Annotated in this window: 113 protein-coding genes and 1 riboswitch (2 of these 114 running past the window's edge); of the genes, 44 read left to right on the top strand and 69 right to left on the bottom strand. The window is 73.7% G+C overall.

Translation table 11 applies throughout. The annotated features are described in order from the left end of the window. The 24 genes from dnaE to mraZ all read right to left on the bottom strand — a co-directional run. Positions 1-2,681, bottom strand: partial view of a DNA polymerase III subunit alpha gene (gene dnaE, locus OSR43_RS08225; protein WP_302270796.1) — the 5' portion only. Its footprint begins 880 nt before the window's first position; the window shows 2,681 of its 3,561 coding nt (coding positions 1-2,681); its start codon is at positions 2,679-2,681; its stop codon lies beyond the left edge, outside the window. A gap of 161 nt (positions 2,682-2,842) precedes the next feature. Then, positions 2,843-3,565, bottom strand: a complete 723-nt coding sequence (locus OSR43_RS08220) for a GNAT family N-acetyltransferase (protein ID WP_302270793.1) — start codon at positions 3,563-3,565, stop codon at positions 2,843-2,845. Further along, entirely contained in the window at positions 3,552-4,487 is a 936-nt protein-coding gene (locus tag OSR43_RS08215) for an RluA family pseudouridine synthase (RefSeq protein WP_302270792.1), read from the bottom strand. The genes OSR43_RS08220 and OSR43_RS08215 overlap by 14 nt, the downstream gene beginning before the upstream one ends. Next, complete coding sequence (lspA, locus tag OSR43_RS08210) at positions 4,484-5,044, bottom strand: signal peptidase II (RefSeq protein WP_302270790.1); 561 nt, start codon at positions 5,042-5,044, stop codon at positions 4,484-4,486. The genes OSR43_RS08215 and lspA overlap by 4 nt, the downstream gene beginning before the upstream one ends. Further along, positions 5,017-5,496: a TraR/DksA family transcriptional regulator gene (locus tag OSR43_RS08205; protein WP_302270789.1), complete on the bottom strand. Its 480-nt coding sequence runs from the start codon at positions 5,494-5,496 to the stop codon at positions 5,017-5,019. The genes lspA and OSR43_RS08205 overlap by 28 nt, the downstream gene beginning before the upstream one ends. Positions 5,497-5,703: 207 nt before the next feature. Next, a complete protein-coding gene (locus OSR43_RS08200; protein ID WP_302270788.1) occupies positions 5,704-6,459 on the bottom strand; it encodes a DivIVA domain-containing protein in 756 nt (251 codons plus the stop codon). Positions 6,460-6,643: 184 nt separating this feature from the next. Further along, positions 6,644-6,934: a YggT family protein gene (locus tag OSR43_RS08195; protein ID WP_302270787.1), complete on the bottom strand. Its 291-nt coding sequence runs from the start codon at positions 6,932-6,934 to the stop codon at positions 6,644-6,646. A 6-nt stretch (positions 6,935-6,940) separates the two neighbouring features. Next, positions 6,941-7,459, bottom strand: coding sequence for a cell division protein SepF (locus OSR43_RS08190; protein ID WP_302270786.1), 519 nt, complete (start codon positions 7,457-7,459; stop codon positions 6,941-6,943). A 58-nt stretch (positions 7,460-7,517) separates the two neighbouring features. Then, on the bottom strand, positions 7,518-8,216 hold the full coding sequence (locus OSR43_RS08185; RefSeq protein ID WP_302270785.1) for a YggS family pyridoxal phosphate-dependent enzyme: 699 nt from the start codon (positions 8,214-8,216) through the stop codon (positions 7,518-7,520). Continuing rightward, positions 8,213-8,941, bottom strand: a complete 729-nt coding sequence (gene pgeF / locus OSR43_RS08180; protein ID WP_302270784.1) for a peptidoglycan editing factor PgeF — start codon at positions 8,939-8,941, stop codon at positions 8,213-8,215. Before pgeF ends, OSR43_RS08185 begins: the two co-directional genes overlap by 4 nt. Before the next feature lie 6 nt (positions 8,942-8,947). Beyond that, a complete protein-coding gene (gene ftsZ, locus OSR43_RS08175) occupies positions 8,948-10,162 on the bottom strand; it encodes a cell division protein FtsZ (protein ID WP_302270783.1) in 1,215 nt (404 codons plus the stop codon). A gap of 372 nt (positions 10,163-10,534) precedes the next feature. Continuing rightward, entirely contained in the window at positions 10,535-11,302 is a 768-nt protein-coding gene (locus OSR43_RS08170) for a cell division protein FtsQ/DivIB (protein ID WP_302270782.1), read from the bottom strand. After that, entirely contained in the window at positions 11,295-12,662 is a 1,368-nt protein-coding gene (murC, locus tag OSR43_RS08165; RefSeq protein WP_302270780.1) for a UDP-N-acetylmuramate--L-alanine ligase, read from the bottom strand. Before murC ends, OSR43_RS08170 begins: the two co-directional genes overlap by 8 nt. Then, the gene (murG, locus tag OSR43_RS08160; protein ID WP_302270778.1) at positions 12,659-13,735 is read right to left on the bottom strand and encodes an undecaprenyldiphospho-muramoylpentapeptide beta-N-acetylglucosaminyltransferase; all 1,077 of its coding nucleotides are present in this window, start codon (positions 13,733-13,735) and stop codon (positions 12,659-12,661) included. Before murG ends, murC begins: the two co-directional genes overlap by 4 nt. A gap of 6 nt (positions 13,736-13,741) precedes the next feature. Then, entirely contained in the window at positions 13,742-15,004 is a 1,263-nt protein-coding gene (gene ftsW / locus OSR43_RS08155) for a putative lipid II flippase FtsW (protein WP_302270777.1), read from the bottom strand. Between the two features lie 34 nt (positions 15,005-15,038). After that, entirely contained in the window at positions 15,039-16,493 is a 1,455-nt protein-coding gene (gene murD / locus OSR43_RS08150; RefSeq protein ID WP_302270776.1) for a UDP-N-acetylmuramoyl-L-alanine--D-glutamate ligase, read from the bottom strand. Positions 16,494-16,559: 66 nt separating this feature from the next. Beyond that, positions 16,560-17,630 (bottom strand): phospho-N-acetylmuramoyl-pentapeptide-transferase, encoded by a 1,071-nt coding sequence (gene mraY, locus OSR43_RS08145; protein ID WP_302270775.1) that lies wholly within the window; start codon positions 17,628-17,630, stop codon positions 16,560-16,562. Continuing rightward, entirely contained in the window at positions 17,627-18,997 is a 1,371-nt protein-coding gene (gene murF, locus OSR43_RS08140; RefSeq protein WP_302271637.1) for a UDP-N-acetylmuramoyl-tripeptide--D-alanyl-D-alanine ligase, read from the bottom strand. Before murF ends, mraY begins: the two co-directional genes overlap by 4 nt. 5 nt (positions 18,998-19,002) lie before the next feature. Then, positions 19,003-20,520 (bottom strand): UDP-N-acetylmuramoyl-L-alanyl-D-glutamate--2,6-diaminopimelate ligase, encoded by a 1,518-nt coding sequence (locus OSR43_RS08135; protein ID WP_302270774.1) that lies wholly within the window; start codon positions 20,518-20,520, stop codon positions 19,003-19,005. Positions 20,521-20,545: 25 nt separating this feature from the next. Beyond that, positions 20,546-22,321, bottom strand: coding sequence for a penicillin-binding protein 2 (locus OSR43_RS08130; protein WP_302270772.1), 1,776 nt, complete (start codon positions 22,319-22,321; stop codon positions 20,546-20,548). Positions 22,322-22,354: 33 nt separating this feature from the next. Then, positions 22,355-23,032: a hypothetical protein gene (locus OSR43_RS08125; RefSeq protein ID WP_302270771.1), complete on the bottom strand. Its 678-nt coding sequence runs from the start codon at positions 23,030-23,032 to the stop codon at positions 22,355-22,357. Continuing rightward, positions 23,029-23,994 carry a 16S rRNA (cytosine(1402)-N(4))-methyltransferase RsmH gene (gene rsmH, locus OSR43_RS08120; protein ID WP_302270770.1) on the bottom strand — a complete coding sequence of 322 codons (966 nt, stop codon included), beginning with the start codon at positions 23,992-23,994 and terminating at the stop codon, positions 23,029-23,031. Before rsmH ends, OSR43_RS08125 begins: the two co-directional genes overlap by 4 nt. A gap of 7 nt (positions 23,995-24,001) precedes the next feature. Next, positions 24,002-24,160: a hypothetical protein gene (locus tag OSR43_RS08115; protein WP_302270768.1), complete on the bottom strand. Its 159-nt coding sequence runs from the start codon at positions 24,158-24,160 to the stop codon at positions 24,002-24,004. A gap of 234 nt (positions 24,161-24,394) precedes the next feature. Then, on the bottom strand, positions 24,395-24,820 hold the full coding sequence (mraZ, locus tag OSR43_RS08110; protein WP_302270766.1) for a division/cell wall cluster transcriptional repressor MraZ: 426 nt from the start codon (positions 24,818-24,820) through the stop codon (positions 24,395-24,397). Positions 24,821-25,175: 355 nt separating this feature from the next. On the opposite strand from mraZ, the gene OSR43_RS08105 reads away from it, so the two are divergent. From OSR43_RS08105 to OSR43_RS08095, 3 genes are read left to right on the top strand one after another with little or no spacing between them, the layout of a single operon-like run. Further along, positions 25,176-26,153 carry a MoxR family ATPase gene (locus OSR43_RS08105; protein ID WP_302270764.1) on the top strand — a complete coding sequence of 326 codons (978 nt, stop codon included), beginning with the start codon at positions 25,176-25,178 and terminating at the stop codon, positions 26,151-26,153. 48 nt (positions 26,154-26,201) lie between these two features. Next, on the top strand, positions 26,202-27,560 hold the full coding sequence (locus OSR43_RS08100) for a DUF58 domain-containing protein (RefSeq protein ID WP_302270763.1): 1,359 nt from the start codon (positions 26,202-26,204) through the stop codon (positions 27,558-27,560). Then, complete coding sequence (locus OSR43_RS08095) at positions 27,557-29,932, top strand: DUF3488 and transglutaminase-like domain-containing protein (RefSeq protein ID WP_302270762.1); 2,376 nt, start codon at positions 27,557-27,559, stop codon at positions 29,930-29,932. Before OSR43_RS08100 ends, OSR43_RS08095 begins: the two co-directional genes overlap by 4 nt. A 236-nt stretch (positions 29,933-30,168) precedes the next feature. On the opposite strand, the gene OSR43_RS08090 is transcribed toward OSR43_RS08095, so the two are convergent. From OSR43_RS08090 to OSR43_RS08065, 6 genes are all read right to left on the bottom strand, one after another. Further along, entirely contained in the window at positions 30,169-30,627 is a 459-nt protein-coding gene (locus tag OSR43_RS08090) for a DUF3040 domain-containing protein (protein WP_302270761.1), read from the bottom strand. Positions 30,628-30,716: 89 nt separating this feature from the next. After that, entirely contained in the window at positions 30,717-31,991 is a 1,275-nt protein-coding gene (gene dinB / locus OSR43_RS08085; RefSeq protein WP_302270760.1) for a DNA polymerase IV, read from the bottom strand. Positions 31,992-32,027: 36 nt separating this feature from the next. Beyond that, positions 32,028-32,789 (bottom strand): methyltransferase domain-containing protein, encoded by a 762-nt coding sequence (locus tag OSR43_RS08080; protein WP_302270759.1) that lies wholly within the window; start codon positions 32,787-32,789, stop codon positions 32,028-32,030. Positions 32,790-32,816: 27 nt separating this feature from the next. Beyond that, on the bottom strand, positions 32,817-33,266 hold the full coding sequence (locus tag OSR43_RS08075; protein ID WP_302270758.1) for an SAV_6107 family HEPN domain-containing protein: 450 nt from the start codon (positions 33,264-33,266) through the stop codon (positions 32,817-32,819). 7 nt (positions 33,267-33,273) lie between these two features. Beyond that, the gene (locus tag OSR43_RS08070) at positions 33,274-33,591 is read right to left on the bottom strand and encodes a DUF6504 family protein (RefSeq protein WP_302270756.1); all 318 of its coding nucleotides are present in this window, start codon (positions 33,589-33,591) and stop codon (positions 33,274-33,276) included. Positions 33,592-33,874: 283 nt separating this feature from the next. Continuing rightward, positions 33,875-34,324: a hypothetical protein gene (locus tag OSR43_RS08065; RefSeq protein ID WP_302270754.1), complete on the bottom strand. Its 450-nt coding sequence runs from the start codon at positions 34,322-34,324 to the stop codon at positions 33,875-33,877. Positions 34,325-34,412: 88 nt separating this feature from the next. On the opposite strand from OSR43_RS08065, the gene OSR43_RS08060 reads away from it, so the two are divergent. Genes OSR43_RS08060 through OSR43_RS08045 form a run of 4 tightly spaced genes read left to right on the top strand, consistent with a single transcriptional unit; the run spans position 34,413 to position 37,159 of the window. Beyond that, a complete protein-coding gene (locus tag OSR43_RS08060) occupies positions 34,413-34,886 on the top strand; it encodes a YbaK/EbsC family protein (RefSeq protein WP_302270753.1) in 474 nt (157 codons plus the stop codon). A gap of 8 nt (positions 34,887-34,894) precedes the next feature. Beyond that, positions 34,895-35,254, top strand: a complete 360-nt coding sequence (locus tag OSR43_RS08055) for an ArsC/Spx/MgsR family protein (protein ID WP_302270752.1) — start codon at positions 34,895-34,897, stop codon at positions 35,252-35,254. Between the two features lies 1 nt (position 35,255). Then, entirely contained in the window at positions 35,256-35,843 is a 588-nt protein-coding gene (locus OSR43_RS08050) for a DUF4126 domain-containing protein (RefSeq protein ID WP_302270751.1), read from the top strand. Between the two features lie 17 nt (positions 35,844-35,860). Continuing rightward, on the top strand, positions 35,861-37,159 hold the full coding sequence (locus OSR43_RS08045) for an NAD(P)/FAD-dependent oxidoreductase (protein ID WP_302270750.1): 1,299 nt from the start codon (positions 35,861-35,863) through the stop codon (positions 37,157-37,159). Between the two features lie 6 nt (positions 37,160-37,165). Here the strand turns inward: OSR43_RS08045 and metF are convergent, their stop codons facing one another. After that, on the bottom strand, positions 37,166-38,056 hold the full coding sequence (gene metF, locus OSR43_RS08040) for a methylenetetrahydrofolate reductase [NAD(P)H] (protein ID WP_302270749.1): 891 nt from the start codon (positions 38,054-38,056) through the stop codon (positions 37,166-37,168). Positions 38,057-38,120: 64 nt separating this feature from the next. Here metF and OSR43_RS08035 point away from each other — a divergent pair, with 64 nt between their 5' ends. Next, on the top strand, positions 38,121-39,188 hold the full coding sequence (locus tag OSR43_RS08035) for a polyprenyl synthetase family protein (protein ID WP_302270747.1): 1,068 nt from the start codon (positions 38,121-38,123) through the stop codon (positions 39,186-39,188). Between the two features lie 30 nt (positions 39,189-39,218). Here the strand turns inward: OSR43_RS08035 and OSR43_RS08030 are convergent, their stop codons facing one another. The 3 genes from OSR43_RS08030 to OSR43_RS08020 are packed head-to-tail and all read right to left on the bottom strand — an operon-like array spanning position 39,219 to position 40,448. Continuing rightward, entirely contained in the window at positions 39,219-39,620 is a 402-nt protein-coding gene (locus OSR43_RS08030; protein WP_302270745.1) for a barstar family protein, read from the bottom strand. 10 nt (positions 39,621-39,630) lie between these two features. Further along, entirely contained in the window at positions 39,631-40,065 is a 435-nt protein-coding gene (locus OSR43_RS08025; protein ID WP_302270744.1) for a ribonuclease domain-containing protein, read from the bottom strand. An 8-nt stretch (positions 40,066-40,073) separates the two neighbouring features. Beyond that, complete coding sequence (locus tag OSR43_RS08020; protein ID WP_302270743.1) at positions 40,074-40,448, bottom strand: Rv2175c family DNA-binding protein; 375 nt, start codon at positions 40,446-40,448, stop codon at positions 40,074-40,076. A 131-nt stretch (positions 40,449-40,579) separates the two neighbouring features. On the opposite strand from OSR43_RS08020, the gene pknB reads away from it, so the two are divergent. From pknB to OSR43_RS07995, 5 genes are all read left to right on the top strand, one after another. Next, positions 40,580-42,736, top strand: a complete 2,157-nt coding sequence (pknB, locus tag OSR43_RS08015) for a Stk1 family PASTA domain-containing Ser/Thr kinase (protein WP_302270741.1) — start codon at positions 40,580-40,582, stop codon at positions 42,734-42,736. Positions 42,737-42,753: 17 nt separating this feature from the next. Beyond that, a complete protein-coding gene (locus tag OSR43_RS08010) occupies positions 42,754-43,659 on the top strand; it encodes a deoxyribonuclease IV (RefSeq protein ID WP_302270740.1) in 906 nt (301 codons plus the stop codon). After that, complete coding sequence (locus OSR43_RS08005) at positions 43,656-44,546, top strand: DMT family transporter (protein WP_302270739.1); 891 nt, start codon at positions 43,656-43,658, stop codon at positions 44,544-44,546. The genes OSR43_RS08010 and OSR43_RS08005 overlap by 4 nt, the downstream gene beginning before the upstream one ends. A 242-nt stretch (positions 44,547-44,788) precedes the next feature. After that, entirely contained in the window at positions 44,789-45,838 is a 1,050-nt protein-coding gene (gene aroF / locus OSR43_RS08000) for a 3-deoxy-7-phosphoheptulonate synthase (protein WP_302270738.1), read from the top strand. A 120-nt stretch (positions 45,839-45,958) separates the two neighbouring features. Next, positions 45,959-46,846, top strand: a complete 888-nt coding sequence (locus OSR43_RS07995; RefSeq protein WP_302270736.1) for a hypothetical protein — start codon at positions 45,959-45,961, stop codon at positions 46,844-46,846. Positions 46,847-46,893: 47 nt separating this feature from the next. Here OSR43_RS07995 and OSR43_RS07990 read toward each other — a convergent pair whose 3' ends face one another. From OSR43_RS07990 to OSR43_RS07975, 4 genes are all read right to left on the bottom strand, one after another. Then, on the bottom strand, positions 46,894-47,886 hold the full coding sequence (locus OSR43_RS07990; protein WP_302270735.1) for a low specificity L-threonine aldolase: 993 nt from the start codon (positions 47,884-47,886) through the stop codon (positions 46,894-46,896). Then, entirely contained in the window at positions 47,883-49,217 is a 1,335-nt protein-coding gene (locus OSR43_RS07985; protein WP_302270734.1) for a class II 3-deoxy-7-phosphoheptulonate synthase, read from the bottom strand. Before OSR43_RS07985 ends, OSR43_RS07990 begins: the two co-directional genes overlap by 4 nt. A 76-nt stretch (positions 49,218-49,293) precedes the next feature. After that, positions 49,294-50,742 carry an APC family permease gene (locus tag OSR43_RS07980; RefSeq protein ID WP_302270733.1) on the bottom strand — a complete coding sequence of 483 codons (1,449 nt, stop codon included), beginning with the start codon at positions 50,740-50,742 and terminating at the stop codon, positions 49,294-49,296. 106 nt (positions 50,743-50,848) lie between these two features. Next, positions 50,849-51,424, bottom strand: coding sequence for a hypothetical protein (locus OSR43_RS07975; protein ID WP_302270731.1), 576 nt, complete (start codon positions 51,422-51,424; stop codon positions 50,849-50,851). Between the two features lie 45 nt (positions 51,425-51,469). Here OSR43_RS07975 and OSR43_RS07970 point away from each other — a divergent pair, with 45 nt between their 5' ends. Beyond that, positions 51,470-52,243 (top strand): endonuclease/exonuclease/phosphatase family protein, encoded by a 774-nt coding sequence (locus OSR43_RS07970; RefSeq protein ID WP_302270730.1) that lies wholly within the window; start codon positions 51,470-51,472, stop codon positions 52,241-52,243. A 37-nt stretch (positions 52,244-52,280) separates the two neighbouring features. On the opposite strand, the gene OSR43_RS07965 is transcribed toward OSR43_RS07970, so the two are convergent. Next, a complete protein-coding gene (locus tag OSR43_RS07965) occupies positions 52,281-53,309 on the bottom strand; it encodes a 6-phosphofructokinase (RefSeq protein WP_302270729.1) in 1,029 nt (342 codons plus the stop codon). A 180-nt stretch (positions 53,310-53,489) separates the two neighbouring features. Here OSR43_RS07965 and OSR43_RS07960 point away from each other — a divergent pair, with 180 nt between their 5' ends. Together OSR43_RS07960 and OSR43_RS07955 are read left to right on the top strand one after the other, a co-directional pair. Next, positions 53,490-54,308: a DUF1028 domain-containing protein gene (locus tag OSR43_RS07960; RefSeq protein WP_302270728.1), complete on the top strand. Its 819-nt coding sequence runs from the start codon at positions 53,490-53,492 to the stop codon at positions 54,306-54,308. Continuing rightward, a complete protein-coding gene (locus tag OSR43_RS07955; RefSeq protein ID WP_302270727.1) occupies positions 54,305-55,780 on the top strand; it encodes a glycerol kinase GlpK in 1,476 nt (491 codons plus the stop codon). The genes OSR43_RS07960 and OSR43_RS07955 overlap by 4 nt, the downstream gene beginning before the upstream one ends. 21 nt (positions 55,781-55,801) lie before the next feature. Here OSR43_RS07955 and OSR43_RS07950 read toward each other — a convergent pair whose 3' ends face one another. After that, positions 55,802-56,701 (bottom strand): hypothetical protein, encoded by a 900-nt coding sequence (locus tag OSR43_RS07950; protein WP_302270725.1) that lies wholly within the window; start codon positions 56,699-56,701, stop codon positions 55,802-55,804. Positions 56,702-56,743: 42 nt separating this feature from the next. Then, the gene (locus OSR43_RS07945) at positions 56,744-57,349 is read right to left on the bottom strand and encodes a TetR/AcrR family transcriptional regulator (protein WP_302270724.1); all 606 of its coding nucleotides are present in this window, start codon (positions 57,347-57,349) and stop codon (positions 56,744-56,746) included. A gap of 71 nt (positions 57,350-57,420) precedes the next feature. Here OSR43_RS07945 and OSR43_RS07940 point away from each other — a divergent pair, with 71 nt between their 5' ends. Beyond that, positions 57,421-58,650 (top strand): oxygenase MpaB family protein, encoded by a 1,230-nt coding sequence (locus tag OSR43_RS07940; RefSeq protein WP_302270723.1) that lies wholly within the window; start codon positions 57,421-57,423, stop codon positions 58,648-58,650. Between the two features lie 148 nt (positions 58,651-58,798). Here OSR43_RS07940 and OSR43_RS07935 read toward each other — a convergent pair whose 3' ends face one another. Genes OSR43_RS07935 through OSR43_RS07915 form a run of 5 tightly spaced genes read right to left on the bottom strand, consistent with a single transcriptional unit; the run spans position 58,799 to position 62,979 of the window. Continuing rightward, positions 58,799-59,434: a response regulator transcription factor gene (locus OSR43_RS07935; protein ID WP_302271636.1), complete on the bottom strand. Its 636-nt coding sequence runs from the start codon at positions 59,432-59,434 to the stop codon at positions 58,799-58,801. 26 nt (positions 59,435-59,460) lie between these two features. Then, entirely contained in the window at positions 59,461-59,982 is a 522-nt protein-coding gene (locus tag OSR43_RS07930) for a flavin reductase family protein (protein WP_302270722.1), read from the bottom strand. Positions 59,983-60,016: 34 nt separating this feature from the next. Further along, positions 60,017-61,042 (bottom strand): DUF2804 domain-containing protein, encoded by a 1,026-nt coding sequence (locus tag OSR43_RS07925; RefSeq protein WP_302270721.1) that lies wholly within the window; start codon positions 61,040-61,042, stop codon positions 60,017-60,019. 9 nt (positions 61,043-61,051) lie between these two features. Further along, positions 61,052-62,203, bottom strand: a complete 1,152-nt coding sequence (locus OSR43_RS07920; protein ID WP_302271633.1) for a MacS family sensor histidine kinase — start codon at positions 62,201-62,203, stop codon at positions 61,052-61,054. A gap of 29 nt (positions 62,204-62,232) precedes the next feature. Continuing rightward, a complete protein-coding gene (locus tag OSR43_RS07915) occupies positions 62,233-62,979 on the bottom strand; it encodes a 1-acyl-sn-glycerol-3-phosphate acyltransferase (RefSeq protein ID WP_302270720.1) in 747 nt (248 codons plus the stop codon). Between the two features lie 58 nt (positions 62,980-63,037). On the opposite strand from OSR43_RS07915, the gene OSR43_RS07910 reads away from it, so the two are divergent. Then, positions 63,038-63,820 carry a carboxylesterase gene (locus OSR43_RS07910; protein ID WP_302270719.1) on the top strand — a complete coding sequence of 261 codons (783 nt, stop codon included), beginning with the start codon at positions 63,038-63,040 and terminating at the stop codon, positions 63,818-63,820. A gap of 10 nt (positions 63,821-63,830) precedes the next feature. Further along, positions 63,831-64,250, top strand: coding sequence for a hypothetical protein (locus tag OSR43_RS07905; RefSeq protein WP_302270718.1), 420 nt, complete (start codon positions 63,831-63,833; stop codon positions 64,248-64,250). Between the two features lie 48 nt (positions 64,251-64,298). Here OSR43_RS07905 and OSR43_RS07900 read toward each other — a convergent pair whose 3' ends face one another. The 5 genes from OSR43_RS07900 to OSR43_RS07880 are packed head-to-tail and all read right to left on the bottom strand — an operon-like array spanning position 64,299 to position 68,274. Further along, complete coding sequence (locus OSR43_RS07900; protein WP_302270717.1) at positions 64,299-65,243, bottom strand: ROK family protein; 945 nt, start codon at positions 65,241-65,243, stop codon at positions 64,299-64,301. Between the two features lie 10 nt (positions 65,244-65,253). Further along, complete coding sequence (locus OSR43_RS07895) at positions 65,254-66,195, bottom strand: ROK family glucokinase (protein WP_302270715.1); 942 nt, start codon at positions 66,193-66,195, stop codon at positions 65,254-65,256. Beyond that, on the bottom strand, positions 66,192-66,641 hold the full coding sequence (locus OSR43_RS07890) for a hypothetical protein (protein ID WP_302270713.1): 450 nt from the start codon (positions 66,639-66,641) through the stop codon (positions 66,192-66,194). Before OSR43_RS07890 ends, OSR43_RS07895 begins: the two co-directional genes overlap by 4 nt. Continuing rightward, positions 66,638-67,831 (bottom strand): ArsA family ATPase, encoded by a 1,194-nt coding sequence (locus tag OSR43_RS07885; RefSeq protein ID WP_302270711.1) that lies wholly within the window; start codon positions 67,829-67,831, stop codon positions 66,638-66,640. The genes OSR43_RS07890 and OSR43_RS07885 overlap by 4 nt, the downstream gene beginning before the upstream one ends. 8 nt (positions 67,832-67,839) lie before the next feature. Next, entirely contained in the window at positions 67,840-68,274 is a 435-nt protein-coding gene (locus tag OSR43_RS07880; RefSeq protein WP_302270709.1) for an SRPBCC family protein, read from the bottom strand. 152 nt (positions 68,275-68,426) lie between these two features. On the opposite strand from OSR43_RS07880, the gene OSR43_RS07875 reads away from it, so the two are divergent. The 9 genes from OSR43_RS07875 (at position 68,427) to OSR43_RS07835 (ending at position 79,343) form a co-directional block, all read left to right on the top strand. Beyond that, positions 68,427-70,217, top strand: coding sequence for a long-chain fatty acid--CoA ligase (locus OSR43_RS07875; RefSeq protein WP_302270708.1), 1,791 nt, complete (start codon positions 68,427-68,429; stop codon positions 70,215-70,217). Between the two features lie 220 nt (positions 70,218-70,437). Continuing rightward, positions 70,438-71,178 carry a Flp pilus assembly protein CpaB gene (gene cpaB / locus OSR43_RS07870; protein ID WP_302270707.1) on the top strand — a complete coding sequence of 247 codons (741 nt, stop codon included), beginning with the start codon at positions 70,438-70,440 and terminating at the stop codon, positions 71,176-71,178. Between the two features lie 5 nt (positions 71,179-71,183). Beyond that, on the top strand, positions 71,184-72,380 hold the full coding sequence (locus tag OSR43_RS07865) for an AAA family ATPase (protein ID WP_302270706.1): 1,197 nt from the start codon (positions 71,184-71,186) through the stop codon (positions 72,378-72,380). A 5-nt stretch (positions 72,381-72,385) separates the two neighbouring features. Continuing rightward, positions 72,386-73,876 (top strand): CpaF family protein, encoded by a 1,491-nt coding sequence (locus OSR43_RS07860; protein ID WP_302270705.1) that lies wholly within the window; start codon positions 72,386-72,388, stop codon positions 73,874-73,876. Further along, positions 73,876-75,780 carry a type II secretion system F family protein gene (locus OSR43_RS07855; protein WP_302270704.1) on the top strand — a complete coding sequence of 635 codons (1,905 nt, stop codon included), beginning with the start codon at positions 73,876-73,878 and terminating at the stop codon, positions 75,778-75,780. Before OSR43_RS07860 ends, OSR43_RS07855 begins: the two co-directional genes overlap by 1 nt. A gap of 1 nt (position 75,781) precedes the next feature. Next, entirely contained in the window at positions 75,782-76,708 is a 927-nt protein-coding gene (locus OSR43_RS07850; RefSeq protein WP_302270702.1) for a type II secretion system F family protein, read from the top strand. Beyond that, positions 76,705-78,279 carry a sensor histidine kinase gene (locus tag OSR43_RS07845; RefSeq protein WP_302270701.1) on the top strand — a complete coding sequence of 525 codons (1,575 nt, stop codon included), beginning with the start codon at positions 76,705-76,707 and terminating at the stop codon, positions 78,277-78,279. Before OSR43_RS07850 ends, OSR43_RS07845 begins: the two co-directional genes overlap by 4 nt. Next, the gene (locus OSR43_RS07840; protein WP_302270700.1) at positions 78,276-78,929 is read left to right on the top strand and encodes a response regulator transcription factor; all 654 of its coding nucleotides are present in this window, start codon (positions 78,276-78,278) and stop codon (positions 78,927-78,929) included. Before OSR43_RS07845 ends, OSR43_RS07840 begins: the two co-directional genes overlap by 4 nt. Positions 78,930-79,115: 186 nt before the next feature. Next, a complete protein-coding gene (locus OSR43_RS07835) occupies positions 79,116-79,343 on the top strand; it encodes a Flp family type IVb pilin (RefSeq protein ID WP_302270698.1) in 228 nt (75 codons plus the stop codon). 42 nt (positions 79,344-79,385) lie between these two features. Here the strand turns inward: OSR43_RS07835 and OSR43_RS07830 are convergent, their stop codons facing one another. The 4 genes from OSR43_RS07830 to OSR43_RS07815 form a co-directional block, all read right to left on the bottom strand. Further along, positions 79,386-80,618: a M48 family metallopeptidase gene (locus OSR43_RS07830; RefSeq protein ID WP_302270696.1), complete on the bottom strand. Its 1,233-nt coding sequence runs from the start codon at positions 80,616-80,618 to the stop codon at positions 79,386-79,388. A 12-nt stretch (positions 80,619-80,630) separates the two neighbouring features. Continuing rightward, positions 80,631-81,752: a hypothetical protein gene (locus OSR43_RS07825; RefSeq protein WP_302270695.1), complete on the bottom strand. Its 1,122-nt coding sequence runs from the start codon at positions 81,750-81,752 to the stop codon at positions 80,631-80,633. 103 nt (positions 81,753-81,855) lie between these two features. Then, positions 81,856-82,839 (bottom strand): NlpC/P60 family protein, encoded by a 984-nt coding sequence (locus OSR43_RS07820; RefSeq protein ID WP_302270694.1) that lies wholly within the window; start codon positions 82,837-82,839, stop codon positions 81,856-81,858. 12 nt (positions 82,840-82,851) lie between these two features. Beyond that, positions 82,852-83,018: riboswitch (cyclic di-AMP (ydaO/yuaA leader) on the bottom strand. Between the two features lie 199 nt (positions 83,019-83,217). Next, positions 83,218-83,424 (bottom strand): hypothetical protein, encoded by a 207-nt coding sequence (locus OSR43_RS07815; RefSeq protein WP_302270693.1) that lies wholly within the window; start codon positions 83,422-83,424, stop codon positions 83,218-83,220. Positions 83,425-83,533: 109 nt separating this feature from the next. On the opposite strand from OSR43_RS07815, the gene OSR43_RS07810 reads away from it, so the two are divergent. After that, positions 83,534-84,946 (top strand): hypothetical protein, encoded by a 1,413-nt coding sequence (locus OSR43_RS07810; RefSeq protein WP_302270691.1) that lies wholly within the window; start codon positions 83,534-83,536, stop codon positions 84,944-84,946. Here OSR43_RS07810 and OSR43_RS07805 read toward each other — a convergent pair. Next, positions 84,939-86,195 carry an NYN domain-containing protein gene (locus tag OSR43_RS07805; RefSeq protein WP_302270689.1) on the bottom strand — a complete coding sequence of 419 codons (1,257 nt, stop codon included), beginning with the start codon at positions 86,193-86,195 and terminating at the stop codon, positions 84,939-84,941. The two genes, OSR43_RS07810 and OSR43_RS07805, sit on opposite strands and share 8 nt — an antisense overlap. A 91-nt stretch (positions 86,196-86,286) precedes the next feature. Between OSR43_RS07805 and OSR43_RS07800 the strand changes: the two genes are divergently transcribed. From OSR43_RS07800 to OSR43_RS07790, 3 genes are read left to right on the top strand one after another with little or no spacing between them, the layout of a single operon-like run. Further along, entirely contained in the window at positions 86,287-88,068 is a 1,782-nt protein-coding gene (locus OSR43_RS07800) for a DEDD exonuclease domain-containing protein (protein ID WP_302270687.1), read from the top strand. 32 nt (positions 88,069-88,100) lie between these two features. Further along, on the top strand, positions 88,101-88,379 hold the full coding sequence (locus OSR43_RS07795; RefSeq protein WP_302270685.1) for an Lrp/AsnC family transcriptional regulator: 279 nt from the start codon (positions 88,101-88,103) through the stop codon (positions 88,377-88,379). A 14-nt stretch (positions 88,380-88,393) separates the two neighbouring features. Next, positions 88,394-89,020, top strand: coding sequence for a GNAT family N-acetyltransferase (locus tag OSR43_RS07790; RefSeq protein ID WP_302270684.1), 627 nt, complete (start codon positions 88,394-88,396; stop codon positions 89,018-89,020). Here the strand turns inward: OSR43_RS07790 and trpD are convergent. Together trpD and OSR43_RS07780 are read right to left on the bottom strand one after the other, a co-directional pair. Further along, the gene (trpD, locus tag OSR43_RS07785; protein ID WP_302270683.1) at positions 89,017-90,042 is read right to left on the bottom strand and encodes an anthranilate phosphoribosyltransferase; all 1,026 of its coding nucleotides are present in this window, start codon (positions 90,040-90,042) and stop codon (positions 89,017-89,019) included. The genes OSR43_RS07790 and trpD overlap by 4 nt on opposite strands. 1 nt (position 90,043) lies before the next feature. Further along, positions 90,044-90,466: a hypothetical protein gene (locus OSR43_RS07780; RefSeq protein ID WP_302270682.1), complete on the bottom strand. Its 423-nt coding sequence runs from the start codon at positions 90,464-90,466 to the stop codon at positions 90,044-90,046. 59 nt (positions 90,467-90,525) lie between these two features. Between OSR43_RS07780 and OSR43_RS07775 the strand changes: the two genes are divergently transcribed. Together OSR43_RS07775 and OSR43_RS07770 are read left to right on the top strand one after the other, a co-directional pair. Beyond that, complete coding sequence (locus tag OSR43_RS07775) at positions 90,526-90,999, top strand: hypothetical protein (RefSeq protein ID WP_302270680.1); 474 nt, start codon at positions 90,526-90,528, stop codon at positions 90,997-90,999. A gap of 9 nt (positions 91,000-91,008) precedes the next feature. After that, positions 91,009-92,325: a hemolysin family protein gene (locus tag OSR43_RS07770; RefSeq protein ID WP_302270679.1), complete on the top strand. Its 1,317-nt coding sequence runs from the start codon at positions 91,009-91,011 to the stop codon at positions 92,323-92,325. On the opposite strand, the gene OSR43_RS07765 is transcribed toward OSR43_RS07770, so the two are convergent. Next, positions 92,309-93,250 (bottom strand): cytochrome c oxidase assembly protein, encoded by a 942-nt coding sequence (locus OSR43_RS07765; protein WP_302270678.1) that lies wholly within the window; start codon positions 93,248-93,250, stop codon positions 92,309-92,311. The two genes, OSR43_RS07770 and OSR43_RS07765, sit on opposite strands and share 17 nt — an antisense overlap. 92 nt (positions 93,251-93,342) lie before the next feature. On the opposite strand from OSR43_RS07765, the gene OSR43_RS07760 reads away from it, so the two are divergent. The 5 genes from OSR43_RS07760 to OSR43_RS07740 all read left to right on the top strand — a co-directional run bounded on the left by OSR43_RS07760 (position 93,343) and on the right by OSR43_RS07740 (position 98,969). Beyond that, the gene (locus tag OSR43_RS07760) at positions 93,343-93,963 is read left to right on the top strand and encodes a heme-copper oxidase subunit III (protein ID WP_302271631.1); all 621 of its coding nucleotides are present in this window, start codon (positions 93,343-93,345) and stop codon (positions 93,961-93,963) included. A 69-nt stretch (positions 93,964-94,032) separates the two neighbouring features. Next, positions 94,033-94,908, top strand: a complete 876-nt coding sequence (locus tag OSR43_RS07755; RefSeq protein ID WP_302270676.1) for a c-type cytochrome — start codon at positions 94,033-94,035, stop codon at positions 94,906-94,908. Further along, complete coding sequence (locus OSR43_RS07750) at positions 94,905-96,047, top strand: Rieske 2Fe-2S domain-containing protein (RefSeq protein WP_367891519.1); 1,143 nt, start codon at positions 94,905-94,907, stop codon at positions 96,045-96,047. Before OSR43_RS07755 ends, OSR43_RS07750 begins: the two co-directional genes overlap by 4 nt. A gap of 2 nt (positions 96,048-96,049) precedes the next feature. After that, entirely contained in the window at positions 96,050-97,804 is a 1,755-nt protein-coding gene (locus tag OSR43_RS07745; RefSeq protein WP_302270674.1) for a ubiquinol-cytochrome c reductase cytochrome b subunit, read from the top strand. A 124-nt stretch (positions 97,805-97,928) separates the two neighbouring features. Further along, positions 97,929-98,969 (top strand): LLM class flavin-dependent oxidoreductase, encoded by a 1,041-nt coding sequence (locus OSR43_RS07740; protein WP_302270673.1) that lies wholly within the window; start codon positions 97,929-97,931, stop codon positions 98,967-98,969. Between the two features lie 19 nt (positions 98,970-98,988). On the opposite strand, the gene OSR43_RS07735 is transcribed toward OSR43_RS07740, so the two are convergent. The 4 genes from OSR43_RS07735 to coxB form a co-directional block, all read right to left on the bottom strand. Next, on the bottom strand, positions 98,989-100,239 hold the full coding sequence (locus OSR43_RS07735; protein WP_302270672.1) for an Ig-like domain-containing protein: 1,251 nt from the start codon (positions 100,237-100,239) through the stop codon (positions 98,989-98,991). A gap of 149 nt (positions 100,240-100,388) precedes the next feature. Next, positions 100,389-100,805 (bottom strand): cytochrome c oxidase subunit 4, encoded by a 417-nt coding sequence (locus tag OSR43_RS07730; RefSeq protein WP_302270671.1) that lies wholly within the window; start codon positions 100,803-100,805, stop codon positions 100,389-100,391. Continuing rightward, positions 100,802-102,556, bottom strand: coding sequence for a cytochrome c oxidase subunit I (gene ctaD / locus OSR43_RS07725; protein ID WP_302270670.1), 1,755 nt, complete (start codon positions 102,554-102,556; stop codon positions 100,802-100,804). The genes OSR43_RS07730 and ctaD overlap by 4 nt, the downstream gene beginning before the upstream one ends. Continuing rightward, positions 102,553-103,491: a cytochrome c oxidase subunit II gene (coxB, locus tag OSR43_RS07720; RefSeq protein WP_302270669.1), complete on the bottom strand. Its 939-nt coding sequence runs from the start codon at positions 103,489-103,491 to the stop codon at positions 102,553-102,555. The genes ctaD and coxB overlap by 4 nt, the downstream gene beginning before the upstream one ends. Positions 103,492-103,583: 92 nt before the next feature. On the opposite strand from coxB, the gene OSR43_RS07715 reads away from it, so the two are divergent. Continuing rightward, positions 103,584-104,747: a cysteine desulfurase family protein gene (locus OSR43_RS07715; protein ID WP_302270668.1), complete on the top strand. Its 1,164-nt coding sequence runs from the start codon at positions 103,584-103,586 to the stop codon at positions 104,745-104,747. Beyond that, complete coding sequence (locus tag OSR43_RS07710; protein WP_302270667.1) at positions 104,744-104,998, top strand: sulfurtransferase TusA family protein; 255 nt, start codon at positions 104,744-104,746, stop codon at positions 104,996-104,998. The genes OSR43_RS07715 and OSR43_RS07710 overlap by 4 nt, the downstream gene beginning before the upstream one ends. A 24-nt stretch (positions 104,999-105,022) precedes the next feature. Here the strand turns inward: OSR43_RS07710 and OSR43_RS07705 are convergent, their stop codons facing one another. Continuing rightward, positions 105,023-106,009 carry a carbohydrate kinase family protein gene (locus OSR43_RS07705; protein ID WP_302270666.1) on the bottom strand — a complete coding sequence of 329 codons (987 nt, stop codon included), beginning with the start codon at positions 106,007-106,009 and terminating at the stop codon, positions 105,023-105,025. A 64-nt stretch (positions 106,010-106,073) separates the two neighbouring features. Here OSR43_RS07705 and OSR43_RS07700 point away from each other — a divergent pair, with 64 nt between their 5' ends. Beyond that, positions 106,074-106,316 (top strand): hypothetical protein, encoded by a 243-nt coding sequence (locus OSR43_RS07700; RefSeq protein WP_302270665.1) that lies wholly within the window; start codon positions 106,074-106,076, stop codon positions 106,314-106,316. A 197-nt stretch (positions 106,317-106,513) separates the two neighbouring features. On the opposite strand, the gene erpA is transcribed toward OSR43_RS07700, so the two are convergent. Together erpA and OSR43_RS07690 are read right to left on the bottom strand one after the other, a co-directional pair. Then, on the bottom strand, positions 106,514-106,876 hold the full coding sequence (gene erpA / locus OSR43_RS07695) for an iron-sulfur cluster insertion protein ErpA (protein WP_302270664.1): 363 nt from the start codon (positions 106,874-106,876) through the stop codon (positions 106,514-106,516). 69 nt (positions 106,877-106,945) lie between these two features. Next, on the bottom strand, positions 106,946-108,019 hold the full coding sequence (locus OSR43_RS07690; RefSeq protein WP_302270663.1) for a glycerate kinase: 1,074 nt from the start codon (positions 108,017-108,019) through the stop codon (positions 106,946-106,948). A 63-nt stretch (positions 108,020-108,082) separates the two neighbouring features. Here OSR43_RS07690 and OSR43_RS07685 point away from each other — a divergent pair, with 63 nt between their 5' ends. Together OSR43_RS07685 and nadA are read left to right on the top strand one after the other, a co-directional pair. Further along, positions 108,083-108,961: a GNAT family N-acetyltransferase gene (locus tag OSR43_RS07685; protein ID WP_302270662.1), complete on the top strand. Its 879-nt coding sequence runs from the start codon at positions 108,083-108,085 to the stop codon at positions 108,959-108,961. Positions 108,962-108,995: 34 nt separating this feature from the next. Then, the gene (gene nadA / locus OSR43_RS07680; protein WP_302270661.1) at positions 108,996-110,168 is read left to right on the top strand and encodes a quinolinate synthase NadA; all 1,173 of its coding nucleotides are present in this window, start codon (positions 108,996-108,998) and stop codon (positions 110,166-110,168) included. Here nadA and OSR43_RS07675 read toward each other — a convergent pair whose 3' ends face one another. The 3 genes from OSR43_RS07675 to htpX all read right to left on the bottom strand — a co-directional run. Next, on the bottom strand, positions 110,169-111,380 hold the full coding sequence (locus tag OSR43_RS07675; RefSeq protein WP_302270660.1) for a GAF domain-containing sensor histidine kinase: 1,212 nt from the start codon (positions 111,378-111,380) through the stop codon (positions 110,169-110,171). A gap of 128 nt (positions 111,381-111,508) precedes the next feature. Further along, positions 111,509-112,087: a hypothetical protein gene (locus OSR43_RS07670; protein WP_302270659.1), complete on the bottom strand. Its 579-nt coding sequence runs from the start codon at positions 112,085-112,087 to the stop codon at positions 111,509-111,511. Next, positions 112,087-112,707, bottom strand: the 3' portion of a protein-coding gene (htpX, locus tag OSR43_RS07665) for a zinc metalloprotease HtpX (RefSeq protein ID WP_302270658.1). Its footprint extends 300 nt past the window's final position; 621 of the gene's 921 nt are visible here — the last part of the coding sequence; its start codon lies beyond the right edge, outside the window; the stop codon is at positions 112,087-112,089. Before htpX ends, OSR43_RS07670 begins: the two co-directional genes overlap by 1 nt.

The following is a 112,707-nucleotide window of genomic DNA, read 5'->3' as shown; positions in this document are numbered from 1 at the left end:
ATGAAGTCGTTGAAGTCGGTGTAGCGGCCCTTCTCCTCGCGCCCGGCGACGATGCCGTCGACGACGTTCGCGCCGACGTTGCGGACCGCGGTGAGGCCGAAGCGGATGTCGGTGCCGACCGGGGTGAAGTTCGACGCCGACTCGTTGACGTCCGGCGGAAGCACCTGGATCTTCATCCGGCGGCACTCGTTGAGGTAGATCGCGGACTTGTCCTTGTCGTCCTTGACCGAGGTCAGCAGCGCCGCCATGTACTCGGCCGGGTAGTTGGCCTTGAGGTAGGCGGTCCAGTACGACACCAGGCCGTACGCCGCGGAGTGGGCCTTGTTGAAGGCGTAGTCGGAGAACGGCAGGAGGATGTCCCAGAGCGTCTTGACCGCCGCCATGGAGTAGCCGCGCTCCTGCATGCCCGCCGAGAAGCCAGCGAACTGCTTGTCCAGCTCCTCCTTCTTCTTCTTGCCCATCGCGCGCCGCAGGATGTCGGCCTGTCCCAGGCTGTAGCCCGCCAGCTTCTGGGCGATGGCCATGACCTGCTCCTGGTACACGATCAGGCCGTAGGTCTCGCCCAGGATGTCCTCGAGCGGCTCGGCCAGCTCGGGGTGGATCGCCTCGACCGGCTCCCGGCCGGTCTTGCGGCGGGCGTACTTGTTGTGGGAGTCCGCACCCATCGGACCGGGCCGGTAGAGCGCGCCGACCGCGGAGATGTCCTCGAAGGTGTCGGGACGCATCGAGCGCAGCAGGGCGCGCATCGGCCCGCCGTCGAGCTGGAAGACGCCCAGGGTGTCGCCGCGCTGGAGGAGGCGGTACGTCGCCTCGTCGGTGAGCGGGAGCTCCTCGAGCACGACGGTCTCGCCGCGGTTGGCGGCGATGTTCTTGACCGCGTCGTCGAGCACCGTGAGGTTGCGCAGCCCGAGGAAGTCCATCTTGATCAGGCCGAGGCCCTCACAGGTGGGGTAGTCGAACTGGGTGATCATCGCGCCGTCGGCGGGGCGCTTGAGCATCGGGATGATGTCGATCAGCGGCTCGCTGGACATGATCACGCCGGCGGCGTGGACGCCCCACTGGCGCTTGAGGCCCTCGATGCCGATGGCGGTGTCGACGACGCGCTTGACGTCGCCGTCGGCCTCGTAGAGCGACCGGAACTCCCCGCCCTCGCCGAACCGCTTGTGCTCGGGGTTGAAGATCTCCTGGAGCGGGACGTCCTTGCCCATCACCGCGGCCGGCATCGCCTTGGTGATCCGGTCGCCCATGGCGAAGGGGTAGCCGAGGATCCGGCTGGAGTCCTTGACGGCCTGCTTCGCCTTGATCGTGCCGTAGGTGATGATCATCGAGACCCGGTCGTCGCCGTACTTCTCGGTGACGTACCTGATGACCTCGCCGCGCCGGCGCTCGTCGAAGTCGATGTCGAAGTCGGGCATCGAGACGCGGTCGGGGTTGAGGAAGCGCTCGAAGATCAGGCCGTGCTCGAGCGGGTCGAGGTCGGTGATCCGCATCGCGTAGGCGACCATCGAGCCCGCACCGGAGCCACGACCCGGGCCGACGCGGATGCCGTTGTCCTTGGCCCAGCCGATGAAGTCGGCGACAACCAGGAAGTAGCCGGGGAAGCCCATCTGGGTGATGACGCCGACCTCGAAGTCGGCCTGCTTGCGCACGGCCTCCGGGATGCCGTCCGGGTAGCGGAACCGCAGGCCCTTCTCGACCTCCTTGACCAGCCAGGAGTCCTCGTTCTCCCCCGGCGGGCAGGGGAACTTCGGCATGAACGTGCCGTTGCCCTCGGTGAACTGGACGTCGCACCGCTCGGCGATGAGCAGCGTGTTGTCGCACGCCTCGCGCAGCTGATACTTGTCGACCCACAGCGCCCGCATCTCCTCGGCGGACTTCAGGTAGTAGCCGTCGCCGGAGAACGCGAAGCGCTGGCCGGGGCCGTCACCGGCGGGGATGTCCATCGTGGAGCCGGAGTTGATGCAGAGCAGATGCTCCTGGGACTTCGCGTCCTCCCGCATGACGTAGTGGGAGTCGTTCGTCGCCAGCAGCGGGATCTGCAGGTCCTTGGCCAGCCGGAGCAGGCCGTCGCGGACGCGGTTCTCGATGTCGAGCCCGTGGTCCATCAGCTCGAGGAAGTAGTTCTCCCGACCCAGGATGTCCTGGAACTCACCGGCGACCTTGCGCGCCGCGTCGTACTGCCCGTAGCGCAGGTGGACCTGGACCTCGCCCGAGGGGCAGCCGGTCGTGCCGATGATCCCCTTGCTGTGCTGGGCCAGCAGCTCGCGGTCCATGCGCGGCTGCTTGAAGAACCCGTCGCGCCAGGAGCCCGTGGAGAGCCGGAACAGGTTGTGCATGCCCTCGGTCGACTCCGAGAGCAGCGTCATGTGCGTGTAGGCACCACGCGCCGAGACGTCGTCGGGGCCGCCGTCGTAGAAGTTGACGCCCTTGCGCTCGTAGCGGGAGATGTTGGGCGTGAAGTAGGCCTCGATGCCGATGATCGGCTTGACGCCGGCGGACTTGGCCTTGCGGTAGAACTCGTAGGCGCCGAACACGTTGCCGTGGTCGGTCATGGCCACCGCGGGCATGCCCAGCTCGGCCGCGCGTCCGGTCAGGGCGCCCAGACGGGCCGCGCCGTCGAGCATGGAGTACTCGGTGTGGACGTGCAGGTGGACGAACGAGTCCTGGGAGCCGGTCGACATCGGCGGTGCGCATCTCCTCGGGGTCGAAGCGGCGGGTGGGCAGCATCAGCCACCGGGTGGACGGCCCGGCGTCGATCCTGGGGAAGGACGTCAGGTTACTCGACGGCCGGGACCGATGTTGGCACTCGCCGCCGACAGTCGCGCGGACCGTGACGCACGCGTCAGCGGGCGGCGTCGAGGGAGGCGGTGATGATCGCGTCGACCACCGGGACGAGCCGCTCGGTGCCCAGCTCCGGTGCCCGGCGGGCGACCCGCTCGGCGACCTGCCGCTCCCGCGCGGGGTCGCGTGCGGCGTCGGGCTTGAGCGGCTGGATGGCCCGCGTCAGCGCGGCCCGGCGGGCCAGCAGGTCGCCGAGCTCGACGTCGACCTCGTCGACGAGGCTGCGGAGGAACGCCACGGGGTCGCGGCCCGGCCAGGCCATCCGCACGTCCGGGCTCCGCTCCTCGTTGGCCGATCCGTCGGTCCGCTCCAGCGCGACCAGGCCGTGCCGGGCGTAGAACGCGCGGGCGGGGGCGTTGGACTCGAAGACCCACAGGCAGAACCCGTCGGGCAGCCGTTCCTTGACCACCTCGAGGAGCACCGAGCCCACGCCCCGCCGGGCGGCGGTGGGCTCGACGTAGAGGTCGTCGAGCCAGGTGCCGGTGTGCCGGGCGTAGCCCACGACCCGCTCCCCCGCCTCGGCCACCCAGACCTCGTCCGCGCCGATCCGGGTCGCCAGGAACGGCGCGAGGGTGGCGTCGGGGTGGGGCGAGTCCGGCATCGGCGCCGCGCGCCGCGCGCGGAGGTGGACCGCCGCCAGCGCGGTGGCGTCGGCCGGCTCCGCCGGGCGGACGGTCAGCTCCAGCGGGTCGCCGCTGGCCGCGGGACGGTCAGGAGGCGTCACGGATGACCTCGAGCGCGTCCGCCAGGTCCTGGGGGTACGTCGACTCGTAGCTCACCTGCTCGCCGGTCTCCGGGTGCTCGAAGCCGAGCCGCACGGCGTGCAGCCACTGCCGCTCCAGGCCCACCCGTCGGGCCAGCGTCGGGTCGGCGCCGTACGTCAGGTCGCCCACGCAGGGGTGCTTGAGCGCGGCCATGTGCACGCGGATCTGGTGGGTGCGGCCGGTCTCGAGGTGCACCTCGAGCAGGCTGGCGAAGCGGTGCGCCTCGAGGGTGTTGTAGTGGGTGACGCTGGCCCGGCCGTCGGCCATCACGGCGAACTTGTAGTCGGCCTTCGGGTGCCGGCCGATGGGGGCGTCGATCGTCCCCTCCAGCGGGTCGGGGTGCCCCTGCACGAGCGCGTGGTAGGTCTTGTCGACCGTGCGCTCGCGGAAGGCGTTCTTGAGCACCGAGTAGGCGTGCTCGGACTTGGCGATCACCATCACGCCCGAGGTGCCGACGTCGAGGCGCTGCACGATGCCCTGCCGCTCCGACGCGCCGCTGGTCGCGATCCGGAAGCCCGCGCCCGCGAGGTGGCCGACGACCGTCGGACCGTTCCAGCCCGGCGAGGGGTGGACCGCGACGCCGACCGGCTTGTCGATCACCACGATGGAGTCGTCGTCGTGGATGATCCCGATGCCCTCGACGATCTCGGGGACCACCTCGAGCGGGTCGACCATGCTCGGGAGGCTCACGTCGAGCACCGAGCCGGGCAGGACCCGGTCGCTCTTGCCGGGCGCCACGCCGTCCAGCTGCACGTGCCCGGCGGAGATCAGCTCGGCCGCCCGGGTCCGGGAGACGCCGAACAGGCGCGCCATGGCGGCGTCCACGCGCTCGCCGGCGAGCCCGTCGGGGACGGTCAGGCTGCGCTGGTCGATCTGGGTCACTTCTCCCCCTCGTCGCGCGTGCCGTCGATCCGCACGCCCCGGAAGGCCTGCAGCAGGATGAGCCCGGCCGCCACGTTGATGCACATGTCGGCGACGTTGAAGACCGGCCAGCTGGGCAGCATGAACATGTCGATCACGTGACCGCGCAGCGGACCGGGCGAGCGCAGCAGCCGGTCGGTGAGGTTGCCGGCGACGCCCGCGAGCAGCAGGCCCAGGGCGATCGCCCACACGACGTTCCCGACCCGTCGGGCGAGCCACAGGACGACGCACAGCGCCACGATCGCGATGCAGGAGAGCACCACGGTGTACTCCGTGCCGGTGCTGAACGCCGCGCCCGGGTTGCGCACCAGGTGCAGCACCAGCAGGTCGCCGACGACCTCGACGTCGGGCCGCCCGGTGAGGTGCTCGACCGCCAGCACCTTGGAGACCACGTCGACGGCGTACAGCACCGCGAAGACGGCCGCCAGGACCAGGCGCAACCGGCCCGTGCGCGGGTGCGAGGGTACGGCGGGACGGTCGGTGTCGTCGCTCAGCGACGTTCCTCGCGCTGCTTGCATGTCATGCAGAGTGTCGCACGGGGGAAAGCCATCAACCGCATCTTGCCGATCGGCTCCCCGCACGACTCGCACACACCGTACGTCCCGTCGTCGATGCGCGCGAGGGCCCGGTCGATCTGGGCGAGCTTGTCGCGCTCGTTGGCCAGGACCGTGAGCTCGTGGTCGCGCTCGAAGGTGGTCGAGCCGATGTCGGCCTGGTCCTGCCCCGCCCCGTCGCCGGAGTCGCGCATCAGGCCGCTGATCTCGCTGTCGAGGCCCTCGATGATCGTCGCGCTGTGCTCGCGGGCCTCGTGCAGGTCGTCGAGGACCTCGGTCAGCTCCGCGCTGGTCCAGGCCTCCTCGCCCTCCTTGACCACCAGGGTCGAGAGGTCGACCTTCTGCGCCGCGTCCTTGGTGCTCGCGGCACCCTTGCCCGCTGCCTTCGCGGTCGGCTTCGTCGTGCTCCGCGCCATCGGTCCTCCTGGGCCGGTCACGTCGGTGACGGGAAGCCACCGTGTGGCGGGAGGGTAGCCGAGCCCGGCGACGAGACCAACCGGGCACCCCGCGGCGCGACCTGCCGGCCGCGCCGATGCCCCTGCGCACGACGGACGGCCGGCCCCGTGCGGGGGCCGGCCGTCCGGTGGTCGTGCTGCCGCGGGGCGGCTACCTGCGGGGCAGGCTCAGCTCTCGTCCTCGCCCAGGATCGAGCGCAGGCGCTTGGGCGCCGGCTGCTCGTCGGTGGGCGCGGCGCTCTCGGCGGAGCCGAGGGCCTCGAGCTGCTGGGTGAAGTAGGTCTTCAGGCGGGAGCGGTACTCGCGCTCGAACGAGCGGAGGGTCTCCACCTCGCTGCTGAGGCGGTCCCGCTCGCGCTCGAGCTCGCCGAACATCTGCTGGCGGCGCTCGGCGGTCTCGGAGTCCAGCATCTGCGCGCGGGTGCGGGCGTCGGACTCGAGGCGGTCGGCCTTGGACTTCGACTCCGACTCGAGGCGCTCGGCCTTGGTGCGGGCCTCGCCGACGATCTTGTCGGCGTCGTTCTTGGCCTCCTCGACGAGCTCGTCGGCGTTGCGCGTGGCGATCTCGAGGAGGCGGGCCGCGGCGTTGGACGCCTGCGGGACGGTCTCGACGCGGATCGTCTCGACGGAGCCACCGACACTGGCCGCGACGGGCTGCGCCACCGGGGCGGGCTCGGGAGCCTTCTCGGCGACCGGCTCGGGGGCGGGCTCGGCCGGCGGGGCCGGCTGGGCGACCGGCACCGGCTGGGTGCCCGACTGCACGGAGGACAGCCGGGCCCGGAGGTCGTCGTTCTCCTTCGTGAGCCGCGCGAGCTCGGCCTCCACCTCGTCGAGGAACTGGTCGACCTCACCCATGTCGTAGCCCTCGCGGAGCCGGACAGGAGTAAAGCGCTTGTTGCTCACGTCCTCAGGCGTCAGCGGCATGACCTCACCCATTCAATGTCGTGTCGGTAGTGGCAAGTGCGTGTGGCAGACGCTGTGGCTGCTGCCTCCGTCGAACAATAGCGCCTGCCCTGGGACTGGTGTGACTCGGCAGAGTCGCTGGTCAGCGGCCCGGAACAGACCCGCTGGGCGGACCCGCCGGGGCGGCTCCCACCTGCGGGCGCCCTCAGAGGAAGACGGCGCGGTTGACCTGGAGCAGCACGTAGGCCGAGATCATCACCAGGATGAAGCTGAGGTCCAGGGCGACGGCGCCCAGCCGCAGCGGCGGGATGACGCGCCGCAGCGCCTTGATCGGCGGGTCGGTGGCGGAGTAGACGAGCTCGAGCGCCACGAGGAGCGGACCGGTCGGCGACCAGGAGCGGGCGAAGACCTGCACCCAGTCGACGATGAACCGCACCCACAGCAGCGCGATGAAAACCCAGAGGACGATCTCGATGATCGACCCGATGACCTGCACCTGACCTCAGCTCTGGTTGAAGAAGCCGCCCTCGGCGATCCGCTGCTTGTCCTCCGCGGCCACCGAGACGTTGGGCGGGGACAGCAGGAACACCTTGTTCGTGACGCGCTCGATGGTGCCACGGGTGGCGAAGACGAGGCCCGCTGCGAAGTCGACGAGCCGCTTGGCGTCGGCGTCGTCCATCTCGGAGAGGTTCATGATGACCGGGACGCCCTCGCGGAAGTTCTCACCCACGGTGCGCGCCTCGTTGTAGGTGCTCGGGTGCAGCGTGGTGATCCGGCTCAGCTCGGCGACCACGCCGGGCGCGGGGGCCGGCGCCGGGGCCGCGGCCACGGGACGGCGCCGCTCGGCGAGGTCGGCGACGGGGGCCGGCGCGGCGGCACGCGGGCGCTGGGCACGCGCGGCCGCGGCCACGGGCGTCGTCTCCTGCGTGTGGTAGTCGTCGCCGTCGTACTCGTCGTCGTACCGGCCGGTGTCCTCGAGCAGGCCGAGGTACTCGCCGATCCTGCGCATCGCGCCGCTCATGGGTGTGACCTTTCGGAACTCAGCGCCCGCGAGGGGCACTCCTTGGATGATCTGGACACTACTTCCCCGCAGGCCTCGAACCGAGGACCGCGGAGCCAATCCGCACGTGTGTCGCACCGATGCGCACCGCGTGCTCGAGGTCGCCGGACATGCCGGCGGACAGCCAGGTCGCCGAGGGGTGCTCGGCGACGTGCGCCGCGCGCACCTCTGCCAGCCGGGCGAACGCCGCGGCCGGGTCCTCCCCCAGCGGCGCGACGGCCATCAGGCCGCGCAGCCGCAGGTCCTGCTCCTGCTTCACCCGCGCGGCGAGCGCCGGCAGGTCGTCGGGGTCGACGCCGGCACGGCCCTCGCGGCCCGGCGGGTCGAGGCTGACCTGCAGCAGCACGTCGAGCGGCTGCTCCCGGCCGCCGGCACCGCGGGCGAGCGGGCCGACCAGCTTGGCGCGGTCGACGGACTCCACGACCGCGGAGTACGCCGCCACCGCGGCCGCCTTGTTCGACTGCAGGCCGCCGATGAAGTGCCAGCGCAGGCCGAGGTCGGCGCACTCGGCGGCCTTGGCCTCGGCCTCCTGGTGGCGGTTCTCGCCGACGTCGGTGACACCGAGGTCGGCGAGCAGCCGGACGTCGGAGGCGGGGAAGAACTTGGTGACGACCACCAGGGTGACCTCGTCGACGTCGCGGCCGGCGTCGGCGCACGCGCCGGCGATCCGCTCCCGGACCGCGGCCAGGCCGGCGGCCAGCTCCGCGCGGCGGCTCACCGCAGGATCCTGACCAGGCCGGCGTGCCGACCGGCGTCCCGGCCGTCGCGGCGGTGGGAGTACAGGTCGGGCGACTCGCGGGTGCACCGGGTCGCCCCGGCGGCCTCCGCGACCTCGACGCCGAGCCGCTCGAGCTGGGCGCGGACGCCGGCACCGAGGTCGAGGGAGGGCGTGCCCCAGGTCGTCGTCGAGACCGTCCTCGGCTCCACCCGACCCACCTCCTCCTGCATCCGTCCCGGCACCTCGTAGCAGCTCCCGCACACGTGCGGGCCGATCCACGCGACCACGTCGCTCGCACCCAGCTCCCGCATGCGCTCCACCGTGGCCGGGACGACGCCCGTGAGCACCCCGGCCCGCCCGGCGTGGGCCGCCCCGACGACCGTGCCGCCCGAGAGCAGCACCGGGACGCAGTCGGCGGCGCGGACCATCAGCACCACGTCGTCCCGGGTGGTCACCAGGCCGTCGGCGGTGGCCCGCTCGACCGGCCCCTCGGCCGTCACGACGTCGCAGCCGTGCACCTGCCGCAGGTCGGCCAGGGCCGCGTCGGGGGCGAAGTCGGCCAGCACCCGGCGGAGGTTCTCCGCGCGGGACCCCGGGTCGTCGTCACCCTCGATCGCGAGGTTCAGCTCGTCGTACGGCGCGGCGCTGACCCCGCCGTACCGGTCGGTGAAGGCGAGCTCCACCGAGCGGCCGACGGGGCCGTGCGTCGCACGGAAGGCGAACACCGCGGACTACTTCAGGAAGTCCGGGACGTCGAGCTCGTCGTCGTCGAACTGCACCTGCCGGGGGGCGGGACGGGCCGCGGGCTGCGCGGGCGCCGCCTGCTGGACCGGCGCGGCCTGCTGCGGGCGGGCAGCCACCGGCTGGCGCTCCTCGGCGCGGGGCGCGTCGTCGCGGCGGGTGCTGGCGAGCGCCTGCGCGGCGTTGCGGGTCTCCTCCTGCGACTGCTGCGGGCGCGGCTCGCGGCGCAGCACCGTGCCCTCGTCGCGGCGCTTGGGCGTGCCACCGTCGAAGCCCGCGGCGATCACCGTCACCCGGACCTCGTCGCCGAGCGCGTCGTCGATGGTGGCGCCGAAGATGATGTTGGCCTCGGGGTGCACCGCCTGCGCGACGAGCGCCGCGGCCTCGTTGATCTCGAACAGGCCGAGGTCGGAGCCGCCGGCGATCGAGAGCAGGACGCCGTGGGCGCCGTCGATCGAGGCCTCGAGCAGCGGGCTGGAGACCGCCATCTCCGCGGCCGCCACCGAACGGTCCTCGCCGCGCGCCGAGCCGATGCCCATCAGGGCGGAGCCGGCGTTGGCCATGACCGACTTGACGTCGGCGAAGTCGAGGTTGATCAGGCCCGGCGTCGTGATCAGGTCGGTGATGCCGGAGACGCCCTGGAGCAGCACCTGGTCGGCCTGCTTGAAGGCGTCGAGCACCGAGACGTTGCGGTCGCTGATCGAGAGCAGCCGGTCGTTCGGGATGACGATGAGGGTGTCGACCTCCTCGCGCAGCGCGGCGATGCCCTCCTCGGCGGAGTTGGCGCGACGCCGGCCCTCGAAGGCGAACGGGCGGGTGACGACGCCGATGGTCAGCGCGCCGAGCGAGCGGGCGATGCGCGCCACGACCGGCGCGCCGCCGGTGCCCGTGCCACCGCCCTCGCCCGCGGTCACGAAGACCATGTCGGCGCCCTTGATGACCTCTTCGATCTCGTCGGCGTGGTCCTCGGCGGCCCGGCCACCCACGTCGGGGTTGGCGCCCGCGCCGAGGCCGCGGGTGAGCTCGCGACCGATGTCGAGCTTGACGTCAGCGTCGCTCATGAGGAGGGCCTGGGCGTCGGTGTTGATCGCGATGAACTCGACACCCTTGAGCCCCACCTCGATCATCCGGTTGACGGCGTTGACGCCGCCACCGCCGATGCCCACGACCTTGATGATGGCCAGGTAGTTCTGTGCAGCTGCCACGGCGGCTTCGCCTTTCGGTGGTGGTCGGTCCGGTGCGGTGCGGGGCTGGCCCGCTGGAGAAGTTCGTCCGACGTGGTGTCCCAACTCTGACCCTCAGGTGGAGGGTTATAGTTATGTCAACCTCGTCGTGGCGACGACACTAGGCAACCGACCGACCTGCATCCGGGAGGACACGCCGCGTGTCGTGGCGCGTGTCGTGGCGGGTGTCGTGGCGGTGTCGTGGCGGGGGGCGTCGTGGCGGGGGTGCCGTGCAGGGGTCCCCGGTGGACCGGGAACTCTCACGCTTACCAGGGCAGATCTACCCCGGTGAGCGAGGGACTGCCCCGGGAAGGTGCGCCGCGGCCGCCTCAGGAGGCCCGACGCCCCGAGATGTCAGGAGTCGCCGCAGACCCGGGGCTGGGTGCAGACGGTGGGCTGCCCAGGGACGGAGACGTCGTACACCGGCGCCTCCTGGGCGGCGAGGAGGCCGGCGAGGACCTCGGCCTTCTGCTCGGAGTCGTCCGCGCTCCCCCACCGGACCGTGCGCCCGTCGCGCAGCTCGAGGGAGACCTGGTCGACCGTGCGCACCTCGACGTGGTCGACGGTGGTGGCGAGGTCCGCGGGGAGGGCGGCGACCACGGCGGCCGCCTCGACCAGCGCGTCGTCGGCGACGTCGGCGTCGACCTCCACCCGCGGCAGGCCGGCCGGTGCGCGGCGGTAGCGGTTGAAGACGACGCCCTCGGCGTCGAGGCCGCGGAACACGCCGCCGATCGAGACCACGGCCACCGGCGTGCGCTCGGTGACCTCGATGAGCACCGAGTCCGGCCACTTGCGCGACACGTCGACGCTGCGCACCGGGGCCAGCGTGGAGACCCGCGCCTCGACGGCACCGAGGTCGAGGGTCGCGAGCGGCTCGCCCTCCGGGACGTCCGCGGCCGCGCGGACCTCGCCGACGCTGAGCGAGTCGGTCCCGCGGACCTCCACCCCGGAGACCGCCAGCCGGTCGGAGAAGAACGTGAGCCACACGCCGCCGGCGACCAGGGCCAGCGCCAGGACGGCGGCCAGCACGAGGCGCCAGCGCCGTCGGCGACCCGCCCGCCGGCGACGGACGAACCGCCGGCGGGTGCGCTCGAAGGTGTCGGTGCTCGACCGGTCAGCCATGGTCGGGCAGCAGCTCCAGCACGCGCGGGCCGACGGAGGTGATCGTGCCGGCGCCGAGGGTCAGCACGAGGTCGCCGGGGCGGGCCCGACGGGCCAGCTCGGCGGGGACGTCGTCGAGGTCGGGGACGTAGGCCACCCGGTCGGTCGGCAGCGGCACGGCGCGGGCGACGTACCCGCCGGTGATCTCGGGGTCGGGCTCCTCCCGCGCGAGGTAGACGTCGGTCACGACCACCTCGTCGGCCGCACCGAGCGCCTCGCCCATCGCCTCGCCGAAGATCCGGGTGCGGGAGACCAGGTGCGGCTGGAAGGCGACGACGAGCCGCCCCTCCCCCGCCAGCGCCCGGCCGGACTGCAGGTCCCCGACGATCTCGGCCGGGTGGTGGGCATAGCTGTCGTAGACGCGCACCCCGCCGACCTCGCCCTTGCGCTCCATGCGCCGCTTCGTCCCGGTGTACGACGCCAGGCCGCGCGCCAGCGCGTCGCGGTCGTGCCCGAGGGCCAGCCCGGTCGCCAGCGCGGCGAGCGCGTCGGCGAGGTAGTGGTCGCCGGGCGACCACAGGGTCACCCCGGCGAGCGCGTCCGGGCCGACGTCCGCACCCGCGTCGGGGCGGGTGGAGACCGTGACCACCCGGCGCCCCGCGGCGCGCTGCCGCTCGGCCAGCGCGGCGGCGCCGGGGTCGTCGACCACGCAGACCAGGAACCCCTCGGGGGAGACCGTGTCGGCGAACCGGTCGAACGCCTCGGCGTAGGCCTCCGGCGTCCCCCACTGGTCGAGGTGGTCGGCGTCGACGTTGGTCACGATCGCTGCGTACGGGCTGTAGTGCAGGAACGCCCCGTCGCTCTCGTCCGCCTCGGCGACGAAGAGGTCGCTCGTGCCCTCGGCGGCGTTGGTCCCGGTCGCGGCGAGCTCCCCGCCCACGGCGTAGGTCGGGTCCGCGCCGGCGACCTGGAGGGCGACGGTGAGCAGCGAGGTGGTGGTGGTCTTGCCGTGGGTCCCGGCGACCGCGACGACGCGGCGGCCGGCCATGACCGAGGCCAATGCGGTCGAGCGCGGCAGGACGCGCAGGCCGCGGCGGACCGCCTCGAGGTACTCGGGGTTGTCCTCGCGCACGGCCGTGGAGACCACGAGCGTGTCGGCGTCGCCCACCTGCGTCGCCGCGTGGCCGACGTGCACGGTCGCACCGGCGGCACGCAGCGAGTCGAGCGTCGGCGAGTCGACGCCGTCGCTGCCGCTGACCGCGATCCCGCGGGCCAGCATGATCCGGGCGATGGCCGAGAGGCCGGCACCGCCGATGCCGACGAAGTGGACGCCGCCGAGCTCCTCGGCCGGCACCACGACGTCCGGGACGGGCACCCTCACGCGGCGCCCCCGACCTCGAGGACGATGCGGGCGAGCTTCTCGTCGGCGTCGCGCGGGACGAGCCCGCTGGCCGCGGCACCCATGGCGGCGAGCCGCTCGGGGTCGGTGGCCAGGCCGGGCACGGTGGCGGCGACCCACTCGGTGGTGAACGCGGCGTCGGAGACCAGCAGCGCTCCCCCGGCGTCGACGACCGGCCGGGCGTTGTGCTCCTGCTCGCCGTTGCCGATCGGCAACGGCACGAACACGGTCGGCACCCCGGAGGCGGCGGCCTCGGTGACGCTGTTGGCGCCCGCGCGGCAGACCATCAGGTCGGCCGCGGCCAGGGCGAGGTCCATCCGGTCGACGAAGTCCACCACGACGTACGGCGTGCCGGTCGCGACCGGGGCGGCCTCGCCCTTCGGACCGACGACGTGCAGCACCTGGACGCCGGCCGCGCCGAGCGCGGCCGCCGCACCGGAGACCGACTGGTTGAGCCGGCGGGCGCCCTGGGAGCCGCCCGTGACGACGAGGGTCGGGCGGTCCGGGTCGAGCCCGAAGAACGCGCGCGCCTCGGCCCGCAGGGCGGGCCGGTCGAGCATGGAGATCATCCGACGGATCGGCAGGCCGACGTACTCCGCCCTCGGCAGCGGGGTGTCCGGGAAGGACACCGCGACCCGCCGGGCCACCCGGGCGCCGACCTTGTTGCCGAGGCCGGGCAGGGCGTTCTGCTCGTGGACGACGACCGGCAGGCCGCGGCGGCGGGCGGCGAGGTACGCCGGCACCGACACGTACCCGCCGTACCCGACGACCACGTCGGGCCGGACCCGGTCGAGCACGTCGTTGGTCGCTCGCACGGCGTCGCGCAGGCGGACCGGCACCTTGAGCAGGTCGGCGCCGGGCTTGCGCGGCAGCGGGACCGGCGGGACGAGCTCGAGGGGGTAGCCCGCCTCCGGCACGACCCGGTTCTCCAGGCCGCGGGGCGTGCCGAGGCAGGTGATCTCGATGTCGGGCCGCAGCCGCTTCAGGGCGTCGGCGGTGGCGAGCAGGGGCGAGGTGTGGCCGGCGGTTCCACCGCCGGCGAGCAGGACGCGCATCGCGGGTCAGCCTACGAGCGAGCGGCCGCGGTCGCGCTTGCGGTGGGCCAGTGCGCGCGCCGCCTCCGGCTCGCGCCGGGCGAAGCCGATGAGCAGGCCGAGCGCGACCAGGGACGGGAGCAGGGCCGAGCCGCCGTAGGAGACCAGCGGGAGCGGGATGCCGATGACGGGGAGCAGGGCCAGCACCATGCCGACGTTGATGATCATCTGGCCCATCAGCCACACCACGATGCCGAAGGTGCAGTAGCGCACGAACGGGTCGGCGGTGTCGCGGGCGACGCGCACCGCGGCGTAGGCGATGGTGAGGAACAACCCGATCACCAGGAGCGTGCCGACCAGGCCGAGCTCCTCACCGAGCACGGCGAAGATGAAGTCGGTGTGGGCCTCGGGCAGGTCGCCCCACTTCTGCTGGCTCGCGCCGATGCCCTGCCCGAAGAACCCGCCGGTGGAGAGGGCGTAGAGGCCGTGGGCCGGCTGCCAACCCTTGTCGTGGTAGTCCTGGAAGGGGTCGACGAAGTTCGTGATCCGACCCAGCCGCTCGGAGCTGGTCGAGGCGACGAAGATCGCCACCACGCTGAGGATCGACAGGCTGAAGGCGAAGAACCGGGCCGGTGCGCCGACGACCCACAGCAGGCCGAGCAGGATCGCCATGAAGACCAGCGCGGTGCCGAGGTCGTGGCCGACGACGACGAGCAGGGTCGCGAGGAGCAGGCCGGGGACGACCGGCACCATCACCTGGTGCAGGTTGTCGAGCCGGCGCTCCTTGTTGGCGTAGGTGCTCGCCGCCCACAGGACCAGGGCGAGCTTGGCGATCTCCGAGGGCTGGATCTGCACCGGGCCCAGGGCGAGCCAGTTCTGGTTGCCGTTGACGGTCACACCGAGGAAGGCGGTCATCAGCAGGAGCACGAGCGCGACGAGGTACGCCGGGAACGCCAGCCGCTTGAGCCACCGCGTGCTGAGCCGGCTCGCCACCCACGCGGCCGGCAGGCCCAGCGCCACCCAGATCAGCTGACGGGTGACGATCGCGTAGGAGTTGTCGAAGACCCGGAAGGAGTACACGCTCGAGGCGCTGAGCACCATGATCAGGCCGATGGTCAGCAGCAGCCCCGAGGCGCCGAGCAGCAGGTAGTAGGCCGTCAGCGGGCGGTCCATCGCGTCGCGGGCCGCCGCGAACCAGGCGAACCTCGACGACGGCCCGACGTCGTTCTCCTCGGTGCTGCCGGGGGCCGGGGCCCGGGTCGTGCCCGGCGGGTTCGCGGTGGTCGTCACGCGTCCCCCTCCCGTGAGGTGCTCGGTGGTCCGGTCAGCTCGTCCTGGCGCGTACGGCGGCCGCGAACTGCTCCCCGCGGTCGGCGTAGCTGGCGAACAGGTCCATGGAGGCGCATCCCGGAGCCAGGAGGACCGTGTCGCCGGGTCGGGCCAACACGGCCGCCGCCTCCACGACGCGCTCCATGGGTGCCTGTTCGGGACCAGTCTCACCGGCACCGACGTCGATCACGGGCACATCCGGCGCGTGTCGCGCGAGCGCCTCGGCGATGACCGCGCGGTCCCGCCCGAGCAGCACCACGCCGCGCAGGCGGTCACGCACGGCGCGGACCAGGTCGTCGAAGCGGGCCCCCTTGGCCAGTCCCCCCGCGACCCACACCACGGGGTCGTAGGCCTGCAGGGAGGACTGCGCCGCGTGCGGGTTCGTGGCCTTGGAGTCGTCGACCCAGGCGATGCCGTCGTGCTCGGCGACCAGGGCGATCCGGTGGCCGTCGGGCCGGAAGGCCCGCAGCCCGTCGCGGACGGCCTGCTGGGAGACGCCGTGCGCGCGGGCCAGCGCGGCGGCGGCGAGCGCGTTGGCCACGACGTGCGGCGCGGGGCTGGCCAGGTCGGCGACCGTGCAGAGCTCGGCGGCGCTGGTGCCCCGCTCCTCGATGAACGCTCGGTCGACGAGGATGTCCTCGACCACCCCGAGCATCCCGACGCCGGGCATGCCCAGGGTGAACCCGATCGCGCGGGCGCCCTCCTGCACGTCGGCCTCGCGGACCAGCCGCTCGGTCTCGGGGTCGGCGACGTTGTAGACGCAGGCGCGCTCGACGCCATCGTAGATCCGGCCCTTGTCGGCGGCGTAGGCCCGCATCGGGTCCGGGCCGTCGTACCAGTCGAGGTGGTCCTCGGCGAGGTTCAGCACGGCGGCGGACTCCGCGGCCATCGACCGGGTGTAGTGCAGCTGGAAGCTGGAGAGCTCCACGGCCATCACGTCGTACGGCGTGGGGTCCATGACCGCCTCGACGAGGGGCAGTCCGACGTTGCCGGCCGCGACGCTGCGCAGCCCGGCGGCGCGCAGGATCGAGTCGAGCATCTGCACGGTCGTGGTCTTGCCGTTGGTGCCGGTCACCGCGAGCCAGGGCACGGGCCGCTCGGGGTCGCGCAGGCGCCAGGCCAGCTCCACCTCGCCCCAGACCGGTACGCCGCGGTCCCGGGCCTGGGCGAGCAGCGGTGCGTCGGGGCGCCAGCCGGGGCTGGTGACGAGCACGTCGACGTCGTCGGGCAGCACGGCCGTGGCGCCCTGCTCCAGCCGGATCGAGGCGCCGAGCACCTCGAGCAGCTCGGCCTTCTCCTCCTTGCCGGCCGCGGACTCGTCGAGGGCGGTGACCGAGGCACCGAGGTGGAGCAGGTTGTCGGCGGCCGCGAAGCCGGAGACGCCGAAGCCGGCGACGACGGTACGGACCCCCTGCCAGGAGTCGCGCTGTCCTAACGAGTCGAGATTCACCACAGACCTCCGGGGCGCCCCCGCGGGACCGGGGCGAAGCGAGCGATTGGGGGGGCGGGGCGGGACCTAGATCCCGGCCACCCACTCGGCGTAGAAGATGCCCAGGCCGGCGGCGACGCAGAGACCGGTGACGATCCAGAACCGGATCACCACCGTGACCTGCTCCCAGCCGAGCATCTCGAAGTGGTGGTGGATGGGCGCCATCCGGAAGATCCGCTTGCCGCCGCTGATCCGGAACCAGCCGACCTGCAGCATCACCGAGAGGGTCTCCACGACGAAGACGCCGCCGAGGATGATCAGGAGCAGCTCGGTCCGGGTGAGGATCGCGAACCCGGCGAGCGCGCTGCCCAGCGCCAGCGAGCCGGTGTCACCCATGAAGATCTGCGCGGGCGAGGCGTTCCACCACAGGAAGCCGAAGCAGGCACCGGTGATCGCCGCGGCGATGACGGCGAGGTCGAGCGGGTCGCGCACCTCGTAGCAGGTGGCGCCCGGCGAGATCTCGCAGGACTGGTTGTTCTGCCAGATGTTCACCAGCGTGTAGGCGCCGAAGACCATCACGCTGGCCCCGGTGGCGAGGCCGTCGAGCCCGTCGGTGAGGTTCACGGCGTTCGAGGTGGCGGTGACGATCAGCCAGATCAGCGCGAGCACGACGACCGTCGGGAGCGCGAAGGAGGCGAAGTCACGGATGAAGGAGATGCTGTGCGAGGCGGGCGTCCGTCCGCGGTCGTCCTCCAACCACGGCGAGAGCGCCAGGAAGCCGAAGACGAGGGCGATGACGGTCTGGCCGACCATCTTCGCCTTGCTGCGCAGGCCGAGGCTGCGTTGCTTGGAGATCTTGATGAAGTCGTCGAGGAAGCCCACGAGGCCCATGCCGACGAAGAGGAAGAGCAGCAGCAGCGCGGACGCGGACGGCTGGCTCGTCGTGATCAACTTCGCGGCGAAGTAGCCCAGCACGGTCGCGGCGATGATCACGACGCCGCCCATGGTCGGCGTCCCGCGCTTGGTGTGGTGGCTGGTCGGCCCGTCGTCGCGGATCTCCTGGCCGTAGCCCATCCGCGTGAACTGGGTGATCGCGACCCGGGTGCCGAGCAGGGAGATGAGCAGGGCGAGCCCACCCCCGAGCAGTACGGCTCTCACGTCGCTTCCTCCAGAAGTCCCTCCGCGACGACCTCGAGCGCGGCTCCGCGCGAGGCCTTGACGAGGACGGCGTCCCCGGCCGAAGCATTCTCCCGCACCCAGGTCAGTGCTTCGTCCCGCCCCGCCGTGAGCATCGCCTCACCGGTCCACCCGGCCACCTGGCGCGCGCCCTCCGCGATGCCCGCGGCGGGCTCGCCGACGGCGACGACGACGTCCACCCCGGCCTCGGCGGCGGCCCGGCCGACGGCGACGTGGTCCTCGTGGCTGGTCGGCCCGAGCTCGCGCATCTCCCCCAGCACCGCGACGGTACGACGCGTGCTGCGCCGGCCGATGGCGGCGAGGGCGTCGATCGCGGCGACGGTCGAGGCGGGGTTGGCGTTGTAGGCGTCGTTGAGCACCACGAGCCCGTCCGCGCGCTCGCGCAGCTCCATCCGCCAGCGCGACGCGCTCTCCGCGGTGCCGAGCGCGGCCGCGACGTCGGCGAGGTCGAGGCCGAGGGCCAGCGCCATCGCCGCGGCCGCGGCGGCGTTGGCCACCTGGTGGGCACCGACCTGGCGCAGTGCGACCGGGTGCCAGGTGCCCCGGTGGCCGAGCTCGAAGGTCGGCCGGCCGAGCTCGTCGAGCTCCAGCCCCCGCCAGCTGACGTCGCCGGCCTCGCCGAAGGTCAGCACCCGGGCGGCCGTGCGGGGCGCCATCGCGGCGACCAGCGGGTCGTCGGCGTTGAGGACGGCGGTGCCGGCGCCCGGGAGGGCCTCGACGATCTCGCCCTTGGCCTGCGCGATCGCCTCGCGGCTGCCGAACTCGCCGATGTGCGCGGTGCCGACGTTGAGGACCGCGGCGACGACCGGGGGCGCGACCCGGCAGAGGTACTCGACGTGCCCGACGCCGCGAGCGCCCATCTCGACGACGAGGTGGGTGGTGTCGGCGGTCGCGCGCAGGACGGTCAGCGGCACGCCCAGCTCGTTGTTGTGGTTCCCGCGCGTGGCGACGGTGCTCCCGGGCACGCCGCTGCCGGCCGCGGTGGCCAGCACGTGGGCGAGGTAGTCCTTGGTGCCGGTCTTGCCCTGGGAGCCGGTCAGGGCGACGACGGTCGCGCCCGTGCGGTCCACGACGTGGCGCGCCAGCAGCCCGAGCGCCGCGACCGGGTCGTCGACGAGCACGCCGGGGCGCCCCGTGGGCCTGCTGCCGAGCACGGCGTGGGCGTCGGCGGCGTACGCGTGCCCGTCGACCCGCTCCCCCGCGATCGCGACGAAGAGCCCGCCGACGACCGGCTCCCTGCTGTCGAGGTACGCCGGGCCGGTCACCTGGGTGGTGCCGTCGCCGTCGACGGTCCCGCCGACCACCTCGGCCACCTCGTCGAGCGTCATGGGGATCACGACCGCACCGCCTCCAGCTCCTCGCGGACGACCTCGCGGTCGTCGAACGGGTGGACCACGCCGGCCACCTCCTGACCCGTCTCGTGCCCCTTCCCGGCCACCAGCACCACGTCGCCGGCGCGTGCCCGGGCGAGCGCCTCGCGGATCGCGGCCCTCCGGTCACCGACCTCGAGCACCTCCGCACCGCCGGTCGCGCCGGCCAGCACGGCCGCACGGACGGCGGCGGGGTCCTCGGTGCGGGGGTTGTCGTCGGTCACGACCAGCACGTCGGCGAGCCGGGAGGCGATCTCCCCCATGATCGGCCGCTTGCCGGGGTCGCGGTCGCCGCCGGCGCCGAGCACGACGAGCAGCCTCCCCTCGGTGACCGGTCGCAGCGCGGCGACGGCCGCCTCGACGGCGTCGGGCTTGTGGGCGTAGTCGACGACCACGACGAAGTCCTGGCCGGCCTCGACCCGCTCGAGCCGGCCCGGCACGCCCGCGCCGGACGCGATGCCGTCCGCGACCCGCGCCGCGCCCAGCCCGGCCTCGGCGCAGGCCGCGACCGCGGCGAGCGTGTTGGCGACGTTGAAGCCGCCCGGGATCGGGCAGGCGGCCGCGACCTCGAGGCCGTCGGGACCCAGCACGCGGAACCGCGAGCCGTGCGGGTGCAGCTCGACGTCCACGGCGCGCCAGTCCGCCTCGGCGCCGGTGGCCGAGAACGTCCGCACCGGCACGGTGGCCTCCCGCACCAGCCGGCGGCCGTGCTCGTCGTCGACGTTGAGCAGTGCCAGCCGGGCACGCTCGGGGGTGAACAGCGCAGCCTTGGCGCGGAAGTAGTCCTCGACGTCGGCGTGGAAGTCGAGGTGGTCGCGGCCGAGGTTCAAGAACACCGCGACGTCGAAGACGATGCCGTCCACGCGGCCCATGACCAGGGCGTGGCTCGAGACCTCCATCGCGCAGGCCTCGACGTCCTGCTCGACCATCGCGGCGAAGAGGCCGTGCAGGTCGGGGGCCTCGGGGGTCGTCAGCGTCGTCCGCACGTCGACGCCCTTGACCCGCGTGCCGACGGTGCCGATGACGGCGGCGGCCACCCCGGCCGCGTGCAGACCTGTCTCGGCCAGGCGGGTGGTCGTGGTCTTGCCCTGGGTGCCGGTCACGCCGACCATGCGCATCCGGGTGGCCGGGTCGCCGTACACGTGGGCGGCGAGCCGGCCCAGCAGGGCGCGCGGGTCCTCGGCGACCAGCACCGGCACGCCGAGCCCCGCCGCGCGGGAGGCGCCAGCGGCGTCGCTGAGGACGGCGACCGCGCCCGCCTCGACCGCCGGGCCGGCGTAGTCGACGCCGTGGGCCCGAGCGCCCGGCAGCGCGGCGTACAGGTCGCCCGGCACGACGCGTTGGGAGCTCAGCGACACACCGGTGACGGTGGTCGCCGCGCCCTCCTCGGAGGGGTCGGCGAGGTGGAGGCCGCCGACCTCGGCGACGAGGTCGGACAGGGACGTGCGCCGCGGGTGCCGCGGCCGGAGGGGGCTCGTCATGACGCGGCGAGGGTATCGCCGCGGCTCACCACTCGACCGGCAGGCGCGACGGCTCGGTGCCCGTGGGCGGGACGCCGTACCGGCGCAGCGCGTAGCTCATCAGCTTGGCGAAGGCGGGGCCCGCGACCGAGCCGCCGCCGCCCGCGTCGGGCTCCTGCACGACGACGTACACGGTGAACCGCGGCTCGTCCGCCGGGGCGAAGCCGGCGAAGGACACCGTGGTGCCCTCGTAGCCGCCGTCGACCGCACGCTGGGCCGTGCCGGTCTTGCCGGCGACCCGGTAGCCGGGCACCGCCGCGGCGGGGGCGACTCCGACGTCGGGGTCGACGACCAGCTCCATCATCCGCGCCGTCTGGCGGGCGGCCTGCTCGCTGACCACGCGCCGGCGGGTCGCGGTGCCGGTGCCGACCTCGGTGCCGTCGGTGAGCGTGGCGGTCCCCCGGATGATGCTGGGGTCGACCCGCACGCCGCCGTTGGCGATGGTGTTGACCGCGGCGGCCATCTGCATCGCGTTGACCGAGAGCGCCTGGCCGAACGCGATGCGGTCCTCGGTCTGGCTGGTCCACGCGCTGCCGTCGGGCAGGATGCCGGCCGACTCGCCGGGCACGCCGAGACCGGTGCGGGACCCGAGCCCGAAGTCGACGAGGTAGTCGCGCATCTGCCCCTCGTCGAAGTTGTCGGCCGCGAGCACCGTGCCGATGTTGGAGGACTTGGCCAGCACCCCGGCCAGGGTCAGCTTGATCTCCTCGTGGTCCCACCAGTCGCCGATCGGGCGGTCCTGGCGGTGCAGCAGCGGGGGCACCGTGATCTTGGTCCGGGGCGTGACCTTGCCGGCGTCGAGGAGGCCTGCGACGGTCAGCACCTTCTCCACCGACCCGGGCTCGTAGACGTCGCCGAGGGCGCGGGAGACCAGGTCGGGCTTGTCGGCGAGCTCCGGCGCGTTCGCGTCGAACGTCGGGGTGTCGGCCAGCGCGAGCACGTCGCCGGTGCGGGTGTCCAGGACCACCGCGTAGCCCGACGTGCCGCCGGCGTCCTCCACGGTCTGGCGCAGCACGCGCTGGGCGTACCACTGCATCTCGCGGTCCAGCGTCGTCTCGACGTCCTTGCCGTCGACCGGCGGCACCTCGACGTTCTCGCCGAGCGGGAGCTTGTTGCCGCCGCCCACTGCGTAGCGGGCCGAGCCGTCGGTGCCGGCGAGCCAGGAGTTGAGGGCGAGCTCGAGACCGACGAGCGGCTGGTCGCCCTTCTCCGGGTCGGGGGTGCCGAGGGCGCCGACGATGTTCGCGGCCACGTCGCCGGCGGGGTACTCCCGCACCGGGTCGCGCTGCGTGATGAGGCCGTCGTACCCGAGCTCACGTGCCTCGCTGAGCACGTCCGTGGCGAGGGTGGAGGGGACCTGCCGGGCGATGTACTCGTACCGGCTGTCCTCCTCGCGGAGCCGCTCGAGCGTCTGCACGTAGTCGACGTCGAGCCGACGGGCGAGGAACGTCGCCATCTCCTGGGCCTTGTCAGCGGTCAGGAAGGGGTCGGCGACGACCATCAGCCCGTCGACGGAGTCCGCGAGCGGCTTGCCGTTGCGGTCGACGATGTCGCCGCGGACCGCGGGGAGGACGACCTTCTCGGTGCCCTCGGCGGCCGCCATCGCGGCGTACGACCGCGGGTCCAGGCCCTGCAGCTGCACCAGCCGGCCACCGAAGACCGACAGCACGATCGCGATCAGGATGAACCCCACGCGCAGCCGGAGCTGCGGGGACCCGCGCAGGGCGCCGCGCCGTCCGCTGGTCGGGCGGGTACGTCGCACGGGGTCTCCCTGGGTCCTGATCGAGGTGAGTGGTCAGCGGCGGTTCTGCTGGCGGTCCTGCTGGCGGTCCTGCTGGTCCGGCTGGCCCTGGGAGCCCTGGGACTGCTGTGACTCCTGTGAAGTTCTACCCCCGTCACCGCGTCCCTGGCCGTCACCGCGGCCCGTGTCGCCGGAGTTTCGGTCCTCGGGCAGCACGCCCTCGGGCGGCACGGCTCCGGGCCGGAGGTCGGTCACCACGGTGGGCGTCGGGTCGAGGGAGGGCGGGAGCACCGGGGGGCGCGGTCGGATCCGCAGCGAGGTGCCGTCGCCGGCCGGCGCGGGCGTGCCCTCGACCGCGCCCGTGTCGAGGTCGAGGAACGCGGGCGCCGGGGCGACGACCATCCCGAGCTTGGTGGCGCGCGCCGCGATGGTCTGCGGGTCGCGCAGGCGCTCGATCTCCATCGTCAGGGTCTGCTCGCGGGCGGCGAGGTTGCCCGCCTGCTGCTCGAGGGCCGTGGCGGCGAAGGACGCCTGCTGCATCTGGGTGTTGAACAGCAGCAGCCCGACGACGCCGCCGAGCAGCACCAGGCTCACCAGGGTCACGAAGGGGACCCGTGCGGCACGGACGCGACGGCGCGGGACGACGGTCAGGCGGGCCCGCTCGACGGCCGCCTCGGCCAGGCGCGGGACGCGGTGCCGGATCTGCGACGCGGCGCTGGACGTGGTGCTCATGAGGCTGCTCCCTGGGATGCGCGAAGCCGTTCGATGGCACGCAGGCGGACGGAGGCCGCTCGCGGGTTCTGGGCGATCTCGTCCTCGTCGGCCTGCTCGGCACCGCGGGTGACCAGGCGCAGGGCCGGCTCGCTCCCCTCGGGCACGAACGGCAGGTCGATCGGGACGGTGGACCGGGTCGCGGCGGTGAACGCCTGCTTGACCAGCCGGTCCTCGAGGGAGTGGTAGGACTCGACCACCACGCGGCCGCCGACCCCGATGGCGTCGATCGCCGCGGGGATCGCTCGACGGAGCACGGCCAGCTCGTCGTTGACCTCCATGCGCAGGGCCTGGAAGGTCCGCTTGGCCGGGTGCCCGCCGGTACGGCGCGCCGGCGCCGGGATCTCGGCGTACAGCAGCTCGACCAGCGGGCCGGAGGTGGTGAACGGCTCGGTCTCGCGGCGCCTCACGATCGCGTGGGCGATCTTCTTGGCGAACCGCTCCTCGCCGTAGTCGCGGAGCACGCGGGTCAGCTCTCCGGCGGAGTAGGTGTTGAGCACGTCGGCCGCCGTGGGGCCGGTGGTGCCGTCCATCCGCATGTCGAGCGGGGCGTCCTCGGCGTAGGCGAAGCCCCGCTCGCGCACGTCGAGCTGCATGGAGGACACGCCGAGGTCGAACAGGACGGCGTCGACGCTGGCGAGCCCGAGGTCGTCGAGCACGTCGGGCAGCTCGTCGTACACGGCGTGGACGCCGGTGAAGCGGTCGCCGTGCGGCGCGAGCCGCTCGCCGGCCCGGCGCAGCGCCTCGGGGTCGCGGTCGACACCGATGACCCGGGCGCCGGTGCAGCGCTCCAGGACCGCCTCGGTGTGGCCGCCGAGACCGAGGGTGCAGTCGACGAGGACGGCGCCGTCGTGGTCGAGGGCGGGCTGCAGGAGGGCGACGACCCGGTCGAGCAGCACCGGGACGTGGCGGGGCGCGCTCATCGCGGGCTCAGCTCCCGAGCCGGGCGAGCAGGAGGAGCGTGACGGCCAGCGAGATCGAGGTGGCCGCGGAGAACACCATGAGCACGGCCGCGTCGCGGGCCTGGTGCCGTACCCGCGGGACGGCACCGTCGCTCGTCCTGGCGGACGTCACGTGCGTGGTGCTCATCGGATTCGACCCCTGCTGAGTTCGGTGGTGCGCGGTGGTGGTGCGTGGTGGTGCGTGGTGCTGCGGTGCCGCAGGGCCAGGTCTCCTGCCCGCTCCCCCGGTGGGGAAGTGCCGCCACCTGGCACCGGGGAAGGTGCGCCAGCTGGCGGGGAGAGCGGGCCAGAGACCTGGCCCTGCGGATCCGTTCTTCGGTTCGGGTGCTGCGGGTGGTGCCGGGTGGGGCGGTGGGGCCGGTCAGTCGTCCCCGGCCTCGTCGAGCTCGGCGAACTTGCGCTGGGCCTCGGCGGAGAAGTCCTGCCACCGGGCCGGGTCCCAGATCTCGATCCGGTCCATGACGCCGATGACGACCACGTCCTTCTCGAGCGATGCGTAGTCGCGCAGGGTCGCGGGGATCGAGATGCGCCCCTGCTTGTCGAGCTGTCCCTCGTCCGCGCCGGCGAAGAGCACGCGGGCGTACTCACGTGCCGAGCGGTTGGTCATCGGCGTCGCCCGGGCGCGCTGCGCCTCCTGCATGAAGACGTCGGTCGGCCACACGACCAGGCAGTTCTCCTGACCCTGCGTCACCACGAGCCCCTCCGACAGTCGCTCCCTGAACTTCGCCGGGAGGAAGAGCCGCCCCTTCTCGTCGAGCCGGGGGGTGTAGGTGCCCATGAAGAACATCGGGCACCTCCGTCACGGCCACTTCCTCCACTTCGCACCACTTTAACCCACTTCTCCCCACCGTCAACCACATCGAGCGTGTCCACGCCCCTTTTTCCGGCGTACGACGCCGCTCCCCTCCCCCGCGGTGGCGTACGCGAGCGCCACCGACACCCGGGCCGTCGGCGCAGGTCAGCGGCGGTTTCCGACCGCTACCGGCCCATCCGCGGCGGTGCGGTGGGGCGCCGGTGGGGAGGAGGGGTGGGGCGTGGTGGGGCGGACCCGTCGAGGACGTCGCCGGAGCTAGTGGAGCGGCGTAGGTTGCCGCCACCGAATACGGTGGTGCGCAGGGCTGGACGGGACGGGAAGGGTCGACGTGGGTACTCCGACGGCGGGAGGCGCGGACCTCGAGACGCTCGCGCACGTGGTCACGCGCATCCGCTCCAACATCGAGCGGGTGATCGAGGGCAAGCCCGACGTGGTGTCGTCCTCGCTGGTCGTGCTGCTCGCGGAGGGGCACCTGCTCATCGAGGACGTCCCGGGCGTCGGCAAGACCATGCTCAGCAAGGCGCTCGCCCGGAGCATCGACTCCACCGTGCGGCGCATCCAGTTCACGCCGGACCTGCTGCCCTCCGACGTCACCGGTGTCTCGGTCTTCAACCAGGACACCCGGGAGTTCGAGTTCCGGCCCGGCGGCATCTTCGCCAACATCGTGGTCGGCGACGAGATCAACCGCGCCTCCCCCAAGACCCAGTCGGCACTGCTGGAGTGCATGGAGGAGCGCCAGGTCACCGTCGACGGCACCACCTACCAGCTCGACACGCCCTTCATGGTCATCGCGACGCAGAACCCCATCGAGATGGAGGGCACCTACGCCCTGCCGGAGGCGCAGCGGGACCGGTTCATGGCGCGGGTGTCGGTCGGCTACCCGGTCGAGGCCGCGGAGATCGCGATGATCGCCTCGCACACCGGCGCCAGCCCCCTCGAGGACCTCGAGCCGGTGACCGACGCCGCAGAGATCCGCAAGCTCACCGCGATCGTCGGCCAGGTGCACGTCTCGGACGCCGTGCAGCGCTACGTCGTCGCGCTCACCGGCGCCACGCGTCGTACCAGCGACCTCACGCTGGGCGCGTCGCCGCGCGCGACGCTCCACCTGGTCCGCGCGGCCAAGGCGTACGCCGCCATGCACGGCCGCGACTACGTCCTGCCCGACGACGTCGTCGCCCTCGCCCGACCGGTCCTGGCGCACCGGCTGCTGCCGAGCGTCGAGGCGGCGATGAGCGGGCGCTCCACCAGCACCGTGCTGGAGGGCGTGCTCGCCTCCGTCCCGGTGCCCGACGGGCACCGGACATGACGCGGCACGGCTCCGGCCGGTCCGCCGCAGGCCTCCACGGGAAGCACCGTGCGTGAGGCGCTCGCCGGCCTGACCGTCCGCGGCCGGGCCTTCGTGGCCGCCGGGGTGACCGCCATCGTGTGCGCCGTCGTGCTGGGGCAGCCGGCCCTGAACCGGGTGGGCGTGCTCGTGCTGGCCCTGCCCCTGCTGACCGCCGCCGTGCTGTCCCGCAGCCGCTACAAGCTGGCACTGGTGCGCACCGTCGCCCCCCAGGTGGTCGGCGCCGGCCAGCCGGCCCGGGTCAGCCTGACGCTGACCAACGAGGGCCGCGCCCCCAGCGGTCTGCTGCTCCTCGAGGACCAGGTCCCCTACGTGCTGGGCTCCCGCCCCCGCTTCGTGCTCGAGGGCATCTCCCACGGGTGGAAGCGGCAGGTCGCCTACCAGGTGCGCTCGGACGTGCGCGGTCGCTTCGAGCTGGGGCCGATGTCGGTCCGGGTGGCCGACCCGTTCGGCCTCGTCGAGCTCGGCCGGGCGTTCCAGACCACCGCGGCGCTCACGGTCACCCCCCGCACCGTCGTGCTGCCCTCGATCCCGCTGGGGGGCGGCTGGACCGGCGCCGGCGACAACCGCCCCCGCGCGTTCGCGACCGGCTCCGCCGAGGACGTCACGGTCCGCGAGTACCGCCGGGGCGACGACCTGCGCCGGGTGCACTGGCGCAGCTCGGCCCGTACCGGGGAGCTGATGGTGCGCCGCGAGGAGCAGCCCTGGCAGTCCCGGGCGACCCTGTTCATCGACAACCGCGCCGGCGTGCACCGCGGCCAGGGCGTCGCCTCCTCCATCGAGGCGGCCGTCTCGGCCGCGGCGTCGATCGCGGTCCACCTGTGCCGGCGCGGCTTCGCCGTCCGCCTCGTCACGGCGGCCGGTGAGGACCACGGCAGCGCGTGGCACCAGCGCGACGCCGACGTCGGCGAGGGCCCGCTGCTCGAGGCGCTCGCCGTGCTGCGGCCGATCGCGACGCCCCGCCTCGACGGGTCCTGGCTCGGCGAGCAGGGTCACGGCGGGCTGACCGTCGCCGTGCTCGGCGCGGTGGGGGCGGTGGACGTGCCCGTGCTGCGCAGGATGCGCAACCACGCCGGGGCCGGGCTCGCGGTGGCCGTCGACGTGGACGCCTGGGCCGCCGCCGGTGGTCGGGCGACCGCCGGTCCCGGGGACCGGTCCAGTGCTCCCGGGGCGTCGGTCCCCGTGCTGGTGCAGCAGGGCTGGCGCGCGACCGCGCTCGGCCCGCGGGACCGGCTCGAGTCGGTCTGGCAGGAGCTGGGCTCGGCCGCCGGCCAGGGCTCGGCCGTCCGGGGACCCGACACCGTCCCCCACGTCGCGGCCCACGAGGCCACGGCGTCGCAGGCAGCCGCCCAGGAGGTCGTCGGATGAGCACCCGTCGCGCGAACCTGCGCACCACGCTGGCGATCTCGCTGGCCGCTGCGGCGACCACGTGGGTCGCGACGATGTCGTGGCGTCCCTTCACCGAGGTCCCGGGCCGCTACCTCGGCCCGCTCGCCGTCATCGGCCTCGTCGTCGCGGCCACCGGCGCCCTGGCCCGCTGGGCCCGCGTGCCGCGCCCGTTGGTCGTCCTGCTCCAGGTGCTCACCGGCGGTGTCGTCACCAGCCTGTCGATCACCGGCTACCCCGTGCCGCTCGGTCCCGGGTGGGTCGAGCTCGACGCGGCTCTCCGCGGCGCCGTCGACAGCGCGAACCAGTACGCGCCTCCGGTGCCGGGCGACGTGCCGCCCGTCGATCCCCTGCTCCTCGCCGGCGGCCTCGGCTGCTTCCTGCTGGTCGACGTGCTGGTGTCCACGCTGCGCCGCGTCTCGCTGGCCGGCCTGCCGCTGCTCACGATCTACAGCGTCCCGGTCAGCGTCATCGGCGGCGAGCTCTCCGGATGGGTGTTCGTGCTGACCGCCGCCGGCTTCCTGCTCGTGCTCTACCTGCACGAGAGCGAGCGGGTCACGCGCTGGGGTCGTGCCCTGGGCGACCAGCACCCGCTGGGCTTCGACGTCCGCACCGGCCGGGCCCGCAGGACGGCCGGGGCCATCGGCGGGGTCGCGACCGCGCTCGCCGTCGCGGTGCCGCTCGCGGTCCCCACCCTCGACCTGCGGCTGGTCGACTTCGGCGCGGGCCCCGGGGGCGACGACGACATCACGCTGACCAACCCGCTCGCCGACCTCAAGCAGGACCTGGTCCTGGGCCCCGACGAGCCGCTGCTGCGACTGACCACCGACGACCCCGACCCGTCGTACCTGCGGACCACCGCGCTCACCTCCTTCAACGGCGAGACCTGGAGCGCCGGCAACCGCAAGGTCCCGGAGGGGAACGCCGCCGACGGCGCGCTGCCGCCGCTGCAGGGCGTCGACCCCGCGCTCGGGCGCCGCGCCTACGACTACGACGTCGACGTCTACGAGACCTTCAAGTCCGATTGGCTCCCGACGTGGACGACGAGCAGCCGGGTCCAGGCGGTCGGCGACTGGCGCTACGACACCGAGACCCGCGACTTCATCGCGGCCGACGACGACCTGGACTCCGCGGGCCTCAGCTACCAGATGACGGGCCTCGAGCTCTCCTACGACGCCACCGACATGGCCCGCGCGCCGGCCGCCGGCGTCTCGGTGCCGAGCACCTACACCGACGTCCCGGCCGACCTCCCGACGGAGGTCCGCGACCTGGCGGTGCAGGTCACCCGCGAGGCCAGCACTCGCTACGAGAAGGCGGTGGCCCTGCAGCGCTGGTTCCGCGAGACCGGTGGCTTCGTGTACGACACGAGCGCGGACGCGGGCACGAGCAGCGGCGACCTCGCCTCCTTCCTGAGCCCGGAGGGTCGCCGGGGCTACTGCGAGCAGTACGCCGCCTCCATGGCGGTCCTGGCCCGGCTGGTGGGCATCCCCGCCCGCGTCGCAGTGGGCTTCCTGGGTCCCAAGAGCGTCGGGCGGGACACCTGGGAGTTCAGCGCGCACGACCTCCACGCCTGGCCGGAGCTGTTCTTCGCCGGCAGCGGCTGGGTCCGCTTCGAGCCCACGCCGGCCGCCCGGACCCAGGGCGCGCCGACGTGGACCCGCCAGGACGTCCAGGCGCCGGACCCCCAGGTCCCCGACTCGAGCATCGGCCCGGCCCCCCGCCAGGCCGACCGCGCCCAGGAGCAGCGCGCGGACGCCACCGAGGAGGACCAGGTCGACGACGCCGCCGCGGACCAGGACGACCGGGCCTGGCTGCTGCCGGTCCTCGGCGGCGGCGTCGGCGGAGGCCTCCTTCTCGCACTGGCGCTCGTGCCGCGTGCCGTCCGGACCCGGCGCAGGGACCGTCGCCTGTCGGCCGGCCCCGAACCGGCGTGGGACGAGGTGCGCGACACCGCCCTGGACCTCGGGCTCGCGTGGCCGTACTCCCGGACCCCTCGGCAGACCGGCGACTGGGTGGCCCAGCACCTCGGTGCCCCGGCCGGTGAGCACACCGCGGAGCCCCCGCCCCGAGGACCCTCTCTCGCCCCGGACGCCGTCCGTGCCCTCGACCGGATGGTGGCTGCGCTGGAGGTGCTGCGCTACTCCCCGCGCGGCGCGGACGCGACCGGTGCGCTCCGCGCCGAGGTCGAGACCGTGACCGAGGCGCTGCGCGACGGGGCACCGCGACGGGCGCGTCGCCTCGCCACCTGGTTCCCCCGGTCGGTGCTCGTGCGGAGCACCCCGGCGACCGGCTCCCCCGGCGCCGGTGCGGGCGGCGCGCGGTACGGCGCCGTGGTCGACCACGTCACCAGCTGAGCGGCGCTCGGGCGACGGCCCGGGACCCGGTGCGGGCGACCGGGACGGGCGACCGGGACGGGGGCGGGGGCCCGACGTCGCTCCCGCCGACGCGACGTGGGCGGCGCACGGGTCGCGCGGAAGGCAGCCGCTGCAGCCGCGGCACCGGACGCGGGCGCCGGGGACGCACAGGGTCCGGCCCACCCGGTCGCCCGGAGGTCCTGCTCACCGGGTCAATGACCCGGGGAGCGTGCGGCTCAGAAGCCGCCGTTCTGCTCCCGACGGTGGCGCCACCGCTGCTCCATGCGCTCCATGAAGGAGCCGGACGTGCGGCGCGAGCGGCGGGTGCGACCGGAGCGTCCCTTGCGGCCGCCGTCGATGACGGTGAAGCCGCGCGAGGGGTGGGCCGCCTGCCGCGGGTCCGTGGGGGCGGCGGCCGCTGCTGCGGCCTGTCCGCGCATCGCGGTGAGGGCGACGGTCGCGGAGCCGAGCATGATGACGAACCCGACGACCCCGACGAGCGCGACCTGGCTGACCGCACCGGTCATCAGGACGGCGACCCCGACCACGAAGCCGGCCCCGGCGAGGATCGCGCGACGTCGCGCCGAGCGTCGCAGCGACGTCCCGCGCAGTGTGGAGGCGAACTTCGGATCCTCCTCCGAGAGTGCGCGCTCCATCTGCTCGAGCAGTCGCAGCTCCTCTTCCGAGAGTGGCACCGGTCCTCCACTGGTCTCACGAGCCGAATACGTCCCTGCGTGGGCCGTGGAGCAAGTCTAGGCAGGCCGTCCGCAACACGGTAGGCGCCTCAGGATTTTGCTCGCCTCGCCCGGTCCGCGCCCGGCAGCAGGGTGGCCGGGCGCACCGCTCCGCTGCCGAACCGGGCGCCCGCCCGGTCGGCCGCCCGGTCGACGTCGGACCACCCGTGCTCGCGCTCCCCGAGCACGCGCTGGCGCTGGACCCGCGTGCTCGGCACGAGACCCTCGACCCGCACCCCGACCAGGCGCAGCGCCGCTCCGGCCCGGCCACCGGAGCGACCCTGGCGCAGCGCGTCGTGCAGCGCGACGGCCGCGACGTACACCTCCTGGGTGACGTCGGTCGGCTCCGGCAGCGCCTTGGACCGGGTGAGGGTGGTGAAGTCGGTGTAGCGGACGGTGAGCACCACCGTGCGTCCGGCCACCCCGCCGGCGCGCAGCCGCCGCGTGACCCTCTCCGCCAGGGCGAGCACCTCGCGCAGGACGTCCGCACGGGCGGTCAGGTCCCGGGCGAACGTCCGCTGGGCGCCCATCGAGCGGTCCGGCTCCTGGGGGCCGCGCCGCTCGTGGAGCTGCGAGCGGTCGCGACCCCAAGCGAGCACCTGCAGCTGGCGAGCGGCCGCCGTCCCGACGGCGCCACGTACCTCCTCGAAGGGTGCGTGGGCGAGCTGGCGGACCGTGGTGAGGCCGATCCGCCGGAGCTTGCGGGCGGTGCTGTCGCCCACGCCGTAGAGCTCACCGACGTCGAGGCCGTGCAGGAAGTCGACGACCTCCTCCGGCGGCACCACGACCACACCGTCGGGCTTGGCCCGGCGGCTGGCCAGCTTGGCCACCGAGACCGTCGGGGCGACGCCGGCGGAGCAGGTGATGCGCTGCTCCTCCTGCACCGTCGCCCGGACCAGCTCCGCGATCGTCCGCGGCGAGCCGAGCAGCCGCGTCGACCCGCGCACGTCGAGGAACGCCTCGTCGAGCGAGGCCATCTCCACCAGCGGCGTGACCCGCCGGAAGATCTCGCGCAGTGCCGTGGAGACCGACGAGAACGCCGCGTGGTCGCCGGGCACCGACACCAGTTGCGGGCAGAGGCGCCGTGCACGCACCCCCGGCATCCCGCCGCGCACGCCGTAGGCGCGGGCGGCGTAGTTGGCCGAGAGGACCACGCCGCGGTGGCCGCCACCGACCGCGGCCGGGACGTCCTGGAGGTCGGGCCGGTCCCGGAGCGCCACCGAGGCGAAGAACGCGTCCATGTCGACGTGGAGGATCGGGCAGTCCCACGACCGGTCGTCCCCGGCGGCGCCGCCGCCGGCGGGTCCGCCCACCGTCCCGCTCACCGCGCTCCGGCCCGCGCGGGAGCCGGCCGGCGGCCGTCAGCGAGCGAGCAGGTGCAGCTGTGTGGCGAGCGGGAGGTACTCCGGGCGGGCCGCGACGGCCTGCTCGAGGTCGACGAGCGCGCCCGCGGCGCCGGGCTCGAGGTCCAGCAACGAGCCGGGCACGAGGTCGGCGAAGACGCGGACGCCGTGGACCGAGGCCACCTCGAAGCCGGCGTCCTCGAGCAGGGCACCGACCTCGTCGCGGGTGAACCGGCTCCCGGACCGGCTGGCCGGGGCGCCGGTCGTCGCGCCCTCGTCGAGCATGGCCAGGGCCTGCTGGAAGTGGCCGGCCATCGCCCGCGCCACGACCGCGGCGTGCCGCTGGGCGACGAGCAGGCTGAGCGTGCCCCCGCGCCGCAGCACGGCACGCAGGCTCCGCAGCGCGGCCGCGGGGTCCTCGACGACCTCGAGGACACCGTGGCAGAGCACGACGTCGGCGGCGTCGGCGCCGGTGACGTCGACCAGGGTCGAGAGGTCGCCCTGCTGGGCCGCCACCTCCACCCCGAGCTCGCGGGCACGTCGGCCGAGCGAGGCCAGGGCGTCGGGACTGGGGTCGACCACCGTGACCCGGTGGCCCTGCTCGGCGACGCGGACGGCGAAGCCGCCGGTGCCGCCGCCGATGTCCAGCACGTCGAGCGGGCCGCTGCCGAGCACCGGGCGCAACGCCGACCAGACGACCGCCGTGCGCGCGGCTCCGCGCCGCTCGCTGGGGCGGTCCCGCTCGCTGGGTCGGTCGCCGGGACGCTCGGTGACGGGCATGGCGCCCAGCCTAGGGCCACCGGGTGCTCACCCCACCCGGCGCACGACGTGCACCTGGACCGGCGCGTGCGGCACCAGCCCGAGCGCCTGCTCGACCACGGCGAGGAACCGGTCGGAGTCGCGCACGAGGTCGTCGGCCTCCCGCTCGGTCACGGCGCGGCGCGAGCCGGCCTCGGCCGCCGCCCGCTTCGCGGCACCGGCCGCGAAGAACCGCGCCCACTCTTCCAGCTCGGGAGCGACCTCGGTCAGCAGCACCCAGGCGTTCTTCTGGGGGCGCCGCCGGGCCGGCGCCGGCCGGGCGCGGGCCGCCAGCAGGGCGGCGGCTGCGCGGAGCGCGGCGACGTGGGCGTGGGCGTAGCGCTCGGTGACCTCGGTCGCGGCGATCGCCTCGCTCAGCGACTCCGCGGACCGGGCCAGGTAGGCGTGGGTGGTCGCCGGCAGGGCGTAGGGGTTGGGCTGCTCCAGGGGGGACGGCACGACAGCCTCACTCCCCCGCACGGGCGCCGGCGGCGACGAGCTGCCACCGGCCCGCTCGCAGGTCGTGGGCCAGCTCGAAGACCCCGCCGCCGGCGAGGTCGTCCGCCCCGGCCGCCTGGTCGAGCCGTCCGCGGCCGGCGGCGACCCGCCACAGCTCGCGGCGCGGGAGCTCCTGGCTCCGCCGCTCCAGCACCTCGCGCACCTTCCACAGCCGGCCGCGCCAGAGGAACTGCGCGGGACCGCCCCGCGCCGCCTGCGCCTCCCCCGGCGGGCCGTCGAGCCCGCCCTCCCCGGTCCGCACCTCGACGGGGTCGTCGTACCGCACCACTCTCGCCTCGCTCCTCGGGCTCGCGCCCGGCTCCGTCGACCCCACGACCCCGGACATCGCGACCCGGCGGGGACGGGGGTCGAGGTCGCCCCCGCCGGTCGTTCGAACAGATGTTCGAACACGACGAAGGTACACCTCACCACCGACAGGTCGTCAAGACCCGCCGGTGGGGCCGGGGCCGTGCCGGCTCCGGCCGGGCTCCGGCCGGGCTGCGGCCGGGCTGCGGCCGGGCTGCGGCCGGGCTCGAGCGAGCTGCCGGGAGGGCTTCCCGCGCGGCGGGTCAGACGTGCGTGTCGGCGGGCGCGCGGCTCCCGCGCACGAAGCGCGAGGTCTCGGGGCTCCAGAGGAGGTACAGCAGTGCCGCGTCGACCACGAGGGAGACCACCGCGGCGAGCACGAAGGGCAGCGGCGGCTCGGTGCGCAGCCCGGCCAGGGTCGCGATCGCGGCCATCAGCACGACCAGCGCGAGGGAGTGGCGGGCCCAGTTGGCGCCGCCGCGCAGGAACGGCACCAGGGTGGCGACCAGACCCACGAACACGATGAGGAGCACCACCGCGACCGGGACGAAGGCGGGCTGCTCGATGTCGGCGTCGACCGGGTGGCCCGCGGACCAGGAGTCGAGGAGGTCGTCGCGCAGCACGACGGTGAGCACCGCCACCAGGACGGCCAGGCCGAGCAGCACGAGGAGCAGCTGCACCGCGCGACGGACCGACGTGGGCTGGGCTGTCATGCGGGCTCCTCGGGCGGGACGGGCGCGTGCGGACGGGCTGGCCGTGCGGGCCGGGCGCGGACCGGTGCTGGTGCCCTAGGGTCGCGCCATGACGACCGAGCACCCCTCGATCACACGCTTCCGCGAGGAGCACGCACGCCGCGGGGGCACGGGCGACGTCGTCATTCTGCCCGACTCCGTCCACACCGCGGCACTGGCCGCCGAGGCGCTCGGCTGCGAGGTCGGTGCCATCGCCAACAGCCTGGTGTTCGAGGCCGAGGGCGAGCCCGTGCTCGTGCTGACCTCGGGGGCGCACCGGGTCGACACCGCCAAGGTGGCCGCGACCGTCGGCGTGCCGCGTCTGCGGCGCGCGAGCGCGGAGCTGGTCCGCGCCGCCACCGGCCAGGTGATCGGTGGTGTCTCCCCCATCGGCCACCCCGCGCCGGTGCCGACCTACCAGGACCGCTGGCTGCGCCGGCACCCCGTGGTCTGGGCGGCGGCGGGCCACCCCGCCGCGGTGTTCTCGACGACGTACGACGAGCTGCAGGCGCTGACCGGCGCGACCGAGATCGACGTGGAGTGAGGAGCGCGATGGGCATCGAGATCTGGCTGAACCCCGCGTGCACGAAGTGCCGCACCGCCGTCGCCGAGCTGGACGCGGCCGGCGTCGACTACACCGTGCGCCGCTACCTCGACGACCCGCCGACGCCCGAGGAGCTGCGTGCGGTGGTGGACCGGCTGGGGCTGGAGCCGTGGGACGTCGCCCGGCCGAAGGAGACCCGGGAGGCCGGGATCGACCTGCCGCGCGAGCCCGCGAGCCGTGACGCCTGGCTCCGGGCGCTCGCCGCCCACCCGCGCGCGATCCAGCGGCCGATCCTCACCGCCTCGGACGGCACCACCGTCGTGGGCCGCGACCCCGGGTCGCTGGGCCGTGTGATCGAGCGGGGCTGAGGTGGAGTCGCTGGCGCTCGCGTTCTCCAGCGGGTGGGCGAGCGGCGTCAACGCCTACCTCGTCGTCCTGGTCCTCGGCGTCGCGGACCGCGTCGGCGGGCTGGAGCAGGTCCCCGACGCGCTCGGCCGCTGGGACGTGCTGGTGGTCGCGGCGTTCCTCTACGCGATGGAGTTCGTCGCCGACAAGATCCCCTACGTCGACTCCACCTGGGACGCGGTCTCGACGGCGATCCGCCCGACGGTCGGCGCCGTCGTCGGCGTGCTCCTCGCGGGCGACGCGCGCACGCTGGACCAGGCGGTGCTGGGCACCGTCGGCGGCGGCACGGCCCTGCTCTCCCACCTGGCCAAGGCCGGTGGCCGGCTGGCGATCAACACCTCGCCCGAGCCGGTCAGCAACGTCCTCGCGAGCATCACCGAGGACGTCGCCGTGCTGGGGGTCGTCTGGTTCGCGATCGAGCACCCGCGCGCGGCCGCCGGTGTCGCCGCGGTGCTGCTGGCCGGCGGCCTGGTCGCGCTCTACCTGTTGGCGCGGCTGGTCCGGCGCGGCTGGCGCCGCTGGCGGGGCCGGCCCGCCGGGGTGTCGGCGTAGCGCCCTAGGGTCGACCCGTGGCACGCGTGGTGGTCGTGGGAGGCGGGTACGCCGGTCTGGCGTCCTCCGTGCGTCTCGCCAAGCTCGGTCACGACGTGACGCTGCTCGAGCGCTCCCCCACGCTGGGCGGCGCGCTCGGCCGGGTGGAGGCCGACGGGTTCGCGTGGGACGCCGGGCCGACCTGGACCACGCTGCCCGCGGTGGTGCGCGACCTGTTCCGCAAGAGCGGGCGGCCGGTCGAGCGGGAGCTGGACCTGGTGCCGCTCGACGTGGTCCGTGAGCACCGGTTCGCCGACGGCACCCGCGTGACGGTCCCGGCCACCCGTGCGGCGCAGGTCGCCGCCTTCGACGAGCTCGGCCCCGGGCTGGGCCGGCGCTGGGTGGACCACGTCGCGTCGTACACCGACACGTGGGAGACGCTCCGCCGCGAGTACCTCGAGGTCCCGTGGGAGGCGGCCGCCCCCTCCCGCCCGCTCGCCGCCCTGCTGGGCAGCCGGGAGACCCTGCACCGCCGGCTCCGCAAGGTCTTCCGCGACGAGCGGCTCGCCCTGGTCGCCGGGCACCCGGCCGTCGCCGAGGGCCACGACCTGCGCAACGTCCCGGCCTGGGCCGGCGTGACGGCGTACGTCGAGCAGCGCTTCGGCGCGTGGACGGTCGAGGGCGGCATGGCCCGGCTGGCCGACGCGCTCGCGGACCGCCTCGGCACCCGCGGCGTCACCGTGCGGACCGGGACCACCGCCCGTGACCTCGTCGTGCGCGAGGGCCGGGTCGTGGCCGTCGACCTGGGCGGCGACCAGGTCGACGCCGACGTCGTGGTGGTGGCGGTCGACCCCCGCCTGCTGCCGACCCTCGCCCGGCACGTCGAGCGCACCATGCCGGCCATCCCCCCGGTGGTCGCCCACCTCGGGCTGGAGGGCGAGGTGCCCCACCTGCCGCACGAGGTCGTGCTCCACGGCGACCCGCTGCTGGTCGTGCGCACCGGCGGCCGGGCCCCGGACGGCGCCTCGGCCTGGACGGTGCACGGGCGCGGCCGGCTCGCCGAGGACATGCTGCGCGCGCTCGCCCGGCAGGGCCTCGACGTCCGCGCCGGGATGGTCACCCGGGTCGACCGCAGCCCGCGGGACCTGGTCGACGCCTGGAACGGCTCGCCCCTGGGCGTGCTGTGGCAGGGGCGAGCGACGGTGCGGCAGCGGCTCGGTCCCACGACGCCCGTCGCGGGGGTCTTCGCCGCCGGTGCGCACGCGACGCCGGGCGCCGGGCTGCCGTACGTCGGCCTCTCGGCCGCCCTGGTCGCGCAGGCGGTCGGGCCGGCCTGACCCGGGTCAGGCCGAGACGTTGAGCCGGTCGAAGATCTCCAGCGTCGCCCGGGAGCGGTTGAGCGTGTAGAAGTGCAGCCCCGGCGCGCCGCCGGCGAGCAGCTCCTCGCAGAGCTCGGCGGCCACGGTGATGCCCTCGGCGCGCACCGCGGCGGCGTCTCCGTCGTGGGCCGAGATCCGCGCGACGACCTCCGCCGGCACGTCGGCGCCGATCAGCTCGCCCTGCCGGCGGATCGCGGCGAGGTTCAGGATCGGCATGATGCCCGGGAGGATCGGCATGTCGACGCCCCGGTCGCGGACGCGCTCGACGAGGCCGAAGTAGTCGCGGGCCCGGAAGAACATCTGCGTGACCGCGAACTCCGCGCCCGCCCGCGCCTTCGCGACCAGCACGTCGGCGTCGTGGTCCAGCGACTCGGCGGTGGGGTGGCCCTCCGGGAACGCCGCCACGCCCACCCGGAAGTCGCCCCGGGACCGGGCGAGCTCGACCAGCTCGGTGGCGTAGGTCAGACCGCCGTCGGTGGGGGTCCAGGGCGATCGCGGCCCGTCCGAGGGGTCGCCGCGCAGTGCCATGACGTGCTGCACGCCCGCCTCGTGGTAGGCGTCGAGGATCGCCTCGAGCTCACCGCGCGTGTGGCCGACGCAGGTCAGGTGCGCCATCGGGATCATCGAGGTCTCCCGGGCGATCCGTCCGGTCACCCGCACGGTGGAGTCCCGCGTCGAGCCGCCCGCGCCGTAAGTCACCGACACGAAGGTCGGCCGGTAGGGCTCGAGGGCGCGGATCGCGTCCCAGAGCTGCTGCTCGCCGGCCTCGTCCTTGGGCGGGAAGAACTCGAACGAGAACGACTTGCCGCCCTCGCGGATCATCTCCGCGAGGGAACGCCCAGGTCCGGTCACCATGGCCCGAAGCGTACGGTCGGCGCCGCCCCCGGTCAGCATCCGTCCACCCTCTAGTCTCATCGGCGTGACGGCCACCGGTGGGGACCCCAGCACCTTCGGCGACCGGGTGCAGCAGGCGCTCGACTCCTTCCTGGACCAGCAGGCGGCCCGGCTGGCGCCGCTGGGTCCCGACGCCGAGCGGCTGATCACCGAGGCGCGCACCACGGTCCGCGGCGGCAAGCGGTTCCGCGCGTCGTTCTGCTGGTGGGGCCACCTCGCGATCGCCCCCGCGGCCGACGAGGACGCCCTGGTCCGCGCCTGCGCCGCCCTGGAGCTGCTGCACGCCAGCGCGCTGGTCCACGACGACCTGATGGACGCCTCCGACACCCGCCGCGGCCGGCCCGCGACCCACCGGCAGCTGGAGGCCGAGCACCGGGCGGCCGGCTGGACCGGTGACCCCGAGCAGTACGGCGCGGCCGCCGCGATCCTGCTCGGCGACATGCTGCTGAGCTGGGCCGACGAGCTGCTGCGCCGCTGCGGGCTGCCGCTCGCGCAGGTCGCCCCGGCGCTGGAGGTCTTCGACCTGTGCCGCTCGGAGGTGGTGGCCGGCCAGTTCCTCGACGTCTCCGTCCAGGCGCGCGGCCGCGCGGACGTCGGCACCGCGATGACCGTGCTGCGCTACAAGTCCGCGAAGTACTCCATCGAGCGCCCGCTCCACATCGGCGCCGCGCTCGCCGGCGCCGACGCGGCCGCGCTGGACGCGCTCTCGGCGTTCGGCCTGCCCCTCGGCGAGGCCTTCCAGCTGCGCGACGACCTGCTCGGCGTCTTCGGCGACCCGGCGACCACCGGCAAGCCGGCCGGCGACGACCTCGTCGAGGGCAAGCGGACGGTGCTGGTCGCGCTCGCCCTGGACGCCGCGCCGCCCGCGGACGCAGCGCTGCTCGACCGCTCGCTCGGCACGGCGCTGTCCGAGGCCGACGTGGACCGCCTGCGGGGGATCATCGACGCCTCGGGCGCCCGCGCCCAGGTCGAGGCGGTCATCGAGCAGCTCTCCGACCTCGCGGTCGCCGCCCTGGACCGGGCCACGGCCGACCCCGCGGCCCGCGAGGCCCTCCGGGCCCTGGCCGCCGCCGCGACCCAGCGCACCGTCTGACTCCTCCGGGGTGCCGTCGCCGCTCGGCGCTCAGTCGAGCAGCGGCACGTCGACGTCGGGACCCTCGCCGCGCAGCAGGACCGCGAGGCCGGAGCCGCCGAGCAGCCGGCGCACGACCGCGAAGCTCCGCGGGTCCTCGCGGGCCAGCGGGCCCCAGCCGTCCCAGAGCAGCACGGTCCGGTCGGTGTCGAGGTCACGCAGGCAGTCGGCGAGTGCGTCGAGGTTGCGGCCCCACCAGTCCGGCAGCGCCAGTGCCTCGCCGAGCGCCTCGAGCGTCTCCGCGCGGGTCGGGTGGACCCAGCCGTCGAGGTGGGCGAACCGCCAACCGGCGTGCTCGACCGTGTGCCGCACGTCGGGCACGTCGGAGGCCGCCTCCCACCGGTGCACGCCCGGCCGGACCCGCCCGGCCAGCAGCGCCGCGAGGCCGCTCACGTGCCCTCGCTCACGGCAGGACCTCGGCGAAGGTCGCGTAGTGGTCCTCGGTCCAGTAGTACTCCCGCGGCTCCCCCGCCACGATCCGCCGCGGCCCGCGGTGCCCGAGGCCGGGGGTGGGGACGGTGTACTCCCGGTAGTAGCCGTCCCGGCGCTCCGGGAGCAGCCCCTCGTAGTTGTGGAAGACCGTGCCGTCGTGCGCGGGCTCGGGGAACGGACCGCCGTCCTCGATCAGCTCGACGGTCTCCTGCGCCTCGACGGGGAGGTCGGCGAGCCCGACCGTGGGCAGCCCCGAGGACCCGGTGCGGGTCGTCCCCGTGCCCGCGTCGGTGGCGCGGTCCGGCGCGGCCGGGTCGCCGCCGGTGACGAGCGCGCCGAGGACGACGAGCAGGACGACGACGACCAGTGACGCGACGGCTCGCGTGCGGGCGCTGGTGCGGGGCACGCGCAGGCTCAGAAGGCCATCGCCTGGGCGCGGCGCTTGACCTCCGAGCCGCGGTTCTCGCGCAGCGCGTCGATGGGCCGGCCCGGCAGCGCCTGGTCGAGGAAGAGCCAGGCGATGCACTCGCGATCGTCGTACCCGCCGTCGTGCAGCACGGTCAGCAGCCCGGGCAGCCCCTTGACCGGGAAGCCGTCCTGGATGAAGTCGGCCGGGACCTGCTGGCCGGCGCCCGGAGCGGGCACGGCGGCGGCGAGCTCGTGGTCGCGGATCATCGTGCGGACCTTGCCGACGGTGACGCCGAGCCGGCGGGCGGCCTCGGCCCAGTCGATCCACTCGGGCACGAGGGCGGCGAGGTCGTGGTCGGCGAGCGGGATGTCCTCGGTCATGGGGCACATCCTCCCATCCGGGCGCCGTGCTCCGCGCCACGCCGGGGGCCCGGCTCAACCCGCCGGAGGCGCCGCCCTCCGTACGATGTCCCCGTCGAGGACTTCCCCCCTCGGCACGCAGGAGGGTCGCCGTGACGCCACACCGTCATGCCCGGTCGGGCTCGGACGCGCCTTCGGCCGACCCCACGGGACGCCCGCCGGCGGGGCAGCGGCTGGACGGCCGCCTGCTCGACGGGCGCTACCGGATCGGCCCGCGCATCGCCCGCGGCGGCATGGCCAGCGTCCACGAGGCCACCGACCTCCGCCTGGACCGCACCGTGGCGGTCAAGGTGATGCACCCGGGCCTCGGCGACGACGAGGAGTTCGCCGCCCGCTTCGTGCGGGAGGCCCGCGCCGCCGCGCGGCTCTCGCACCCGAACGTCGTGGGCGTCCACGACCAGGGCGACGACGACGGCGTGGTGTTCCTCGTCATGGAGCTCGTGGCCGGGCACACCCTGCGCGACGTCATCGCCAAGGAGAGCCCGATGCCCCCGGCGCGGGCGCTGGCGCTGCTCGAGCCGGTGCTCTCCGCGCTGGCCGCCGCGCACCGGGCCGGCCTGGTCCACCGCGACGTGAAGCCCGAGAACGTCCTCATCGCCACCGACGCCGACACCGGCGCGACCGTCGTGAAGGTCGCCGACTTCGGGCTGGCCAAGGCCGTCAGCGCCGACACCCAGCACACCGCGACCGGTGGCGTGCTCATCGGCACCGTCTCCTACCTGGCCCCCGAGCTGGTCGTCGACGGCCGTGCGGACGCCCGCGCGGACGTGTACGCCGCCGGCGTCCTGCTCTTCGAGCTCCTCACCGGCCGCAAGCCGCACGAGGGCGAGTCGCCGATCCAGGTCGCCTACAAGCACGTCCACGAGGACGTCCCGCTCCCCTCGACCCTGGTCCGCGGCCTGCCGGCGTACGTCGACGCGCTGGTGGCCCGCGCGACCGCCCGCGACCGCGGGCAGCGGCCCGCCGACGCCGGCGTGCTGCTGCACCAGCTGCGCCGGGTGGCCACCGCCGTGGCGACCGGGGTCGACGACGACCCCGACCTGGTGGCCGACCTGATGCCGCGGCCCCCGGTGGCCGGCGACACCGCCGAGCACACCCAGCTGCTGATGCGCCCGACCGAGGTGCCGCCCGCCGTCGAGCGGGCCGAGGCGGCCGGGACCGGCGGCGTCGGCGCGGTCTCGCGCACCGCCGACACGGCGGCCGACCCGCTCGAGGGCGCCCGTCCCGACGGCACCTGGGACGACGAGGAGATGGCGGCGCTGCTCGCGCCCGGCCCGGTCACCTCGCCGACCGCGCCGCCGCCGACCGAGCGGACCACGACCGTCCGGGTGCCCGTCGAGCCCGCCCCGCGGCGTACCCGCCGGTCCCGGAGGGGCCTGCTCGCGCTCGTCCTCGCCGTGCTCCTCGCGGCCGGGGTGGGCACGGGTGCCTGGTGGTTCGGGTTCGCGCGCTGGACGACCACGCCGGGCGTGATCGGGCTGGACCGGACCGCCGCGGTCGAGCGCCTCGAGGCCGCCGGTCTGGAGGCCGAGGTCGGCCCGCGGGCGTTCTCGCGCACGGTGCCCGCCGGCGAGGTGGTGTCCACCGACCCCGCGGCCGGCGACCGGGTGCTCGACGGCGGCACGGTGACCGTGACGATCAGCAAGGGCGAGGAGTTCTACGACGTCCCGAAGCTGCGAGGCCTGACCGAGGACGAGGCGCAGGACGTGCTCGCCGAGCTCAAGCTGGAGTTCGGCGGGTCGCGGCTGAAGTGGTCCGAGGACGTCGACGAGGGCGTCGTGATGGCGAGCGACCCCGAGCCCGGGACGACGCTGCGTCCGGGGTCCGTCGTGGACCTCGTGGTCTCCAAGGGCCGCAAGCCGATCACCGTCAAGGACTGGACCGGCAAGGACGCCGGCACCGCCCGCGAGCGGATGGAGAAGCAGGGGCTGGTCGTCGAGGTCGTCGAGGAGGAGCACTCCGACACCGTCGCCGAGGGCGACGTCATCAGCCAGGACCCGGTCGGGACGACCCTCTACCGCGGCGACACGGTGGCCCTGGTGGTCTCCCTCGGCCCGGAGCTCGTCACCGTCCCGAACGTCAAGGCGTCCGGCGTCGACGCGGCCACCACGGAGCTCGAGGCCCTCGGCTTCCGGGTCGAGACCCGCAAGGCCTTCGGCTACCTCGGCCTGGGCTACGTCTTCTCCACCGACCCCGGCGCCGGTGCCGAGGTGCCGAAGGGCTCGACGATCACGCTCACGCTCATCTGAGCGGGTAATCTCCGCGGGTGCTCGACCCGGACCAGCTCGTCTCGAGGAACCCCGTCGGCACCCACGTCGTCGTCGGCAGGGGCCTGGTCGCAGGCGCCCTGGCCTCGGCCGACGAGCTCGGGTGCGAGACCTTCCAGGTCTTCTGCGGCAACCCCCGCGGTTGGGCGCTGAGCGCCGGCCGGCCCGCGGAGGACGCGGCGTTCCGGGCGGAGGTCGAGCGGCGCGGCACGCGGGTGTTCGTGCACGCGCCGTACCTCGTCAACCTCGGCTCCCCCACCGCGCTCACCTACGAGCGCTCGGTCGCGAGCGTCGCGCACAACCTGCGGCGCGCGGCCGAGATCGGAGCCGAGGGCGTGGTCGTGCACACCGGGTCCTACGTCGCGCCCGACGACACCAGCGAGCGGTACGACGCCGCCCTGCGCCAGGTCCGCGAGGGCCTGCTGCCGCTCCTGGACACCCTGGAGGACGACCCCGCCGGCGACGCGCCCTGGCTGCTGCTCGAGCCCACGGCCGGGCAGGGGCGCTCGCTCTGCGCAGGGGTGGACGACCTCGCGCCGTACCTCGCGGCGCTCGAGCACCACCCGAAGGTCGGCATCTGCCTCGACACCTGCCACGTCTTCGCCGCGGGCGCGCCGCTGGACGAGCCGGGCGGCGCCGCGGCCACCCTCGACCGGCTCGTCGAGGTCGCCGGGCCCGGCCGCCTGCGGCTGGTCCACGCCAACGACTCGATGGACGTCCGCGGGGCGTTCAAGGACCGGCACCAGAGCATCGGCGCCGGCCACATCGGCGTCGAGCCGTTCCTCGAGCTCTTCGCCCACCCCGCGACCGAGGGCGTGCCGTTCGTGGCCGAGACACCCGGGTCGCGGGAGGTCGGCGGCGACGTGCAGGTGCTGCAGGAGCTGCGCGCCAAGGCGCTGGGGTGACCGAGCGGCGCACCACCCTGCTCGCGACGGTCGCGCTCCTGGCGATGACCGCCTGCTGGGGGTCGACGTTCTTCCTGATCAAGGACCTCCTCGACCGGGTGCCGACGCTGGACTTCCTGGCGGTCCGGTTCGCGATCGCCGGCGTCGTGATGGTGCTCGTCGCGCCCCGCGCCGTGCTGCGGCTCTCCCCCGCCTCCCGGCGCAACGCGCTCGTGCTCGGCGGCGTGTACGGCGTCGCGCAGATCCTGCAGACCGCCGGCCTCGCGCACACCGCGGCGTCGGTCTCGGGCTTCATCACCGGCATGTACGTCGTGCTCACCCCGCTCCTAGCGGCGCTGCTGCTCCGCTCGCGGATCTCGGGGGCCACCTGGGCCGCCGTCGCGCTGGCCACCGCCGGGCTCGGCGTGCTCACCCTCGACGGCCTCTCGCTGGGGTACGGCGAGGCGATCACGCTGGTCAGCGCCGTGCTCTACGCGCTGCACATCGTGGGGCTGGGCGCCTGGTCGAACGCCCGGGAGGCGCTCGGCATGTCGATCGTGCAGCTGCTGGTGATCGCCGTCGTCTGCCTTGTCGCCACCGCACCGGACGGGATCGTGCTGCCGCCGACGCCGGCCGACTGGCTCTCGGTCGTCTACATGGCGCTCTTCGCCGGCGCGCTCGCCCTCATCGGCCAGACCTGGGCGCAGGCCCACCTCGCACCGACCCGCACCGCGATCATCATGAGCATCGAGCCGGTCTTCGCGGCCTTCTTCGCCGTCCTCCTCGGCGGTGAGTCGGTCACCGGCCGGATGGTCGCCGGCGGCCTGATGGTGCTCGCCGCGATGCTGGTGGTCGAGGCGCTCCCCCGGCGCAAGGTCGAGGGCGAGGTCCAGCACCTGGTCGTCTGAGCCCCGGTTTCTGACCCACCGGTCCCACATGGTGGAAAAGCCCGCGGGCCGCGCCGGGCCGGGCGGCTAGGTTCCTGCTCGTGACGCGCACCTATTTCTTTGGACGCCAGCCGGGAGCACCCGTGCCGGCCGTCCTGTCCTAGGTACGCCGCACTCCATCCAACGCCCCCGGCTCCGGCCAGCGGGGCGTTGCGCGTCTCGGGGGCCGGAGCCGTCCGGGCCGCTCGAGAAAGAGGAACACCATGGTCGTCGTCATGTCCCCGGACGCCACCGACTCCGACGTCGCGAACGTCGTCGCCCGCGTCGAGGGCGTCGGCGGTGAGGCCTTCGTCAGCAAGGGCGTCGTCCGGACCATCATCGGTCTGGTCGGCGACATCGAGTCCTTCCACCACCTCAACCTGCGCACCCTCCCCGGGGTCGCCGACGTCCACCGCATCTCCGACCCCTACAAGCTGGTCAGCCGCCAGCACCACCCCGAGCGCAGCACCGTCTGGGTGGGCCCGGCCGGCCGCCAGGTGCCGATCGGCCCGGACACCTTCACCTTCATGGCCGGTCCGTGCGCGGTGGAGACCCCGGAGCAGACGCTCGCCGCGGCGCAGATGGCCAAGGGCGCCGGCGCCACGATCCTGCGGGGCGGGGCCTACAAGCCGCGCACCTCGCCGTACGCCTTCCAGGGCCTGGGGGTCCGGGGCCTGGAGATCCTCGCCGAGGTCGGGCAGGCGACCGGCCTCCCCGTGGTGACCGAGGTGGTCGACGCCCGCGACGTCGGCGTCGTGGCCGAGCACGCCGACATGCTGCAGATCGGCACCCGGAACATGGCCAACTTCGGGCTGCTCCAGGCCGTGGGCCGGGCCGGCAAGCCGGTGCTGCTCAAGCGCGGCATGACCGCGACCATCGAGGAGTGGCTGATGGCGGCGGAGTACATCGCCCAGCGCGGCAACCTCGACGTCGTCCTCTGCGAGCGCGGCATCCGCACCTTCGAGCCGGCCACCCGCAACACCCTCGACATCTCCGCGGTGCCGGTCGTGCAGGCCACCAGCCACCTGCCCGTCATCGTGGACCCCAGTCACGCGGCGGGCCGCAAGGACCTGGTCGTGCCGCTGTCGCGGGCAGCGGTGGCCGTGGGCGCCGACGGCATCATCGTCGACGTGCACCCCGAGCCGGAGACCGCGCTGTGCGACGGCCCGCAGGCGCTGCTCGGCAACGAGCTGCGCGAGCTGGCCCAGGCCGTGCGCCGGCTCCCGCCGATGGTCGGCCGGGTCGACTCCGCCGAGCTGAGCCGGACGGCCTGACCGGTCCGCGGGGGCCGCTCGCTACGCTCGACCCCCGTGGAGTACTGCACGGCCTGCGGCACGCGGCTCGGACCGGGTCGCGCCTGTCCCGGCTGCGGCCGGCCAGTCGAGGGCCCGGACATGTCCGACTGGCGCACCGACACCGCGGAGCGACCGGCGGTCAAGGACGTCCCGCCCGCGCCGCGCTATCCCCTGTACGCCGACGAGGCCGCGCCGGTCACCGACCCCGGTGAGCGGCGCGGCGCCCGTGCGGCCGGAGCCGCCGGCGGCACGCGGGGCGCCCGGGGCACGTGGCTGCCGTGGGCGGCCGGAGTCGCGACGCTCGCGCTCCTCGGCGGCATCGGGACCGCGCTCGTCCTCGGTGGCGACGAGCCGGCGGACGAGGCCACCTCCTCCACGGCGGACGACGCGGCCTCCTCCGCCCCGGCCGTCCCGAGCACCTCGTCCTCGCCGACGGCACCCGACCCCCAGCCCCGGCGCCCGGCGGGCGAGCTGAGCCGGAAGCCCAAGCCCCGCGACCCCGAGGACGTCACGGCCGAGGCCCGGGTGGCGGTCCCGGCCACCGCGCCGGTCAGCCAGGGGCTCGACGGCACCCGCACGGCGTACGACGCCGGGAACCTGCTCGACGGCGACCGCACCACCGCGTGGCGGATGCGCGGCGACGGCACCGGCTCCGAGCTGGTCATCCGCCTGGACCGGCCCACGACCGTGACCCGGGTGGGCCTCGTCAACGGCTACGCCAAGCGCGCCCGCGGCGGCCGCGGCGGCGTGCTCGACTGGTACACCGGCAACCGGCGGGTCCTCGCCGTCGAGTGGGTGCTCGACGACGGGACCGTCGTCCCCCAGCGCCTCATCGAGTCGCGCTCGGTGCAGACCACCGAGGTCGGCGCCATCACGACCGAGCGGCTGCGGCTGCGCCTGGTCGAGGTCAGCTCCCCCGGCTCCGGCCGGGCCGGGCGCGACTACACCGCGATCAGCGAGCTGTCGGTCGTCGGCCTGCCCGGCTGACAGGCCGCCGCTGCCGGCGACCGGCCGGCGGCCGCGGAGGCGCAGGGTCAGAGGGCCCCGAGGGTGACGGCGGCCTTCTCGGCGTCCGCACGGGTGACGTCGAGGTGGGTGACCAGCCGGACCGTGGCCGGGCCGACCATGGAGACGCGGACGCCCGCCTCGGCGGCGCGGGCGACGAACTCGGGCGCGTCGGGGCGCGGCACGACCACGATGTTGGTGTCCACGGTCGCGGGGTCGACGCCGCAGGCCTCCGCCAGCAGCCGCGCGTGCGCGTGGTCGTCGGCCAGCCGCTCGACGTGGTGGTCCAGGGCGTGCAGCCCGGCGGCCGCGAGGACCCCGACCTGGCGCATCCCGCCACCCATCCGCTTGCGCCACACGCGGGTCTCGGCGATCACGTCGGCCGACCCGATCGTCAGCGAGCCGACCGGGGCGCCGAGCCCCTTGGACAGGCAGACGGCCATGACGTCGGCGACGGCGCCGTACTCCGCGAACGGCGTGCCGGTCGCGACGTGGGCGTTCCAGATCCGCGCGCCGTCGACGTGGACGGTCGACCCGGCCGCGGTGGCGAGCTCGCGGAGGTCCTGCAGGTCCTCGATCGGCAGCACCGCGCCGCCGGCGAAGTTGTGCGTGCACTCCACCGAGATCGCCGCGGTCCGCACGAAGAACGGGCCGAGGTCCGGCGCGTGCATCTGCCGCACCATCGCCAGGTCGACCTGGCCGCGCGGGTGGAACCAGGTGCGCATCGTGATCCCGCTGTACGCCGCGTGGGCGCCGAGCTCGGCGCGCGCGATGTGCGCGGAGGCCTCGCAGAGCACCTCCTGCCCCGGCTGCACGAGCGCCCGGACGGCCAGCACGTTGGCCATCGAGCCGGTCGGCATGAACAGCGCGGCCTCGTGGCCGAACATCTCGGCCACCCGCTCCTCGAGCGCCAGGACGGTCGGGTCCTCGCCGTACACGTCGTCGCCCACCTCGGCGCGCGCCATCGCCTGGCGCATCGCCTCGGTCGGACGGGTCAGGGTGTCCGAGCGGAGGTCGATCATGCCTTGCGGAGCATCTCTGCGACGAGGAAGGCGAGCTCGAGGGACTGCACACGGTTGAGGCGCGGGTCGCACACCGACTCGTAGCGCACGCCGAGGCCGTCCTCGAGCAGCTCCTCGCCGCCGCCGACGCACTCGGTGACGTCGTCACCGGTGAGCTCGACGTGGAGGCCGCCGGGCCAGGTGCCCAGCGAGCGGTGGACGTCGAAGAAGCCCTGGACCTCGTCGATCACGTCGTCGAAGCGGCGGGTCTTGTAGCCCGAGCTGGCCTCGAAGGTGTTGCCGTGCATCGGGTCGCACACCCACGCGACCTCGACGCCCTCGGCGGCGACCTTCTCCACCAGGTGCGGCAGGCCGTCGCGGATCCGACCGGCCCCGAAGCGGGTGATGAACGTCAGCCGGCCCGGCTCGTTGAGCGGGTTGAGCCGCGCGGCCAGCGCGAGCGCGTCGTCCGGGGTGGTGGACGGGCCGAGCTTGACGCCGATCGGGTTGCGGATGTGGCTGAGCAGCTCGACGTGGGCGTTGTCTAGCTGGCGGGTGCGCTCGCCGATCCAGACCATGTGGCCGGAGACGTCGTAGGGCATCTGGGTGCGCGAGTCGATGCGCGTCAGGGCGTGCTCGTACTCCAGCACCAGCGCCTCGTGGCTGGAGTGGAAGTCGACCCGGTGGAACTCGTCGGGGTCGGCGCCGATCGCGGACATGAACGTCAGGGCGCGCTCGATCTCGTTGGCGACCGCCTCGTAGCGCTGGCCGACCGGCGACTCCTTGACGAAGTCGGTGTTCCAGGTGTGGACCTGGCGCAGGTCGGCGTAGCCGCCGGTGGTGAACGCGCGCACCAGGTTCAGGGTGGCCGCGGAGCTGTTGTAGACGTCGACGAGGCGCTGCGGGTCCGGCACGCGCGACTCGGGGGTGAAGTCGAAGCCGTTGACCGCGTCCCCTCGGTAGGCGGGGAGCGTCACGCCGTCGCGGGTCTCGAAGTCCGAGGAGCGCGGCTTGGCATACTGCCCCGCGATCCGGCCGACCTTGACCACCGGCACCGACGCGGCGTACGTCAGCACGACGGCCATCTGCAGCAGCACGCGCAGCTTGTTGCGCACGTTGTCGGCGGTGACGCCGGCGAAGGTCTCGGCGCAGTCGCCGCCCTGGAGGAGGAACGCCTCGCCGCGCGTGACGGCGGCGATCTTCTCCTTGAGGTCGTCGCACTCGCCGGCGAAGACGAGGGGCGGGGCGGTGCGCAGCGTGGCGACCGCGGCGTCGACGGCGCCCGAGTCGGGGTACGTCGGCTGCTGGGCGGGGCCCAGCGCGTGCAGGGTCGCGAGGTCGGGGATGCTCACCGGTCCAGGGTACGTCCGGGCCGGGGCGCCCCCCGCATCAGCGGACCGGCCCGAGACGGGGCCCCGGGCCCCCGGCTCAGTCCTCCATGTGCTCGATGTCGCGGAAGCCGGTCTTCTTCGCGCGCACGCCGCGGTTGGTCAGCCACGTCAGCGCCCACAGCACGATGCCGATGACCAGCAGCCCGAGGGCGATCTCGTAGACGATCGGCTCCCGGTCCACCCAGGGACCGAGGAGGAACGCAGTAGCCAGGGCGGCGATCGCCGGGGTGATCCCCGGGGACCGGAAGCCGCCGCGCTGGCCGTCGCGGCGCAGCACCAGGCAGGCGACGTTGACGATCGTGAAGACGCCGAGGAGCAGCAGCGAGGTGACGCTGGCGAGGTTGACGACCACCTCGTCCTCGGCGCGGTTGGCGACGTACACGATGAGGGCGAGGGCCAGGACCGTGGAGAAGGCGATGCCGACGTACGGCGAGCGGCGCTTGTGCGAGACCTTGCCCAGCGTCCGCGGGAGGACGTCCTGGCGGGCCAGGCCGTAGAGCAGGCGGCTGGCCATCAGCATGTTGATCAGCGAGGTGTTGGCGACGGCGAAGACCGCGAGGAACGGGAAGATCCGGTCGATCGGGAAGTCGGGGGCGCCGACCCGGACCACCTCGAGCAGGGCCCGGCCGTCGGGAGCGTTGGCGATCTGGTCGGAGGTCAGCACCGCCACGGTCGAGACGGCGACGAGCATGTAGATGATCACCGCGATGCCGAGGCCGGTGATCATCGTGCGCGGGAAGATCCGCTCGGGGTCCTTGGTCTCCTCGACCATGTTGACCGAGTCCTCGAAGCCGACCATGGCGAAGAACGCGATCGACGTGGCGGCGGTGACGGCGAGGAACAGCCCCTTGTCGCCGGAGTCCTCGAAGGTGACGATCCGGTCGTAGTCGGCCTTGCCCTGCGTCATCGCGTAGACGCCGACGCCGATCACGATGGCGAGCGCGGTGATCTCGATCAGGGTGAGCACGACGTTGAACTTCACCGACTCCCCGACGCCACGCAGGTTGATCAGCGCGAGCAGCAGCATGAAGCCGAGCGCGATCGCGGTGATGACGCCGGTGCTCGGCTCGGAGTCCAGCCACTCGTTGGCGACCAGGCCGCCGGTGAGGTTCTGCGCCAGCACGTTCGCCGAGGTCGAGGCGCTGGTGATGCCCGAGCAGATGACGGCGAACGCGACCAGGAACGTCACGAAGTGGATGCCGAAGGCCTTGTGGGAGTAGAGCGCGGCACCCGCGGCCTGCGGGTACTTGGTGACCAGCTCGAGGTAGGACAGCGCGGTCAGCGTCGCGACCGCGAAGGCCACGAGGAACGGCAGCCACACGATGCCGCCGACGACCCCCGCCATCTGCCCGGTGACGGCGTACACGCCCGCGCCGAGGATGTCGCCGACGATGAAGAGGAGCAGGAGCCGAGGCCCCATCACCCGCTTCAGCTCGGGCTCACCCGATGCGGTGGTGGACTCGGTGGTGGTGGCTCCCGTGCTCATGCGGCTCCCTTGCCCCGGCGATCACCTGGGAAAACACCGTGCCATGCCGGGGACCAGACCGCCAGGGTCCGCGCCGGATCCGCCGCGGCCGGGTCGGGCGGCGGGGTCAGGCGGCCGCGTCGACGGCGTCGATGACCCCGAGCCGCTCGAGCAGCACCAGGAAGGCCACGGCGAAGTCGTTCGCGGCGGTGTCGGCGCGCACCTGCTCCCAGTCGACCTGCTCGCGCACCGCCCGCGCGACAGGGAGCGTCCTGCCGAAGTCGCAGGCGTGCTCCTCCATCGCGTTGAGCCGCTGCCCCATCAGCTCGGTCGCCGAGAGCACCGGCATCTGCACCGACTCCACCTCGATCTGGTCGACGTGGGTCAGCACCTCGCGCTGGACCGGGACCCCGTTGGTCCGGAACAGCAGGTCGACCATCGCGCCGTCGACGAAGACCTTGAACAGCCAGTCCTCCGGCGGCTGGACGACGTCGAGCCCCTCCGCGGCGAGCAGCTCGGCCGCCTGCGGGGCGTCGTCCTCGGCGACGACGAAGTCGACGTCGTGCTCGGGCTCCGGCCCGCCGCGCGCCCACAGGGCGTACCCACCGGCCAGCGCGAAGGGCACGTCGCCCTGCTTGAGGGTCACCGCGACCCGCTTGAGCGCCTCCCGCAGGGGGTGGAGGTCCGGGATGCCGTGGCTCACGCCGAGCGGTGTACCCGTCGGGCGGCACGGGTACACGGCCGTCCGATGCGCCTGGTTACCTTCAACATCCTCAACGGACGCCACCCGGCCGACGACCACGTCGACGTGGACGCCTTCGCCGCGGCCGTGCGCTCCCTGGACGCCGACGTGCTCGCGCTGCAGGAGGTAGACCGCAACCAGCCCCGGTCGGGGCACGCCGACCTGACGGCCGTCGCGGCCGAGGCGATGGGCGCGACCGACAGCCGGTTCGTGGCGGCGCTCAGCGGCAGCCCGGGTGCGACCTGGGTCGCGGCGACCGGCGAGGAGCAGCCCGACGCTGCGGCGTACGGCATCGCGCTGCTCAGCCGACGCCCGGTGCGGGCCTGGCAGATCATCCGGCTCCCGGTGCTGCGCACCCGCGTGCCGATGAAGTTCCGTGACAGCCTGCTGCCGACCCTGGTCCAGGACGAGCCGCGGGTCGCCGTGGCCGCCGACGTCGAGACCGGTGGGGCGACGGGCAGCGGCGTCATCACCGTCGCCAACACCCACCTGTCGTTCGTGCCGTGGTGGAACGGTCGCCAGCTGCGCTCGCTGGTCTCCTCCCTCGACACCTCCCAGCGGCCGCTGGTGGTCGTCGGGGACCTCAACATGGACGGCGAGCGCGCGGTCCGCACGACGCGGATGCGTGCCCTGGCCGCGCACCCGACGTTCCCCTCGCACGCGCCCGGCGAGCAGCTGGACCACGTGCTCGCCGACGGCGACGTCTCGGTCCGGGCGACCGAGGCCCGCGAGATGGCGCTCTCGGACCACCGGGCGCTGGTCGTCGACCTGGTGCTCTGACGCCCTCCGTCCGACGCGGCCCGCGGACCCCTCGCGGCTACCCGAAGAAGACCTGCGCCTCGGCGTACTCCTCGGGGCTGACCACCTTGAGCTCGGCGGTGCCCTCGGAGAGCGGGACGCGGACGATCTTCGTGCCGCGCAGCGCCATCATCGTCCCGAAGTCGCCGTCGGCGACCGCGTCGATCGCCTGCAGGCCGAACCGCGTGGCCAGCCAGCGGTCGAACGCCGTGGGCGTGCCGCCGCGCTGGACGTGGCCCAGGACGACCGCCCGGGCCTCCTTGCCCGTGCGGGCCTCGATCTCCGCCGCGAGCCGGTCGCCGATGCCGCCGAGCCGCACGTGGCCGAAGGCGTCCTTCTCCCCCGACACCAGCGTCATGTCGCCGCCCTCGACCGGGACGGCGCCCTCGGAGACCACGATGACCGGGGCGTACTCGCTCTGGAACCGCGTCTCGACGTGGGCGCAGACCTTGTCGATGTCGAAGGGCTGCTCGGGGATCAGCACGGCGCTGGCGCCGCCCGCGATGCCGGCGTGCAGGGCGATCCACCCGGCGTGGCGGCCCATGACCTCCACGACGAGCACGCGGTGGTGGGACTCGGCGGTGGTGTGCAGCCGGTCGATCGCCTCGGTCGCGATGTTGACGGCCGTGTCGAAGCCGAAGGTGAAGTCGGTGCCCGAGAGGTCGTTGTCGATCGTCTTCGGCACCCCGACCACCTGGACGTCGAGCTCGGCCAGCTTCGTGGCGACGCCGAGGGTGTCCTCGCCGCCGATCGCCACGAGCGCGTCGACGCCGTGCGCGGCGAGGTTGTCCTTGATCCGCTCGACGCCGCCCTCGATCGCGAAGGGGTTGGTGCGCGAGGAGCCGAGGATCGTGCCGCCGCGCGGGAGGATGCCGCGGCACTGCTCGATGCCCAGCTCCATGGTCAGCCCCTCGAGCGGCCCCTTCCAGCCGTCGCGGAAGCCGACCAGCTCGAAGCCGTACTCGCGGACGCCCTTGCGGACGACCGCCCGGATGACCGCGTTCAGACCGGGGCAGTCGCCCCCGCCGGTGAGCACTCCGACGCGCATCGGACCTCCTGAGGGTCGTGGCCGTGGCCGCGACCGCGTGGTGGCCGTGGGCCCGGTGGCCTTGGATCGTTCAAGTCGTCGCCGACCCTAGTGCGCCCGAGGTCACGCGGGTAGCGGTTCCTCCGCCCGGTGCGTCCCGGGGCGGGCCGAGCCGGCGGTGCCGCTCGCTACCCTCCCGCCATGACCTTCTCGATCGTGGCCCGCTCCGCCGACGGCGAGTCCTGGGGCGTCGCCGTCGCCTCGAAGTTCCTCGCCGTCGGGGCCGTCGTGCCCGCCGCAGTCGCCGAGGTCGGCGCGATCGCCACCCAGGCCGACGCCAACGTGGCCTACAAGGGCATCGCGCTCGCCCACCTCGACGAGGGCGCCACCGCGCAGGTCGCGCTCGACCGGCTGCTGGAGGAGGACGAGGGGCGCGCGGACCGCCAGGTCGGCATCGTCGACGTCGACGGCAACGCCGCCACGCACACCGGGACCGACTGCCTGGACTGGGCCGGCGGCGCCACCGGCGAGGGGTACGCCGTCCAGGGCAACGTGCTCACCGGCCCGGAGGTCGTCGAGGCGATGCAGCGCGCGTTCGAGGGCTCCGACCCCGCCGCGCCCCTGGCGCACCGCCTGCTCGCCGCGCTCGCCGCCGGTGACGAGGCCGGCGGCGACAAGCGTGGGCGCCAGTCGGCCGCCCTGCTCGTGGTCAGCGAGGGTGCCGGGTACGCCGGCGGCGACGACATCGCGGTGGACCTGCGCGTCGACGACCACGCCGCACCGGTCGCCGAGCTCGGGCGGCTGCTGGACCTCAACGACCTCTACCTCACCGCCTCGACCGAGGAGGAGAAGGTGCCGGTCGACGACGAGCTGCGGCGCGAGCTCGAGGCGTTCGCGACCGACCGCGGGCACCGCGACTTCGCCGCCTGGGTCGGCACCGAGAACTACGAGATGCGGGTCGACCCGGAGCTGACCTGGATCGACCAGCGGGTGCTCGAGGTCGTGCGGGGCACCGCGTGAGCGTGCTGGCGATCGACGCCGGCACCACCGGCGTCACCGCCGTCGTCGTCACCCCGGACGGCCGGATCGCCGCCAAGGGCTACCAGGAGTTCGCCCAGCACTTCCCGCAGCCCGGCTGGGTCGAGCACTCCCCGGAGGAGATCTGGCAGGCCACGCTCGAGGCGTGCCGCGAGGTGCTGGGCCGGGTCGACCGCTCCGAGCTGCGAGGCGTCGGGATCACCAACCAGCGCGAGACGGTCCTGCTGTGGGACCGGGAGACCCTGGGGTCGCCGCGCCGGGCGATCGTGTGGCAGGACCGGCGCACCGCCGACATCTGCACGCGCCTGCGCGACGGCGGGCACGAGGACCGGGTCGCCGAGCTGACCGGGCTGCGCCTGGACCCGTACTTCTCCGGCACCAAGCTGGCGTGGATCGCCGAGCACGAGCCGCACACGTGGGCGCTGGTCGAGGAGGGCCGGTACGCCGTCGGCACGGTCGACTCCTACCTGGTCGCCCGGATGACGCGCGGCCTGCACCACGTCACCGATGTCTCCAACGCCTGCCGCACGCTGCTGATGGACCTCGGCACCGGCGACTGGAGCGACGAGCTGTGCGGGCTCTTCGGCGTGCCGCGCGACGCGCTGCCCGAGCTGGTGCCCAACTGGGGCGAGCTGGCCGTCACCGACCCCCGGTCCTTCCTCGACCTGTCCCTGCCGATCGCGGGCATCGCCGGGGACCAGCAGTCCGCGCTCTTCGGCCAGACCTGCTTCGACGTGGGCGACTCCAAGTGCACCTACGGCACCGGCTCGTTCATCCTCACCAACTGCGGCACCGAGCTGCCCCGGTCCGACGCCGGGCTGCTGTCGACCGCCGCCTGGCGCTCCCCCGACGGCGAGCTGACCTACGCGCTCGAGGGCGCCATCTTCGTGACCGGCGCGGCGGTGCAGTGGCTGCGCGACGGTCTCCAGGTCGTCGGCTCGGCCGCGGAGACCGCGGCCATCGCCGCGACGGTGCCCTCCAGCGAGGGCGTCGTCTTCGTCCCCGCGCTCACCGGGCTCGGCGCCCCGCACTGGGACCCGCACGCCCGCGGGCTGATCATCGGCGTCACCCGCGGCACCACGCGGGCGCACCTGGTCCGCGCGACCCTCGAGGCGATCGCCTTCGAGGTCCGCGACGTGCTCGAGACCATGCCCGCCGCGCTGTCGTCGCTGCGGGTCGACGGCGGTGCCTCGGCCAACGACCTGCTCTGCCAGGTCCAGGCCGACCAGATCGGCGTGCCCGTCGAGCGGCCCGAGCTGGTCGAGACGACGGCCCTCGGTGCGGCGTTCCTCGCCGGCCTCGGCACCGGCGTCTGGTCGTCGACCGACGAGCTGCGGGAGACCTGGGCGCTCGACCGCTCCTTCACCCCCGGCCGCGACCGCACGGCGTACGACGCCTCCCACGTGCGGTGGCGCGAGGCCGTGGAGCGCTCGAAGGGGTGGGCGCAGGTCTGAGGCCCGGCCTCAGCCGCCGCCTCACCCGCCGAGCCCCTCCAGCGCCGCCCTGGCCGCGTCGCGCGCGCGGGTGAGGTCGTCGACCGCGGCGCTGGCCTCGTCGCGGGTGTCCTCGGCGTCGGCCAGCTCCTCGTCGAGGGCGTCGTGGTCCTCCTCGAGCGCCGCGATCCTGGCCTTGAGCTCGTCGATCTCGGCCTGGAGCTGGAGGCCGCGGGCCTCCAGGCGGGAGACCTCCTCGCCCGCCTCGTCGAGGTCCGACTGTGCCTCGGCGAGCTCGGACTCGGCCTGCGCCAGCTTCTCCTCGGCGGCGCGGCGGACCTTGGCGTCCGCCTCCGGGTCGGGGACGACCTCCAGCCTCGGCCGCGAGGGCGGCGGTGCGGACTCCCGTGGGACGGCGGCGAACCCGAGCGCCTCGGGCAGCGCCACGGCCGCACCCGCGTCCGCCTCCTCGACGCCGGTCGCCTCGATGGACGCCACGAGCAGGCCGCTGCGGACCGCCTTCGCGCAGCCCTCGTCCACCATCGCGGCGGTGAGCGTGGCCTCGACCTGGTCGGCCACCGCATCGGTGACGCGGAGGCCGTGCTCCTTGGCCACGGCGCGGGCCTGGCTGGTGACCGCGGCCGTGAGCTGGCGGCGCTGGCGGGTCAGCGCGCGCAGCTCCTCCCCCGACATCGACGCCTGCGCCTCGCGCAGGGCCGCACCGACGGCCAGCACCTGCTCGACCTGCTCGGTCTCGTGCCGCACGAGCAGGTTGACCACCCACGCGGCCGTCGCGGGCTTCCGCAGCGCCTTGACGGGCTTGGCCAGGTCGGTGCCCTTGAGCTCCTTGGCCCGGGCGTCGCGTGCCGGGGTGAACTCCGCGAGGTCGAGCGCGTAGAGCTCGTCGGCGATCGCCAGCAGCTCGCTCGTCGCGTCGGCCATGCCGGGAACCTACCCATGCCCCGCCCGCGAGCGCGCCGCCGGTCAGGACCGCAGCCCCGCGACGAGCATCGAGGTCGCCACGTCGACCAGCGCCTCACGGTCCGAGCCCGGCGGGCGGAACAGCGCGATCCGCAGCGAGGTCGCGACCACCACGCCCATGGTCATGAACACCAGCGCCTCCAGCCGCTCGGGGGGCACGCCGGGCAGGTGCCGCCGCGGGATCACGGCCGCGAGGTGGAAGAGGTCCCGCTCGATCTCCGGCAGCACGTTGGCGTTGATGCCGCCCGGTTGGGCGTCGACGACGGCCAGCACGACCGGGCCGTGCTCCTCGAAGCCGGACACCAGCGTCGAGACGATCTCGCGTACCGCGTCGGGCAGGTCGAGGTCGAGCGCGCGGACCACCGCCTCGCGGAGGTCCCGGTCGACCGCCGCGACGGCCTCGTCGCGCAGCGCCGTGACGATCTCCGCCTTGTCGTTGAAGTACCGGTAGAAGGTGCCGGTGCTGACGTGGGCGCGCTCCACGATCGCGGTGGTGGTCAGCCCGGCGGCGCCGCGCTCGCCGAGAAGGTGAAGGGCAGCGTCGAGCAGGGCCCTGCGCATCTGCACGGCACGTTGCTGCGTGGGCAGGATCCGCTGCTTGTGGGCCATGTCGACGTCCTGTCGGGAGACCGGAGAGAAGTGAATGGAAGGTGAGACATCCTCACTTCTAGGGTCGTGGCATGCAAGCCGCGACCACCGGCCGACTCCTCGCCGAGCGCCCCCTGCCCGCCACCCTGCGCCACGTCGAGCTGGCGCGGCAGCGCTACCCGCAGCTGGCGGCGACGTACCTCGCCGCGATGTGGGACGGCGACCCGCTGGCCGACGCCTTCGTCGCGGACGTCCCGCGCCTGGGGCACGGCAGGGCGATGCGGATGCTGCGCACCGCCTGCCGCGAGGGCATCGGGGCGGTGCCGGACGCGCCGGACTCGCTGCGCGCGCTGTTCGCCCAGCTGGACGCCACCCCGGAGTGGGTCGACCTCGAGGGGATCGACCGGGCCGGTGCGCACCTGGGCCGCTACACCCGGCAGGCCGGCATCGTGCTCGGCGCGGCGTCCCTGGTGAGCGGCTACGCCAACTCGGCGGCCTCGCGGCCGCTGGAGATGACCGGCCGCTACATCGAGAACGCCGGCATGCGCACCATCGAGGTCGCCTCCTGGCTGGTCGCGGCGAACGCGCAGGGCGGCCTGTCCCGCTTCGCCGACGGCTTCGAGCTCACCGTGCGGGTGCGGGTCATCCACGCGCTGGTGCGACGCTCGCTGCTCGACGACGATGCCTGGGACCTCGCCGCCTGGGGCGTCCCGATCTGCCAGTCCTACCTGGCCTACACCCTGGTCGAGTTCTGCCTGATCCCGCTGCGCGGCATGCGCGCCATCGGTGCGCCGTACCGTCCGGAGGAGCAGGCGGCGTACTACGCCCGCTGGCGCTACCTCGGCCACCTGCTCGGCATCGACCCCGCGCTCCTGCCCACCGACGAGGCGGAGCAGGAGGCGCTCGAGGGGATCTACCTGCTCACCCGGCCGCCGGTGGACGAGTACTGCCGCGAGCTGGTGGGCGCGATCGGCTCGGACTTCCTCGTGCCGGAGATCGAGCAGCTCGTCCCGCCCGTGCTGCACCCGGTCGCACCGACCGTCGTCGCCGCGCTGGAGCGGGTCTTCATCGGGGACGCGATCGCCGACGAGCTCGGCATCGCCGACACGCAGCTCAAGCACGCGGTCCGCGCCGCCGGGCCGGTGCTCGGCGCGGTGAACGCCGCGCTCGACCGGCTGCCGCCGACCCTCGGGCCGCGCACCCGCCGGGGCGAGCGGTACCGCGAGGCCCAGGACGCCCGGCTGCGCGCGCGGTACGGCGTGCAGCACGACCTCGTCGACGCCTCCCCCGGCGGCGGGAGGCCGCACCCCGCCCGCGGCTGACCGAGCTGGCCGGGCGGGCCGTCGGTCGGCGTCACTCGAGCCCCACTGCTCCCACTTCCCGGGGCAGTCCCTCGCTTACCGGGGCAGATCTGCCCCGGTAAGCGCGGGAGTCCCCGGTGCACCGGGGACCCCTGCAGGGGAGCCGAGATCAGTCCTCGTCCAGGCCCTGCTCGATCGCCCAGCGCGTGAGCTCGACCCGGTTGTGCATCTGGAGCTTGCGCAGGGTGTTCTGCACGTGGTTCTGCACGGTGCGGTGGGAGAGCACGAGCCGCTCGGCGATCTGCTTGTACGACATCCCCTTCGCGACCATCTTGAGCACCTCGGTCTCGCGCTCGGTCAGCTGCGGCTGCGTCGGGTCGGTGGCCGCCGCGGGGTCCGAGAGCCGCCGGAACTCGCCGAGCACCAGGCCGGCGAGGCCGGGGGTGAACACGGTGTCGCCGCGCGCCACGCGGCGTACGGCGTCGAGGAGCTCCTGCCGCGAGGCGGACTTGACCAGGTAGCCGGTCGCGCCGGCCTTGACCGCCTCCAGCACGTCGGCCTGCTCCCCGCTCGCGCTCAGCACGAGCACCCGCGCCGACGGGTCGTGGGCCAGCGCCTCGCGGGTGACACCGACGCCGTCGGGCTCGGGGATCTGCAGGTCCAGCACGACCACCTGGGGCCGGGCCGCCTTGAACCGCGCGAGCGCCTCGGTGCCGGTGGAGGCCACCGCGACGACCTCGAAGCCGGCCTGCTGCAGGTCCCGCTCGACCGCGTCGCGCCACATCGGGTGGTCGTCGACGACCATCACGCGGATCGGCGTCGTCGGGTCGGTCACGGGGCCCCCTTCTCCTGGGACAGGCGCAGCCAGCGTCCCCGCCGGTGGCCGAGCGGGTCGCCGTCCTCGCCGGCCTCCGCCGCGACGAGGCGGCAGGTGACCAGGGACGACCAGCCGACCTCGCGCTCCTCCTCGAGCTCGACACCGGCCCAGGTGGTGGTCGAGGCGAGCCGCGGGCCGTGCGCGGTGTCCACGAACTCGGCCTGGCGGAACAGCCCGCCCGGCGCCGGTGCGGTGCCGGCGAACATCTCGGCGAGCCCGCGGTCGGCCCACGAGAGCAGCTGGACGACGGCCCGGCCCGTGTCGCGCACGGCGTCGAGGAGGTCGGAGTCGGGGTCGAGCAGCGCGAGCACCCGCGGCGTCTCGCCGTTGGCCACCATCAGCGACGTCACCGTGAGCCCGGCCCGTCCGGCGCCCGCCCCGGCCGTCCACAGGGTGACCGTGCCGCCGAGCCGGCCCCGGAAGCGACGTACCGGGTCGTCCTCACCGGCGAACGGGTGGGTGTCGTGGATGGTCATCGCGCCCGAGGCTAGCGACCACCGCCGGACGGGGTCACCAGCGGTTGTGGACGTCCTCGGCCCAGCCGACCACGTCCGCCACCCGCATCCACGTTCCCGAGTCGTCGCGGACCCGGCCCGCCCAGTGCCCGAAGCACTGGTGGGTGCGGGACGCGAAGACCCGCAGGTCGGTGACGGAGCGGCGCAGGTGGAACGGTGTGAAGGCGAGGTCGACCGAGGCGCCCGAGACCCGCCAGGGCGCCATCCAGTCGTCACGGTCGTAGTCCCAGACCAGCTCCTCGCTGATCTTGGAGAGGTGCCCGTCGACGTAGAGGGAGTTCTCGACCGAGCCGGTGCCGTCGGTCCAGCGCCCGCCCACCTGGATGCCGACGACGTGGCCGTCGGTGCGTCCGGCGCCGGCGCCCCAGTTCCAGCGCACGTCGTAGGGCCACCGGCCGCGGCCGTGGTCGAGGGTCGCCCACGACTCCCCCGCCGGTACGTCGGCGGCGAGCCCGTCGAGGCGGATCGTGCCGGTCGCGGGGCGCGCGACGTCCTTGACGGTGTACTGGAAGAGACGGTCGCTCCACGGCACCACCACGCCCAGGCACTCGTGCCCCTCCGGCCGGTGCGCCACCACGTCGACCTCGACCCGCGGCCCGCTCGCCCGCAGGCGGGTCCCGCCCTCGACCTCCTCGACGTCGATCCGCAGCCGGCGCGTCCGCGAGCGGACCGGTCCGTGGCCCAGCGTGCCGGGCAGCGTCGCGCTGCGGCCGGTCACGCCGATCGCGTCGTGGGCGACCGACTCACCCGTGGCGCGGTCGAGCAGCCAGATGCCGTGGACGGCTGCGTAGTCGATGTCGGAGGTCACCAGGGCCACCACGTGGGTCGGCGTGGTCACCGCCCAGTACTCCCAGCGCTTGTTGCGACCCCGACCGCGGCGGCCACGACCGACTCCGTCCGTGGTGAGCAGCGGGGTGCGGGTCCAGCCGACCGCGTCGGGGTTGAGCCGGCCGTCGGCAGAGGTGAGCGGGACCGGGGCGGTGATCTCCCGCTCGCTGACGGGCTGGGGTCTGACAGGCACGGTCGGAGACTAGCGGCGCCGGTCCGCCGCTCCCGCGGAGCCGGGGGCGGGGACCGGGACGACGAGCTCCCACTCGGTGCCGAACGAGCCCGTGCTCAGCGTCGCGGTCCCGCCGAGGTCGGCGACCCGGCCACGGATCGACTCGCTGACGCCCAGCCGGCCCTCGGCCGCGGCCCGCTCGAGCCGGCCCTCGGGGATGCCGGGCCCCTCGTCGCGCACGGAGAGCTCGACCCGGTCGGGGAACGCCTCGAGCAGCACCCAGGCCGGAGCCTGCGCCCCCACGTGGTTCGCGACGTTGTCCAGGCAGGCGCCGACCACGGCGCACAGCTCCCGCACGACGTCGCGCGGCAGCTCGACCGGGGTCGCCGGCGCGGCGACGGTCACCTGGGCGCGGGACTCCAGCCGGCCGAGCTCCGCCGCCAGGTCGAGGACCGCGCCGGCTCCGCTCCCGCCGGCGGCCTCGTCGGTCGTGCGCTCCTGGGTGCGGATCAGGGTCCGCAGCCGGGACTCCTGCTCGCCCGCGAGCCGCGCCAGCTCGGCCGCCTCGCCGCCGAGCTCGGCGCCGCGCCGCTGGACCAGGGAGAGCACCTGCAGCACGCCGTCGTGCACGGCGCGTGCCAGCCGGGCGCGCTCCGCAGCCGCGGCGGCGGACCGCTCGGCGCGGTCGCGCTCGGCGGCCATCTCCTGCAGCGACCCGCACATGAAGCCGACGATCGGACCGCCGATGAAGAGCAGGAAGACGTTGCCGTAGTTGGACTGGGTCAGCTCCTCGCGGACCAGCACGTCGGCCGCCACCAGCACCGCGGCCGCCACCAGGCCGCCCACCCAGCGGTACCGGACCGCCCAGGCCAGCAGCGCCCCCGCGACCCAGAACCCCGGGACGGTCGCGTTGAAGCCGTCGCCCTTCACCAGGGGGGTGGCCGCCAGCAGCGCGACCGCCACGGCGAGGTCCGCGGCGAGCAGGACGACCGTGCGGCGCCGGGGCGCGGCGTACGCCCAGACGGCGAAGGCGGTCCACGCCGCCATCACCAGCACGCAGGCGACCCCGCCGGCGGGGCGCTGGAAGTTCTCGGCGCGGTAGAGGTTGAGCACCACCGCGTTGGCCAGGGTGACCCCACGCAGGACGGCCAGCGCCCGGAAGAGCCGGTCCTCGACCGCCAGCCCGGCACTGGACCGGGCCGGGTCTGCGCTCAGGACGCCTTCTTCTCTTCGCCCGGACGGTCCGCCGCGGCGTCGCCCGACTGCTCGGCGCGCTCGGCCTTGCGGGACTCGGCCTTGGCCTGGGCGGCGTAGGTGTCGACGTACTCCTGGCCGGAGAGCCGCATGATCTCGTACATGATCTCGTCGGTCACCGAGCGCAGGATGTAGCGGTCGTTGCTCATCCCCTCGTAGCGGGAGAAGTCCAGCGGCTTGCCGAAGCGCACGACCGGGCGGGTGAACGTGCCGAACGTCTTGCCCGGGGGTGCGACCACGTCGGTGCCGACGACGGCGACCGGGATGACCGGGACACCCGTCTCGAGCGCGAGCCGGGCGACACCGGTCTTGCCGCGGTAGAGCCGGCCGTCGTGGCTGCGGGTGCCCTCGGGGTAGATGCCGAACAGGCCGCCCTCCCCCAGGATCCGCTTGGCCGCGGTCAGCGCGCCCTCGGCCGCGCTGGCACCGCCGCGGTCGATCGGGACCTGGCCGGCACCGGAGAAGAACTGCTTCTGGAACCAGCCCTTGATGCCCGGGCTGGTGAAGTACTCCGCCTTCGCCACGAACGTCACCCGGCGCGGCAGCGTGAGCGGCATGAACAGCCAGTCGGCGTACGACAGGTGGTTGCTGGCGAGGATCGCCGGGCCGTCGGTGGGGACGTGCTCGGCGCCGGCGACCTGCGGGCGGAAGATCACGCGCAGGAACGGCCCGAGGGCCACCCACTTCAGGAACCAATAGAACACGCGGCGCACCTTCCACGACCCGGCCCGGACGAGGCAACCCTAGACCTAAGGTGCCGCCATGACGATCGAGCCGACGCTCCACCCGCTGGCCGCTCCCCTGTCCGCCCCGGCACGCCCCGAGCTGACCGGTGGTCGACGCGTCGGCGTGCTGCTCAGCCACGGCTTCACGGGCCAGCCCGCGTCGATCAAGCCGTGGGGCGAGGCGCTCGCGGAGCAGGGGTACGGCGTGGAGGTGCCGCGGCTGCCGGGGCACGGCACGAGCTGGCAGGACTGCAACACGACCACGTGGGACGACTGGTACGCCGAGCTCTCGCGCGTCTTCGCCGACCTGCGCGCCTCCCACGACGCGGTCGTGGTCGGCGGGCTCTCCATGGGCGGCGCGCTGACCCTGCGCCTCGCGGCCGACCACGGCGACGCGGTGGCCGGGGTCGTCGTGGTCAACCCCGCCCTGGCCACGGCCCGCAAGGACGTCAGGCTGCTGCCGGTGCTCAAGCACGTGGTCGGGTCCTTCCCCGGGATCGCGAACGACATCAAGAAGCCCGGCGCCGAGGAGCACGGCTACACCCGGACGCCGCTGAAGGCGGCCCACTCGATGTTCCGCGCGTGGCCGGGGCTGGTGTCCGACCTGCCGCGCGTCACGGCCCCGCTGCTCTACCTCCGCTCGACGGTCGACCACGTGGTCGACGGGCTCACCCAGCCGCTCGTCGTCTCCGGCGTCTCCTCGCGCGACGTCACCGAGGTGTCGCTGCCGGAGAGCTACCACGTGGCGACGCTGGACCACGACCTCCCCACCATCGTCGAGGAGACCGCGGCGTTCGTGCGGCGGGTCACCGCCGCGTAACCTCGTCCTCGTGCAGCGCGACGACGAGGACGACGTCTGGCGCTCGATCGTCGAGAACTACGGCGACCGGCCGACCCTCGACGACGAACCGCCTGCGCCGGCACCCGCGCCGACCGCTCCGGCCACGCCGCCGACGTACGACGTCCCGCTGCCCGAGGAGCCGGAGAGCGACCTCGCGCGTGCCGACGAGGAGCGCTTCGTCCCGCCCGAGCCGCCGCCGCTGCCGCGCCCCGTCGGCGCCCGCCTCGCCGCGTGGACCGGCGTCTTCGGCGCCCCCGCCGTCCTGCTGCTGTTCCTGGTGCTGGGCATCGGCCTGCCGCAGGTGGTCTCCTACGCGCTGGTCGCCGGGTTCGTCGGCGGCTTCCTCTACCTGGTCTGGCAGATGCCCCGCGGCCCACGGGACCCCTGGGACGACGGCGCCCAGCTCTGACCGCGGGGTAGTCGGCCGGCTTGCCGGAGATCGCGACCGCGCGCCCGGCTAGGAGCGCTGGCGCGCGAGGATCGCGCCGCCCACCACGCCGGCCTCCGGGCCGAACCGGGCGCGGACGACGGGCGGGACCTCGCGGTGCGCGGCACCGACGAGCGAGCGGACGAGGGCGTGCCGGGCCGGCTCGAGCAGCCGGTCACCGGCGGCCGAGACCCCGCCGCCGACGACCACGAGCTCGGGGTCGAAGGCCGCGACGAGGTTCGCCAGGCCGACGCCGAGCCAGTCCCCGACGGACGCGAAGGCCTGCCGGGCGACCAGGTCGCCCTGCTCGGCGGCCTCGGTCACCATCGGGCCGACCAGCGTGCTGGGATCGCCGCCGCACAGCTGCTCCAGCATCGTGGGCTCCCGGCCGATCCTGGCCCGGGCGAAGCGGACGAGCGCGTTGCCGCTGGAGTACTGCTCCCAGCACCCGGCACCGCCGCACTCGCAGGGCTGGCCGTCCGGCACGACCTGCGCGTGGCCGAACTCCCCGGCCATGCCGTTGCGGCCGCGGTGGACGCGCCCGCCGAGGACGAGGCCGCCGCCGATGCCGGTGCCCATCGTGATCAGCAGGAAGTCCGCGACGCCCCGCGCCGCGCCGAGCGTCCCCTCGGCGAGGGCGGCGCAGTTGGCGTCGTTGTCCAGGACGACGGTCGTCCCCCACCGATCGGCCAGGCGGGCGCGCACGTCCTCGCCCTGCCAGGGCAGGTGCGGCGCGAACATCACCCGTTCCCCCGCGGCGTCCACGAAGCCCGCCGCGGCGAGGCCCACCCCGTCGACGCGGCGCCCGTCGGCGACCTCGGCGACCGCCTCGCTCAGCGCCTGCTCGACGAGCACGGCGTCCACGCGGCGCCCCGGGGTGGAGCGCCGGGCCGTGCGCAGCACCGCGCCCGCGGCGTCGACCTCGGCGGCGAGCACCTTGGTGCCGCCGACGTCGACGCCGATGTGGAGGGCCACGGGAGCCGCCTCAGCGGCGGGCGAGGTCGGCCGCGCCGATGAGCCCGGCGCGGTTGCCGAGCGTGGCGCGGCGGATCTCGAGCGTCGGGCGGTGCCCGCGAGCGGGCAGCTCCGCGACGAACGCCGTGCGGATGGGGCCGAGCAGCAGCTCGCCGGCCTCGCTGACGCCGCCACCGATGACCACCACCGCGGGGTCGAGCACGGCGGTGAGCGAGGCGATGCCCTCGCCGAGCCAACGACCCAGCTCGGCGAGCTGGGCCACGGCGAACGGGTCGCCCGCACGCGCCGCCTCGGTGATGAGCGGTCCGGTGATGGCCGCGGTGTCGCCGCCGGCACGCGCCAGGAGGCTGCGGGCGGCCGGGTTGCCGGTGACCGCCTCGGCGCGGGCGTCGCGCACGAGCGCCGAGCCGCTGGCGTACTGCTCGAAGCAGCCGCGGTTCCCGCACCCGCACCGGATGCCGTCGGGGACGACGCGCATGTGGCCGATCTCCGCGCCGGCGCCGAACGCGCCGCGGTGCAGGAGCCCGTCCAGCACGATGCCGCCGCCGATGCCGGTGCCGACGGTGACCAGCAGCAGGTCGTCGACGTCGTGACCGGCGCCGAAGACGAACTCGCCCCAGGCCGCGGCGTTCGCGTCGTTCTCCACCACGACCGGCAGCTCGACGCGCTGCTCCAGCTCCGCCTTGAGGGGTACGTCGCGCCAGGCGATGTTCGGCGCGAACATCACCACCGCGCGGCCCTTGTCGACGTAGCCGGCCGCACCGACGCCGACCGCCGTGATCTCGTGCCGGGTGCGCAGCTCCGCGACGAGCCCCGCGATGGCGTCCTCGATCGCCTCCGCGTCGGTCGCGGGCGACTCCACGCGCAGCTCCTCGAGGACCTTGCCCTCCTCGTCCACCACACCGCCGGCGATCTTCGTCCCGCCGACGTCCACGCCACACGTGAGCGTCATCCCTCGTCCTCCGGCCACTCGTCAGCCCCGTCGTCGGGGTCCAGGTCGATCCGTTCCACTCCTGCGTCTGCCGGCGGCCCGCCGTCGGGGGGCCGGCGACGGTCGTCGGGCACCGCCGTGGCGAGTGCCTCCGCGGCCGCCTGCAACAGGGAGGATCCTGCCGCCAGCAGGTGGTTGCGCACCTCCGGGCTCGTGCTGCGCACGGCGTGGACGGCTCGGCACACCGGGCACCAGGTGCACTCGGGGGCCCCGGTGGCGACGTGCTCGTCGACCTGCCGGGCCGCGGCCGCCGCCTGGGCGGCGAAGCCGCCCAGCCCGGCACCCAGTCCCGCACCCAGTCCGGAGCCGTTGTCCTGCGCCCAGTCGCCCAGCGCGCCGAACAGCTTGGCGGCCTCCTCGGCCACGCTGCCGACGTCCTCCGGCCGGTCGTGCTCGTCGTCGCTCATGCGCTCTCCCCCCGGGCGTGCGCGGGCCGGGCCTCGTGGAACCGGACCTGCAGCTCGCCCTCCTCGACCCGGGCACCGGCGACGTCGAGCCGCGCCAGGCCGGCGGGCAGGGTCAGCAGGCGGCGGTAGGAGCCGACGGTCACGACCAGCTCGTCGTGCCGGCGGGCCAGGTCGACCTCCGCGCGGTTGACCAGCGGCAGCCGGAGGCGCAGCACGGCCCCGCCGCCGGTGCGGGTGACGCGGAAGGGCCCCTCGCCCACGGGCGCCGCGAGCGGGTCGGAGCCGCCGTACACGTCGGCGGCGAGGGTGCGCAGGGCGTCGACCCCGACCGGCTCGGCGGCGCGGTACTCCGAGCGCCACACCGGCAGCCCGACGAACGACTCCTCGACGTCGGCGAGCACGCGCGCCTGGGCCGCGACCCAGCCGGCGCGCCAGTCGTCGCCGTCGGCGGGCGGGAAGACCCGGTTGGCCACCACGCCGTCGACGCGGTAGCCGTAGAGCGACAGCGTGGTCCAGCTCCGTCGCGCCTCGGCGGCGACGACCGCCTCGGGGGTGAGGACCAGCCGCACGCTGGCGTCCGGGCCCTGCAGCAGCGAGCGCACCTCGTCGAGCTCGGCGTGCAGCCGCTCCACGGCCTCGAAGACGCTCCCACCGGGCATCGGCACGCCCGCGGCGCGGGTGAGGACGGGCTTGAGCGCCTTGACGACACGGGCCTGGGTCGGGAGGACCCGCTGCATGTACCACCCCAGCGCCTCGGGCAGCGCGAGCAGCCGCAGCGTCTCCGCGGTCGGCGCGCAGTCGACGACGACGACGTCCCACTCCCCGGAGAGGACCTGCAGCCGCAGCTCGAGCAGGGCCAGCACCTCCTCGGCGCCGGGCAGCACGGTCAGCTCCTCCGCGGCCAGCCGGTCGACGCCGACGGTGTCGAGGACCGAGAGGAGGTAGCGCTGCACCTCGCCCCAGGACTGCTGGAACCGCAGCTGGGCGTCGACCTGCTGGACGAAGAGCCGCTCCCCGACCTCGGTGGGCTCGGGACCGACCTCGACGCCGAAGGCGTCGGCCAGCGAGTGGGCCGCGTCGGTGGACAGCACAAGGGTGCGGTGCCCGGCCGCGGCCGCGAGCGCCGCCGTACCGGCCGCGACCGTGGACTTGCCGACACCGCCCTTGCCGGTGAGCAGGAGGATGCGCATGCGGCGCGTCAGCGCGACTCGACGCGCTTCTTCAGACCCTTCAGCGCCGTGTCGATGAGGATCTTCTCGCCCTTGCGCTTCAGCATGCCGATGAGCGGGATCGAGACGTCGAGGGCGAGCCGGTAGGTCACCTCGGTGGACCCGCCGAGGTCGCGGAGCACGTAGGCGCCGTCGAGGGCCCGCAGCATCTTGCCCTCGACGAGGGTCCAGGTGACCTCGCGGTCGCCGTCCCACTGGTACTCAAGGGTGTACTCGTCCTTGATCGGCGAGACGTCAAGGGCGAAGAAGACCCGCTCGGCGCGGCCGTCGGGGTACGTCGCGACGACGTCGGCGGTCTGCACGCCCTTGGCCCACTGCGGGTACGCCGCGAAGTCGGCGATCACCGCCATCACCTCGGCCGGGGCGGCGTCGACGGTGATCGACGACGTGGTCTGTTCGGCCATGCGGGGCCCCCTGGAGGTCGCGGCTGCTGGGCGGGGTCGGCGGGTGGATCGATGCGGCAGCGTACCGGATGGGAGAGGCGTCCGACGGCGGCGGTAGCCTGCGACGAGGCGCCCGTCCGGGCGCCCGAATCGACGTGCTCGGAGGAGGAAGCGTGCGGGAGTTCTCCACGCCCCTGACGATCGAGGTCCCGGGGACCGGCAACCTGACCGACGACGTGGTGAGGAACGCCGAGGAGGCGCCCGACGCCGTCGTCTTCAGCCGCCCCGCGGGCGACGGCGCCTGGAGCGACGTCACCGCCGCCGAGTTCCTGGCGGAGGTCACCGCGGTGGCCAAGGGCCTGGTCGCGGCCGGTGTCGAGACCGGCGACCGGGTCGCCCTGATCTCGAAGACGCGCTACGAGTGGACCCTGCTCGACTACGCGATCTGGTTCGCCGGCGCCGTCACGGTGCCGATCTACGAGACCTCCTCGGCCGAGCAGATCGAGTGGATCCTGCGCGACAGCGCCGCCCGCGCGGTCGTCGCCGAGACCGACGACCACGTCGCGCGCGTCGCGGAGGTCCGCGGCGGCCTCGAGGCGCTCAACCACGTGTGGTCGCTGACCGACAACGCCGTCGACGTGCTGCGCCGCCTCGGCGCCGACATCAGCGACGACGACCTGGAGAAGCGGCGCACGACGGCCACGCCGCTGGACCTCGCGACGCTCATCTACACCTCGGGCACGACGGGGCGGCCCAAGGGCTGCATGCTCACCCACGGCAACTTCATGTTCGAGCTCGGCGTGGCCGTCGAGGAGCTCGAGCGGCTCTTCGACGCCGAGGGCGCCTCCACGCTGCTGTTCCTGCCGCTGGCCCACGTCTTCGCCCGGATCATCCAGATCGGCTGCGTGAAGTCCCGCACCCGGCTGGGCCACTCCCCCGACATCAAGAACCTGCTGCCCGACCTGCAGGGGTTCCGGCCGACGTTCATCCTGGCCGTGCCGCGCGTGTTCGAGAAGGTCTTCAACACCGCCTCGCAGAAGGCCACCGCGGAGGGACGCGGCAAGATCTTCGACCGGGCCGCCGACGTGGCGATCGCCTGGTCCCGCGGGCTCGACAAGGGTCGTCCGTCACTGGCCGTCCGGGCCCAGCACGCGCTGTTCGCCAAGCTGGTCTACGGCAAGCTGCTCGACGCCCTCGGCGGGAGCTGCCAGTTCGCGGTCTCCGGCGGCGCGCCCCTGGGCGACCGGCTCGGCCACTTCTACCGCGGCATCGGCCTGACCGTGCTGGAGGGCTACGGGCTCACCGAGACCACGGCGGCGCTCACCGTCAACCTCCCGGACGCCCAGAAGGTCGGCACCGTGGGCCGCCCGCTGCCCGGCACCGCCGTGCGCGTCGCCGACGACGGCGAGCTGCTGTTCCGCGGCGGGCAGGTCTTCGCCGGCTACTGGGAGAACGAGGACGCCACCCGGGAGGCGCTCGAGGCCGACGCGTGGTTCCACACCGGCGACGTCGGCGAGGTCGACGACGAGGGCTTCGTGAAGATCACCGGCCGCAAGAAGGAGATCCTGGTGACCGCCGGCGGCAAGAACGTCGCCCCCGCGGTCCTCGAGGACCGGCTGCGGGCGCACGCGCTGGTCGACCAGTGCATCGTCGTCGGCGACGGCCAGCCCTTCATCGCCGCCCTCGTCACGATCGACCGCGAGTCGCTGCCGGTCTGGGCCGCCGCCCGCGGCAAGGCCGACGACGTCGGGCGGCTGCTCGACGACCCCGACCTGCGCGCCGAGATCGAGGCCGCGGTGGAGGACGCCAACAAGGCCGTCTCCAAGGCGGAGTCCATCCGCAAGTTCTCGGTCCTCGACGCCGAGTGGACCGAGGAGGGCGGGCAGCTCACCCCCAGCCTCAAGCTCAAGCGGAACGTCGTGATGCGCGAGTTCCGCGCCGAGGTGGACGCGCTCTACTCCTGACGCCCCTCCCCACCTGGCTCGACCGGGCCACCGGCCACCCCCGAAGGGGTGGCCGGTGGTGCTTGTTTGGGCAATCGCCGGTGCGTCACCGGTGGGTTCCCTAGCATCGAGAGCCGGCACAGCCGACTCGGGGAGGGAGCCGGCCGTCGCCGCACGGGACAACGCTGGACCGTCGGGAGGGGGCTACCGACGTTCCTCACAGGACGAAAGGGTTCTGTTGATGGATCGACGAAGGATCCTCCTCATCGCCGCGGCGGTCGTCGCGGCCCTGGGCGTGGTGCTGGTCCTCCTCTACGTGCGAGGGGCCGACGCACGCGCGCAGGACCGGTTCGTCACGGTGGAGGTGCTGCGGGCGACCGCCCCGATCGCCAAGGGCGAGAAGATCGAGGACGCGCTGGCCGCCGGCAAGGTCGCGCTCCAGCCGGTCGCGCAGGACCAGCTCCTCGACGGCGCCCAGGGCGACGCGGGCGTCTTCAGCGGCCAGCTCGCGCTGGTGCCGATCTACCCGGGCGAGCAGCTGATCCCCGCAAAGTTCGGCGGCGCCGCGCAGGTGTCGGCCGACACCGGCCTGCAGCTGCAGAAGGGCCAGGTCACCGTGACGGTCAACCTCACCGACACCGCCCGGGTGGCCGGCTTCGTCAACCCCGGCTCGCAGGTCGCGGTCTTCTTCAACGGCTCCGACGCACGCAGCGGCCAGCCGTTCACGCGGCTCCTCCTGCCCGAGGCGACGGTCCTCGCGGTCGGCTCCACCACGCCGGTCTCGACGACGACCACCGACCAGACCGGTCAGCAGACCGTTGAGCAGCTGCCCCGCACCCTCATCACGCTCGCGCTCAGCCAGGCCGAGGCGGAGCGGGTGATGTTCGCGCAGGGCAACGGCGAGCTGGCCTTCGCGCTGGTCGGCGACGACACCCAGGTGCGCCCCGGTCCCGGGGTCACGACCGACAACCTGTTCGGCTGACGCGCATGCCCGTCGTCGTCGATCCCCAGGACGCCACCCTCTCCGCGCTGCTGACCGGGCTGCCGACCGGCACCCAGGGGGTGCTGTCGGTCGACCGGATGCACGGTTGGCTGACCCAGCACTCCGACGAGTACGTCGTCGTGCTCGGCCCCCACCTCGCCCTCGAGGAGACCGTCGCGGTCTGCGAGGGGCTCCGCACCGGCCGGCCCACCGTCAGCGTCGTGCTCGTGCGCGACGAGCTCGACGCCGAGACCCTCGCCGCGGCCATGAAGGCCGGCGCGCGCGACGTCGTGCCGACCGGCGACCTGGTCGCCCTCGAGGCCGCGGTGGACCGCGCCTACCAGCTCCACGTCGCGCTGCGCGGGCCGTCCGGCGCCGCGCACGTCGGCCGCGTGGTGACCGTCTTCTCCCCCAAGGGCGGCGTCGGCAAGACCACGATGGCGGTCAACCTCGCGCTGGCGCTCACCGAGAACGGCGCGCGCAAGGTGTGCCTGGTCGACCTGGACCTCGGGTTCGGCGACGTCGCCATCACCATGCAGCTGTTCCCGACGCACTCGATCGAGCAGGCCGTCGGCGCCGAGGACAGCCTGGACACCGCGATGCTCGACGGGCTCCTGACCCGGCACCAGGAGTCGTTGATGGTGCTGGCCGCCCCGGCCCACCCCGACGTCCGTGAGCGGATCACCGCCCCGCTGGTGACCCGCATCCTGCGGACGCTGCGGGAGACCTTCGACTACGTCGTCATCGACACCGCGCCCGCCTTCGACGAGCAGACCCTGACCGCGCTCGACGAGACCGACGAGTGCGTCATCGTCGCGACGCTCGACGTGCCCACGCTGAAGAACGTCAAGGTGGCCCTCGAGACCCTGGAGATGCTCGACATCGCCCGGGGCCACCGCCACCTGCTGCTCAACCGCGCCGACGACGCCGTCGGCATCGGTCCGGACAAGGTGGAGGCCATCCTCGGCATGGGCGTGGCCGCCTCCGTCGAGAGCTCGATCGACATCGCGGCCGCCACCAATGCGGGGACCCCGATCCTGCTCGAGCGCCCCGACCACCAGTCCAGCGGCGCGATCCGTGGGCTCGCGTCCCGGCTCTCCGGGGAGACCGTCGCCGCGCCGCGGTCCGCCACCACCCCGCCCGACCCCGCGGACGCCGAGGGGGCCGACAAGCCGGCCCGCCGCTTCCGCCTCCGGAGGTGACGTCGATGAGCTCGCTGTCCGAACGGCTCGCCGCCGCCCGCCGCTCCGACCCCGCCGCCTCCCCCGAGCCGCCGGCCGAGGCCACCGCCGCCCTCGACGCCGCTCGGCCGGTCGAGGAGCAGCCCGCCGGGGCCGCGGCCGCCGGGGCCGCCGCTGCCGCCGCCGCGTCCGCGAGGCGCAAGGTCGACGCCGCGCCGCGGCGTACCCTCGGCGCGGCGCAGCCCGACCGGATCGAGGAGCTGAAGAGCAGCGTGCACACCGAGCTGCTCCAGCAGCTCGGGCCGCACCTCTACGACGCCGACATGGACCAGGACGAGCTGGACCAGCGGGTCCGCTCGGTGCTGGCCGACGTCCTCGCCTCCCAGGACCGACCGCTCAGCAGCGGGGACCGCGCGCGGGTGACCCAGGAGATCAGCGACGACATCCTCGGCTACGGGCCGATCCAGCCGTTCCTGCGCGACCCCGACGTCTCCGAGGTCATGGTCAACGGGCACGCCTCGATCTGGTTGGAGAAGGGCGGCCGGCTGATGCCGGCGGACGCGCACTTCCTCGACGAGGCGCACCTGCGGCGCACGATCGACAAGATCGTCTCCCGGATCGGCCGCCGCGTCGACGAGTCCAGCCCGATGGTCGACGCCCGCCTGCCCGACGGCAGCCGCGTCAACGCCGTGGTCCCGCCGTTGGCCGTGGACGGCTCGGCGCTGACCATCCGCAAGTTCGCCACCGACCCGCTGACCGCCACCGACCTGGTCTCCTTCGGGTCCCTGACGCCGCAGACGTGCGACTTCCTCGAGGCGTGCGTGCGCGGCCGGCTCAACGTGATCGTCTCCGGCAGCACCGGCGCCGGGAAGACGACGACGCTCAACGTGCTGTCCTCGTTCATCCCCAGCGACGAGCGGATCGTCACCATCGAGGACGCCGCGGAGCTGCAGCTCAAGCAGGACCACGTGGTCCGCCTGGAGTCGCGCCCGGCCAACATCGAGGGCAAGGGCGCGGTCCACATCCGCGACCTGGTGCGCAACAGCCTGCGGATGCGGCCCGACCGGATCATCGTCGGCGAGGTCCGCGACGCCTCCGCCCTGGACATGCTGCAGGCGATGAACACCGGCCACGACGGCTCCATCTGCACCCTGCACTCCAACGGTCCGCGCGACACGCTCTCGCGGATGGAGACCATGGTGCTGATGGCCGGCATGGACCTGCCGGTCCGCGCGATCCGCGAGCAGGTCGCCTCCGCGGTCGACCTGATCGTGCACCAGACGCGCTTCAAGGACGGCACCCGCCGGATCACCCACATCACCGAGGTGGAGCGGATGGAGGGCGACGTCATCACCCTCCAGGACATCTTCGTCTTCGACGCCTCCGCGGGCTTCGACGTCCACGGCCGCACGCTCGGCCGGCTCCGCCCGACGGGGCTGCGGCCGACGTTCCTGGACAAGATGGCCTACGCCAACGTCACGGTCGACCCGATGCTCTTCGCGACGGACCGGATCTGATGCGTCGGCTGCTGCTCACCCTCGTCGCGCTGGCGGCCGGCGTCCTGCTGTGCCTGCTGCCCTCGGCGGCGCTCGCCGCGGACGGGTCGATCACGCACGTGGAGCCGACCGACGGCGGGCTCGACGTCCTGGTGTCGGTCCCGGCCGGCTCGGCCGTCGACCTGGCGGACGTCACGGTCACCGTCGACGGGGTCGCGGCGCCCGCGACCGCCGAGCGCGCCGGGGCCTCGACGGCGGTACGCCGCACCGCGGTGCTGGCGATCGACACCAGCAACTCCATGCGCGGCGACCGCTTCGGGTCCGCCAAGCAGGCCGCGCTGACCTTCATCCGCAGCGTGCCCCCGGACGTCGAGCTCGGGATCGTCAGCTTCGCCGGCACCGTCGACGAGGCGCTCGCCCCGACGACCGACCGCGACGCGGCTCGCGAGGTGGTCCGCTCGCTCACCCTCAGCCAGCAGACCAGGCTGCACGACGGCGTGCTCGCCGCCCTGCGGCTGGCCGGCGAGGAGGGCCAGCGCTCGCTGCTGGTCCTCTCCGACGGCGCGGACACCTCCGGCACACCCCTCGCGGACGTCACCGCGGCCGTGGACGAGTCCGGCGTAGGCGTCGACGTCATCGCGCTCGAGCAGGGCGACGCAGCGCTGGCCTCGCTGCGCGAGGTGGCCGAGGCCGGCTCCGGCCAGGTGGTCGAGGCGAGCCGGACCGCGCTGGCCGACACGTTCTCGGAGGAGGCTGCCGTCCTCGCCCGGCAGGTGCTCGTCTCGACCTCCGTGCCCGACGGCGTCGACGCGACCGAGGCGACCGTCGAGGTGACGCTCGGCGGCGCCGCCGGCCCCGTGACGGCCAGCGCCTTCAGCACCGTCCAGCGCGCGGCGACGACGACCGTGGTCCCCCCGCCGGTGGTGCAGCAGCCCGACTGGGTCCCGCCGTCCTGGCTGATGCACGCCGGCATCGGCACGCTCGCCGTCGGCCTGGTCGCGCTCGTCGTGCTCCTGGTCCCGCGCGGCCCGGCGCCGCTGTCGGCGGCCGACCGCCTGGCGCGCTACACCGAGGTGACGAGCGCCGGCGCGACGCCCGCGGGGTCGCGGGTGGACGCCGAGCAGGCGCTCTCGTCGGCCAAGGACGCCGCCGCCACGCTGCTGAGCCGGAACAAGTCGCTCGACGCGCGGATCACCCACCGGCTGGAGGGCGCCGGCAGCGAGCTGAAGGCCTCGGAGTGGCTGCTGGTCCACGTGGGCGTGTTCCTCGCCGCCGGCCTCGTCGGCCTGCTGCTGGGTCGCGGCACCATCGTCCTGGGCCTGCTCTTCCTGGTCCTCGGCGGCCTCGGCCCCTGGCTCTACCTCGGCGTCCGGCGGGCGCGCCGGCGCAAGGCGTTCAACGCCCTGCTGCCCGACACCCTGCAGCTGATGTCCGGGTCGCTGGCGGCGGGTCTCTCGCTGGCCCAGTCGGTCGACACGATCGTGCGGGAGGGCGCCGACCCGGTCGCCACGGAGTTCAAGCGGGTCCTGGTCGAGACGCGCCTCGGCGTACCCCTGGAGGACGCGCTCGAGGGGGTCGCCAAGCGGTTCGAGTCCAAGGACTTCGAGTGGGTGGTCATGGCGATCAAGATCCAGCGCCAGGTCGGCGGCAACCTCGCCGAGCTGCTCGACACCGTCGCCGCCACGATGCGCGAGCGGGAGTACCTGCGGCGCCAGGTGGCCGCGCTGGCCGCCGAGGGCAAGCTGTCCGCGTGGGTCCTGGGCTGCCTGCCGCCGCTGTTCATGCTGTACCTCTTCTTCACCCAGCGGGACTACGTGAGCGTGATGTTCACCGACCCGCTCGGCATCCTGATGCTCGTCGGCGCGGTGGTGGTCCTCGGCGTGGGGGTCTTCTGGATGAGCAAGCTGGTCAAGGTGGAGGTGTGAGATGACGCTGCTCCTCGTGCTGGGCGCCGTCCTGGTGCTCGTCGCCATCCTGCTCGTCGGCTCGGCGCTCGCCCCCGACGAGGGCCGCACCTCGGGCGTGACCCGCTCCCTCGCCGCCATCCAGGCGATCGGCTCGGCGCCGCAGGCGCTGCGCGACGAGCTCGACCGGCCCTTCGGCGAGCGGGTGCTGGAGCCGCTGCAGGCCCGGGCGCTGCGGATCGGTCGCCGGCTCTCCGGCGCCGACTCGGCCGAACGGATCCGTCGCAAGCTGGACCTGGCCGGCAACCCGCGCGACTGGTCGGTCGACCGGGTGGTGTCGGGCAAGGTGATCGGCGCGGTGGCCCTGACCCTGGTCGCCGGAGCAGTGGTGCTCGTGCTCGGGGTGTCGCTCCCCGTCGCCGTGGTCCTGCTGCTCGCCGGGCTGGTCGTCGGGTTCTTCGTGCCCGACCTGTACCTCTACCAGAGGACCTACGAACGCACCGAGCGGATCCAGCGCGAGCTGGCCGACGCGATCGACCTGATGACGATCAGCGTGGAGTCCGGGCTCGGGTTCGACGCCGCGGTCCAGCAGGTCGCGCGCAACACCGACGGTCCCCTCGCGGAGGAGTTCTCGCGGGTGCTCCGCGAGATGCAGATCGGCGCCGGCCGGGCGAATGCCCTGCGCGCCCTGGGGGACCGGACCAACGTGGCCGACCTCAAGGCGTTCGTCGGGGCGATGGTCCAGGCGGACTCCTTCGGCATCCCGATCTCGCAGGTGCTGCGCGTGCAGTCGGGCGAGATGCGGGTCAAGCGCCGCCAGCGCGCCGAGCACAAGGCGCAGCAGGTACCTGTCAAGATCACCGTGCCCCTCATCTTCTGCATCCTCCCTTGCCTCTTCATCGCGGTGATGGGGCCCGCGGTGATCAGCATCATGGAGAACATGGGATGACCTTCCCGGACCTGCCGTTCGCGCGACTCACCCTCGCCGCACGCGGGTTCGTGCTGCTCTTCCTCTTCGTCACCGCGCTGGTCGACCGGGACGAGGAGATGCTGCTGGCGCTGATCGCCATCGGCTGTGCCTGGGTCGTCGTCCAGCTCGCCGAGTTCCGCCCGCGCACGTCGATCGTCTTCGCCACGACCTTCGACGCCGTGGTGGTGGGCCTGGTCTGCGGAGTCGCCTCGGCCGAGAGCCTGACCGTGTTGGCCGCCCTCGCCGTGCCGCCGTTCACCGCCGGCCTGCACCGCGGGGCCGTCGGCGTCGCGCTGGCCATGTCGGCCGAGCTCGTGGCGCTGGTCGGCTTCGCGGTGGTCTCCGGCGACGGGCTGTCCGATCCGCAGTGGCTCGGGGTCTTCACGTGGAGCGTCACCGGACTCGGCCTCGGCCTGATCGCGACGTTCCTGCACTCCGCGATCGAGCGCTCCACCGACCCGCTGGCGCCGTACCACTACGCACAGACCCTGCTGCGCCAGCTCATCGACCTCTCCGGCGGCCTCAGCTCCGGGCTGGACCCCAACGCGCTCGGCGGCGCGATCATCAGCACCGTCCGCGACGAGCTGCCGATCGCCGCCCTCGTCCTGTACGTCCCCCGCGGCGACTCGCTCACGCCCCTGGTGGAGAAGAACCTCGAGGGCGAGACGGCCGACTGCGAGGACGTCGCGGCCGAGGCGTGGGCGCGCGGGGAGAACGTCGTCGACGGCCGCTCGTTCGCGATCCCGCTCGACGACGCGGCCGTGGTCGCCGGCGTGCTGTCGGACCGGCTCGACCCCGGCCGGCTCGACCTCGGCGACCGGATCCGCAAGCTGCAGCGCCGGCTGGCGCCGAGCGCCGTGCACCTCGACACCGCCCTGCTCTTCGCCTCCTTCCGCGACGCGGCGACCGCCGAAGAGCGCCGGCGCCTCGCGCGGGAGATGCACGACGGTGTCGCGCAGGACATCGCCTCCCTCGGCTACCTCGTCGACGCCCTGGCGGCGCAGCCGTCCTCAGCGCAGCAGGCCGAGCGGATCGCGCTGCTGCGCGACCGGGTCAGCCACGTCGTGGGCGAGGTCCGCCAGTCGGTGCTGACCCTGCGCACGAGCATCGGGGAGAGCGAGAGCCTCGGCGCCGCGATCGGCGCGATCGCCCGCAACCTCAGCGAGGTCTCCGGCGTGCCGATCCAGGTGACCCTCGAGGAGCACACCACCCGCCTGCGGCCCGAGGTGGAGGCGGAGCTCTTCCGGATCACCCAGGAGGCGATGAACAACGCCATCAAGCACGCGCAGGCGTCGGTCATCGACGTCCACTGCCGGGTGCACGCGCCCCGCGCGATCATCACGGTCTCCGACGACGGCCGCGGCATGCAGCAGGCGCGGTCGGACTCCCACGGCCTGGAGATCATGCGCGAGCGGGCGATGCTCATCGGCGGCAGGCTGAGCATCGACCCCGTTCACGGTGGCGGCTTGATGGTCACCGTGGCGGTGGGTACCGACCCCGAGCCCCCGATCAGCTCCGAGCAGCCCAGCGAAGAGAAGGTGAAGGCATGAGCGACCGGAACATCAGCGTGCTCCTCGTCGACGACCACCAGCTGATCCGCGACGGTCTCTCGGGAGTCCTCGACCTCGAGCACGACATGTCCATCGTCGGGGTCGCCGCGACGGTCGCCGAGGCGATGGCCTCCTACGAGCGGCTCTCCCCCGACGTGATCGTCACCGACCTGCAGCTGCAGGACGGCACGGGCCTCGACATCGTCCGCGCGGTCCGCAAGCGGAGCAACGACACGGGCCTGATCGTGCTGACGATGCACTCCGGCGACGAGCAGATCTTCGCCGCGATGCAGGCCGGCGCCTCCGGGTTCGTCGGCAAGGACGCGCCGTCCGGCGAGGTGGTCAAGGCCGCCCGGCACGCTGCGGTCTCCCCGCGGTCGTTCATCTGCACCGGCCTCGTCGGGGCGATGATGCGCCGCCAGGCCGGCGAGTCCACCAAGCTCTCCGACCGGGAGCACGAGGTGCTCCTGCTGCTCGCCGACGGGCTCGGCGCCGCCCAGATCGGCGAGAAGCTCTACCTCAGCGAGTCGACCGCCAAGTCCCACATCGCGAAGATCTACCAGAAGCTCGGCGCGGCCAACCGGGCCCAGGCACTGGTCACCGCGATGCGGATCGGGCTGCTCTCCAGCGTCAAGCCCGCCGACTCCTGAGGTCGCGCCGCGCGGACGGGCCACGACGGCCGAGGTGGGGAGGTAGTCCGTTCGGACTACCGGACTCCGGACGGTGACGGGATTCGCCGGGGCGCCGATCCCGGCAGGATCTTCCTCGTGAGGTTCTTCGGCCTCACGCCGGAGAACCACCCCCCGCACAGCACCCCCTCAAGGAGATCCTCGGTCATGGTCGACTACCTGCGCATGCTCATCAACGCCCGCCTCGCCCAGATGGAGGAGCGCGGCGCCTCCGCCGTCGAGTACGGCCTGCTCATCGCCGGCATCGCGGCGCTCATCGTCGTCGCGATCTTCGCCCTCGGCCCCATGGTCCAGGGGGCGTTCGAGGACACCTGTTCCTCGATCGCTTCGAACGACACCGACACGACCACGACTTCGGGCGACTGCACCGACTGACGTCACCTGTCGAGGGCCCGCGGTATGTGCCGCGGGCCCTCATCAATTTTGAGGACCAGGACTCGTCAACGCCAGTCGGTCGACGGTCGTCGGGTGGCTGCCGAACCACCACTGGCTCCACACCGGCGGCGTGACGTCGGCGAGCGACCGCTCCGCCAGCCGCACCTGCATCTCCGCGAAGGCCTCCGGGGCGCTCACGCGCAGCGCGTCCACGTCGGCCCGGGTCTCGATCTGCCGGCTGATCCCGTTCTGGACCGGGCTGGCCAGGAAGCCGCCGACCGCGACCAGCGCGAGCGCCACCGGGACGACCGCGGCCCGGCCGGGTGCGGGCCACCCGCACCGGGCGAGGAACCCCAGGCAGAGCGCCAGCAGGCCCACGCCGGCCACCGCGCCGGCCGCCCCGAGCGCGGTGCCCACGAGCACGTCGTCGTGCTGGGCATGGGCCAGCTCGTGCGCCACCACCGACAGCGCCTGGTCGACCGGCAGGTCGTCGACCAGGGTGTCGTAGACGACGACCCGACGCGTCGAGCCGAAGCCGGAGACGTAGGCGTTCAGGGCCGACGTACGACGTGAGGCGTCCACCACCAGGACGTCGCCAATCTCGACGCCCTCCTGGTCGGCCAGCTCCACGATCCCCTGGCGCAGCGGCCCGTCCGGGAGCGGCTCGAAGGAGTTGAACGCCGGCTCGACGACCACCGGGTAGACGAAGGACCCGAGGACCACGAGCGCCGCGACGAGCAGCCCGGCGACCGCCGGCCACGCTCGCGGCAGCCGGCGGGCCAGCCCCACGAGCAGCACGAGGGCGACCGAGGCGACGACGATGCCGAGCGCCTCGTTGCGCACCAGGTCCGCGGTGTACCCCGCCCAGGAGCGGGTCGAGAGCCCGTGGTCGCGGCGGAGCTGCTCGAGCGCGACGCCGAACGGCAGCGTCACGAGCCGTCGCAGCACCTCCACGGCCGCGACGAGCACGACGACCTGGACCCACCACGGCCCCGGCACCCGGTCGGCCCACGCGCGGCCCCGTCGGCTCAAACCCAGCCAGCACGCCACCGCGATCGACACCGCCAGCGACGACCAGCTCCAGGCCCGCGCCCAGCGCGAGAAGTCCTCGGCCCGCGCGAGCTGCTCGGCGCTGAACCAGTCCTCGGGGCGCACCGGCTCCACCGGCCCGTCGGGCACCGGGCTCCACGGCACGAGCCACCAGGCCAGCAGGACGAACGCCACACCTCCTCCGACCAGCAGCACCCAGGCGGTCCGTCGGGCGGTCGGCGTCACCCGAGCAGTCTCTCAGGCGGCCAAGGCGGCCAGCCGGCGCTGCCACGCCCGGGTGAGGTCGGCCTCGCTCCAGCCGGCGACGCGGCGCAGCGCCCGGTCGAGGCCGTCGCGCTCGACCGCGCGGTAGAGGTCGACCAGGCCGGTCTCCCCCACCCGCTCGGCCAGCACGGTGCAGGCCAGCCAGGCCGCCTCGTACGACGCACCGAGGTGGGTCGTGCCGGTGTCGAACTCCGCGGGGCCGGGGAGCGCCTCCGGCAGCCCCTCGTCGCGGACCTGGGCGATCACCTGCGCGGCGGTGGTGCTGAGCGGAAGGTCGACGTCACGCAGGGCGACGTAGTCGGCGAAGCCCTCGAGCAGCCACAGCGGGGAGCCGCTCAGCGGCGCGCGGGTCGCCACGTGGGCGGCCTCGTGGCTCAGCACGACCTGCGCCCCCTGCGGACGCAGGGTGCCGAGCACCTCGGGGTTGACGAAGACGTGCAGCGGGGCCTCGGGGGCGAGCGAGCCGTCGGGCGAGGCCGTCACCGCGGCCACCCCGTCGTAGGTCCCGTCCTCGGCGCCCAGCAGGTCCCCCAGGCCGTCGGCGGAGGCGGGCGCCTCGACGACCAGCCGCGGCCGCCACCGGTCGAGCACGCGGCGGACGACGGGCACCGCCGCCTCCGCACGCCGGGTGACGCCGGCGAGGTCGGCCCCGGGTGCGGCCACCACCAGCACCTCGGGGGTACGACGCACCTCGACCGGGCCGGTCAGCCACAAGGGGGTGCGCCCGTCCCCGCCACCGATGTCGGTGACCACGGCCTCCCCGGCAGACCCGTCGCCGGCGGAGACGGTCATCTCGACCTCCGTGCGGGCCGGCGCGCGGTCGAAGCCGGCGAACCGCCAGGTGACCGAGACCGCGGCGCGGACCCCCTCCTCGGACCGGCCGACCCGGTCCACGTAGCGCAGGTCGAGGTCGCGGACCTCCAGCCGGGCCGCGTTGCCGACGAGGTGGTCGACCGCGGCGACGGCCGGTGCGCCGTCGTCGCCGGAGAGCACGGCCTCCCGCAGCCGGTCGAGCGCGTCGTCGATGTCGGCGGGCCCCAGCGCGGAGGCGGACGGCGCGCCGGGGGTGGCGACGTAGGTCCCGTCGCGCAGCACCAGCCAGGTCGTCGTGGCGCCCGCGACGAGGAGGAGGGCGAGGAACGCGACGAGGCCGGCCGCCCACCGACGTGGGCGACCGGCCTCGTGGGCCGTGCGGGGCTCAGCCAGGGCGGACGGCCCCGACGTACGGCATCGAGTGGAGCGGCGCGGTCGTGACGCCACTGCCCGGGTTGGCCGCGTGCACGATCATGCCGCCGCCGATGTACATGCCGACGTGGCTGATCGGGCTGTAGTAGAAGACGAGGTCGCCGGGCTGCAGGTCGCTCTCGGCGACCTGCGGGCCGGAGGAGTACTGCGCGCTCGAGGAGTGCGGCAGCGAGACGCCCGCCGCGTTCCAGGCCATCATCGTGAGCCCGGAGCAGTCGAACGCGCTCGGCCCGGCGGCGCCGTAGACGTAGGCGTCGCCGACCTGGGACATGGCGTAGGCCACGGCGGCACCGGCCCGGCCGGAGGCGGGCACGGTCGCCGGCGGGCGGGTCGTGTCACGGGAGACGACGGCCTCGCGCTCCTCGGCCTCGAGCCGGTCGAGGAGGCCCTCGGCCTCGGCGAGCTTCTCGTCGATCTCGGCCTTCTCGTCGGCCAGCTGGTCCTTGACCTCGGCGACCTGGGCGGCCCGCTCCTCGGTCGCGTCGCGGCGGATGTCGAGGGCCTTGAGCTCGGTGGTGTAGTCACCGAACATCTGGTCCTGGAGGTCGTCGAAGGCCGACATGGTCGACAGCTCGGACAGGAACCCCTGCGGGTCGTCGGAGACGATGACCTGGCCGACGGCGGAGAGGCCCTGGCCCTGGTACTGGCGGACCACCGAGCGCTCGACCTGCTCGCGGACGCCCTCGAGGCGCTCGCCCTGGCGGTCCTCGTCGGCCTCCAGCGAGCGGAGGTCGCGGTTGAGCTCCTCCAGCTCGATGCGGGCGTCGTTGAACCGCTCCGAGGCCTGCTCGGCCTCGTGGAAGAGCCGGTCGACCCGGGCCTGGACGTCGCCGACGTCCGGCTCGGCCTGCGCCGGCCCCGAGGGACCGATGCCGATGACGCCGACGATGGCGAGCCCGGTGAGGGCTGGGACAAGTCGCTTCCGACCGTTGAGCACGAGCGGGCGGTCTCCTCGGGTGTCGTACGCCTACCGGGTGAGCTGACGGGTTCGGGCACGACAGGCCCTACGACCGCTCCCCGCCGCTGTGCGGCGACTCACGGACGATTCACCCCAGAGGCGCTGCACGCAGCGCCGGTGGTTCCCCGGCTCCCGGTCCGCCGCAGCGGCCCGGAACTCGACGCGGTGCCCGCGCGGACCGGTTGGTCCACTGCCACGGGCACCTGAGCCAGACAGGTTAGTCGTGGCGGGCGCGCCCCGCGAATCTTCCCGGGTATGTCGCCGTGGTTTCCGGGGAGGACGGGCCAGTCTTTACCTTTCCGTCGCCACACCGGTCACACCAGTCACTCCTGTGACGGGTGCCCGGTGCGGCGGCGGTCAGGCCGACTCCACGTCGTACCCGTCCACCGGTCGCACCAGCCGCAGCGGGGGCACCAGCCCTCCCTGGGCCAGGACGTCGAGCGCCTGGCGCTCGTCGTCGTCGAACGTCAGCTCCGGCGGCGGGCCCAGCAGCACCGTCACCACGCAGTCGTGGCAGGCCAGACCCCGCACCACGCAGGTGTCGCAGTCGATCCGTGTCGTCATGCGGGCCACCGTGGCAGCGACCACCGACAACGCCCGGTCCCCTCCTCCGATCGGGCACTCCACCGCCGTTCCGGCAGCACACCCGGCGCGCGCCGCCTACCGTGCCTGCGTGGCCGCCTCCCCCCGCTCACGCTCGTCCGGCGCACGACTGGTGCCGCCCGCCCTCGCCGGCCTCGCCGCCGTCGTGTACGCCGCCACCGCCGACCGCTCGATCGGCATGAACGACGTGACGTCCGCGGCCGTCGGTGCCTGGCGGCTCGCCTCGGCGGGGACGCCGTGGCTCGACGGGGTGGACCTGGCCGGACTGGACTTCAACGAGGAGCACCTCTGGGTCGGCGAGGCGGAGAACGGCCACGTCGCGGTCCTCCGCTCCCCCGGCGCCGTCGCCATGGGCGTCCCGGCGTACCTGCTCGCACGCACCGGCACCCAGCCCGAGGACTTCGTGCGCTGGCCGGGCGCTGTGTGGGCCGCGCTGCTCACGACGCTGGCGCTCGTCCTCCTCTGGCGCGGCCTGCGCCGTCACCTGCCCTCCCCGTGGGCGACGGCCGCCGTCGGCGTGCTCGGCTTCGCCACCCCGGTCTGGACGGTCGCCGCGAACGGGCTGTGGACCCACACCCTCACCGTCCTGGGCATCGCCGGGATGGTGTGGGGGGCCGCGACCGGCCGGTGGTGGCTCGTCGGGCTCTTCGGCGGGATCGGCCTCTGGGGTCGTCTGCACGTGGCCCTGGTCGTCGCCCTGCTCGGGCTCGGCGTGGCGGTGTGGCGGCGCGACCCGCGCATCGCGGTCGTCGTCGGCGGGGTCAGCGGCTGCTTCCTCGCCCTGGCCGCGGCGTGGAGCCGCTGGATGTACGGCGGGTGGGACCCGCAGGGGCCCTACCCCTCGCCGACGCAGTACGCCGGGCAGGCCACCGACACCGGCGTGTGGGACGCGGTGACCAACCAGCTCGGCCTCTGGGTGTCGGCGGACCGCGGCCTGCTCGTCTGGAGCCCCGTGCTGGTGCTCCTGCTCCCCGCGGTGGTCCGGTCCTGGCGGGACCTGCCGGACTGGACGCGCGTGCTCGCCGTCGCGGGGCTCGCGTACGGCGCGGTGCAGGGCCAGCTCAACGAGTTCGACGGCGGGTCCGGCTACTACGGCTACCGGCTGACCCTCGAGGTGCTCGCGTGCCTGTTCCCGGCCTACGCGCTCGCCGCCCACCGGGCCGGCCGCGTGGCCCGGCCCCTGCTGGGACCCCTGCTCGGGGTCTCCGTCGCGGCGATGGCGGTCGGCGCGACGTCGGAGGGCTTCCTCGTCCAGGAGGCCGACGCGTGGACCGACAACTCCCTCGCCCTCGCGTTGCGCACCTTCCCCGCCCTGTGGCTGTGGCTCGCCCTCATGGCGCTCGTCGGCCACCTGGCGGTGCGCGTCTGGCAGGAGCGCGGCCTCGACCGCCTCCGCTCCGCCGCGACCTCGCCGACCCCGCCGACCACGCGGACCACGCGGACCACGCAGGGCACGTCGTCCAGGTCCGGCGCGCTCAGCTGATCAGCGCCGCGAGCGCGTCGACCGAGGCGCCCCGGGCGCCGGCGCGTGTGACGTCGGCGAGGACCGCCTGGTCCCCCGTGACGACCACCACCACGCGGCCGGGAGGCTCGGCGCCGACCAGGTCGCGGATCACGTCGTCGGCGATGACGCCCTCGGGGCTGAAGTAGACCCGGACGCCCCGCGGCGTGGAGACCACCGGCCGGGCCCCGCTCGCGTTCCCCGCGTCGAAGACCACCGTGGTGTCGACGCCGGTCCGCGCGACCAGCGGCGCCAGCCCGTTGACCAGCCGGATCCGCTGCGCCTCCAGCGGCGAGGTCGGCCACACCGACTTGCTCACGTTGTAGCCGTCCACGATCAGCCGGGCGCGCGGCATCGCGAGGTACTGCTCCAGCAGCCCGGCCGACGCACCCGTGAGCACGCGGGCACCGTCGGCCACGCCGGGCGAGAGACCGGCCTCGACCCGGTCGCCGGGCGCGCCGGTCACCGTCGGCAGCGCCAGCTCGCGGCGCAGCCCCGCCGCCGCGTCGATGACGGTCTCGAGCAGCACACGGGCCCGCACGGTCGCCTCGTCCCGCTCCGCGCGTACGGCGCGCCGGTCCGCCGACGTGCCCGCCTCGAGCTCGGCGACGCGGGCGCGCAGCCGGCGCACCTCCTTCTCCTGCGCGGCGGTCAGGTCGCCGGCGTCGCGGCGCAGCGCGGCGACCTCGGCGGCGGCCTGCTCACCGGCGGCCCGGGCGGCCCTCTCGGCGGCGCGGGCCTCGCCCAGCCGGCGCCGGAGCGTGGTGTTCTCCGCCTTGACCTCGTCGAGCTGGGCCCGGTGCATCGCGCGCTGCTCCCGGGCGGCCCGGTCGGCGGCGTCGAGCCGCTCGCGCAGCCGCACCACCTCGGTCTGCTCACGGCTGGGGGCCGCGGGTGCGACCTCGGCCAGCGCGCTGGCCAGGTCCTCCTCCCAGGCGCCCGCGCGCAGCAGCCAGGCCACCGCGGCGCGGTCGGCCGCCGTCGTGGTGCTCGGCGGCTGGACCACCAGGTGCGAGGCCACGCGGCCCCGCAGGTCCTCGTCCCGCAGGGCCGTCGTGATCGCCGTCGTCCCGAGCCTCGCCCGCCGCGCGGGCGCGAAGGAGGCCACCCGGCGCAGCGACGGCGGCAGCTGCCCGAGCGCCGGGAGCACGTCCGCCGTCAGCGCCACGACCCGGGCGCGCACGGGCTCGGGCAGCTGGGCCAGCGGCACTGGCGACGACGAGGTGGGCACGAGGGGACTCCAGACGGGCGACGGCGGTCACGACGAGCCTATTCCGCGTGCCGCCACGGCATTGTCGGTGGCCGCACCTACCTTCGGCCCCATGAGCAGCGCCGTCCGGACCGCGCCTGCGCAGTGGGAGTCGCAACGCAGCTTCGACGAGCTGGGTCGCCCGCTGCGGGGCACCACCTTCACCGTGGTCGACCTCGAGACCACGGGCGGCTCCGCCGAGGGCGGCTCGATGATCACCGAGATCGGTGCGGTCAAGGTGCGCGGCGGCGAGGTGCTCGGCGAGTTCCAGACGCTGGTCGACCCGCGCCTGCCGATCCCGCCGTTCATCGCGGTCCTCACCGGCATCAGCAACGCCATGGTCGCCGACGCGCCGCCCATCGAGTCGGCCCTGCCGGCCTTCCTGGAGTTCGCCGCCGGCACCGTCCTGGTCGCGCACAACGCGCCGTTCGACATCGGCTTCCTCCGCCACTTCTGCGAGCAGCAGGGGCGGCCGTGGCCGGGCTTCGAGGTGCTCGACACGGCGCGGCTCGCGCGCCGGGTCATCACCAAGGACGACGCGCCCAACTGCAAGCTCTCCTCCCTGGCCCGGGCCTTCGGCTCGACCACCACGCCCAACCACCGGGCGCTCTCGGACGCCCGGGCGACCGTCGACGTCCTGCACGGGCTGATGGAGCGGCTCGGCGGGCTCGGCGTGCACACGCTCGAGGAGCTGCAGACCTTCTCCGGGCGGGTGAGCACCGCCCAGCGGCGCAAGCGGCACCTCGCCGAGGGCCTGCCGCACGCCCCGGGGGTCTACCTCTTCCGCGACCATGAGCAGCGGGTGCTGTACGTCGGCACGTCCAAGGACCTGCGGACCCGGGTGCGCACCTACTTCACCGCCTCCGAGACCCGCTCGCGGATGGGCGAGATGGTCGGGATCGCCGACAGCGTGACCGGCATCGAGTGCGCCACGCCGCTGGAGGCCGAGGTCCGCGAGCTGCGGCTGATCGCCGAGCACAAGCCGCGCTACAACCGCCGCTCCCGCTTCCCGGAGAAGACCACCTTCCTCAAGCTCACCCGCGAGCCGTGGCCCCGGCTGTCCCTGGTCAAGCGCGTCCTGGACGACGACGCGGACTACCTCGGCCCGTTCTCCTCCCGCAAGGTCGCCGAGAAGTGCCTGGCCGCCCTGCACGACACCTTCCCGCTGCGGCAGTGCTCGGACCGGTTCGGCCGGACCCCCTCGCGCACGCCGTGCGTGCTGGCCGAGCTCGGCCGCTGCCTCTCCCCCTGCGACGGGACGGTCGACCACGACACCTACGCGGCCGTGGTCCGGCAGCTGCGCGACTCGCTGCTGCGCCGCCCCGACCGGGTCGTCGAGCAGGTGAATGCCCGGATGGAGGCGCTCGCCGCCGACGAGCGCTTCGAGGAGGCCGGGGTGCACCGCGACCGCCTCGCCGCCTTCATCCGCGCCGCGAGCCGCACCCAACGGCTCAGCGCGTTGACCCGCTGCCCCGAGGTCATCGCCTCCCGCCGCGGCGACGACGGCCGCTGGGCGGTCCACGTCGTGCGGTACGGCCGGCTCGCCGCGGCCGGGGTGATCCCCGCGGGCGCCGATGCCCACGCCTACGTCGCGTCGCTGCGGGCGTCCGCCGAGACCGTCACCGGGGGGCCCGGCCCGGTCCCGGTGGCGACCGCCGAGGAGACCGAGAAGATCCTGCGGTGGCTCGAGTCGCCGGGCATCCGCCTCGTCGACGTCGAGGGCGAGTGGAGCTGCCCGGTGAGCGGCGCGACCCGGCACCTCGCGATCCACGACGCCGTGAGCCGCTCCCGCGCCGAGCTGGTGCCCTTCGACGACCGCCGCGACCTCGCGCCGGTGCACCGGCCGGCGCGCTGAGCCCCGGACCCGGTCCCGGCTAGGGTCTGCCCATGATCACCGCCATCGTCTTCGTCAAGGCAGACGTCGCCCGCATCCCCGAGGTGGCCGAGGCGATCGCGGCCCTCGACGGGGTGAGCGAGGTGTACTCGGTGACCGGCCAGATCGACCTCATCGCGCTCGTGCGGGTCCGCGACCACGACGACGTCGCGAACGTCGTGGCCGACCGGCTCAACAAGGTCGCGGGCGTGACCGCCACCGAGACCCACATCGCCTTCCGCGCCTACTCCCAGCACGACCTGGAGTCGGCGTTCTCCCTCGGCCTCGACTAGGCCCGGCCACCACCGTGGGCTGGCTCGGTGACCACTGGCTCGACCTGGTCGGCTGGGGCGGCAGCGCGCTGCTGGTGTACTCGCTGCTGCAGGCGCGGGTGCTGCGCTTCCGCACGCTGAACCTGGTGGGCTGCCTGGTCCTGCTGGTCTTCAACGCCCTGGTCGGCGTGTGGCCGATGGTCGGCATGAACGCCGTCCTCGCCGCGATCAACGTGTGGTGGATCCTCCGCCTGGTCCGCGAGCGCCACGACGAGGCAGCCTTCGAGGTGGTCGAGGTCCGGCCCGAGGACGCCTACCTGCGGCACGTGCTGCGCACCCACGCCGCCGACATCGCGCGGTTCCAGCCGGACTTCGACCCGGCCCCCGCCGGCGCCCAGCACGCGTTCGTCGTGCTCAAGGGCGACGAGACCGTCGGCGTCGTCGTGCTCCGCGAGGACGGCGACGTCGCGCACGTCCAGCTCGACTACGTCACGCCGCGCTACCGCGACTTCTCACCCGGGGAGTTCCTCTGGCGGCGCAGCGGCGTGCTGCGCGACCTCGGGTTCCGCCACGTGCTCACCCCGCCGGGGATGGTCGGCGCCTACTACCCCCACCTCGGGTTCCGCGAGCACGGCGGCGGGCAGTACGTCCTGGACCTCTAGGCCGAGGTGGCGGCGACCCAGCGCTCGAGGGTCGCGGCGGCGGCACCCGTGTCGATGGCGTCGACCGCCCGGCGGACGCCCTCGGCGAGCGACTCCGCGGCCGGTGCCGACGGCGAGGCGTGCACGGCCAGGGCGGCACCGGCGTTGAGCACCACCGCGTCCCGCACGGGGCCCCGGTCGCCGGCCAGCAGCCGGCGCACGACCTCGGCGTTGTGCGCGGCGTCGCCACCGCGCAGGTCCTCGGCCGTCGCGGGTGCCAGGCCGTACGTCGCCGGGTCGACGGTCTCGGTGCTGACCTCGCCGCCGTGGACGCGCCACAGCCGCGACGTGGTCGTGGTCGTGAGCTCGTCGAGCCCGTCGTCGCCGCGGAACACCCACGCGTCGACGCCCCGCGCGGCGTACACCCCCGCCATCACCGGCGCCATCCGGGCGTCGGCGCACCCGATCGCCTGCGCGGCGGGACGGGCCGGGTTGGTGAGCGGGCCGAGCAGGTTGAAGGTGGTGCCGATGCCCAGCTCGCGGCGCGGGACGGCCGCGTGGCGCATCGCGGGGTGGAACGCGGCCGAGAAGCAGAAGGTGATGCCGGCCTCGACCGCCACCTCCGCCACCCGCTCGACCGGCAGGTCGAGCCGGATGCCGAGCGCCTCGAGCACGTCGGCGGACCCGGACTTCGAGGACGCCGACCGGTTGCCGTGCTTGACGACCGGCGCACCGGCGCCGGCCGCCACGATCGCCGACATCGTGGAGATGTTGACCGAGAAGGACCGGTCACCGCCGGTGCCGACGACGTCGAGCAGCCGACCGGGCACCGAGATCTGCCTCGCCTTGGCGAGCATCGCGTCGGCGAGGCCGCGGACCTCCTCGGTCGTCTCGCCCTTGGCGCGCAGCGCGACGGCGAACCCCGCGACCTGGGCGGAGGTCGCCTCGCCGCTGAGCACCTCGTCCATCGCCCAGGCCGTCTGCGCTGCGCTCAGGTCCTGCCCGGCGACGAGCGCGCCGAGGACCTCGGGCCAGGTCGACACCTCAGGCGGAGGTGGTGGGAGCGGGGACCCGCGCGCGCAGCAGACCGACGACGGTCTCGGCGAGCTGGACCGGGTCGAGCGGGTGCGGCACCGCCGCCTCCGCCCGGGACCAGGTCGCCAGCCAGGCGTCCTGCGGCCGCCCGGTCAGCACCACGACCGGCGGGCACTGGTAGATCTCGTCCTTGAGCTGCTTGGCGATGCCCATCCCGCCCGCGGGGACGGCCTCGCCGTCGAGGACGACCAGGTCGATGTGGCCGGCGTCCATGTTCTGGATGACGACCGGCTCGGTCGCGACCTGGACGTACTCCACCTCGGGCAGGTCCGGGTGCGGGCGACGGCCCAGCGCCAGGATCACCTGCTGGCGGGTGTTCACGTCGTCGCTGTAGACGAGCACCTTGAGCGGGGCGGTCGCGGAGTCGGTCACGTCGGGGATCGTACGACGCGGGCCGGTCCCCTGCCCACGACCCTCCCTAGAGTCCGGACGTGCCGACCACGACCCTGACCCGCACCTCCACCCTGCCCCGCCCGGCCGCCGAGGTCTGGGCGCGGGTGACCACGCCCGCCGGCATCCGGCACGAGATGCGGCCGCTGCTGTCGATGACGATGCCGCCGCGGCTGCGGGGCGGCACGCTCGACGACGCCCGCCTGCTGCTGGGGCGCCCGCTCGGGAAAGCATGGCTGCTGGCCGGCGGCGTCGTGCCGGTCGACTTCGACGACATGACGCTGGTGGCGCTGGAGCCCGGCCGCCGTTTCCACGAGAGCTCCCGGATGCTGCTCTTCCCGCGCTGGGAGCACGAGCGCACCGTCGACCCGGTCGACGACGCCTCCTGCACCGTCACCGACCGGCTCGTGCTGGAGCCGCGCGTCCCCGGGACCGGCCACGTCGTGGACCGGTTCTTCGCCCACCGGCACCGTCGCCTGGCCGCGTGGGCGAGCCGGTCAGGACCGGCTCGCTAGGTTCGCCGCGTGGACTCCGAGACCTTCGTCAACCTCGGCCTGGTGCTGCTGTTCGTGCTCGTCGGCGGCGTGTTCTCCGGCACCGAGATCGCCCTGGTCTCGCTGCGGGACAGCCAGGTCTCGCGGATGGAGCGCGAGAGCGCCCGCGGCGCCCGGGTGGCGCAGATCGCACGGGACCCCAACCGCTTCCTGGCCGCCGTCCAGATCGGCGTCACCGTGGCCGGCTTCTTCTCCGCGGCGTACGGCGGGTCGACGCTCGCCCCGGACGTCGCGCCGTACCTCGTCGACCTCGGCCTGGGCAGCGGCGCCGCCGACACCGTCGCGCTGGTGGCGATGACGCTGCTCATCGCCTACTTCTCCCTCGTCCTCGGGGAGCTGGTCCCCAAGCGGATCGCGCTGCAGCGCTCCGCGCAGGTGTCCAAGGTCGTGGGTCCGCCGCTGGACCGCTTCGCCACCGTCATGCGCCCGGTCATCTGGCTGCTCTCGCGCTCGACCGACGCCGTGGTCCGGCTGCTCGGCGGCGACCCGGACGCGACCAACGACGAGCTGTCCGAGGAGGAGCTGCGCGACATCGTCTCGACCCACGAGGGCCTCGACGAGCAGGAGCGACGGATCCTCGGCGACGTCTTCGCGGCCTCCCGCACGAGCGTCAAGGAGGTGATGCGTCCCCGCCACGAGGTCGCGTTCCTCGCCGGCGACCTGCCCCTGTCCGCCGCCGTCGAGCGGGTCCGCGACCTGTCGTGGTCGCGCTACCCGGTGACCGGGGAGGGCGGCTTCGACGACATCACCGGCTTCCTGCACGTCCGTGACCTGCTCGACCTGCGCGACGGCGACCCGCGCCTGGTCCGCGACGTCCAGCGCGAGGTGCTGGTCCTCCCGGGCACGAACCTCGTGCTGCCCACCGTCACCCAGATGCGCCGCGAGGGCGTCCACCTCGCCGTGGTCGTCGACGAGTACGGCGGCACCGACGGGATCGTCACGCTGGAGGACCTCGTCGAGGAGATCGTCGGCGAGATCCGCGACGAGCACGACGCCCCCGAGCCGGAGGTCCGCGACGACGACGGCTCGCTGCTGCTCGAGGGCGGGCTCAACATCGAGGACTTCGCCGAGCGCACCGGCGTCGAGCTCCCCGACGGCGACTACGAGACCGTCGCCGGGTACGTCGTCGCGCGGCTCGGCCGGATCGCCGAGCCCGGCGACACCGTGGAGGTCGGGGAATCCTGCCTGCGCGTGGCCGCGACCGACGCGGCCCGGGTCACCCGGATCGCTGTGCTCCGCGAGGAGGACCGCGAGCAGGCGGCGGGCGCTGCTACGGACGCCCGCTGAGCTCGCGGGCGCGCGCCCGCTCCTCGCGGTCCAGGCGCCGGTCCTCCCGCTTGGCCTCCTGCATCGAGGACCGCACCCACTGGGCGAAGAGCACCGCGAAGAACGCCAGCCCGATCAGGTCGCCCGAGCCCCACAGGATGCCGCCGGCCAGATGCTGGTCGTCGGCCATGTCGGGCAGCCAGGAGGCCATCGGCCCCTCGCGCAGCTCGCGGTAGTGCTCGCCGCCGATCAGCTCGGACTGCCCCATGATCGTGACGCCGAGGAAGGCGTGGAACGGCAGCGTCAGCACCGTGAGCAGCACGCGGAACGGGTAGCCCACGCGTCCGGGCACCGGGTCGATCCCCATCAGCGGCCAGAAGAAGAGCGAGCCGACCAGCACCAGGTGCAGGTGCATCATCTCGTGGACGTACGTCGAGGCCAGCGACGCGTCGTACCAGCCGGTGAAGTAGAGCGCCCACGGCGAGATCACGTAGAGCGCGAAGGCCAGCGGCGCGAAGGACAGCACCGCGGCCACCTTGGAGTGCAGCACCGCCAGGAGCCACCGGCGGGGCGCGGCCGGGAGGGTGCGCAGCGCGAGGGTCACCGGGGCGCCGAGCGCCAGCGCGAGCGGCACGACCATCGACAGCACCATGTGCTGGACCATGTGCGCGCTCAGCAGGGTGGTGTCGTACGCCGCCAGGCCGGACGCGGTCGCGACGTAGAACGCACCCATGCCGACCCCGACGAACGCGATCGTCCGGCCCACCGGCCAGCGGTCCCCTCGGCGGCGCAGCTTGGCGACGGCGAGCAGGTAGAGACCGGCCACCCACACGGTGAGCACGGTCGAGACGGGAGCCCAGGACCACTGCGTGAAGAACGCCCCGAGCGTGGGCTCGGGAAGCTCCGGTGCGGCGGTCAGGGCGACGAGGAATGCAGCGCCGGACACGCTGTGAACTTTATGACCCCCACCTGAGAGGGGCCCGTGGTGCCCTCGGCGACCACCCGGGACATAATGGCGCCGTGGCGACCACAGCAACCATCCCGGCCTCCCGCCTCCACGGGCATCACGACCGTCCCAGCATGGTCAGCGTGGGGACCATCATCTGGCTCTCGAGCGAGCTGATGTTCTTCGCGGCCCTGTTCGCGGCGTACTTCACGATCCGCTCGGTGAGCCCGGAGCTGTGGAGCCAGAACACCGCTCTCCTCGACGTCCCGTTCGCGGCCGTCAACACCACGATCCTGGTGCTCAGCTCCCTGACCTGCCAGCTCGGCGTGTTCGCCGCCGAGCGCGGCCAGGTGGGCCGCACCGGGTCGGTGCTGAACGTCCGCGGCTGGGGCCTGCGCGAGTGGTTCCTCCTGACCTACGTCATGGGCGCCATCTTCATCGCCGGCCAGGCCGTGGAGTACGCGAACCTCATCCAGGAGGACGTCACCATCCCGGCCTCGGCCTACGGGACGATGTTCTACCTGACCACCGGCTTCCACGGGATCCACGTGGCCGGCGGCCTGATCGCCTTCCTGTTCGTCCTCGGGCGGACCTACATCGCTCGGAAGTTCACCCACGAGCAGGCCGTCAGCGCCATCGTCGTCTCCTACTACTGGCACTTCGTCGACGTCGTGTGGATCGGTCTCTTCGCGACCATCTACCTCGTCAAGTAGCTACGAACACCTCGTAGCACGCAACCAGCAGCAGCCCCGCCCACCCGCAAGGACCCCGAGGATCACAACGTGCGTCTCCTGAACCGTTCCGCAGGTCGACTCTCCCGGCACCGCCGGGGCCCCCTCGCGGGCGTCGTGCTGCTGCTGCTCGGCCTGGTGCTCACCGGGAGCCTGTACGCCGCGTTCGCGCCGGCGCAGGCGACCTCCGCAGAGAGCGACGCCGAGCAGGTCGCCAAGGGCCGCGAGCTCTTCCTCGTCGGCTGCGCCTTCTGCCACGGGCAGAACGGCGAGGGCATCCTGACCGAGCGCGGTGACACCCAGCTCGGCCCGCCGCTCGTCGGCGTCGGCGCCGCGGCCGTCGACTTCCAGGTCGGCACCGGCCGGATGCCGATGACCCAGCCCGGCCAGCAGGCTCCCGACAAGGAGCCCGTCTACTCCCAGGACGAGATCGACGCCCTCGCGGCGTACGTCGCCTCGCTGGGCCCCGGCCCGGCCATCCCGGACCCCGAGGACTACAGCCTCGAAGGCCTCAGCGAGGAGGAGCGCGAGGAGGCCATCGTCCGCGGTGGCCAGATCTTCCTCACCAACTGCACGGCCTGCCACAACTTCAACGGCGCCGGCGGCGCCATGCCGCGCGGCGGGTACGCCCCCTCGCTGCACGGCACCGACCCCAAGTACATCTACGAGGCCATGCTCACCGGCCCCCAGCAGATGCCGAACTTCTCCAACGGCAACCTCACGCCCGAGGAGAAGCGCGACGTCATCAACTACCTCGAGTCGATCCGCGAGACCCCTGAGTACGGCGGTTTCGGTCTCGGTGGTCTCGGTCCGGTGAGCGAGGGCCTGTTCGCCTGGCTCGTCGGCATCGGCGGCCTCGTCGGGTTCGCGATCTGGATCGCTGCCCACACCACGCGCTCCACGAAGAAGAAGGGACAGGCGGCGTGACCGACGCCCGCGACCACGAGTCGCACGAGAACGACCCGCACGAGGGCGAGTCGTCGCAGAACCTCCCCGACGCCCCGGGCGGCTCGTCGCCCGTGGTGCCGGAGTCGGCCGAGCCGATCCCGGACCCGGGCCTGCCGCCCCACGAGTGGCGTCCCACGGACGTCGACCCGCGCCAGGAGAAGCGTGCCGAGCGCCAGGTCGCCGGCCTCTTCGGCCTCTCGGCCCTCTGCGTCCTCCTGTTCCTGGTCGCGTACTTCGCCCTGGACATCAAGGACGACCACGACATCGTGGGCAACTACGGTGCCTCCACGGTCGCGCTCGGCACGACCCTGGGCCTGGCCCTGCTGCTCATCGGCGTCGGGATCATCCAGTGGGCCCGCAAGCTCATGGGCGACCACGAGATCAGCGAGCTGCGGCACCCGGCGAAGTCCTCCGACGAGGACCGCGCCGCCACCCTGGCCGCGCTGAACGCCGGCGCCGAGGAGTCGGGCATCACCCGCCGGCCCCTGGTCCGCAACTCGCTGCTCGGTGCGGTCGGCCTCCTGGGCCTGCCCGCCGTCGTGCTGCTGCGCGACCTCGGCCCCACCCCGGGCCAGGTCACGAGGGAGGGCAACTACCCGGGTGCCGGCCTCGAGCACACCGTGTGGACCAAGGGCATGCGCGTCGTCCGCGACGTCGTGGGCACCCCGATCCGCGCCGCCGACCTCGAGATCGGCGACCTGGTCAACGCGGTGCCCGAGGCCCTGTTCGCCGTCAACGAGGAGGGCGAGCCCGAGATCGAGGGCGTCGAGCTCCAGGTCGCGAAGTCCAAGGCGGCGGCCATCGTCGTCCGCATGGAGCCCGACGAGATCATCCCCGGCGAGGGCCGCGAGAACTGGTCCGTCGACGGCGTCATCTGCTACTCCAAGATCTGCACCCACGTCGGGTGCCCGATCTCCCTGTACGAGCGCACCACGCACCACGTGCTGTGCCCGTGCCACCAGTCCACCTTCGACCTCGCGGACTCCGCGCGGGTCGTCTTCGGCCCGGCCGCCCGTGCACTCCCCCAGCTACCCTTGGGCGTGGACGAGGAGGGCTACCTGGTCGCACTCAGCGACTTCACCGAGCCGGTGGGCCCGAGCTACTGGGAGCGTGGCTGACAATGAGCATCGACACGAGCAAGGTCGCCACGAGCAACAGCTCGGCGGCGATCGCCAAGAAGCCGGGCCGGGCGGGCATCGTCGCCAACTGGGCCGACGAGCGTCTGGGCCTGGCGACGGCCATGAAGAAGAACCTGCGCAAGGTCTTCCCCGACCACTGGTCGTTCATGCTGGGCGAGATCGCCCTGTGGAGCTTCGTGGTCCTCCTGCTCTCGGGCGTCTTCCTGACGCTGTGGTTCAACCCGAGCATGGGCGAGATCCACTACGAGGGCTCCTACGACCAGCTGCGCGGCATCGCGATGTCCGAGGCGTACGCCTCCAGCCTCGAGCTCTCCTTCGACGTCCGCGGCGGTCTGCTCATGCGGCAGATGCACCACTGGGCGGCGATGCTCTTCATCGCCTCGATGATGATCCACCTGCTGCGCGTGTTCTTCACCGGCGCGCACCGCAAGCCCCGCGAGATGAACTGGGTCATCGGCTGCCTGCTGCTGATCCTGGGCACGCTCGAGGGCTTCACCGGCTACTCGCTCCCCGACGACCTGCTCTCGGGCACCGGCGTCCGCGCCGCGGACGGCTTCATGAAGTCGATCCCGGTTGTCGGCACCTACATGTCGTTCTTCCTCTTCGGCGGCGAGTTCCCCGGCGACGCGATCATCCCGCGGCTCTACACCATCCACATCCTGCTGATCCCGGGCCTGCTGCTCGCGCTGATCGCGGCGCACATGCTGCTGCTCGTGTACCACAAGCACACCCAGTGGCCTGGTCCCGGCCGCACCGAGCAGAACGTCGTGGGCTTCCCGATGCTGCCGGTGTATGCCGCGAAGGCCGGCGGCTTCTTCTTCATCGTCTTCGGCGTCGCCGCCCTCATGGGTGGTCTGCTGACGATCAACCCGGTGTGGAAGTTCGGCCCCTACGACCCGACCAAGGTCACCGCGGGCTCGCAGCCCGACTGGTACATGGGCTGGCCGGACGGCGCGCTGCGGATCATGCCGGGCTGGGAGTCGCACTTCTGGGGCACGACCTGGTCCTGGAACGTCTTCCTGCCGATCATCGTGCTGCCGGGCCTGCTGTTCACCGTGCTGCTCCTCCTGCCGTTCCTGGAGGCGTGGATCACCGGTGACAAGCGCGAGCACCACCTGCTCCAGCGCCCGCGCAACGCCCCGACCCGCACCGCGGTGATGGTCGCGCTGATGACGCTCTACGGCCTCTTCTGGGCCGCGGGCGGCAACGACATCATCGCGATCAAGCTGCACCTGAGCATCAACCAGATCACGTACTTCATGCGTGCTGCGGTGTTCATCGGACCCGTCATCGCCTTCATCATCACCCGCCGCTGGTGCATCTCGCTCCAGCGCCAGGACAACGAGAAGCTGCTGCACGGCTACGAGACGGGCGTCATCATGCGCTCGCCGGAGGGTGGCTACAGCGAGCGGCACCTGCCGGTCGACACCGCGAAGGCGTACGCGATCACGGCTCGTGACCGCGACCCGGCGCTCCTCGGCGGCACCACCAGCTCCTTCGACCCCAACGGCGTCCCGGCGCCCAAGGGCCGGCTGAGCGGGCTCCGCACGAAGCTGCAGACCCTCTGGTACGCCGACAACGTGCAGAAGCCGACCGCGGCCGAGCTCGAGGAGGCGCACCACCACGCCGCCGAGGAGCACTCCGCCCACGGCGAGCTCGAGGGCGTCTCCGCCGACGGTCACCAGTTCGACGGCCACCACGCCGTCGAGGGCGACTCGCTGCGCGGGGACCACTGACGCCGAGGCGTCACCAGGAGCACCAGCACCACGGGTCGAGGGCCCCGGACCGCACCAGCGGCCGGGGCCCTCGCCCTTTCCCCGGGGACCTCCCGGCCACGCCGCCACGCACGACAGGAGCACCATGGACATCCAGCTCGGGCTCGACACCTTCGGCGACGTCACCGTCGGCCCCGACGGTGCCCTCCTCCCCCACGCGCAGGTGGTGCGTGACGTGCTGGAGCAGGGCCGCCTCGCCGACGCCGTCGGGGTCGACGCGTTCGGCGTCGGTGAGCACCACCGCGACGACTACGCCGTCTCGGCACCCGACATCGTGCTGGCCGGCCTGGCCACCACCACCGAGCGGATCCTGCTCGGCTCGGCCGTGACGGTGCTCAGCTCGGACGACCCGGTGCGGGTGCTCGAGCGCTTCGCCACCATCGACGCGCTCTCCGGCGGCCGGGCGGAGGTGACGCTCGGGCGCGGCTCCTTCACCGAGTCCTTCCCGCTCTTCGGCTTCGACCTCGCCGACTACGAGGTGCTCTTCAGCGAGAAGCTGGACCTCTTCGCACGCCTCCGGGCGGCCGCCGCCGAGGGCCGTCCGCTGAGCTGGGAGGGCAGCACGCGCCGCCCCCTGGTCGACGCGCAGGTCTGGCCGCGGCCCGCCGAGCCGCTGCGCAGCTGGGTCGCCGTCGGCGGCTCACCGGAGTCCGTCGTCCGGGCGGCCCGGTACGGCCTGCCGCTCATGCTGGCGATCATCGGCGGCGAGCCGGCCCGCTTCGCGCCGTACGTCGACCTCTACCGGCGGGCCCTCGACGAGCTCGGCCAGCCGGGGCTGCCGGTCGGGGTGCACTCCCCCGGTTTCGTGGCGCCCACGGACGCCGAAGCCCGCGACCGCCTGTTCCCGCACTTCAAGGCCAACCGGGACCGGATCGGCCGCGAGCGCGGCTGGCCGCCCGCCACCCGCGACCAGCTGGACGCCGAGGCCGACCACGGCGCGCTCTTCGTCGGCTCCCCCGAGACGGTGGCGCAGAAGATCGCCGGCACCGTGCGGACGCTCGGGATCGACCGCTTCGACCTCAAGTACTCCCACGGCCCGCTGCCGCACGAGCACCTGATGGAGTGCATCGGGCTGTACGGCACCGAGGTCGCGCCACGGGTCCGGGAGCTGCTCGCCACCGGCTGAGGGGCGGCGCGGGCCGGGGTCAGCCGAGCGCCGAGCCCGCGCGGTACTCGCCCCAGGAGGCGTTCCAGTCGCCGTACCCGTTGTCGAGGGTCATCTGCCGGTCGGTGCCGACGTACTCGACGACATCGCCGCGGCGGCTCATGGCGTAGAGCCAGCCGGCGTCGGCGGTGCTGAGGCCCGTGCAGCCGTGACTGACGTTGGCGTAGCCCTGCGAGCCGACCGACCACGGCGCCGCGTGGATGAACTCCCCGGAGTACGTCAGGCGCATCGCCCACTGCACGTCGTCGATGTCGTAGGCCTCCGCGCTGCCGGCGGCGATGCCGACGGTCTCGGAGTTCATCCGCTTGACGTCGAACTTCTCGATGATGACCTTGGTGCCCGAGCGGGTGGTGAACCCGGGCTTGCCGGTCGTGACCGGGATGGTGCGCAGGAGCTTGCCGTTGGAGAAGACCTTCATGTGGTGGGCCTGGGCGTCGACCCGGTAGACGTGCGCGTCGCCCACGGTGAAGTCGACCGTCCGGCTCATCTGGCCGTAGATGCCGCCGCCGGCGGGCACGCTGTTGACGTCGACGTCGACGCTCACCTCGGTGCCGGGCTTCCAGTACTTCTTCGGCCGGTAGTGCACCTCGTTGTCGCTCATCCAGTGCCACGTCCCCGGCTGCGCCGGGCTGGTGTCGACCGAGAGGTGCCTCTCGATGGAGGCGCGGTCGGTGACCGGGACGTCGAAGGTGACGATGACCGGCATGCCGACGCCGACGGTCTCGCCGTCGAGCGGGGCCACCGAGGGGTAGGTCTGCTGGTCCAGGGTCAGGTCCGCGGTGCGGAAGCGGACCGTGCGCCGCGCGGTCGCGCCCGCGGCGTCCTCGACCCGGGCGCGCAGGAGGTAGTCCGTGCCCGGCTCCAGCCGGTCGTCCGCGCGCCAGGTGGTGCCGTCCTCGGCGATGGCGCCCTCGACGGGTCCGGCCTCCTCGGTCGGGCCGCCCGCGGGCGCGAGGGCGACCGACCGCAGCTCACCGTCGGTGACGTCCAGCTCGACGACCCGGTCGACCGGGACGGCGCGGGCGCCGCCGCGGACGTTGACCTCGATCCGTGCCGCGGGAGTGCTCTCGCCGGCGGCCGCGGTGGTCTGCGCGCCGTCGGGCCCCTCGGCGGTCGCTCCCCCGCTGCTGTCGCACGCCGCGAGGAGGGAGGCGGAGAGGGCCAGGGTCGCAGCGACCGCTGCGCCCCGACGGGCGCGCGCTCGGCTGGGTCGGACACGACGCTCGGACATGCAGGACTCCACGGCGGTTCGGGGGGAAGGCTCCGGCGCGGGGCCGGCGTGCTCCTCGAGGTTAACGGCTGACACAGAGGAGACGCGAAACCCCGCGCCCGGGTTGCGTCCGGGTCGCGGGGTCTCGTGGGAGCTGCGTCAGCGGTGCCTCAGTGGGCGTGCTCGCCCCGGTAGTACTCGAAGATCCAGCCGCTCAGCGCGACCGCGCCGAGCACGCCGCCGATGATGAACAGCCACCAGGCGCCGGTCGCGATGCCGAACACGCACACCGCGAGGGTCGAGGCGCACCACAGCGGCCACCAGGAGTACGGCGGGAAGAAGCCGAGCTCCCCCGCGCCGTCGGCGATCTCGGCGTCCTTGAGGTCCTCGGGACGCGGGTCCATCTTCCGGGCGTGGAAGCCCAGGTAGAGGGTCACCATCGCCACCAGCAGGGTGGTCATGACGAGCGCCGAGGTGCCCGTCCAGTCGCCGCCGTTGTCGCTGGCCGAGGTGACGAACCAGTACGCCGGGGTGACCAGCACCAGGAAGACGGTGCAGATCGCGAAGATCCAGGCCTCGGACTTCATCGGTCGTTCTCCTCGTTGTTCGGCGTGCGCTCGTCGAGCAGGCTGGCCCGGCCCTCCATGTCAGGAGCGTCGGCGAAGCCGCCCTCGCTGGCCGCCTTGTTCTGCTCCATCTCCAGCGCCGCGACCTCGGGGTGGTGCAGGTCGAACGCCGGCGACTCCGAGCGGATCCGCGGGATGGTGACGAAGTTGTGGCGCGGCGGCGGGCAGCTGGTGGCCCACTCCAGCGAGCGGCCCCAGCCCCACGGGTCGTCGACGAGCACCTTCGGCCCGCGGGCGGAGATGTAGACGTTGTAGAAGAACGGCAGCGTCGAGGCGGCGAGCAGGAACGAGCCGATCGTCGAGACCTGGTTGAGGGCGGTGAAGCCGTCCTCGGGCAGGTAGTCGGCGTACCGGCGCGGCATGCCCTCCACACCCAGCCAGTGCTGGACGAGGAACGTGGTGTGGAAGCCGACGAAGAGCAGCCAGAAGTGGACCTTGCCCAGGCGCTCGTCGAGCATCCGGCCGGTCATCTTCGGCCACCAGAAGTAGAAGCCGGCGAACATCGCGAACACCACGGTGCCGAAGACGACGTAGTGGAAGTGCGCGACCACGAAGTAGGAGTCGGTGACGTGGAAGTCCAGCGGCGGGCTCGCCAGGATGATGCCGGTGAGGCCACCGAAGAGGAAGGTGATGAGGAAGCCGAAGCTCCACAGCATCGGGGTGTCCAGGGACACCGACCCGCCCCACATCGTGCCGATCCAGTTGAAGAACTTCACGCCGGTCGGCACCGCGATCAGGAACGTCATGCCGGAGAAGAACGGCAGGTCGATCGCCCCGGTGACGAACATGTGGTGGGCCCACACCGCGACCGAGAGGATCGCGATCGCCAGGGTCGCGCCGACCAGGCCGACGTAGCCGAAGATCGGCTTGCGGCTGAAGACCGGCAGGATCTCGGTCACGATGCCGAAGAACGGCAGCGCGATGATGTACACCTCGGGGTGGCCGAAGAACCAGAACAGGTGCTGCCACAGGATCGATCCGCCGTGTGACGGGTCGAAGACGTGGGCGCCGAGCTGTCGGTCTGCCTCCAGCATCAGCAGCGCGCCGGCCAGGATCGGGAAGGCGATGAGCACCAGCAGGCTGGTGATCAGCGTGTTCCACGTGAACAGCGGCATCCGGAACATGGTCATGCCCGGCGCACGCATCGAGATGATCGTGGTGATGAAGTTGACCGCACCCAGGATCGTGCCCAGACCGGCCAGGTAGAGGCCCATGATCCACAGGTCGCCGCCGACGCTGGGCGAGCGGACCGCGTCGCTCAGCGGGGTGTAGGCGTACCAGCCGAAGTCGGCCGCGCCCTGCGGGGTGAGGAAGCCGGAGGCGGCGATCAGTCCGCCGAACAGGAACAGCCAGTAGCTGAACATGTTCAGGCGGGGGAACGCCACGTCGGGCGAGCCGATCTGGATCGGCATGATCACGTTGGCGAAGCCGAAGAACAGCGGCGTCGCGAAGAGCAGCAGCATGATCGTGCCGTGCATGGTGAAGAGCTGGTTGTACAGCTCGTCGTTCACGACCTGCTGGCCCGGGAAGGCGAGCTCGGAACGGATCAGCAGCGCCATCAGGCCGCCGACGATGAACCAGAAGAACGACGTGCCGAGGTACAGCTTGCCGATCAGCTTGTGGTCCGTCGTGGTCATGATCCGGACCAGCTGCTGCCCCAGGGGCTTCCGCGCGACCGTCATGTCGGCCGTGCGTGCTGCTGTGGCGGTCATTCTGCGTCTCCCTCGCCGTACTCGTCGCCCTCGGTGGTGAGGCCGACCTGGCTGTCGGCGTTCTCGCCGCCGATCAGCGGGCCGTCACTGGTGTTGCCGGACGCCTCGAGGTCCTCGAGGTAGGCGGCGTAGTCCTCCTGGCTCACCACCTGGACGTTGAACAGCATCCGCGAGTGGTAGACACCGCAGAGCTCGTAGCACTTGCCGGAGTACTCGCCGATCTCGGTGGGGGTGACCTGGTAGTGGTTCACCCGACCGGGGATCACGTCCATCTTCATGAGGAACGCGGGCACGCCGAAGTCGTGGATGACGTCGGGCGAGTACAGGTTGAAGCGCGTGGTCTGGTCGACGGGCAGCACGAGCGTCGGCATGTCCGAGGCCGTGCCGGCCGTGTAGGCGTACTCGTCGTAGGCGTACTCGTCGTCGGTCACCTCGTCGTTCGCGGCCGGGTCCTGCTCGCCGAGGCCGTAGTTGAACGTCCACGACCACTGCTGGCCGACGACCTCGACGGTGTTGTCCGGCGTCGGGTCGTCGAGGACGACGTTCTGCACCCGCACCGTGTGCGAGAAGAACACGATCACCATGATGATCGGCGCGACGGTGTAGAAGATCTCCAGCGGCAGGTTGTAGCGCGTCTGGATCGGGATCTCGTCGTCGCTGCGGCGGCGGTAGCGCCACACGACCCAGAAGATCAGGGCCCAGACGACGACACCGGTCAGGAGGGCGGCTACCCAGGCGCCCTGCCACAGCGCGAGGGTGTGCTCACCCTGCTCCGTGGCCGGCGAGGGCATGGCCAGGTTCTTCCAGTCGTCACGGTTCTCCGAGGAGCACCCGGCGAGCAGCACGACGGCGACGCCGAGAACGGCGGCGAGCAGGGGCGCCCGGCGCCCGCGCCCGGCCTTCCCGACCCCTCGCGGGGGGAGTTGCAGACCCACGAACGAGCCTTCCTCTTGGGTGGTCACGAGTAGGTCGAAGACTACTTCAACCAGTCGCTGGGAGGACCCCGGGGGTCGTCTATGTTCGGGCTGTGACCCCTGGCTCCCGACCCGCGACGTCCTCGGGGACCGGAGCGGGCGGCTACCTCGACGCGGCGTCCGCCGAGCCCCTGCACCCGGCGGCGCGGGAGACGCTCCTCGCCGCGCTCGACCAGGGGTACGCCGACCCCCGTCGGCGGCACCGCGCCGCACGCACCTCGCGACTGCTGCTGGACAACGCCCGCGAGGTCGTCGCCGAGTGCCTGGAGGTCCGCCCCGACGAGGTCACGTTCACCTCCTCGGGCACCGACGCGGTGCACCGCGGGCTCCTCGGGCTGCGCGCCGGGCGGGCGCGGCACGGCGACGCGGTGGTGCACAGCGCGGTCGAGCACTCCGCGGTGCTGCACGCGGCCGCGTGGGTCCCCGGGGACCACGTGGCCGTCGGCGTCGACCGGCTCGGACGGGTCGACCCCGCCGACGTCCGGCGCGCCGCGTCGGCGGACGGCGTGGCCGTCGCGGCCGTCCAGGCGGCCAACCACGAGGTGGGGACCGTCCAGCCCGTGGCCGAGGTGGCGGCGGCGCTCGCCGGCACCGGCGTGCCCCTGTTCGTCGACGCCTGCGCCTCCACCGGTCGCCTGCCCCTCGCGGCCGGCTGGGACGCCGCGGCCGCCTCGGCGCACAAGTGGGGCGGCCCGGCCGGGGTCGGGCTCCTCCTCGTCCGCAAGGGGGCACGCTGGCGCAACCCGTTCCCCGGCGACGACCGGGTCGACGAGCGGAGCACGGGCTTCGAGAACGTCCCGGCGGCCCTGGCCGCCGCCGCGGCCCTGCAGGCCGTCGTGGCGGAGCGCGAGGAGGTCGGCCGGCGCCAGGCCGCCCTGGTCGACCGGGTCCGGTCCGCGGTGGCAGCGGTCCCCGACACCGAGGTGGTCGGCGACCCCCGCGACCGGCTCCCCCACCTCGTGACCTTCTCCTGCCTCTACGTCGACGGCGAGGCGCTGGTCGACGGCCTCGACCGGCGCGGTCACGGCGTCGCGAGCGGGTCGGCGTGCACCGCCTCGACCCTCGAGCCCAGCCACGTGCTCGCGGCGATGGGGGCGCTCACCCACGGTAACGTGCGGGTCTCCCTGGCCCGCGGGACCACCGAGGCGGAGGTCGAGGGCTTCCTCGCCGCACTGCCCGAGGTGGTCGCGGGGATCCGGTCCGAGGTGGGGCTGTGACGGAGTCGCCGGGCTCCCCCGCGGTCGCGCTGGAGCTGGACTGCCGCGGCCTGCTCTGCCCGCTGCCGATCATCCACCTCGGCCGCCGCGTGGCCGAGGTGGCCGTGGGAGAGGTCCTGGCGGTCGTCGCGACCGACGTCGCCGCCCGGACCGACGTCCCGGCGTGGTGCCGTATGCGCGGGCAGGAGTACGTCGGCGAGGACACCGCCGACGACGGCGCCCCGCGCTACCTGGTCCGCCGCACCGGCTGAGCCGGTGCGGGCAGGACAGGTGCGTCAGGACAGGTGCGGGCGGACGTCGGCGGCCGCGTCGGCGCCGTACGCCTGCTCGAGCCGCGCGAGGAACTGCTCGCCGGTGAAGGAGTACTCCTGCGTGCCGACCGTCTCCACGACGTACGCCGCGAGCACGCAGCCGACCTGCGCGGCCCGCTCGAGGCCGACCTCCCAGCTCAGCGCGGCGAGGAAGCCCGCGCGGAAGGCGTCGCCGACACCGGTCGGCTCCACCGCCTTCACGTCCTGCACCGCGGGCAGCACGATGTCGGGCTCCCCCTTGCGGTGCACCCGCACGCCGTCCGCGCCCAGGGTGGTCACCTGGACGCCGACGCGGTCGAGGACCTCCGCGGCCGACCAGCCGGTCTTCTGCTCGATCAGGTGCGACTCGTACTCGTTGGAGAAGAGCAGGGCGGCCCCGTCGACGAGGCGGCGGATGAGGTCGCCCTCGCCGAAGGCGAGCTGCTGGCTGGGGTCGGCGATGAACCGGTAGCCCCGCTGGCGGCACTCGTCGGTGTGGCGCAGCATGCCGTCGGGGTCGTCGGCACCGATCAGGACGTACTCGGGCTCCCCCACCACGGCCACGATGGGGGCGAGCTCGATGAGCCGGGCCTCGGCCATCGCGCCGGGGTAGAACGACGCGAACTGAGCCATGGTGGTGTCGGTGGTGCACACGAACCGCGCGGTGTGCTTGGAGTCGGAGATCCGCACGTGGGAGCAGTCCACCCCGTGGCGCTCCAGCCACGAGCGGTAGTCACCGAAGTCCTCGCCGGCCGCGCCGACCAGCACCGGGCGCAGGCCGAGCCGCCCCAGGCCGAAGCACATGTTCGGGGCCACGCCGCCACGCCGGATCTCCAGGTCGTCGACCAGGAACGAGACCGACAGCTTGTGCAGCTGCTCGACCACGAGGGAGTCCTCGAACTTCCCCTGGAAGGTCATCAGGTGGTCCGTGGCGATCGAGCCGGCGATGAGCAGCGGCCGAGGTGAAGGCATGACACGGAACACTACCGAGCGGTACTCGTAGGACTACCCCGCGGTAGCCCCTAGCGTCGCGAGCATGACGACTCCCGCCCCCTCCCCGCGCCGCGCGTACGACGACGCCGCCACGCTCCAGGAGATGCACGCCGACTGCCTGGCGACCGGCGCGCACCTGCCGCTCGCCCGGGCCGCCCGCGCCGCGGTCGGCCCCGTGCCGAGCATCCACTTCGACGAGTTCCCGCGCGAGGTCGCCAAGCGCGACATCCGCGTCGACGAGGCCGCCCAGCGGCTCGCGAACGCGCTGCACCTGCACCTGGACTGAGCGGGGCCGCGCAGGCCTTCTGCGCGGCGAACACGAAGAAGGGCCCCCGCCTGCTGGCGGGGGCCCTTCTCTCGTCGTGCTGCGGTCGCACCCTGGGCGGGCACCTCACCGGGTCTCGACACGCCGGTCGCGGCTTCGTTCCTCAGCCGCGCGGCTCGCTCGACCACCAGCGATCGAGTCCGCTGGCGCGTCCTCGATCAGTGGAAAGAGTCTCCACAGGCGCAGGAGCCGGTCGCGTTCGGGTTGTCGATCGTGAAGCCCTGCTTCTCGATGCTGTCGACGAAGTCGATCATCGCGCCGTTGAGGTAGGGGACGCTCATCCGGTCGACCACGACGGTCACGCCGTCGAAGTCGGTGGTGACGTCACCGTCGAGGGTGCGCTCGTCGAAGAAGAGCTGGTAGCGCAGGCCCGAGCAGCCACCGGGCTGCACGGAGATGCGCAGCGCGAGGTCGTCGCGGCCCTCCTGCTCGAGGAGGGTCTTCACCTTCGTGGCCGCGACCTCGCTCAGGTTGATCTGGTCGGTGCGGCGCTCAGTGGGGGTGTCCACCTGCTCGGTCATGTCGTTGCTCCCAAGGGATAGCGGGGACGGTGCTGCGTGTCGAACGGATCAATCGTCGCACACGGACGGTTATTCCCTGGACCACGTCCGGGCGACCCGGGCGGCGAGGTCGGCGAGCGAGCCGGCGGGGTCGGCGAAGGCCCGCTGCTCGCCCACCAGGTCCACGAGCGAGTACGCCGACTCCACGCCGAGCGCGCGCATCTCGCGCGCCCCGACGAGCACCTGGCCGGCCAGGGCCACGCACGGGCGCAGCGCCTCGCCGGCGGTCGCGGCGACGCCGTACGGCACCTTGCCCGAGCGGCTGGAGAAGTCGAACGCCCCCTCCCCGGTCACCACGAGGTCGGCCGCCCGCGCGCGCCGGGCCAGCCCGACGGCGTCCGCGACCAGCTCGATGCCCGGAGCCCGCCGGGCTCCCAGGGCGAGGAGGGCGAAGCCGAGGCCGCCGGCGGCCCCCGCGCCCTTCTCCAGCGACGTGCGTCGGTCGACGGCGACGGCCAGCTCCTCGAGCACCCCGTCGAGGGCGGGCAGCCGCTCCTCGGGGATGCCCTTCTGGGGTCCGAAGGTCTTCGTCGCGCCGAACAGCCCGGTCAGCGGGCTGTCGACGTCCGTGGCGGCCACCAGCCGCACCGGAAGGTCGGGCAGCGCGACGCCGGTGATCCCGGCAAGACCGGCCGCCCCGGCGTCCAGGGGGCGGTCCGCAGACGCCCCGAGCGCGGCGAGCAGCCCGGCTCCCCCGTCGTTGGTCCCGCTGCCGCCGAGGCCGACGACGACCTCCTCCGCACCGGCGGCCACGGCCGCGGCGACGAGCTCGCCCACGCCGTACGTCGACGCCTCCTCGGCCCGCTCCCCGCCCGTGAGGTGCAGCCCGCACGCCTGCGCGCTCTCGACGTACGCCGTGGCACCGGCCATCAGCAGCGTCGCGGGGACGGGCTCGCCGAGCGGCCCGCGCACCGTGGCCGCGAGCAGGTCGCCGCCGAGGGCGGCGTGCAGCACGTCCACGAACCCGGGTCCGCCGTCGGCCATCGGGCACAGGTCGAGCTCGTCGAGCGGTGCCTGCCGTCGCCAACCGGCCGCGATGGAGTCGGCCGCCTCGACGGCGGTGAGCGTGCCCGCGAACTTGTCCGGGGCCACCAGGATGCGCATGCGGCCATCCTGTCCGACGCGACCCTGTCCGAAGCGCCCCCGGGCCGCGCCTAGGGTCGCTGCGTGGGCGACCTGATCATCCGGCCGATGACCGCGGACGACGTCGAGGGCGCGGAGCGGGTGAGCGACGAGGGCTTCTTCGAGCTCGACACGCGCGTGCGTCGCGTGAGCGGTCCGGAGCCCGCGCGCCGCACCGCCGCCCACCGGGCGACCTGGATCGAGCGCACGCGCCACCTGGTGCGCACCGACCCCGGCGGGTGCTGGGTCGCCGAGGACGCCTCCGGCGTGGTCGGCATCGCCACGTCGTTGCGGCGCGAGACGCTGTGGTGCCTGGCGACGTACGCCGTGCTGCCGGGCCACCAGGGCCGGGGCATCGGCCGCCCGCTCCTCGCCGCGGCGCTCGACCACGGGCGGGCCTGCCTGCGCGGCATGCTGTCCTCCTCGGTGGACGCCCGGGCGGTGCGGCTCTACCACCGCGCCGGCTTCGAGCTGCACCCGCAGATGCGGCTCTCCGGCACCGTCGACCGCAGTGCGGTCCCCGTCGTGGACAAGGTGCGCGACGGCTCCGCCGGCGACGTCGACCTGATGGACTCCCTCGACCGGCTGGCCCGCGGGGCCGGCCACGGACCGGACCACGAGCTGATGCTGCGCACCTGGAGGCTGCTGGTCTCCGACACCTCGACCGGGCGCGGCTACGCCTACCTCGACGAGCGCGGCCCGGCCCTCCTCGCCGCCTCCGACCGCCGCACGGCGAGCCGCCTGCTCTGGGCCGCGCTCGCGGAGGTACCGGGCCCGGTCGGCGTCGCCCACGTCACCGGCGCCAACCAGTGGGCGCTCGACGTCGGGTTCGCCGCAGGCCTGGAGCTCCACCAGGACGGCTACCTGGGGCTGCGCGGGATGCGGCCGCCGGCGCCGTACGTCCACTCGGGCGCGCTTCTGTGAGCGCAGCGGAGGCCCCGCGAATAGGATCCCCACCATGACGACCGTCGACCTCCCCCTGCTCCCGCTCGGTCGTGGCACCGACCGCGTCTCGGAGCGCGGCGTGGACTGCCCGGGCGACCTGCCCGCCCCTTCCGACCCCGACCTGGTGGCGCGGGCCCGGGCGGCCAAGGAGGCCCTGGGCGACAGGGTGTTCGTGCTGGGCCACCACTACCAGCGTGACGAGGTCATCGCCTTCGCCGACGTCACCGGCGACTCCTTCAAGCTGGCCCGGGACGCCGCGGCGCGTCCGGAGGCGGAGTACATCGTCTTCTGCGGCGTGCACTTCATGGCCGAGTCGGCCGACATCCTCACCGGACCCGACCAGAAGGTCGTCCTGCCCGACCTCGCGGCCGGCTGCTCGATGGCCGACATGGCGCGGCTCGCCCAGGTCGAGGACGCCTGGGACGCCCTCGCCGACGCCGGCGTCGTCGACTCGGTCGTCCCGGTGACGTACATGAACTCCAGTGCCGACATCAAGGCCTTCTGCGGCCGCAACGGCGGCGTCGTGTGCACCTCCAGCAACGCCGAGGTGGCGCTGGAGTGGGCCTTCGAGCAGAAGCCGGACGCCAAGATCCTGTTCTTGCCCGACCAGCACCTGGGTCGCAACACCGCCGTGCAGAAGATGGGCCTGACCCTCGAGGACTGCGTGGTGTGGAACCCGCTGCGCCCGAACGGCGGCCTCACCGCCGAGCAGCTGCGCGACGCGCGGATGATCTTGTGGAAGGGCCACTGCTCGGTGCACGGCCGCTTCTCCCCCGCCGTCGTCGACGAGCTGCGGGCGACCATCCCGGACGTCAACATCCTGGTGCACCCCGAGTGCCAGCACGAGGTGGTGCTCAAGGCCGACCTCGTCGGGTCCACGGAGTTCATCATCAAGACGATCGAGGCCGCTCCGTCCGGCTCGAGCTGGGCCATCGGCACGGAGCTGAACCTGGTCAAGCGGCTCGCCGAGGCCCACCCGGACAAGAACATCGTCTTCCTCGACAAGACGGTCTGCTACTGCTCGACGATGAACCGGATCGACCTGCCGCACTTCGTGTGGGCGCTGGAGAACCTGGTCGCCGGCAACGTCGTCAACCAGATCACCGTCGACCCCGAGACCGAGAAGTGGGCGCTGGTCGCCCTCGAGCGGATGCTCGCGCTCCCCGGACGCACCCAGAAGGACTGATCAGGCGGGCAGCTCGAACCACGCCGTGGTGCCGCCGTACGGCGACTCCTCGAGCCCGATCCGGCCGCCGTGCGCCTCGACGATGCGCCGGCAGGTGGTCAGCCCGATCCCGGAGCCCTCGACGGAGTCGTCGACCCGGGCCAGCGGCTGGAAGACCCGCAGGCGCTGACCGGCGGGCACGCCGATGCCGCGGTCGACCACCTCGATCCGCCACGAGTCCCCCCGGCGGTACGAGCAGACCGACACGTGGGCCTTCTCCCCCGGCCGCGTGAACTTCGCGGCGTTGGCCACCAGGTTCTGCAGCACCGCGCGCAGCTGCACCGCGTCGCCGGTGACGACCGGCAGGTCCTCGACCTCGAGGGTCGCGCCCTCGAGCGCGGCGCTCAGGTCCTCGGTCACCTCGCGCATGACGACCGCGAGGTCGACCGGACGGCGCTGCAGCTCACCGCCGAGGCGCGCGAAGGCCAGGAGGTCGTCGATGAGCGACTGCATCCGGCTCGAACCGCTGATGGCCCGGGCCAGGAGGTACTGGAGGCCGGACTCGCGCTGCACGTCGCGCTCCGCGAGCTCGTCGGAGAGCATCCGCAGCGCCATCGACACCGCGGTCAGCGGGTTGCGCAGGTCGTGGCTGACCTGGCCGGCGAACGCCGCGAGCTGCTCGTTGGACCGCTTGAGCTCGGCCTGGACCTCCTCGAGGCGGCCGACCGACGCACTCAGCTCGCGGGTGCGCAGCTCGAGCTCGAGCAGGTCCACGACCCGGTCGGCGAGGGCACGCAGCGCCTGCTCCTGCTCGGCGGTGATCGTCCGGGGCTCGGTGTCGAAGACGCACAGCGTGCCGATGACGACGCCCTTGGGCGTGCGCAGCTGGTGGGTGGCGTAGAAGCGGACGTCGCCGATCTGCCCGGTGACGAAGGGGTTGTCGGCGAACCGCGGGTCCAGGCTGGCGTCCTCGACCACCACCGGCTCGGGGTCGTGCAGCACCAGGTTGCACATCGAGTCCTCGCGGGCGCAGACCGAGGCGTCGAAGCCCGACGTGGCGATCTGGTGCTGGTGGGTGTCGGTGATCAGGTTGATGGTCGCCAGCGGCACGCGGGCGACCTGCGCCGCGATCTCGACGAGTGCGACCAGGTCCTTGCGGGGTGGCCGCGTGATGATCTGGTACTCGCCGATCTGGGCGACGCGGACATCGTCGGTCTCGTGCGTGACGGACACGCGCGGCTCCTACAGGCTCGGGGGGTGGGTGAGATCGTACGGCGCTGCTCCCGGACCCGGCCGCTCCCTGGTGAACGACCGAGGCGCCCCCGGGTGACGCGCCGGCGACGTCGTGGACGTCACGTCGGTCAGAGGCCGGGCGCGCCCCAGATGGCCAGCCACCGCGACATGTCCCGCTCCACCGGCAGCTCGGCCGCCAGCACGTCACGGACCTGGATCTCCAGCAGGTTGTCGCGCTGTTGCGCGCGACCCGGCTGGGGCGCGAACGGGTAGAAGGTGCCCTGCTTGTAGAGGTAGACCAGGCCCACCCGGCGACCGCTCGCGTCGGCGAAGGGGACCAGCGAGCACAGCAGCGCGGGCCCGAAGCCCTCGGCCTCCAGGCCCGTGTTGACCGCGTGCAGGTCGGTGCACAGCCCGCTCGTCTCCGACGCGTCCCGGTGGACCTGCAGCCAGGTGAAGCCGAAGGAGTCGCTGGTGACCTCGACCGCGGGCGCGTCCGCGGCGTCGCGCAGCAGCGCGAGCACGTCGCCCTGGGTCTGGCTGAAGCCGGCACCGGCCGCGGCTCGGTAGCAGACCGAGCCGTCGCCGGTCGGCACCAGGCCGAGGGTCGTCTGCAGGGTGATCGCGGCGCTGGGCACCATGAACAGGGCGTCGAGGTTCGCCTGCTTCGGCTTCGACCGCCCGAGGATCGAGTCGAGGAAGCCCATCAGGCGCCCGGCCGGCCGAGCTCGGACTGGATCTCGGCCAGCTGCTCTAGCCGCTGCTCGAGCGAGGGGTGGGTCGAGGTGAGCGTGCGCAGGGAGATGCCCTTGACCGCGGGGGCGATGAAGAAGGCGTTCATCGACTGGGAGGCGCGCAGGTCGCGCTGCGGGATGGTGTTCATCTCGCCGGTGATCTTCTGCAGCGCCGAGGCGAGGGCGTGCGGCTTCATGGTGAGGTAGGCGCCGGCCCGGTCGGCCGACAGCTCGCGGTAGCGGGAGAGCACCTTGAGCAGCAGGAAGCTGATGGCGTAGGTGACCATGCTGATCACCAGCACGAGCAGCCAGACCGGCAGGCCGTTGTTGTTGTCGCGACGGTTGCCGCCGAACATCGCGCCGTACTGCGCCCCCTGGGTGAGCATGCCGGCGACGATCCCGGCGGAGGACGCCACGGTCATCACGAGGACGTCGCGGTGCGCCACGTGGGACAGCTCGTGGGCCAGGACGCCCTCGAGCTCCTCGGCGGTCAGCGTGCCCAGGATCCCGGTCGTGACGCAGACGACGGAGCGGTTCGGCGACCGTCCGGTGGCGAAGGCGTTCGGGATGGCCATGTCGGCGATGCCCACCCG

It is taken from the genome of Nocardioides sp. Arc9.136 (assembly GCF_030506255.1).
Lineage (GTDB): Bacteria > Actinomycetota > Actinomycetes > Propionibacteriales > Nocardioidaceae > Nocardioides.
Note: the sequence above shows the minus strand (reverse complement) of the source record. Positions and strands in the feature narration are given on the sequence as shown.

Coding starts and splice junctions, on each gene's coding strand:
- lspA (WP_302270790.1), bottom strand. CDS start 5,044: ATGCAAGCAGCGCGAGGAACGTCGCTGAGCGACGACACCGACCGTCCC.
- OSR43_RS08205 (WP_302270789.1), bottom strand. CDS start 5,496: ATGGCGCGGAGCACGACGAAGCCGACCGCGAAGGCAGCGGGCAAGGGT.
- OSR43_RS08200 (WP_302270788.1), bottom strand. CDS start 6,459: ATGCCGCTGACGCCTGAGGACGTGAGCAACAAGCGCTTTACTCCTGTC.
- OSR43_RS08190 (WP_302270786.1), bottom strand. CDS start 7,459: ATGAGCGGCGCGATGCGCAGGATCGGCGAGTACCTCGGCCTGCTCGAG.
- OSR43_RS08170 (WP_302270782.1), bottom strand. CDS start 11,302: ATGGCTGACCGGTCGAGCACCGACACCTTCGAGCGCACCCGCCGGCGG.
- murG (WP_302270778.1), bottom strand. CDS start 13,735: ATGCGCGTCCTGCTCGCCGGCGGTGGAACCGCCGGCCACACCTCGCCC.
- murF (WP_302271637.1), bottom strand. CDS start 18,997: ATGACGCTCGACGAGGTGGCCGAGGTGGTCGGCGGGACCGTCGACGGC.
- OSR43_RS08135 (WP_302270774.1), bottom strand. CDS start 20,520: ATGACGAGCCCCCTCCGGCCGCGGCACCCGCGGCGCACGTCCCTGTCC.
- OSR43_RS08125 (WP_302270771.1), bottom strand. CDS start 23,032: ATGAGCACCACGTCCAGCGCCGCGTCGCAGATCCGGCACCGCGTCCCG.
- rsmH (WP_302270770.1), bottom strand. CDS start 23,994: ATGAGCGCGCCCCGCCACGTCCCGGTGCTGCTCGACCGGGTCGTCGCC.
- OSR43_RS08115 (WP_302270768.1), bottom strand. CDS start 24,160: ATGAGCACCACGCACGTGACGTCCGCCAGGACGAGCGACGGTGCCGTC.
- mraZ (WP_302270766.1), bottom strand. CDS start 24,820: ATGTTCTTCATGGGCACCTACACCCCCCGGCTCGACGAGAAGGGGCGG.
- OSR43_RS08095 (WP_302270762.1), top strand. CDS start 27,557: ATGAGCACCCGTCGCGCGAACCTGCGCACCACGCTGGCGATCTCGCTG.
- OSR43_RS08080 (WP_302270759.1), bottom strand. CDS start 32,789: ATGCCCGTCACCGAGCGTCCCGGCGACCGACCCAGCGAGCGGGACCGC.
- OSR43_RS08065 (WP_302270754.1), bottom strand. CDS start 34,324: ATGACAGCCCAGCCCACGTCGGTCCGTCGCGCGGTGCAGCTGCTCCTC.
- OSR43_RS08060 (WP_302270753.1), top strand. CDS start 34,413: ATGACGACCGAGCACCCCTCGATCACACGCTTCCGCGAGGAGCACGCA.
- OSR43_RS08055 (WP_302270752.1), top strand. CDS start 34,895: ATGGGCATCGAGATCTGGCTGAACCCCGCGTGCACGAAGTGCCGCACC.
- metF (WP_302270749.1), bottom strand. CDS start 38,056: ATGGTGACCGGACCTGGGCGTTCCCTCGCGGAGATGATCCGCGAGGGC.
- OSR43_RS08020 (WP_302270743.1), bottom strand. CDS start 40,448: ATGACCGAGGACATCCCGCTCGCCGACCACGACCTCGCCGCCCTCGTG.
- aroF (WP_302270738.1), top strand. CDS start 44,789: ATGGTCGTCGTCATGTCCCCGGACGCCACCGACTCCGACGTCGCGAAC.
- OSR43_RS07995 (WP_302270736.1), top strand. CDS start 45,959: ATGTCCGACTGGCGCACCGACACCGCGGAGCGACCGGCGGTCAAGGAC.
- OSR43_RS07990 (WP_302270735.1), bottom strand. CDS start 47,886: ATGATCGACCTCCGCTCGGACACCCTGACCCGTCCGACCGAGGCGATG.
- OSR43_RS07980 (WP_302270733.1), bottom strand. CDS start 50,742: ATGAGCACGGGAGCCACCACCACCGAGTCCACCACCGCATCGGGTGAG.
- OSR43_RS07970 (WP_302270730.1), top strand. CDS start 51,470: ATGCGCCTGGTTACCTTCAACATCCTCAACGGACGCCACCCGGCCGAC.
- OSR43_RS07965 (WP_302270729.1), bottom strand. CDS start 53,309: ATGCGCGTCGGAGTGCTCACCGGCGGGGGCGACTGCCCCGGTCTGAAC.
- OSR43_RS07960 (WP_302270728.1), top strand. CDS start 53,490: ATGACCTTCTCGATCGTGGCCCGCTCCGCCGACGGCGAGTCCTGGGGC.
- OSR43_RS07950 (WP_302270725.1), bottom strand. CDS start 56,701: ATGGCCGACGCGACGAGCGAGCTGCTGGCGATCGCCGACGAGCTCTAC.
- OSR43_RS07945 (WP_302270724.1), bottom strand. CDS start 57,349: ATGGCCCACAAGCAGCGGATCCTGCCCACGCAGCAACGTGCCGTGCAG.
- OSR43_RS07940 (WP_302270723.1), top strand. CDS start 57,421: ATGCAAGCCGCGACCACCGGCCGACTCCTCGCCGAGCGCCCCCTGCCC.
- OSR43_RS07935 (WP_302271636.1), bottom strand. CDS start 59,434: ATGGTCGTCGACGACCACCCGATGTGGCGCGACGCGGTCGAGCGGGAC.
- OSR43_RS07930 (WP_302270722.1), bottom strand. CDS start 59,982: ATGACCATCCACGACACCCACCCGTTCGCCGGTGAGGACGACCCGGTA.
- OSR43_RS07910 (WP_302270719.1), top strand. CDS start 63,038: ATGACGATCGAGCCGACGCTCCACCCGCTGGCCGCTCCCCTGTCCGCC.
- OSR43_RS07895 (WP_302270715.1), bottom strand. CDS start 66,195: ATGACGCTCACGTGTGGCGTGGACGTCGGCGGGACGAAGATCGCCGGC.
- OSR43_RS07890 (WP_302270713.1), bottom strand. CDS start 66,641: ATGAGCGACGACGAGCACGACCGGCCGGAGGACGTCGGCAGCGTGGCC.
- OSR43_RS07885 (WP_302270711.1), bottom strand. CDS start 67,831: ATGCGCATCCTCCTGCTCACCGGCAAGGGCGGTGTCGGCAAGTCCACG.
- OSR43_RS07880 (WP_302270709.1), bottom strand. CDS start 68,274: ATGGCCGAACAGACCACGTCGTCGATCACCGTCGACGCCGCCCCGGCC.
- cpaB (WP_302270707.1), top strand. CDS start 70,438: ATGGATCGACGAAGGATCCTCCTCATCGCCGCGGCGGTCGTCGCGGCC.
- OSR43_RS07865 (WP_302270706.1), top strand. CDS start 71,184: ATGCCCGTCGTCGTCGATCCCCAGGACGCCACCCTCTCCGCGCTGCTG.
- OSR43_RS07860 (WP_302270705.1), top strand. CDS start 72,386: ATGAGCTCGCTGTCCGAACGGCTCGCCGCCGCCCGCCGCTCCGACCCC.
- OSR43_RS07855 (WP_302270704.1), top strand. CDS start 73,876: ATGCGTCGGCTGCTGCTCACCCTCGTCGCGCTGGCGGCCGGCGTCCTG.
- OSR43_RS07850 (WP_302270702.1), top strand. CDS start 75,782: ATGACGCTGCTCCTCGTGCTGGGCGCCGTCCTGGTGCTCGTCGCCATC.
- OSR43_RS07845 (WP_302270701.1), top strand. CDS start 76,705: ATGACCTTCCCGGACCTGCCGTTCGCGCGACTCACCCTCGCCGCACGC.
- OSR43_RS07840 (WP_302270700.1), top strand. CDS start 78,276: ATGAGCGACCGGAACATCAGCGTGCTCCTCGTCGACGACCACCAGCTG.
- OSR43_RS07835 (WP_302270698.1), top strand. CDS start 79,116: ATGGTCGACTACCTGCGCATGCTCATCAACGCCCGCCTCGCCCAGATG.
- OSR43_RS07815 (WP_302270693.1), bottom strand. CDS start 83,424: ATGACGACACGGATCGACTGCGACACCTGCGTGGTGCGGGGTCTGGCC.
- OSR43_RS07800 (WP_302270687.1), top strand. CDS start 86,287: ATGAGCAGCGCCGTCCGGACCGCGCCTGCGCAGTGGGAGTCGCAACGC.
- OSR43_RS07795 (WP_302270685.1), top strand. CDS start 88,101: ATGATCACCGCCATCGTCTTCGTCAAGGCAGACGTCGCCCGCATCCCC.
- OSR43_RS07745 (WP_302270674.1), top strand. CDS start 96,050: ATGAGCATCGACACGAGCAAGGTCGCCACGAGCAACAGCTCGGCGGCG.
- OSR43_RS07740 (WP_302270673.1), top strand. CDS start 97,929: ATGGACATCCAGCTCGGGCTCGACACCTTCGGCGACGTCACCGTCGGC.
- OSR43_RS07735 (WP_302270672.1), bottom strand. CDS start 100,239: ATGTCCGAGCGTCGTGTCCGACCCAGCCGAGCGCGCGCCCGTCGGGGC.
- OSR43_RS07730 (WP_302270671.1), bottom strand. CDS start 100,805: ATGAAGTCCGAGGCCTGGATCTTCGCGATCTGCACCGTCTTCCTGGTG.
- ctaD (WP_302270670.1), bottom strand. CDS start 102,556: ATGACCGCCACAGCAGCACGCACGGCCGACATGACGGTCGCGCGGAAG.
- OSR43_RS07705 (WP_302270666.1), bottom strand. CDS start 106,009: ATGCCTTCACCTCGGCCGCTGCTCATCGCCGGCTCGATCGCCACGGAC.
- OSR43_RS07700 (WP_302270665.1), top strand. CDS start 106,074: ATGACGACTCCCGCCCCCTCCCCGCGCCGCGCGTACGACGACGCCGCC.
- erpA (WP_302270664.1), bottom strand. CDS start 106,876: ATGACCGAGCAGGTGGACACCCCCACTGAGCGCCGCACCGACCAGATC.
- OSR43_RS07690 (WP_302270663.1), bottom strand. CDS start 108,019: ATGCGCATCCTGGTGGCCCCGGACAAGTTCGCGGGCACGCTCACCGCC.
- nadA (WP_302270661.1), top strand. CDS start 108,996: ATGACGACCGTCGACCTCCCCCTGCTCCCGCTCGGTCGTGGCACCGAC.
- OSR43_RS07670 (WP_302270659.1), bottom strand. CDS start 112,087: ATGGGCTTCCTCGACTCGATCCTCGGGCGGTCGAAGCCGAAGCAGGCG.